Raw genomic sequence first — 115107 nt, forward strand, 5'->3', positions numbered from 1 at the left:
GGCGCGGCGGCCCTGAGCGCGGCCTCTGCCTCTGTGAGGTCCCACCCTCCGTCGGTGTCGACGGGAACTGGGACCGCGCGCGCCCTCGCGGACAAGATCGCGTCGATGGCGTGGGGATAGGTCGGATGCTCGATGAGCGCGCGGTCGCCCGGGGAAGTAAGGAGCCGGGTGAGGAGCGCGATGGCGTGCTGAGCCCCCGACGTCACGAGGATCTGGTCGGGGTCTGTCGCAACCCCACGCCGGCGGAAATGCATGGCGACGGCCTCGCGGAGCTCGGGGTGCCCGACGATCTCATAGCCCGAGCGGGCGAGCTCGGGCCCGATCCGCTGGGCCGCCGCGGCGTAGCACGTCGCGACCGCGGATGCCGCCGGCATGGCGGCCTTGGTGAAGTCGAGGGGGATTCCGTCGGGCGCCGAGTCGGCGGATGGCCGAGCGCCAAGCGACACGAAGCTTCCCGAACCGCGACGGCTCTCGATCGCCCCCAGCTCCCTCAGGCGTGCGTAGGCGGAGGCCACCGTCGTCCTGCTCACCCGGAGCGCCGCCGCGAGGTCTCGCTCCGCGGGCAGGCGCGTCCCGTGCGCGAGCCGGCCGTCTAGGGAGACGAGCCTGATCCGGTCGGCGAGCGCGGAATACGCAGGCCCCTTGCTCCGCCACGGTCCGAGAACCGAGGCCAATCTCGCCGCTGTGATGCCGCTCATGAGGCCATTGTTCCAGAATTGGCCCTTTTATTGCAGTCCACTTGTGGCCATTCTCGACTCATGGCACTTTTTACCCGGGCGTCGATGCTCTCGTCGGGACTCCTTTCAAGCCCGCGCCTTCTGCTCCGCCTCCTCCGTCTCTATGTGGGACTCTTCGCCTACGGGATCGCGATCGCCCTGATCCTGAGGGCCGGACTGGGCGGCTCGCCGTGGGACGTGCTGGGACAAGGAGTGGCCAAGACATTCGGCCTCTCATTCGGCACGGCGACGATCGCCATCAGCGTCGCCGTGCTTGTCTTGTGGATCCCGCTTCGCCAGCGACCGGGCTGGGGGACCGTCTCCAATGCGGCCCTCATCGGGGTTTTCGCCGATCTCGGGCTCGCATGGGTTCCGCCCGCGAGCAGCGTGCCCGTCTGGGCGCCCGTTGCTCAGGCTGCATTCCTCACAGCGGGGCTCGTCCTGCTCGCCTTCGCGTCGGTTCTGTACATCGGCGCGGGCCTCGGCCCGGGGGCTCGTGACGGCCTCATGACAGGGCTCGTGGCGCGAACCGGTTGGCCCGTGTGGGCTGTGCGCAGCGCGATCGAGGTGTCTGTGACCGTGGCTGGATGGCTTCTTGGGGGAACGCTCGGAGTGGGAACCGCGATTTTTGCCTTCACGATCGGCCCCCTCATTCAGCTCGCGCTGCGCCTTCTCCGCGCCGAGCTCGAGCCGCGCGCTTCTCGGCACCCTGCCGGGTCCGAGCGCGAGGTCAGCGCCGGCGCAGCACGCTGAGCTCGACCGCGCCCTCGGTCTCGAGCGGGCCCGCGGGCAGCTTGGCGAGCAGGACGGCGCGCTCCGTGTGGTGCCCGGCCGGGCCCATGAGCGCTAGGTCGGCCGCCGCATCCCGGTCGAGAACGAGCGGAAACTCGATGGCACGGCGGTAGCCCGCCTCGAAATCCTGCTCGGCTGCGCGCGCGACCCCCTCGGCCTTGCCCGCAGGAACGTCGAGCATCGGCAGCAGGTCGCGCAGGCCCGCGAGGTGCTCCGGCCGCGGCGTCACGATGCACAAGACGCCGCGAGGGCGTAGCACACGCGCATACTCGCGGAGGTTGCGTGGGGCGAAGACATCGAGGACGACGTCGACCGAGCGGTCCGGCAGCGGAAGGTCACGCCAGAGGTCCCACACGACGGCTGCCGTCCGCGGAAGCTTCGCGGCGCGGGCGAGAGCATGCCGCGAGAGGTCGAGGGCGACGGCGCTCGCGCCGGGGGAGCGGGCCAGGACGGCGCCGAGGTAGTAGCCCGTGCCGGCGCCTGCGTCGAGCACCGCCGGGGAAAGGGCTCGGCGAGCGCCCGCGCCGTCGTCCGTCGGGCCGCCGGGTCCCGAAAGCGCGGGGGCCGCGGCGTCGGCCACGGCCTGTGCAATGGGCGCGTAGTATCCCGCGCCGAGGAAGCGCTCGCGCGCGGCGACCATCTCAGCCGTGTCCGGCACGAACCGAGTCCCGCGGCCCGTGAGGAAGTTGACGTAGCCCTGCCGGGCGGCGTCGAAGCGGTGGCCGGACGCGCACACGAGCGAACGTCCCCCCGCGCCGTCCGGGGAAGCCGCCCACGGTCCCGAGCATACGGGGCAGCGCAGTAGTTCTTGGGCGGGGAAGGGCATGGCCTCCATGCTAGCCGCGCCAGCTGGGACTAGGCTTCACGGCGTGAAGCCCGCCCAGCTCGATGCCATCCTGACCTTGTCCACTCCGTCTGTCCACGCCTCGGGCACGCGATGCGCCGTCGCAGCGACCCGACCCGACTTTCGGGCCGATGCACCAGTGGGGCAGCTCTGGGAGGTCCAGCTTGACGGAAGCCGGAAGCCGCGGCGGCTGACCCGAGGCTTCCGCGACACGGCTCCCCGCTATTCGCCGGACGGCGCTTGGCTCGCCTTCCTGAGAGCGGCCCCAGAGGGTCGCGCCCAGCTCGCGATCGTCGAGTCGGCGGGCGGTGAACCACGCGTCATCACGAATCGCCTGCTCGGCATCGAGCAGTTCGTGTGGTCTCCGGATTCGCGCCGGATCGCGTTCACGTCGCGCGAGCCCGAGCAGGGCCGCTACGGGAGCATCGAGGGCGTGGGTCCGCGCGCCGAGGACCCGCGCCTCGTCACGCGGCTCAACTACCGCGTGAACGGCCCCGGATACACCGCCGATCAGCGAGTGCAGCTGTTCGTCCTCAGCGTCCCGGACGCAGACGAGGAGCCGCTGGTCGCCGCGCGGGGCCGCGTCAAGGCAGACGAGGATGAGGCTCCGAGCGGGCTGCCCGAGGCGCGCCAGCTTACGTCCGGCGCCGTGGACTACGTGCTGCCCTCCTTCAGCGCCGACGGGCGCTCGATCTACACCGTCTCGGCGTTCGCCCCCGACGCGATCGACACCCTGACAACTCGCGTCGTCCGTACGCCGGCGGACGGCGGCGAGAGCATCGCCGTTGACCTCGCCGCGCCCGAGGCAGCCCACGTCGAGTCCGTCGCCGAAGCCCCTGACGGCTCGGGGCTCTTCGTGCTTGCCTCACAGCTCGGCGAATCGGGGACCGACTTCGTCGGCTGGGGCACACGGCTCTTCTGGCACTCCTTCGACGACGGCTCGACGGCGCAGATCAGCGTGGCCGACGACGATCTCGGGGAAGCGCCCGGCGCGCTCCGAGTCGACGCGGACGGGCGCGCGCTCGTGCTCGCGCGGCGGCGCGGCGCCGTCGCGCTCGTGGCCTACGTTCGGTCCGGCGGCAGGGAGGTCCTGGCCGACGGCGCCTTCGTCGTGACGGGCGTCGATTCGGCGGGCGACGCCGTCGTCGTCAGCGTCGCCGACGCGACGAGCCCCGGCGAGCTCGCCGTCGCACGTGCCACCGGCCTCGGGCGGCTCACGGACTTCGGTGCGCGCCTCGGTGAGGTTGCTGAGCCGCTCGTTCCCCGCGAATTCGTGGGGCAGAGCGCTGACGGAACGCCCGTCCATGGATGGGTCGTGCTGCCCGCCGAGGAGGGGCCCCACCCCGTTCTCCTGAACATCCACGGCGGTCCGTTCGCCCAGTACACGGGCGCCTGGTTCGACGAGGCGCAGGTCTACGCGCGGGCGGGATACGCCGTCGTCATGTGCAACCCGCGGGGATCGGCCGGATACGGCGAAGACCACGCGCGAGCGATCAAGGGACGCATGGGCACCGTCGACTTCGAGGATGTCCTCGGCTTCCTCGATTCGGTGCTCGACGCCCTTCCTGGACTCGACCGCGAGCGGCTCGGAGTCATGGGAGGCTCCTACGGCGGATACCTCACGGCGTGGACGATCGCGCACGACCATCGGTTCCGGGCGGCGATCGTCGAGCGCGGCTTCCTCGACCCCGCGAGCTTCGTGGGTTCGGCGGACATCGGCTGGTTCTTCCCCGGCGAGTACACCGGCTGGTCGGCGGACGAGATGCGCGCCCAGAGTCCCATGGCGTGCGTCGACGACGTCGCGACGCCCACCCTCGTGATCCATTCCGAAGAGGACTGGCGCTGCCCGATCGAACAGGCTCAGCGTTTCTACACGGCCCTCAGGCTGCGTGGAATCGACACCGAGCTGCTTGTCTTCCCCGGCGAGAACCACGAACTGTCCCGCTCTGGAACGCCGCATCATCGGAGGCAGCGCTTCGAGCACATCCTGCGCTGGTGGGCGCGGCACCTCCCCACCTCGGCGAACCCGGGTGAGGACATGACCGAGGGCTAGAAGCCGAGGTCTCGCGCGGCCGCCTTGGGCAGCGGTTCCGCCCACCGCGCCGCGTACTCCTCGTTCGAGCTGAGCGAGCGCAGCTCGGCCCTGTCGAGGTAGAGGGTTCCCGCGAGGTGGTCCGTCTCGTGCTGGACGATGCGCGCCTGCCACCCAGAGAATTCGGCGCGGCGCGGAGAGCCGTCCGGAGCGGTCCACCGTGCTTCGACGCGTGCGGGGCGCCGGACGACAGCGGTATAGCCGCGCACCGAGAGGCAGCCCTCGTAGAACGAGGCATCGTCTGCGCCGAGAGCAACGTAGGCCGGATTGAGGACGGCGAAGAACGGCAGGGGCAGCCGCTCGCGGGTCCGCGCAATGCCCTCGTCGGCAGCCCACGCGTCCTCGAGCACCGCGAGCCGGAGCGGGAGCCCGATCTGCGGCGCCGCGAGGCCGACGCCGGGCGCAGCGTGCATCGTGCGCCGCATGACCTCGACGAGCGCGGCGAGGAGGGCGGCGTCGAGCTGCCCGTCGAAGGGGATTGCCTGAGTCCTCAGCACGGGATGCCCGGCCTGGACAATGTGAGGAAGCTCTCCGGCTTCCACGATCTCGGCAGCGGCTTCGGCCAGACGGGCCGCGGACCACGGGCTGAGGGGTGCGGGGCTCATGGCCCCAGCCTATGCGGGACCCGCGGCGCGAGGGCGGCAGACACGAGGCGCAGCTCATCCCGTGGAGGCCCACCCGCACGCGCGCGCGACGAAGGCGTAGATCTTCGTCCGCAGCGCGTCCGACGCAGGGACCTTGACGACGCCGGTCGCGTCGCCCACTCGGATGGTGAGCGGGATGAGGGTCCCGACCTTGTCCTCGGCGACTGCATGGGGGTCGCAGCGGGCGGGGCGCATCGTGAGGGGAATCGGTGTACCTCCCGGCTCGATGCGAACGTTCGTTGGCCATGGCGCGGCCGGATCCTCGTCGAGGAGGGTCGTGTTGGAGACCGAGGCGAGCACGAGGTCTTCGCGAGCTCCCGGGGTAGGCGGCGGGTCGGCGCGGAGTTCGAGCGTGGCCGTCCGGGCGGGCCCCGTTTCGGTGAGCGTGTCGTCGAGGCGGAGTCCCGCGCTCTTCGAGACGCGGAGGGCGAAGCATTTCTCGGAGTGGATGCGCGGGAGCACCCGGTGCGGGTCGGCCGCGGGCACGACGACCGGCCCGCCTCCCGCGAGCGTCACCCTAACGGACGGGACGTCGTCGTCCGATGCCCCGCAGCGAGGAGACGCGGTCGCCGCAGGGAGGCTGATCGGGTATCCGGGCGAAAGCTCAGTCGTCCCAGACCATGTTGTGCCGTCCTCGAAGCGCGGGTCCACGAGCTCGGCGCGGGTGACCGTGACGCCGCTCGCAGTCGTGTCGTCGAGCTGAAGGACGATGGTCCCGCTCGCGTATCCGTCCCGGAACTGATCGACGACGACGGCGATCGGCGCCGCCGGCGACGGCGATGGGGCGGGTGTCCGCTGCCCGTCCGAGCGCAGGGGCGCGGGGGAGCAGCCGACGACGGCGACGGCCAGGAACGCTGCGACAGCGCCGAGGCGGCGGCGCGGGCTCATAGCTCTAGGCTACGTTCGCGACGCTGCGTTCGCGGCGAGGCCGAGGAAGTCTTGGGCCGACCGAGGAAGGGGCGAGGCGGCGCTCCACACGGCGCGCAGAACGCGCCCGAGGCGCAGGCTGGGCGTGCGTGCCTCGGCGAGGCGGCCGCTGCGCAGCGCGAGCTGCACCGCGAGGCGGCTCACCACGCCGGGGCCGAGGCCTGCTGCGACGCTCGCCGCGAGGGCGGCGTTGCTGCCCACCTCGAAACGCACGCCCTCACCGTAGGGCGCGAGGGCGAGATCGGTCGTCTGGCGGGTGCCGGAACCGGGCTCCCGCACGACGAGCCCGGCCGTGGCGATCGCCTCGGGAGGGATGTCGCCGTCGTCCGCCCACGGATGGCCTGGGCGCACGATCACCACGAGCTCGTCGCGGGCGACGTCGAGGTAGCGGAATCCCGTCTGCACGGTGGGCCCTTCGACGAAGCCCAGATCGGCTACGCCCGTCCGGAGGCGCTCGAACACCTCGTCGGTGTTGCCGACGTCGAGGGTGACGGTCACGCCCGGAAGGCGCTGCTGTGCTGCGGCGAGCCACTGCGGCATGAGGTGCTCGGCGACTGTCATGCTCGCACAGACATGCAGCGCGCCGCGCTCGCCTTCGAGGGCGTCCACGGCCCGGGCGACGCTGTCCGCGGCCTCGAGCACGTCGGCGGCGAGCCCGGCGATGACGCGCCCGCGGTCGGTGAGCTCCGTGCCCCGGGGAGTGCGCCGCGCGAGCGCGAACCCCGCCGACCGCTCCATCTGCTCGAGGAGTTTGGACGCGTTCGGCTGCGCCATGCCGGTCTCGCGCGCAGCCGCTCCGATGCTGCCCCGGCGCGCGAGCGCGTCCAAGAGCCGGAACTGCCGCAGATCCCAATCCCGAACGCCCATATATCCAGTATATGGCTCCATGCCGAACTGCCGTCTACTGGCGCGAGGCGGCGGCCGGAAGCATGGAGTCATGGCCCTCCACGGATCAACCGCCCCCACCCAGCCGAAAGCTCCGCCCCGCGGCGTCTCGATGCGGCTCATCGTCCCGGGCCTCGCAGCGGCCCTCGTCGGAGCCGCGATCGCAACGGGGCTCGCGGGGTTGGTCCCGGGCGCGAGCCCCTTGCTCCTGGGCATCGTCCTCGGGCTAGCCGCGCGCAACCTCGGGTTCCTCCCAGGACGCCTCACGGCCGGGCTCGTCGTCGCGGGCCGGGTTCCCCTCCGGATCGGGATCGTCCTCCTCGGCCTGCAGCTTTCGGTGCGCGACCTCGCGACCCTTGGCTGGGCCATTCCCGTGCTCGCGGTGGCCGTCGTCGGCGTCGGGCTCCTCTCGACCGTCGGGATCGGACGGCTCCTCGGCATCGCGCCGACCCGCACGCTGCTCATCGCGTGCGGCTTCTCGATCTGCGGCGCAGCCGCCGTGGCGGGCGTCGAGTCAGTACTGGACGCCGACGAAGAGGACACCGTGAGCGCCGTCGCCCTCGTCGTGCTCTTCGGAACGCTCATGATCCCCACGATCCCGTTCCTCGCGGAGGCCCTCCGCCTTCCCGAGCGCACGGCGGCGCTGTGGGCCGGGGCCTCGATCCACGAAGTGGCCCAGGTCGTCGCTGCCGGCGGCCTCATCGGTGGTTCCGCACTGACCCTCGCGGTCACGGTCAAGCTCGCTCGCGTTCTCATGCTCGCCCCGGTCGCTGCCGTGCTGTCCGTCCGCCGTCGTCCGGCCGGAGGCCCTGGCAGCGCCGCAAGGCCGTCGATCGTGCCCCTCTTCGTCCTCGGATTCGTGGCCATGGTCGCGCTGCGCAGCCTTGCGCCGGTTCCGCACGAGGTTCTCAGCCTCGCCTCGGCGGTACAGAGCTTCCTCCTGACGACGGCGATGCTCGCCCTGGGCGCCGGGGTCCGGCTTCGCGAGCTCGCACGGCGAGGAGGGCGGGCCGTCGTCCTCGCAGCTGCCTCGACCGCAGTCGTCGGCGCCGTCGGCCTGACCGGGGCGCTCGTGCTCGCGTAGGACGCCGCCCACCCTCCCGGCCCGCCCTGGGTCGCTCTCAGCCTGACGACAGGTTCATGCTGCACCACGCACAGCCCGCATTCCTAGCCTGAGCCCATGAGGAACCTGAGCCGTCGTCACATCATTCAAGGCGCGGGGCTCGCGGTATTCGGTGCGGTCGCCGGTGCAACCGCAGCCCGATCGAGCGTCTTCCCCCTCCCCGCCAGTGCGTCCGCCGCGACGCCCACGCCCTCGCCGGCGACAGGCGATGGGCCGACGTTGCCACCCGACCGGACCTTCGTCAGCACGAAGCTCACGACGCCGCACGTGAACGTCTGGTCCTCGTCGCCCAGCGCACCTGGGTTCCTCTTCGCGGGCCCCATGGGCCACGGGTCCAACGGCCTCATCATGGACAATCAAGGGCACCCGGTATGGCTCGAGCCCACAGGCGCTGGCGTCACGGATTTGAGGGTCCAGACATACCACGGCGAATCTGTCCTGACGTACTGGAGCGGCAAGGGGACAGGCGGCCACGGCGAGGGGGTCGGGGTGATCAAGGATTCCTCGTATCGCACGATCGCCCAAGTCTCGGCCGGCGATGGAGTCAAGGCCGACCTGCACGAATTCACGCTCACCCAGCGCGGGACCGCGCTGCTCACGGCGTATCCGACCGTCCGCCGCGACCTGTCCGCGCTCGGCGGCCGGACCGACGGGTACATGTATGACTGCCACGTGCAGGAGGTCGACGTCGCGACGGGGACGGTCCTGTTCGCGTGGAAGGCCTCCGACCACATTCCGCTCGACGAGAGCTACGTGAGGCCCTCCGACGATTCCTCCGCCGATGGCAGCACCGCCCAGAAGGCCTTCGATCCGTATCATGTCAACGCGGTCGATCCGCGTCAGGACGGGTACCTCGTCTCCTTCCGCCACACCCACACGATCTACCTCATCGACAAGACCGGGGCCGTGGTGTGGCGCCTCGGCGGGAAGCGCAGCGACTTCGCGATAGGGGACGGCGCCGCGTTCGCATGGCAGCACGACGTCCGCCAGCGCGCCGGCGGGGTGATCAGCGTTTTCGACAACCATTACAAGGACGGCACGACGGGGACGTCGAGGGGCCTGCTCCTCGCCGTCGACGAGAAGCAGCGCACTGCCGCGGTCAAGCTCGAGCTGGCGCGGGGCGGCCACCGTGGCAACGCGATGGGCAACGTCCAATTCCTCGACAACGGCCACTATCTCGTCGGATGGGGCTCTGACCCCTCCGCGACCGAATTCGCCGCCGACGGGACCCCCGTCTTCGAAGCGACCGGCATCGGAAACGGGTCCTACCGCGTGTACCGAGCGCCGTGGACGGCGCAGCCCGAGGCGCTCCCCGATGTCGCGGCCATCCAGGGCAACGGTTCCGCGATGCAGATCTTCGCGAGCTGGAATGGCGCGACCGAGGTAGCCAGCTGGAGATTCCTCACGGGCGAGTCGGCTTCGACCCTTGCGGAGGCCGTCGTCGTCAAGCGCACCGGATTCGAGACGACAGCGGCCGTCGCCGTGGCGCCTCACGTTGCCGCCGCCGCCCTCGATGCCAAGGGGAACGTCCTCGCGACGTCCGCCGTCATCGCCACCTAGTCACGTGCCCGAGCAGCGCGCGGTGTGCTGATTGAATGGGGGAATGCCGCCATGGTTCCCTGAGACGAGGTCTCCCCGCAGCGGGGTGGCCTACGTCATCGCGGCGGCCGTCCTCTGGGGAACAACCGGTACGGCGTCCGCGCTCGCGCCCGGCGTGAGTCCACTCGCCGTCGGTGCCGCATCGATGGGGTTCGGCGGCCTCTTCCTTGCCGTGGCCTCGGCCCGGCAGATAAGCCGGAACCGAGCGCTCGTGGCCGGCTCGTGGCCGCTCGTGCTCATCGGCGGGGCTGCCCTCGCGGTCTACGCGCTCTCGTTCTATACCTCGATGCGCCTCGCGGGCGTCGCCATCGGCACGGCGGTGTCGATCGGCGCAGCGCCCGTCGTTTCAGCACTCATCGAACGGATCGTCGACCGCCGGCAACTCACGCAGCGCTGGGCCGCCGGCGCCCTCGTCGGTGTCGCGGGAACCGTCCTCCTGTGCTTCGCACGCGGAGGTCGTGCTCAGGGCAGCGATGGGGAAGCCCTCGCGGGCGTCGCGCTTGGCGTCGTCGCGGCCGCCACCTACGCCCTCTATTCCTGGACATCGCACCGGCTCATGCGCCTCGGCGTCCCGTCGCGTGCCTCGGTCGGCGCGACGTTCGCCGTTGGCGCCGTCGGCCTGCTCGCCGTGCTCGCCGCCGTCGGGCGGCCGTTCCTCGACTCGTGGGGCAATATCGCCGTCGGCCTCTACTTGGCTGCCGTGCCGATGTTCGTTGGCCACATGATGTTCGGCTGGGGACTCAGCCGCGTCGCGGCGAGTACCGCGACGACGGCATCGCTCGCGGAGCCGCTCGTCGCGGCGGCGCTCGCCGTCGCCGTCGTGGGGGAGCGCCTGCCCTGGTTCGGCTGGCTCGGCATGGCATTGATTGTCGCGTGTCTCGCGGTCCTCACGGTGCCCGCAGGGCGTCCGCGGTTTCGGCCACGACGTACACGGCGTATTCGTGGAAGTCGATGAGGCGGCGTTCGCCGATCGCGTCGACGGCCCAGAACAGGTCCATGGGCGGGTGCAGATTCGTGACGCGACCGCGGAAGTGCACAACGCTGCCAACTTGCGCTTGAATCTCGTCCCCGCACACCAGCTCGCGGCACGAGCTGATCCTGCAGCCGTGAGGCATCCCCTACGCTCCTTGCGGACAAGCCATTCATACGTATGAATTAGGCTTATCCCGTGAGTGTGACCTATGCCACGCTGGCTGTCAAGCGAGCCTCACCGCGCAGCCGAAGGGCCGCCGTCAGCCGTCAAACAGGGGAGGGCGCGGCGACGGAATCCCGGCGAATCAACTCACCGGGGATTGTCGCGCCCAGCGGAGGCTGGCCCGTGTGAAGCGAATCGAGGAGGCGCTCGACGGCGGCCCGACCCATCGCGTAGTGGGGGATCGACACGGTCGTGAGTGCCGGGTGCATCTCCGCCGCGAACTGTTCCTGGTCGTCGTAGCCGACGATCGAAAGGTCCCGCGGTACGCGTAGGCCGCACTCGAGCGCGGCCGTGATGGCGCCGACGGCCATCCGGTCGTTGCCGCACACGATCGCCGTCGGCCTTTCCACCGCCTCCAGAAGGCGGTGAGTGAGGCTGTGCCCCGTGCTGATCTGGTAGTCGCCCGTCAGGATCCAGGACTCGTCGACTGGAACCCGTGCGGAGGCGAGCTCCTCCCGGAAGCCGATCTCTCTCTCGATCCGCGCGGGGTCGTCCTGCGGGCCTCCGATGTAGGCGATCCTGCGGTGTCCGGCCTCGACGACGGCATGAGCGGCGAGACGACCCCCAGCCACCTCGTCAGGAACAATCGCGGGGTAGTCACGGCGCGCAGAAGGCCAGGCATTGATGAGGAGCGAGGGGAGCTTGGCGAAGCTCGCTGGAAGATCGACCTCCCGCCACGACATGGCAGCGTAGAGCATTCCGTCGACCTGGCGTGAAAGCAGGCTGTCGATCGCCGCTGATTCGATCTTGGAATCCTGCCGCGAATCGATGAGGAGAAGCAGATAGCCGTTGTCCCATGCGTAGTCCTGGGCGCCCACGAGGACGCGTCCGGCGAACGGCGACGACGCGATGCGGTCGGTGACGAGTCCGATAGTCCGGCTGCGGCGAAGACGAAGATTGCGCGCCGTCTCGTTCGGCTGGTAGCCGAGTTCGTTGATGGCCGCCCAGACCCGCTGTTCGGTATCTTCCGGGATCTTGCCTGTTCTGTTCACGACGTGCGACACGGTGCTCTGGGAAACGCCAGCCAGCCGTCCGACGTCCATCATCGTCGGTTTGGCAAATCCTTTTGGATGGCGCGTCATGGCCGCCATCCTAGCGGCAGTCCCCGGGCCCACAGTGGCAACGGACGGCGGCGTGGTCGCGGTCCCGCGCCGTAGGAGACTCGAGCTGCACGGCGACGCCGTCCTTTACAAGTGCTGGGTGACGTAGCACGATCACGAATGTGGCCAGCAAACCGATTTCGACACCGAATCTGCGCGATCTGGCGCTGCTGCGGCGCGTCCGTGACCGCATGGACCGCGAGTACGAGCGGCCTCTCGATGTCGAAGAGCTCGCACGCGGCGTCAACATGTCCGCGGGCCATCTGAGCCGCCTGTTCAAGTCTGCCTACGGCGAGTCGCCGTACGGCTATCTCATGACGCGCCGGATCGAACGCGCCATGGCGCTCCTGCGACGAGGCGACATGAGCGTAACCGACGTCTGTTTCGCCGTCGGCTGCTCGTCCCTGGGGACTTTCAGCACGCGCTTCACCGAGCTTGTCGGCGTGCCCCCCAGCGTCTACCGGCGCGACGCGGCGGGGGAGACGGAGGGAATGCCTTCGTGCGTCGCGAAGCAGGTCACGAGACCGGTCAGGAATCGAGAAGTGCCTGTCGGAGGCCGTCGATAGCATGGCAAGCATGAACCTCACCATTCACGCGAGCTTTCTCCCGCAGGACGATCCCGACGCGGCCGTTGCCTTCTACCGCGACGTGCTCGGCTTCGAGGTGCGGAACGACGTCGGCTACAACGGGCTGCGCTGGATTACCGTCGGCCCGGCGGGCCAGCCGGGCACATCGATCGTCCTCTACCCGCCCACGGCGTCGCCGGGCATCACCGACGACGAGCGCAAGATGATCGCGGAGATGATGGCCAAGGGCACCTTCGCGAACCTCGTGCTGGCAACCCCCGACGTCGACGACGCGTTCGAGCGCGTGCAGGCGACCGGCGCCGAGGTCGTGCAGGAGCCGGCGGATCAGCCCTATGGCGTGCGGGACTGCGCCGTGCGCGATCCTGCGGGCAACCTGATCCGTATCCAGGAAGTCCGCTGATCTCAGCCCGACGCTGACCCCTGTTCCGCCGAGAGGATGGAGAAGACGATGACCTTGGCCCCGACGAGGGACCCCCAGACGCCCGCGCCGCATTCGGCCGACACCCACGACATGATCCGCGTCCAGGGTGCGCGCGAGAACAACCTCAAAGACGTCAGCGTCGAGATCCCGAAGCGCCGCCTGACGGTCTTCACGGGTGTCTCGGGGTCCGGAAAGAGCTCGCTCGTGTTCGACACGATCGCCGCCGAGTCACAGCGGATGATCAACGAGACCTACAGCGCGTTCCTGCAGGGATTCATGCCATCGCTCGCACGGCCTGACGTCGACCTCCTCGAGGGGCTCACGACGGCGATCATCGTGGACCAGGAGCGGATGGGGGCCAACGCCCGCTCGACGGTCGGCACCGTGACGGATGCCAACGCGATCCTGCGGGTCCTCTTCAGCAAGCTCGGCTCGCCCTATGTCGGCCCGCCGACCGCCTTCTCGTTCAACGTCCCGACCCGGAAGGCGAGCGGGGTCATGACGAGCGCGACGGGGGAGAAGACCGTCGTGCGCGAGGCCATCTACCACGGAGGCATGTGCCCGCGCTGCGAGGGGCGGGGCACGGTCTCCGACATCGACCTCACGCATCTCTACGATGAGACCAAGTCGCTCAACGAGGGCGCCATCCTGGTTCCCGGCTACACCGCGGACGGGTGGCTGGTCCGGACCTTCAGCGAGTCAGGCTTCGTCGACCCGGACAAGGCGATCCGCGACTATACGGAGAAGGAACTCAACGCCTTCCTTCACAAGGAACCGACCAAGATCAAGGCGAAGGGCATCAACGTCACCTACGAGGGGCTGATTCCCAAGATCCGCAAGTCGATGCTCAGCAAGGACATCGACTCGCTTCAGCCGCATATCCGGGCGTTCGTCGAGCGCCTCGCGACGTTCGCACCGTGCCCGGAATGCGGGGGCACCCGGCTTAGCGAGGGGGCGCGGATGTCGAGGATCGACGGCGTCAACATCGCCGACGCCTGTTCGATGCAGATCACGGACCTCGCGGCGTGGATCCGAGGGCTCACCGAACCCACGGTCGCGCCGCTCCTGAACGCCCTCGGAGAGAATCTCGACGCGTTCGTCGAGCTTGGACTCGGATACCTGTCCCTCGACCGTCCGTCCGGAACGCTTTCGGGCGGCGAGTCGCAGCGCATCAAGATGCTCCGGCACCTCGGCTCCTCGCTCACGGACGTCACGTATGTCTTCGACGAGCCCACGATCGGGCTGCATCCCCACGACATCCAGCGGATGAACGAGCTGTTGCTGCGACTTCGCGACAAGGGCAACACCGTTCTGGTGGTCGAGCACAAGCCGGAGATGATCGCGATCGCCGATCACGTCGTCGACCTCGGTCCAGGAGCCGGGTCGGGAGGCGGCACGATCTGCTTCGAGGGAACCATCGACGGCCTCCGGGCGAGCGGCACCGTCACGGGGCGCCACATCGAGGACCGTGTGTCGGTGAAGGAAGCGGTGCGCAAGCCGACAGGCACGCTTGAGGTGCGCGGGGCGAGTGCGCACAACCTCCAGAAGGTCGACGTCGACATTCCGCTCGGCGTGCTCGTCGCGGTCACGGGGGTCGCGGGCTCCGGCAAGAGCTCGCTCATCCACGGCTCCGTGGCGGGGCGCGATGGCGTCGTAGCCATCGATCAGAGCGGCATCAAGGGCTCGCGCCGAAGCAACCCGGCCACGTACACGGGTTTGCTCGAGCCGATCCGAAAGGCATTCGCCAAGGCGAACGGCGTCAAGCCCGCGCTGTTCTCAGCCAACTCCGAGGGCGCGTGCCCGACGTGCAACGGCAACGGGATGATCTTCACCGAGCTCGGATTCATGGAGACCGTCTCGACTCCGTGTGAGGACTGCGGTGGCAAGCGCTTCCAGGCCGAAGTCCTCGAGCTTCGCTTCGGAGGTCTCAACATCGCGGAGGTGCTCGAGCTGCCTGTCACGGAAGCGCACGCCTTCCTCTCCAAAGGCGAGGCCAAGACTCCTGCGGCCGCCACAATTCTTGCCCGCCTTGAGGACGTCGGGCTCGGCTATGTGAGCCTGGGCCAGCCGCTCACGACGCTTTCCGGCGGCGAGCGGCAGCGGCTCAAGCTTGCCAATCAGATGGGGGAGCCGGGCGGGGTCTACGTCCTCGACGAGCCGACGAGCGGCCTCCACCTCGCAGACGTCGAACAGCTGCTCGGCATGCTCGATCGGCTGGTCGACTCCGGAAAATCGGTCATCGTCATCGAGCACCATCAGGCGGTCATGGCGCACGCCGACTGGATCATCGACCTGGGCCCGGGAGCAGGGCACGACGGCGGCCGGGTCGTCTTCGAGGGCACGCCGGCAGAGCTTGTGGCGGCGCGGTCGACGCTCACGGGGGAGCACCTCGCGGCATACGTGGGCTCCTGACTGCGTGGTCGCCGTCGTCGGCTGAGGGTGGATTCACGGCCGCCGCGCGAGGATGATGGAAGTGCTTGAGGAGCGTGCGTGGTCCCGGGATTCAGCGGGCTGAATCCCGGGACCCGCCTTCAGTGCCAGTCGCTGATTTGTACATCGCGAGGTGCAGGGGAACCCTCGCCCGTCTCGACCAGAGACTTCAGACTCATGAGGAAAGTGGCCCACTTCGTGCTGCAGTGGTGCATGAACTCTACGGGTTCCTTCCAGCCTGCGTGCTTGAACAGGACGACGGTGTAGTTGCCGTCTTGGCGCAGATCCCACGTGATGGTTGTGCCGACCCATTCTTGGGGGCCGTCCACGACGCGCCACAAGACTCGCCTGGACCGCTCGAGCTCGATGACCTCCATATCGAAACCGCCGACTGGCGGGAACCGGAATTCGAGAACGCCTCCGAGCTCAGTGCTTCCGCTGGTGTTGTCGGTCCACCAGCCTGCGAGACCGTCGACGGTCGTCAGGGCGCCGTAGACCTTTTCCGGCGTCGGAGTCTTGACGCCGATCCGGTGCAGGATGTCCACCATGGTGATCTCCTCGGTTCATTGTTCTTGCCTTGTCTGATGATTGCGCTGGATCGCCTCGGCGATGCGCTTGACGCGTTGCAGCCTGGCGTCCCACGCGGATCCGACCGAGGCCAGCTGGGCTGCCGCGCGAGCGAGCTGGGCTTCGTCCACCCGGTACCGCCTTTCCCGGCCCTCCGCCGTCGCCCGCACGAGTCCGGCTCGGCCGAGCACGGTGAGGTGCTTGGACACTGCTTGCCGTGTGATGGGCAATGCGCGGCCAAGCGAGGTCGCGGTACCTCCTCCTTGAGCGAGGAGCAGGTCGAGCATTCGACGCCGGGTGGGGTCGCCGATGGCGGACCACAGTTCGTCGTCGATCGCTTCGCTTGGAGCGGTAGTCACGGGCGAACCCCGAGTGCCGCGATGTACGGCGCAATTCGAGGCAGGAAGTAGTCCCAGCCAGTGACGTGGTCTCGATACTGTTCCTCCAGGACCGCGACCTCCCAGCCCATCTCGCGGAAGCCGGTCTCCCTGAAGCTGAGCAGTGTCCCGGCTCCGGATGGGATCAGTTCGAAGGTGACCAGCAGCGAGTTTCCGTCTGCGGCGACTGCATCGGCCGGATGGGTCCAGCGGAACGAAAATGAGCGGGGCGGCTGCACGTCGACGACCGTGAGACGAACCACCTTGCTGCCTGTGTCGCGGTCGCCGAAGACGATCTCGCCGATGGCTCCCGGCGCGGGCTCGTACAGGGCCTCGTCCGGCCACCATTCTCTGACGTGCTCGGGATTGCTCACGACATCGAATACGATCTCGGGCGCTGCCTCGATGTAGATCTCACGTTCAATGGATCCGAACTCCATGCCAACCTCCTGCAACGTTTGGTTGCAGTTCAGGTTAGCTGCCGCCTCGAGAATGTGCAACCGTTAGTTGCGATACGGTGCTCCGAAGGATCGCTCGGCGGGGGAGCGGAGATCACGGATCGACGTGGCGCAAGGACTCCGGTCTCACGACTACGCCGTCGCGTACCGCCCTGACCGTACGGCGCGGGCGTGGGCCTTCACAGCCTCCTCCTCGCGGTTCTTCGGCGGCGTCGTTGCGACCAGGTCGTCGAGCAGATGTTGGGTGATGTGGGCGATCTCGTGCACGGCGCGGTCGAACGCGTCTTGGTTTGCCTTCGACGGCTTCGTCGTGCCTGCAATCTTGCGCACAAACTGCAGCGCGGCTGCGTGCACTTCCTCGGACGTGGCTGCTGGCTCGAAGTTATGAAGCGTGTGGATGTTGCGGCACATGCTCCGACCATACGCTCCGTGCGGACATCGTGCGGCCCGCCGATCTAGTGGACTCCGCCGTCGATGTCAGTCAGGGTGGCCCCCCAGGGCGGTTGCAGAGCCCTCGAACCGGATCATGCAATCCGCTGTATGCGGCGCCCGCTCAGGCGGCGCCGTCGTCGTACATCGCGGCTGCCCGCGCGAGTGCGGCGGCCCAGCGTCCCGGGAGGAGTTGTCGCGCCAGTGCGCGCTGGAGCCAGAAGATCGCGGTTCCTCGCGGGCCGATCCCGGCATCGTGTCCCCATTCGACACTGAGCCGGCTCCCGCCGTCGTCGAGCCGGCTGATGCGGATGTCCGCGCCGCCGCCGCGGCAGTAGTTGCTCACCTCGGTGGTCCACGTGACATGGCTCGGGTCGGACCAGTCGTACCGTTCGATGTTCCAGATGCCAAGCCTTGGCGTGCCCTCTCTGACAAGCGCCGTGCTCGGGCCGAGCTCGAGGATGCGGAAGCTCGCTGGATCGAGGGTGACTTTCCAGACAGCAAGGCGGCGTTCGCTGAAGTCGCTGAAGGCGCGGACGGCCTGTTCCGGCGTGGCCCGCGTCTCGAGCGTGAAACGCAGCCTCACGGGTACCTCCTGAGTGGGTGTCCGCGGCACGCACCGCCTGCAGCTTAGACTGCCGGGTCTTGATGGGCGACTGCAAGCAGCCGAGCAGCCGCGGCAGGCGCACCCGCCGTTCTTATCGTGCGTCCAACGCCGAACTTCCTCCCAGATGTCGAGCCCGCAACGGACCGTACTCCGGATGATCAGCGATGCTCCTCTTGGGAGGTCGGCTCTTCAGGGCTCGAGGGATCCTGACTCGGCGCATACCCCTGCTCCGAGCGCTTCTCGCGTGCGCGCACGGCTTTCTTGCGCGCGTTGTCGATGTCATTGCGGAGCCTTTGACCCTGGATGTTCCAGTCGAAGGAGAGCGCCGACGGATTCGCGAACCCGTCCCAGGCATCATCGAGGTAGTCGCAGAAGGCGTCGGCCCGGTCAAGGCGATCCTCAATCGGGCGAACGTCAAGTACAGCGGTACGCACGGCGGGATCCATGATCGGCGTGTCGACGATCATCGCGTCAATGTAGGAGAACGTCGCAACCATTTCGTGATGCATGTAGGCGCCAATGCTTGTAATTCGGTAGGGGCTTACATCGGACTCGCCCGGATGTGTGTCAAGAAGCCCTTTGGCGGTCGCGCGATCTAGGTGCCACCGCGTCTGATCTGGCTCGAATCCCCACTTCTGTGATTCAGCGAAGATTGAGTCGACCTCGATAAATCCCGCACGCTTTGTGGGATCCCCTTGAGCCTGAATGAAGGCGAGGAGCAGGGGCAATAGGAAGTGCTCGTGTTGATCTCCCTGGCTTATGTCGAAGAGATTCAAAATTCTGCTCGTCGACGGGTCGTAAAGATCGTTCTCACCGAGAATGATCGAGCGCATGAATTCGTGAACGGGGATCGTGTAGACCCCTCCCCGCTCGGCGACTTCCAGGATGCGCGCAGTCTCGACGTAGCCGCTACCGATGAAGCTTGATAAGTACTCAAGAGCTAAGCGTGTATTGCCACCGCTCATGTTCTCCAGTATTCCAATCAGGGTCTCGTTGGCGGTGAACCCTTCCTCGAGGGACTCCAGATACGCCTTCAAGTCGTGAGTATCGAGGCTCAAGTCGGTTCTGTCGTTCGCTGCCAGCAGTTGCTTGCGTGCAAAAGAGAGACGCCGCTTTACAATGCTGGAGATCCGAGCAGGGGCCACATGAAAGGCGCGAGGCTGGTACGCAGCGATCGATCCGCGAAGTTTTGATTCGAAGAAAGTTGTGGGGCGAAGCGACACGAAAATTGTAGCCGCAAGCGTGGAACTCATCGCTTGCGCTATCACGAACACTTCGTCTTGGAACTCGAGAGGGCGTTGGTCAATGTTGTCGAGGACGATCACCGACCGTCTCCGTGCTGTCGATTCGAGTTGCTGAAGCGAACGCTCGAGGTGCTTGCCGCGGTCTTCAATCAGCCGGGCCAGCTCCTGTATCTCGTGTCGCTGGAATTCGGCCGGATCCGATTCGGCCAGAGGACCGAAGATCCCTTTCTTGAACCTGTTCAGCTCGCGATTATAGACGGCTCGAACGAATCTATTCGCGTTGATGTCTATGCCATAGTTTGACTCTAGCTGGTCAGTGACGGAGTCGATGATATGTCTTCTCAGCTCGCTGTTCAGCGCGGGTTCGCGACCAAAGTCGACGTAGAAGACAAGGTGGTCTCGCAACTCTTCTGCAGCGTCGACGCGCAACAGGTGCCGGATGAACATAGTCTTGCCAACACCGACATCGCCCAAAAGGACCACAGGCTTGCTACTGATGACTCTTGAGACAAGGTCGCGCTTCAATGAAGGATTCAAGCCCTTTTTGTCTCGTACTGCTTCGCTTTGAACTCCAAGGACGTCCGGAAGATTGTCGTAGCGGGCTTTGATGATCTCTTTGCTCACGGATGCGTACTGCGAGAGCGTTCCACTGTTGTAGTAACAGTCACGAAGGAATTCATCTGAGACCTGCGCGTTGCCCTCGATGTCTTGAATGAAGACTGTGGACAAAAGCTTTAGGTCGGTTTCTCGCTCCGACCGCCGTCGGAACCCAGGGTAGTTCTTGATTGTCGAGGAGAGCTTCTGCGGAGGTTGGGATCCGGTGGAGCCCATCATCAACACTTGGTGCGCGGTGCGTTGCATGAGCGCGTTACGTGATAGCAGGTCCCAAAGCTTACGGAAGTTGTCGCGCATGTCCTCTAGGGACACGAAGACGATGGCCTCTCCTCTAGCGACCTCTTTGCCGTCATTTCGGGACGCCAAGAAGACGGCCAGCTGGGTTCCGTTTGCGATTCCTGCGAGCCCGATACCAAGCTGTTGGGCGTATTTCGTCACCTGGTCGATGGCGGCGCCTGCCATGGAGTCCTCGCGTAGCGTTGCCAATGCGACAGTGGGCCTTCCTGAGAGACCCGCGGGCAGCTTGAACGTGAGGCCCTCTCTCTTGGCCTCGATGACGAGCAGACGCGCGGGTGCCCCAACTATGTAATCTGCATACCCCGGATGCGCCGCGATCTCTGTCTCGATGCTCGCCCGTGGATGTCCGAGGCAATCGACCAGCAAGGGATCGACGAGTTGGAATCGAGTCGTGTCTTCGTTTCGTGCCGCTGGCGGGGAGCCTACCAGCTCTTGTAGCATCGCGAGCCCTGATTGATACGGATCCAACGTCACAGTCCAAATCATAGGTATGGCGCAGGGCCGAGTGAACTGATCGATGGCATGTCCGCAAGCGCGCCGAAGTAGCAGGGCCCGGGCGCCCCACTGAAGCTATTGGTGTCCCGACAATGTCAGTGTGGCGAGGTATTCGGCATGCGCGGCGGATGAGTCGGTGGCGTGGCGTTCGATGCGGAGAGTGCCTCGCGTGAACTTAAGGGACCAGTCACATCAAACGGAGCCCCATTCGGTGTTCGCCGATAATCTGCATTATGTCAAGTAACGGATGGCATGTTCACATCAGGTGCGAATACGAAAGCATTGACAGCTCCCCCAGTGAGCGCGCTGATCATCCTCGGTCGCGGAGGCCTGTCACGCGTATGGACTCAAGACGGGCCTCCGCCTCGTCGAATGCGCCACCGACAAGAACCTCACCGTCGTCCGAACACAGATAGAGCTCTATCGGATCAGCCAGATCAGTTCTGCCTGAGTCCAAATCCAGAGCCAGGACCTTGGCATCGATCCTCGTCACGTCCTCCTTCGCGGGGAACGCCCGCACTGATCTGACGGCCTTCCACGGCACCTCCCCTGCCAAAGTTGGCTGCCCCCGGAATCGCTCTCTGTAGATCCGGAGGCGATCCGCGGTGGCAACCAGCACGAATGGGAGGTATCCCGTGCGGTCGTATTGCCGCTGAGGCCACGACCGAAGCGGCGGAGCCATGAACCAAGCCCTGCCTGCCGGAAGAACCAGCGAACCGGGATACAAAGCGCGGATTCGCGCCATCTTCGAGGTGTTGGTCCGTTTGACGCCCTTCGCCAGGGCCCAGAGCATAAAGGGGAACAGGACCAGGAAGGCGATAGAGGCTACTTCTGGCGCATTCCACCCATCTCGCTCGATGTTGTGGATGAGCCGGTAGATCCAAGGACTCAAGAAGAAGTACATGGCAACGACAACCAGCACCCAACGCCCTATCGACTTCAACCCGCCCCTTCGTCCCAAGATCCTCAACAGCTGGCGCGATACTACGAGAAGCAGCCCTACCTGGTGCGAATACGCCGCTCCCCAATAGGAGAGGCCGGCACGGTGGCGCGCGGATCACGGCGCCTCTCGCGTGAGCGCGCACCCTCCGCTCCCCCAGCGTCCAACGTCGTCTCGTGGGCGTGGGCCTTCAGGATTCGCTGGCCCAGTGGCAAGCCGCGCTTATCGCCCAGCCGGCGCGGCCTGCCACCGAGCATCAGCGGTCGGCAGCCGTCTGACGTTGCGCCTCGAGAACGGCCATAGCAGCGTTGTGGCCTCCAATGCCGCTGACGCCCCCGCCTCGCTTCGCCCCAGACCCGCAGAGAAGGATTCGCTCGTGTTCAGTCGAAACCCCCCAGCGCTTGGCAGGGGTGCTGAGATCGGCGTCGTCCTCTGCGAACGGCCACGAGAGTGGCCCATGGAAAATGTTCCCGCCGGGCATGGCGATGGCGTCTTCGATGTCGAGGGTCGTCTTGGTTTCGATACAGGGGTTTCCGTCAGCATCGACCATGAGCACGTCCTCGATGGGTTCGGCCAGGACCGAGTTGAGCGATGCGATGACTGCCTGTTGCAGGTGCGAGCGCATTGCGTCATTGTTCTCGGCGGTCAGAAGGCGATCTGGCACATGGAGGCCAAAAACCGTGAGGGTGTGCACTCCTTCGGAAATCAGATCGGAGCCGAGGATCGAGGGGTCCGTGAGCGAGTGACAGTAGACCTCACACGGCAGCAGACTTGGAACTTCCCCACCAACGGCGTCGTCGTAGGCCCTCTTGAGCTGGCTGTAGGTCTCGTTGATGTGGAACGTTCCGCCGAAGGCCGCCTCGGGGGCGATCGAACTGTCGCGCAGCTTGGGAAGTCGCTTCAGGAGCAGGTTCACCTTGACCTGAGCGCCCTCTGGGCGCGCAGACCGATCTTCGGGTTTGCCGAGAAGCCTGTCAAGGACGTACGGGGCCACTCCGGACAGCACGTAGTTGCCGACGGCGGTCCGCTCTTCGCCGTCGACGATGAAGGTGACCGTGCCGTCGGGGTCGATCGAGATAACCTCGGCGCCCGTCAGAATTTCGGCGCCTGCGTTGAGGGCGGCGTCGGCCAGCTGACGCGTGACATGCCCCATGCCCCCGGCGGGGACATCCCAATCCCCCGTTCCTCCGCCGATGACGTGGTACAGGAAGCACCGGTTCTGGCGGAGACTCGTGTCTGAAGGGTCGGAGAAGGTCCCGATGAGAGCGTCGGTGGCGACCACTCCCCTCACGAGATCGCTCGAAAGCTTCGACTCGATGAACTCCGCGATGGGGCGCTCGAAGAGTGCCTCCCACAGGGCGTCGTCGCCGATGCGGGCTCGGACGCTGCTGCGGGTGGGCAGCGGTTCTGTGACCGTCGGCCAGAGCGCTTGGGCTACGCGAAGCAGGTCATCGTTGAGGTCGGCAAACGCCGCCGCATCGGCGGGAGCGCCGATCTGCTCGAATGATTTCCGCGTGGCATCGGGGTCGCCATTGTCGACGAGGAGCCCTCGGCCCTCAGGGTCGCCCGGGACCGGAGTGTAGGAGGCATAGCGCCGTCGTGCCAGTTTGACGTCTAGGCCGAGGTCTTCGATAACGGCCCTTGGCATCAGGCTGACCAAGTACGAGTACCGGGAAAGCCTTGCGTCGTGCCCCTTGAAGGCCAGCTTGCTGACGGCCGCGCCGCCCGTGGAGTCGAGACGTTCGAGTACGGTCACCGAGAGGCCGGCTCGCGCAAGGTACGCGGCGGCCGTGAGCCCGTTGTGGCCTCCGCCCACGACCACAGCGTCAAAGGTGGGAACCCGGGAGGTATCAGACATGTGCATGAGTCGCCTTCTGCTCGTCAGAATCACTGACTGACTAATCAGTCAGTTGTAGAATACAGGGGCAAGGGCAAGCTGTAAACGAGTCGGCTGCGATGGTCGTGGCCGCAAGACCAAGACCTGTGCGGATAGGATCAAACGGTGGCGAAAGACCGGACCCAGTTGCGTCGCGAAGAGATTCTCGAGGCCGCCGTCGAACAGTTCACCGCTCGCGGAATTGCTGGTACTCGGGCTGCCGACGTTGCGAAATCCCTGGGTGTCAGCAACGGGCTGATCTTCTACCACTTCGAAAGCAAGAATCAGCTCATCGCCGACGCTTTCGCGTTCGTCGTCGACCATGGGCTCCAAGCGCTGTGGAAGATCGTCGAGGACGACAGGCCGCCCTTGGAGCGAATGGGCCGGGCCCTGAGCCTTTACGGGCCGGACGAAGAAGCCACAGGGTGGCGGATCTGGCTTGACGCGTGGTCGGCTTCGCTCCGCAATGATTCCCTGCGCGAGACGATCGTCCGGTTGAACGATGCGTGGGAAGAGGCCTTCATGGCGCTCGTGCGCGACGGCGTGGAGTCCGGCGTGTTCAGCCTCACCGACCCGGAGCTGGCTGTCACCGCGATCATCGGAATCATGGATGGAACAGCGGTTCAGGCGGTCGTGCGTGGACAGACGGACCGGATGCGCAGCATTCGGCGCGCAGCTGCACGGGCGGTGACTGAAGTTTTGGGCTTGACGGAGACTGACAAGGCGCTCCTCCTTGAGTCGATGTCGCAGGCCAAGTAGGCCGTCGTCGCGTCGCGTTCCGTAATGAACGGACACAGATGGGCTCCAAACTGACTCATGAGTCAGTGTTGCCGACGTCACAGCCGGGCCTTTGGGGGTCGAGCTCAAGAATCTCTAATCCATCGCGCACCTGAGCCGCAGCACGAATAATCTGCGGCTGGGCGCTAGCTCGGAACTGAAGACCAAGCGGCCGGCCAACTGGAATGGGCGGCGAACGGGTCTTCGGCCCCACCAACAGGGCTGTCTGGCGTGTCGCGCCGCGGCGGACCGCGAACAAGAACTCAAGGCAAGGACAACGATGACCTTCTCCATGAAAATCGCTGCCAAGGGCGCAGCAATCCTGGCAGCCGGCGTACTCGCGCTGACCGCCTGCACCAATGCGTCCGAGGCGGGCGGCCCCAAGCCGAACAGTTCAGGTTCGGCCGGGGCCAGTTTCGACCCCAGCGCGGTCAAGAAGGATGAATCGCTTGCATCGCAGTTGCCGGACGCGCTCAAATCGAAGGGCACGCTCGTGGTCGGCTCTGATACGACGTATGCACCGGCCGAGTTCCTCGGTGGCGCGGACAACCACACCCCCATGGGCTACGACGTCGACCTCGTCAAGGCGATCGGCGCGACTCTGGGCCTCAAAGTCGACGTTCAGACCGCGGACTTCTCAGGGATCCTGTCCTCCCTCGGCCCGAAGTATGACCTGGGCATGAGCTCCTACACCGTCACCAAGGAGCGTTTGGGCGCGGTGAACTTCGTGAGCTACTTCAACGCAGGCACTGCGTGGGCCGTCCAGAAGGGGAACCCGAAGACGTTTTCCCTCGACGACGTGTGCGGGAAGTCGATCGGGGTGCAGACCGGAACCATTCAGGAGGACCCGGATCTCAAAGACCGCAACGCGAAGTGCCTCGCCGCAGGCAAGAAGTCGATCGATGTTGTCTCGCTCAAGGATCAGGCGGACGTGACGACGCGGCTCGTCAACGGCAGCTTGGACGCGATGGCCGCAGACTCACCGATTATCGGCTACGCGATCCAGCAGTCAAACGGTGCGCTCGAGAAGATCGGCGCGACGTATGACTCCGCTCCCGAGGGTATCGCGATCGCGAAGGGCGACACCGCCTTGGCCGATCTCATCCAGAAGGCGATGGCGAAGCTCATCGCTGACGGAACATACAGGAAAATCCTCGACACCTGGGGCACGGCCGACGGCGCGATCGCTAAGGCCGACGTCAATCCAGCCGTCTCTTCGTGAGCCTCGGGAGACCCGAGACTGTGATGCCACGACGGCGCCTGATAGTGTTCCTGTGACCGTGACGCCACGCGAGGAGGTGAGTCCCATGAACGCTGTCAGCACTGTGGGTGCTCCCCCGCTGTCATGGTTGGGCGACTGACATAGGTGTCGCTGGGAGCGCCTGAATTCACGGCACTCTCGAAAGGCACTAGCTATGCATCCTATTTTTTTCACCGCAGCGGCATCGTCGAACGGTGTCATTGAACGAGACTTCATGGTGGGCGAAGTCCCAGGTCTTCTGTGGTCGCCCGTGTCCAGCGTCAGTCACGCGCCCGTCGTCCTGATGGGCCACGGCGGTGGTCTTCACAAGAAGACGCCGGCGCTGGCGGCCCGAGCCCGTGACGTCGTCACCACGTGGGGCTTCCACGTCGTCGCGATCGACGCGCCGGGCCACGGGGACCGCGAGCGTTCCGCAGAGGACGATCGCGCCCGCGCCGATCTCCGGCAGGCTCACACGGCGGGCGACGCCGAGCGTTTCGAAATGGTCAGCGTCCGCTACACAGCCTCGCTGGCCGAAAGAGCCATTCACGAATGGCAGACGACCCTGGACGCGCTCCAAGAGCTGCCCGAGATCGGCACCGAAGCTCCTATCGGCTACGGCGGCGGCATATCGATGGGCACCGCGATCGGGATTCCTCTCACGGCCATCGAACCGCGGATTACCGCGGCCATTTTCGGCGGCGGATTCTTCGTGAACGAGGCTCTGATGGAGGCGGCGCGGCAGATCACCGTCCCGATCCAGTTCCTGCTTCCCTGGGACGACGAATACGTAGACCGGTATTCGTCTCTTGCACTGTTCGACGCCTTTGCCTCGAAGGAAAAGACGCTGCATGCCAACCCCGGAGATCACCGCAGCGTTCGCTGGATCGGGCTCGACAACGAATTCCTGGCCCGGCATCTCACCCGGGCCGCGACGGCGCCAGCTTGATCTGATCGGTATCGGCGTCCGGCTCCGCGCCGGACGCCGATACCGGCTCAGAGGGCGCTCAGTCTGGTCGACCGGACGGGAACCAGGGCGAAGACAGAACGTTCTGTCCACCGCCCGGCGCTATCATCTTGGCGTGAATGCGTCAGGCATAGCGCAGGAGGCACCTAACATTCCGGGTGGCCCGCGCGAGAGGATCCTCGCGACGTCGTATGAATTGTTCGCGCGGCGCGGCATCAGAGACGTCGGCGTCGACGAGCTCATTGCCCGCTCGGGTGTTGCCAAGGCGACCTTCTACAAGTACTTCCACTCGAAGGACGAGCTCGCGCTCGCCTACCTCGAACGCTGGTACGAGGCGCGCGGCGCGGCCATCGACAAAGCCGTCGAGCGTCGGGGCGGGGGCGACGCTGCGGCCCTGCTCGCCATCTTCGACGTCTTCAACGAGTGGTTCCAGGAGGACGCCGCCGAGGTCAGCTCGTTCCTTCACGTCATGATGGAAATGGGCCCCGACCATCCGGTTGGCCGCGCAAGCGTCGAGTACCTGAGCCGGACCCGCGCCCAGCTCGCCGAGCTCGCGACCGCTGCGGGACTCCTCCGACCCGAGGATTTCGCGTGGTCGTGCCACATCCTCATCAAGGGCGCCATCGTGGCCGCCGCAGAGGGCGACCTGCACGCGGCCGAGCGCGCGCAGCAGATGGCGTCGCTGCTCATCGAACACCACCGCGGGCCGAAGCACTGATCAAGGGGCGCCGCGCAGGCCGTTGCGACGCTGCTCGAGCCACTTGCGCTCACCCTCCCCCGGCGCGAGCCTCGCCGCCTCCTCATACTCGTCGGCGGCTTCGGCGAAGCGTGCGAGCCGACGCAGCAGGTCCGCGCGAACCGCATGGAACACGTGATAGCCGGAGAGGCTGAGGTCGTCCACAATGTGGAGCGCCGCAGCTGGACCTTCGACTTCGCCGACGGCGACGGCGCGGTTGAGCTCGACAACGGGCCCCGGAGCTAGCGTTGCGAGCAGATCGTAGAGGCGTACGATCTTCGACCAGTCTGTCTTCGCGGCGGTGCGCGCCGAACTGTGCACCGCCTGGATCGCCGCCTGGACCTGATAGGGCCCCGGACTGCCACGCCGGAGGCTCCGGCGCACGAGGTCGAGGCCTTCGTCGACGAGCTCGGCGTCCCAGCGCGAGCGATCCTGTTCGCCGAGCGGCACGAGGAAGCCGTCTGGGCCTGATCGTGCGGCCCGACGCGATTCCGACAGCAGCATGAGGGCGAGCAGCCCGTCCACCTCTGGCTCGGCCGGCATGAGCCGCGAGAGCGTGCGTGCGAGGCGGACCGCCTCGGCACACAGGTCCGAGCGTTCGCTCGGGGCCCCGAGCCCGGCCGAGTATCCCTCGTTGTAGACGAGGTAGATCACCGCGAGCACGCCAGCGAGGCGCTCGGGAAGTTCGGTGGCGGACGGTACCCGGTACGGTATTCCTGCATCGCGGATCTTGGCCTTCGCGCGGGATATCCGCTGGCCCATCGTCGCCTCGGGAACAAGGAAAGCCGCGGCGATCTGGGCCGTCGTCAGTCCTCCCAGCACGCGAAGCGCCAGGGCGACGCGTGCCGGCATGGCGAGCGCGGGGTGGCAGCACACGAAGAGGAGCTTGAGGCGGTCGTCCCCGAACGACTCGGGCTCGGGCTCGGCGTCCCACCGCGCGAGGGCGGCCTGCGCCTCCTTCTCCCCGCGTGCTGCTTCCCGCCTGAAGCGGTCGACGGCGCGACGGCGTGCCGTCGTGATGATCCACGCGCCGGGCTGCTCGGGCGTGCCGTCGGTCGGCCACCGCTCGGCCGCCGTCGCGAAGGCCTCCTGGACCGCCTCCTCAGCAAGCCCGAGGTCGCGCGTGGTCCTCAGGACGACCGACACCGCGCGGCCGTACTCCTCTCGGAACACGGCCGTGACGGCGTCGGTCTCGGGCACGGGATCAGCCACCCGAGGCGAAGGCCCGCACCTCGATCGGCAGGCCCGTGATTGCGGCGAGGCGCCTCCCCCAGGAGAGGGCCGCGTCGAGGTCGGGGGCCTCGATGATCTCGAACCCCCCGAGGTGCTCCTTCCCCTCGAGATACGGCCCGTCCGTGACGAGCACCTCCCCCTCTCCACGCCGGAGGACTGTTGCGGACGAGGGGTCCGTGAGCCCGTTGCTGAAGACCCAGGCGTCCGCAGCGCGCAGGTCGGCATTGAATTCTTCGATCTTCGCCATGATCGGCCCGAGGACTTCGGGCGGTGGCACCACGCCGTCGGGCTGGTACATGGCAATGAGGTACTGCGTCATGGCTTTTCGCCTTCCTTGTCGATGAGGCCCGGAATGGCTCTCACCTACTGGACGATCGGGCAGCCCCCTTTTCGACATCGGGCCGCGCTGAATCTCAGGAGCCGTCCGCGGCGGCCTCAAGGTCTGCAATGACGATCTTTCGCATCGCGAGCATCGCCGCCATCGCGCGCTGGGCGCGTTCGGGCTCGGGATCCTTGAGGAGCTCGGTGAGACGCGTCGGAATGATCTGCCAGGAGAAGCCGAAGCGGTCCTTGAGCCATCCGCACTGGCTTTCCTGGCCACCGTCGGCCGTGAGCGCGTTCCAATAGTGGTCAACCTCGGCCTGGTTGGCGCAGAACACCTGCATCGACACCGCCTCGTTGAACGTGAACTCTGGGCCTCCGTTGAGCGCGAGGAAAGGCTTGCCGTCGAGTTCGAACTCCGCGGTGATCGCGGTCCCTGCCGGCCGCGGGCCCGCCTCTCCGTAGTAATCGACGTTGGTGACCTTCGAATTCGGGAACACTGAGACGTAGAAGTTCGCGGCCTCTTCGGCCTGCGTGTCAAACCAGAGACAGGGGACGATATCCGGCATGGGTTCTCCTGGTGGGCTGGGTGTGCTGGACCCCTCGGATTCTGCCGCGTGTGCTCGACGGAGTGAAGGGCTCGCGCCGCCCAACTCATGCCGAAGGGATCGGGAGCCAGCTCACGAGTCCGACAGTGTTCCCCTCGGAGTCCTCGATGAAACCCATCCATTCCTCGGTCCCCGCCGGCCCGAGGGTGCTGTCGAGATGACGGAAGATCGCCGCGGGCTCTCCTACGACGCGCACTCCGCTCTCGGCGAGTTCTCTGACCGTCGCGACGACATCAGGCACCGAGAGATAGACGAGTGCCCCGGGAGCCCCGGTCTCGAGAAGAAGACGGACCGCGCCGAGCCGGAAGAAGACGAGCCCGGGAGGATCGAATCGTCCCGTCGGCGGCACGCCGAGAAGCCGTTCGTAGAACGCCGCCGCGCGGTCGAGGTCGACGACCCCCTGCGCAACCTGCACGATTTCCATGTCTCACCTCGCTGCTCGCTTTCGTCCCGGGAGCCTACGACGACGGCGCGGCCCGGCGGAAGCTGCCACGCCGCAGAGGCTGCGGTCCGTCCGGCGGCTCGGACAGGATCACGACGACCGGCCATGGCGCCCAAGGACCGCGTACTCTGGTGCCATGCCCACCAACGCAACCCCGGACGTTGTTCGCGCCCGCGCCGCCCGAACTGCCGTTCTCGCCTTCGCTGGGGACGCCGTCGTCGTCCTGTGGTTTGCCGCGACCGGCCGAGGGTTCCACAACGAGACGAATCCCGTTCTCGGGGTGCTCGCGACGGCGTGGCCCTTCCTGATCGGCCTTGCGCTGGCCTGGCTGCTCCCGCTCGTCCGCCGTCGGCCGCTCGCGGTGTGGCCGGCAGGGCCGGTCGTGTGGCTCGGCACCTACGTGGTCGGCATGGTGCTGCGCGGGGTGACCGGGGCGGGCCTCGCTGTGCCCTTCCTCGTGGTGGCACTGTGCGTCCTCGGCGCGGCGCTCGTGGGCTGGCGCGCCCTCGTGCTGCTCATCCGCCGCTGGGTCCGCAGATAGCCTGCCCCGGCGCGCTCCGCTATAGGGTTGGGGCAGCAGCACTCATCCACTCGATCGGAGGGCCATGATCACGGCATTCGTCTTCATCCAAACGGAATCGGACAAGATCCCCGAGGCCGCCGAGAAGATCTCGGCGATCCCCGGCATCAGCGAGGTGTACTCGGTTACGGGCGAGTGGGACCTCATCGCAATCGCCCGTGTCCGCCAGCACGAGGACCTGGCCGACGTCGTGGCCGACCACCTTTCGAAGGTCGACGGCGTCGTCGAGACCACCACGCACATCGCCTTCAGGTCCTACTCCCGCCACGACCTCGAGGCCGCGTTCTCGATCGGCCTCGAATAGGCATTCGGACGCGAAAAGGGGCCGTACCGCGGTACGGCCCCTTTTCGCGTCCGGGATCAGGACCGGGTGAAGCTGACCCACGTGTCGAGGGCGCGGGCCGCGGCGCCCGAATCGATCGAGACCTCGGCGCGGAGCTTGGCTGCGGCCAGGCGGTCGACGAGCGGAGCGTCCGCCGCACCGTCAAACGCCACGAGCCCCGCCGCTGCATTGAGGACGACGGCGTCGCGCACGGGTCCGCGATCTCCCGCCAGGACCCTTCGCACCACTTCGGCGTTGTGCCGGGCATCGCCGCCGCGGAGGTCGTCGAGCGTGGCCCGTGGGATGCCGAGATCTGCGGGGTCGAGCACCGACTCGCTCACGGCGCCGTCTCGAACCTCCCACACGCGCGACGTCGTCGTCACGGTGAGCTCGTCGAGCCCATCGTCGCCCCGGAACACGAGCCCGCGGCTCCCCCGGCCAGCCAGCACACCGGCGATCACCGGTGCAAGGCGCAGATCCGAGGATCCGACCGCGGACGCCTGCACGTGGGCAGGATTCGTGAGCGGGCCGAGGACGTTGAACGCCGTCGGAATCCCGAGCTCCTTGCGGGGGCCGGAGGCATGGCGGAACGACGGGTGGAACACCTGGGCGAAGCAGAACGTGATGCCGCATTTCTCCGCCGATGCCGCGACCTCCTCGACGTTCAGATCGAGGCGCACCCCCAGCACCTCGAGGACGTCGGCGGCGCCCGACGACGACGACGCCCCCCGATTGCCGTGCTTGACGACCTTGGCGCCAGCGCCGGCGAGGACGAGCGCCGCCGTCGTCGAGATGTTGACCGTGTTCTGCATATCGCCGCCCGTGCCGACGATGTCGAGCATTTCGCCGCGTACGCTGATCGGCGTCGCGCGCTTGACCATCGTGTCGACGAGGCCCGTGAGTTCGCCTACCGTCTCACCCTTGGCCCGGAGGCCGACGAGGAACCCGGCAATCTGGGCGTCGGTCGCGTCCCCGGCCATGATCACGTCCATCGCCCACGCCGTCTGCTCCTGCGTGAGGTCTTCGCGCTTGACGAGGGCTCCGAGGAGCGCGCGCCAGCTGTAGGCAGAGCTGATTCCGGGTTCCTGTGTGGTCACCCCCTGATGCTATAGGAGGCGTGACGACGGGCGAACGGATGACGTCGGCCACGGTTCCGCGGAATTTCGAGGGTTTGTAGAAAAAGTTCCCCGAACATGCGGTTCGCGTTGGGCGAACCCGCCGTTTGCAGACATAATGTCCTTGTGACGACAGCGACTCATGCCCCGACAACCACGGCACATCCCACGCTGAACCGCCCCAACATGGTCTCCGTCGGGACCGTGGTGTGGCTCTCGAGCGAGCTGATGTTCTTCGCCGGACTCTTCGCGATGTACTTCTCCCTCCGCGCGGCTTCCGCGGATCTGTGGGGCATGGAGACCGCCAAGCTCAACTTCCCGTTCGCGCTGGTGAACACGATCGTCCTCGTGGCGAGCTCGTTCACGTGCCAGATGGGCGTGTTCGCGGCAGAGCGTCTTCAGCCGCGACGGGGCGGCGGCGCCTTCGACTTCCTGCGCTGGGGCATGGTCGAGTGGTTCGTGCTGACCTTCCTCATGGGTTCCTTCTTCGTTGCCGGGCAGGCCACCGAGTACACGATGCTCACCGCCGAGCACGTCACGCTCGATGCGAACGCCTACGGCTCTGCCTTCTTCATGACGACCGGCTTCCACGGCCTCCACGTCATCGGCGGCCTCGTTGCCTTCCTCTTCATCATCGGGCGGGCGTTCGCTGCCAAGCGCTTCGGCCACTACGAAGCCACGGCGGCCATCGTCACCTCGTACTACTGGCACTTCGTCGACGTCGTGTGGATCGGGCTCTTCCTGGTCATCTACGTCCTCAGGTAACCACCTGCCACGGCGGCAGGCAGAAGAACTTTTGGAACGCGCCCCAGGGCAGCGGCACAGATGGATAGGAACGATTACGTGAAGGCACTCTCGCAGAAGCGGCGGCACCCGCTGGCAGTCATCGCGCTGCTGGTCATGGGCCTGCTGCTGACTGGCGTCCTCTACTCAGTGGCCAGCACGGCCAATCAGGCCAAGGCCGACACAGGGTTCTCGGCAACGGACGTGAGTGAGGGCCAGAAGCTGTTCGTGGCCAACTGCGCCACGTGCCACGGCATGAACGGCCAGGGCTCGGCCTCGGGACCGTCGCTCGTGGGCGTGGGCGCCGCGGCCGTCGACTTCCAGGTCGGCACGGGCCGCATGCCGATGCAGATGCAGGGACCGCAGGCTTACCGCAAGCCGCCGCAGTTCAACGCAGACCAGACTCGTCAGCTCGCGGCCTTCGTCGCAACGCTCGGCGCGGGTCCTTCCCTCCCTGACGAGGCCATGCTCGACGGCAAGGGCGACGCGACGCACGGCGGCGAGCTGTTCCGCGTCAACTGCGCCATGTGCCACAACGCGGCCGCGGCCGGCGGTGCGCTCACGCGAGGCAAGTTCGCGCCGTCTCTCGCAGGCGTCGAGGCCAAGCACATCTACGAGGCCATGGAGACCGGGCCGCAGAACATGCCGGTGTTCAGCGACGCGAACATCTCCCCCGAGGGCAAGCGCGACATCGTGACGTTCCTCAAGACCATCGAGTCGCAGGGCTCCCCGGGCGGTGCCGACCTCGGCTCGCTCGGGCCGGTCTCGGAGGGCCTGTTCATGTGGGTTGCAGGTCTTGGCGTGATCATCGCGTTCACGATCTGGCTCACGTCACGCACCTCCTGACGGTTCAGGAGAGACACGAAGTTTACGCCGCCCACGCGGCACTGATTTTGAAGAGCGACCCCGGGTTGGCCGGGGCCAAGGAAGGATGAGGGGAAACATGGGCAACCCTAGTGACGGCGCCCTACAGCAAGGGGGCACCGTAGCTACGGCTGATCAGGCCGGGGGGCGGTTCGAGGATCCGGGTATCCCGCCGCACCGCCTGCGTCTGGCCGATACCGACCCCAAGGCCGCCAAGCGAGCGGAGCGCCAAGTCACGGCTCTGTTCGTCATCTCGGTGGTCGGCACCGTGGTGTTCTTGGTCTCCTACTTCGCGATCGAACTCGGGAAAGACTCGAGCATCGACACGATTCGGACACAGAACATCCTGCTCGGTCTCAGCACGGCGTTCGCCATGCTTGGCATCGGGACGGGCATCGTCCACTGGGCGAAGGCGCTCATGCCGGACCACGAGGTCTCGGAGGCTCGCCACGCCGTGCGCAGCGAAGACGACCGCGCGGCCGCCGTGAAGATCGTGGACGACATCATCGAGGAGACGGGCATCAAGCGCCGCCCGCTGATCCGGAACACGCTCATCGGCGCGCTCGCGCTGGCTCCGCTGCCCGCCCTCGCCGTCTTCGGCGACCTCGGGCCCAACGCCAACGACAAGCTCCGCCACACGATGTGGGCGCCGAATGCGCAGACCGGCAAGAAGGTCCGCCTCACGCGCGACCCTGACGGCACGCCCATCAAGGCATCCGACGTGACGATCGGCTCGGCATTCCATGTCATTCCGGAAGGTCTCAACGACCTCAAGGAAGGCAAGCTGAACGCGAAGGCCAAGGCGGTCGTCCTTCTCATGCGTCTCAACCCCGACGATCTGCACATCACCCCGGGGCGTGAGAGCTGGAGCTACAACGGCATCGTCGCCTACTCGAAGATCTGCACCCACGTCGGCTGCCCCGTGGCCCTCTACGAGCAGCAGACCCACCACCTCCTGTGCCCGTGCCACCAGTCGACTTTCGACCTCACGCACGAGTGCCAGGTCATCTTCGGCCCGGCGAGCCGCCCGCTCCCCCAGCTGCCGATCGAAGTCGATTCCGACGGTTACCTTGTCGCGACCTCCGACTTCCACGAACCTGTTGGACCGAGCTACTGGGAGCGTGAGTACTCGTGAGCAACGCTGCGCCTACTTACCAGCCGCCGACCAAGGTCGGCCGCATCGCGGACTTCGTCGACCAGCGGACCGGGCTCTCGGCCGTCACCCGCGAGTTCGGACGCAAGGTCTTCCCGGACCACTGGTCGTTCATGTTCGGCGAAGTCGCGCTGTACTCCTTCGTCATCCTCCTGCTGTCGGGGACGTTCCTCACGTTCTTCTTCGACCCGTCGATGGCGGAGACCCACTACAACGGCGCCTTCGTTCCGATGCGCGGCATGGAGATGTCCGTCGCCTACCAGTCGTCGCTGCACATCTCCTTCGAGGTCCGCGGTGGCCTGTTCATGCGCCAGCTGCACCACTGGGCCGCGCTGCTCTTCGTGGCGTCCATGTCGGTGCACATGCTGCGCGTGTTCTTCACGGGCGCGTTCCGCAAGCCGCGTGAGATCAACTGGGTCATCGGCGGCGTCCTGCTCATCATGGGCATGGCGGAAGGCTTCACGGGCTACTCGCTCCCGGACGACCTGCTTTCCGGCAACGGCCTCCGCATCATCGACGGCGTGATCAAGTCGATCCCTGTGATCGGCACGTGGATCTCGTTCTTCCTCTTCGGCGGAGAGTTCCCCGGTTCGGCGATCATCGGCCGCCTGTACGTGCTGCACATCCTGCTCATCCCGGCCCTGATCCTCGGTCTCGTGGCGCTGCACCTGATCTTCGTGGTCGTGCACAAGCACACGCAGTACCCCGGCCCGGGTCGCAACGACCGCAACGTGGTGGGCTACCCGCTCGGCCCGGTGTACGCGGCGAAGGCCGGCGGGTTCTTCTTCATCGTGTTCGGCGTTCTCGCGGCCATCGCCGCGATGTTCACCATCAACCCGATCTGGAACTACGGGCCGTATGACCCCTCCCCCGTGTCCGCAGGCACGCAGCCTGACTGGTACATCGGATGGGTCGACGGTGCGCTTCGCCTCATGCCCGGTGTCATCGGCGACGTCGAAGGCTACCGCCAGCACTTCGAGTTCCTGATCTTCGGCCAGACGCTCACGCTCAACGTGCTTCTCCCGGCTCTCGTCCCCGCGGGCATCGTCTTCACCGTTCTCTTCACGTACCCGTGGATTGAGCGGTGGATTACGAAGGACAACCGTGAACACCACGTCCTGGACCGTCCGCGCAACGCTCCGACCCGCACGGCGATCGGCATGGCCGGATTCACGTTCTACTGCGTGATGTGGGCCGCGGCGGCCTCCGACCTGATCGCGACCCACTTCCACGTGGCGCTCAACGACGTGACGTACTGGCTGCGGGCCCTGTTCTTCCTCGGCCCGATCCTCGCGTTCACGGTGACGAAGCGCATTGCGCTGGGCCTCCAGCGGAAGGACCGTGAAATCGCCCTGCACGGCCGGGAGACGGGCCGCATCGTCCGCCTTCCCCACGGCGAGTTCATCGAGGTCCACGCACCGCTCAGCGCCTACAAGCGCTACCGGCTCGTGTCGTTCGAGTCGCCCGAGGTGCTTCCGGCGCAGCCGAATGCCAAGGGTGTCGTGGACCGCAAAGAGCGTCGCCGCGCTGCGCTCTCGAAGTGGTTCTTCGAGGATCGCGTGGCTCCGGTCAGCCCCGCCGAGCTCGAAGCGGCGCATGCCCATGGCCACCACGAGGCCATCGAGTCGGCGCCCTCGGGTCACTGATCCAGGCAGCATAGGAAGGCCCCGCAGCGACACGCTGCGGGGCCTTCCTGCTTTCTTGCGCCTCGGTGGGTGCGCCGACCAGAGCGGAGGCAGGCCTGAGAGGCCGCGGACGCCTCTCCCCTAGCCCGTGAACCGCTGGGTCGAGTACGAACGCGGTGCGCGCACTCCGGGCCGCTGAAGGGGCACCCAGAGCTTGTAGCGATCGGCCCTGTAGTAGGACACCGAGTAGTCGACCATAGCCTTCGCGACGTACGCATGGCGCTGGATCTTGAGAAGAGGCGAGCCCATGTCCACCTTGAGGAGCCGCGCGATCGACGGCGACGCCGCGGTCGCCTCGATCATGTCCTCTCCCCATTCCATGACAAGGCCGTACCGCTCGCTCAGAACCTGATAGAGGGATGCTGGCGGGGGTCCGTCGGCGAATCCGGGGACGCGGTGCGCCAGGATGTAGTTCTCGTCGACGCTCATGGGCTCCTCATCAGCGAGGAGGAGGCGACGGAAACGCACGACGGGCGTGCCCTCGTCAACCTGAAGCTCGCGCGCGAGATGCGCTGAGGCGCCGATCTGCTCGAAGCTGAGGACCTTGGCGTCGGGGACCATCCCTCGTCGCTGCATCTCTTCGCTGTACGACGTGAGCTTCATCTGGAGGTCGAGCTTCGGCCGGCTCACGAAGGTTCCAAGGCCCACGATGCGGTCGAGGACGCCTTCGGCGACGAGCGAGTCGATGGCCTGGCGCACGGTCATCCGTGCGAGGCCGAACCGCTGGGCGAGCTCGCGTTCAGAGGGCAGGGCTGAGCCCGGAGATAGCTTGGTCTGGATGTGTTCTCGCAGGAGTTCGCGGAGCTGCACGTACATGGCAGTCTTCGAGGACCTGTCGAGCTTTCCGACGATGTTGTCGGCGTCCACCCGGCTCCTTCCAGATCGCTCATGCCGTTCTTAATGAAGGCTACACGCATATCTCGGACGGGTGGCTGGGCTCCATGGGCACACGGTACGGAAAAGCGCAGGGGCCCGGCATCTGTGCTGATGCCGGGCCCCTGCGCGCGGGTGATTCCGTCAGTGTGCGTGGTCCCCACGGCTGTACTCGAAGACCCAGCCGACGAGCGCGACGATGCCGATGCCGGCACCGATGAAGAAGATCCACCAGCCGACCGCAATGCCAAGGACGCCAATGGCCGCCGCCGCGCCCAGGATGAGCGGCCACCAGCTCCAAGGGCTGAAGTGCCCCTGCTCGCCTGCGCCCTCGTGGATCTCGGCGTCGTCCCGGTCCTCCGGGCGCGTGCCGACGCGGCGCGCCGTCACACCGAGGTAGGAGCCGATCATGCCGGCGAGACCACCGACAAGCAGCATGCCCATGATGCCGACCCACTCGTGCCAATTGGTGAGGAAGCCGTAGACAATCGCAACAGGAACGAAGAAGAAGACGCCCGTTCCGAAGAGCCAGGATTCGATTTTCACTAGTGCGTGTCCTTCCGGTCTGCCGCAATGGCCGCGGCGGTCTGGGCGTGCTGCACGGCACCGACCGACGAGAGCTCAGGGTGGTGCAGGTCGAGCGCCGGGCGCTCCGAACGGATGCGCGGGAGCGACGTGAAGTTGTGGCGCGGCGGCGGGCACGACGTGGCCCACTCGAGCGAGGCGCCAAAGCCCCACGGGTCGTCGACGGTGACCCGCTTGCCGCTGCGAGCCGTGATGTACACGTTCCAGAGGAACGGGATGAGCGACGCCCCGAGCACGAAGGAGGAGATCGTCGAGAACTGGTTCATCCACGTGAACCCGTCCTGCGGCAGGTAGTCCGCGTAGCGGCGCGGCATGCCGAGCACGCCGAGCCAGTGCTGGATGAGGAACGTGCCGTGGAAGCCAATGAGCAGGAGCCAGAAGTGGATCTTGCCGAGGCGCTCGTTGAGCATCTTTCCGGTCCACTTCGGCCACCAGAAGTAGAACCCGGCGAACATCGCGAAAACGACGGTGCCGAACACGACGTAGTGGAAGTGGGCCACGACGAAGTAGGAGTCCGAGAGGTGGAAGTCGAGCGGCGGCGACGAGAGGATGATCCCGGTCAGGCCGCCGAAGAGGAACGTGATGAGGAAGCCGAGGCTCCACAGCATCGGGGTCTCGAAGGTGATCGAGCCGCGCCACATCGTGCCGATCCAGTTGAAGAACTTCACGCCCGTCGGAACGGCGATGAGCATCGTCATGAACGAGAAGAACGGGAGAAGCACGGCGCCCGTCACGTACATGTGGTGCGCCCACACCGTCACCGATAGGGCCGCGATCGAGATGGTTGCGTAGACGAGGCCCTTGTAGCCGAAGATCGGCTTGCGGCTGAAGACCGGGAAGATCTCGGACACGATGCCGAAGAACGGCAGGGCGATGATGTACACCTCGGGGTGGCCGAAGAACCAGAAGAGGTGCTGCCAGAGCACGGCTCCGCCGTTCTCTGGATCGAAGATGTGGGCGCCGAATCGACGGTCGGCACCGAGGCCGAACAGCGCGGCCGCGAGCGGCGGGAACGCCATGAGCACGAGGATCGCCGTGATGAGGGTGTTCCACGTGAAGATCGGCATGCGCCACATCGTCATGCCCGGAGCCCGCATGCAGATGATCGTCGTGATGAAGTTGACGGCGCCGAGGATGGTGCCGAAGCCCGAGAGGCCGAGGCCGAAGACCCACAGGTCACCGCCCACGCCCGGTGTGAAGGTCGTGTTCGAGAGTGGGGCGTACGCGAACCAGCCGAACGAAGCTGCACCCTGAGGGGTGATGAAGCCGGCGGTTGCGATCGTCGAGCCGAAGAGGAAGAACCAGAACGCGAGGGCGTTGAGGCGCGGGAACGCGACGTCGGGGGCACCGATCTGCAGCGGCATGATCACGTTCGCGAAGCCCGCGAAGAGCGGGGTCGCGAACATGAGGAGCATGATCGTGCCGTGCATCGTGAAGAGCTGGTTGTACTGCTCCTTCGTCTGAAGGATCTGCATGCCCGGCTCGAACAGCTCGGCGCGGATGAGCAGCGCCATGATGCCGCCGAGGCAGAAGAAGATGAACGAAGCGATGAGGTACATGTACCCGATCGTCTTGTGGTCAGTGGACGTGATCCAGTTGACGACGATGCGCCCCTTGGACCTCGGCACAACCGGTGCGTTGAGCGCCCCGGCCGAAGGCGACTGTGTATAGGTAGCCACGATGTTCCCTTACTTCTTGTTCAGATCCGGGTTGCGGTCGTACGTCGTGTCGAGCAGACCCTTGGGCAGACCGGCGAGATGTGCCTGGAACTCTGCCTCCGAGACCACCTTGACGCGGAACAGCATCTCCGAGTGGTATTCACCGCACAGCTCGGCGCACTTGCCGTCGTACGTGCCTTCCTTCTGCGGGGTGAAGTAGATCTCATTCGGGTGGCCCGGAATCATGTCCCGCTTCTGGAGGAACGCGGGGATCCAGAACGAGTGGATGACGTCGCGCGAGGTCAGCTGGATCGTGACGGTCTTGTTGACCGGAAGGTACAGCGTCGGAAGCTTGGTGAGGTCGATCTGCGTGCCGTTGAGGTGGGCCTGGGTTCCGGCCTCGTAGACGTTCCCCTGGACGATGCCGCCCTGCTTGTAGTTGAAGTCCCACGACCACTGCTTGCCGACGACGTTGATCGTCACGTCGGGGTTGGCGTTCGGGGTGTCGATCGCGCGCTGGTCGCGGTCGGTGAAGTAGAAGAGGACGATCACGAGGAAGAGCGGGATCGCCGTGTAGAAAATCTCGAGCGGGAGGTTGTAGCTCGTCTGGCGGGGGAAGCCCGTGGTCCCCTTGCGGCGCCGGTAGGCAACGAGGCACCACAGGATGAGGCCCCATGTGACGGCGCCGACGATGAGCGCCGCGATCCACGAATTGACCCAGAGGTCAGTGATCATCGCCGTGTTGCTAGTCGTGTCCTTCGACCCCGGCAGCCAGCCATTCTGTACTTGGGATGTACATCCAGACAGTGCTAGCGCTCCGGCCGCGGCGACTGAGGCTACCGCGAGGATCCGAGTGCGCTGGCTGCTGGTTCGGTTCTGCGACCTCACAGACGGCCCTTCCTCTTGATGCTTCGGTCGGGGCCTCGCTCCCCCGCGGAAAGACCCGCAGAACTGCCCCGACGGCATAGTTTTACTACTCGGTGTAGAGCTTACAGCCATCCCGAAGGAATCGCCCACATGTCGGTGATGCACGTCGGCCGTGCCTCGAACACCCGTAAATGCCGGGGTCGAGGCACGGCCGATGAGAGGCGCGCGCTCGTCAGTGGAACGAATCCCCGCACGCGCACGAACCCTGCGCGTTCGGGTTGTCGATCGTGAAGCCCTGCTTCGAGATCGTGTCTTCGAAATCGATCGTGGCGCCCGCCAGATACGGGACGCTCATCTTGTCGACGACAACCTCGACGCCGTCGAAATCGCGCAGCGCGTCGCCGTCGAGAAGCCGTTCGTCGAAGTACAGCTGGTAGATGAGGCCCGAGCAGCCGCCCGGCTGCACAGCGACGCGGAGGCGCAGATCCGTGCGCCCCTCCTGCTCGAGGAGGCTGCGGACCTTGCCAGCGGCAACCTCGGTGAGCGTCACCTCGTGGGAGCCGATGGCCTCGATGGATTCGTTCGTTGCGGTGCTCATTCCTTACCTTCCCTCTGCGGTCCGTGCCGCTGAGCGCTGTCGAGGACGGTGTGCACGATTCCGACCTGACGTCGAAAGGTGCGTGCGCCCGTTTCCCTCGTTCTATGCTACGGCGGCCCCGTCCGTGCGCGCTAACCCTCCGCCGAACCGAGCGCGGCGAGGAGGAGCGCTTCCGCCACGATGCAGCGCTCGAATTCGCCCAGGTGCAGCGATTCGTTGGCGCTGTGCGCGCGGCTGTCCGGGTCCTCAACTCCCGTGATGAGAACCTCGGCGTCCGGGAACACCTCTTTGAGATCGGCAACAAACGGGATGGACCCTCCCATTCCCATCTGCACTGGATCAGTTCCCCACGCCTCGCGGAGCGCATCGAGCGCGAGCCTCGCGGCCGGCGAGTCCGTGTCGGCGCGGTAGGCACTCCCCCGCTCCCCCGGCGTGAACTCGACGCGGGCCCCGAACGGCACATTGGCCTCGACATGATGGCGCAGCGCTTCCATGGCCGCATCGGGATCCTGGCCCGGGGCCAGGCGCATGCTGATCTTCGCCCGTGCCGAGGCCTGGATCGTGTTGGATGCCACGGCGACGGACGGAACGTCGATGCCGATGACGGACAGGGCAGGACGGGCCCAGAGCCGCGCGGCGACGCTTCCACTGCCCGCGAGCCGCACGCCGTCGAGCACGCCCGCATCCGAACGGTACTGATCCTCGGGATAGTCGACATCGGGATCGGCGGCGACCACGAGGCCTGGAATCGCGACGTTTCCTTCGTCGTCGTGCAGCGTCGCGATGAGCCGGGCGAGGATCGTCGGCGCGTCGAGGATCGGACCGCCGAAGACGCCCGAGTGGACCGAGTGCGTGAGGACGCTCACCGACACTGTCGCATCGACGAGGCCGCGCAGGCTCGTCGTGAGGGCTGGCACGCCGATGGCCCAGTTGGCCGAGTCGGCGACGACGATGACGTCGGCGGCGAGCCTTTCGCGGTAGGTCTCGAGGAAGGCGCGGAAGCTCGGCGAGCCGTGCTCCTCCTCTCCCTCGACGAACAGGGTCACGCCGACCCCCGCGGCGTCGCCGAGCGTCTCGGAGACCGCGTGCCACGCGGCCAGATGGACCATGACGCCCGCCTTGTCGTCCGCCGTCCCGCGTCCGTAGAGCCGCCCCCCGCGTTCCTCGGGAACGAACGGCTCGGACTCCCACAGTGCGGGGTCCCCGGGCGGCTGCACGTCGTGATGGGCGTACAGGAGAACTGTCGGCTTGCCCGGCTGAGGGGGTCGGCGCGCGACGACGGCGGGGCCTCCCGGCTGCCCATCGGGACGCGGCGCGCGGAGGATCTCGACCCCTTCGAGGCCGGCCGCCGCAGCCAATTCGGCCACGGCCTTCGCGCTCCGTTCGAGCTCGGATGCGTCGAAGGCCTCCCATGCGATGCCGGGAATCGACGCAAGGGACACGAGCTCGGAGAGGGTCGTCTCGAAACGTCGTTGGACGGCGGCGCGCAGCTCGTCGGAGACACCGGGCGCGAGAGGCGCGAGTTCTGAAATCATGCCTTCACAGTACAATCCGGTGCCGAGCCCATCAATGGCGCACGGGGCGACGCCCGCGGGCCACGTCGGCGGCGTCCGTTGGATATTCTTGAATAGTGTTTGGACGAAAGAATGGGTCTGCGGCCGAGAGCGCCGGTCAGCCCGAAGAGCAGCCGGCGGCCCCCCTCGTCGGCAAGGGCGCGCCCACCCCGCGGCGCAAGGACCAGGAGGCGGCCCGCCGTCGTCCGATTGTCCCGACGGACCGCAAGGCCTCGAAAGCTGCCGAACGGCAGGCAGCGGCCGAGGAACGTGCGCGGACGCGCCGCGCGCTGGAGACCGGCGACGAGCGCTACCTCCCCGTCAAGGACCGCGGCGACCAGAAGCGCTTCACCCGCGACGTCGTCGACGCCCGCTTCAATGTGGGCGAGTACCTCATGTTCGCGGCGCTGGCCTTCGTGGTCATCTCGTTCGTCGTCCCCCAGGCGAGCGAGGCCCAGTTCTACATCCTGATCGCGTTCTGGGTGGTGTTCGCGCTCGTCATCCTCGACACGTTCTGGCTCTCGCGCCAGATCAGGAAGCGGCTGATCTCGAAGTTCCGCGAGGTCGAGCGCGGAACCGTCTGGTACGGCGCGATGCGCGCCCTCCAGTTCCGCCCGCTCCGGCTGCCCAAGCCGCAGGTCACGCGCGGCCAGTTTCCGTCGTGACGGGAGCGGCCTTGGTGAGGGCACGATTCACCGAGGCCGCCCAGAACGGGCCCTCATAGAGGAACGCCGTGTAACCCTGGACAAGGCTCGCCCCCGCGGCGAGCCTTTCCTGTACGTCGGCCGCCGTCTCGACGCCGCCGACCGAGACGAGCGCGAGGCGATCCCCCACAATCGATGCAAGGCGCCGCAGCACCTCGAGCGACCGGGCCTTGAGCGGGGCACCCGAGAGCCCGCCCGCGCCGCAGGCCTCGACCGCGGCCGGATCGCTCTCGAGGCCTTCGCGCCCGATCGTCGTGTTGGTCGCGATGACGCCCTCGAGCCCCAGGCCAATCGCGAGGTGGGCGACATCGTCGATGTCCGAATCCGCGAGGTCCGGCGCGATCTTCACGAGCAGCGGGACGCGCCTTCCTGCGGCGGCCGTGGATTCCTCGCGGACAGCCTCGAGCAGGGGACGGAGCGTCTCGACGCTCTGGAGAAGGCGGAGCCCCGGCGTGTTCGGGGAGCTGACGTTGACGACGAGGTAGTCGGCGTGCGGGGCGAGCGCTCGGGCGCTCGCGCGGTAGTCGTCCACGGCGTTCTCGAGATCGATGACCTTGGTCTTGCCGATGTTGACGCCGATGATCGGCCGATGCGCGCCATAGCGCCTCTCGAGGGACGCGCGGGCCGCGGCGATTCGCGGCGCGACGGCCTCTGCCCCGTCGTTGTTGAAGCCCATCCGGTTGACCACCGCACGGTCCCTGATGAGGCGGAAGAGGCGCGGCGTCGGGTTGCCCGGCTGCGCCTGGCCCGTGATGGTGCCCACTTCGATATGGCCGAACCCGAGCTCCGCGAGGGCCTCGATACCCCTCCCCTCCTTGTCGAAGCCGGCCGCGAGCCCGAACGGGGACGGGAACTCGACGCCGAAGACGGCCGTCCGCAGCTCGGGCCTGGGTGCCGAGAACGTCTCGAGCACCCGTCCGAGGCCCACGGTGTGCACCGCGCGGATCGCGCTGAAGCCGATCCGATGGGCGCGCTCGGCGTCCATCCATGAGAACGCGACACGGAAGAAGAGGGGGTAGAAGCGCATTCTCCCAGTTTCGCGCAGGAGAATGGCGGGCCACAAAACGGCGCGCGCCCAGCCCCTATCCTTCAGAGGGAAGGAGGGATCCGGCATGGAGCAATGGGGCCCCGATTTTCTCGGTCCGGGCTTCGAACAGCGTGCGCTCGGCGACGGGGCTACGGCGATCGGCACCCTGGTGCGGCACCGCCTCCGGCCGACGACGGCGGGATCGTCAGGCCCGGCCCTCGTGTATGTCCACGGGTGGAGCGACTACTACTTCAACACCGAACTCGCGCGCTTCGCCTCCGATCACGGCTGGCGGTTCTATGCCCTCGACCTCCCCGAGCACGGGCGGAGCCTGCGGCCGGGAGGGCGTCCAGGCTTCGTACCGTCGGCGGCGCATTATCTGCTCAGCATCGGTGCGGCGATCGACGTCGTGCGTGACGAAGGCGACGGCCCCATGGTCCTCATGGGCCATTCCACGGGCGGCCTCGCCGTCGCGCTCGAAGCCCAGCGCCGGCCCGAGCGGCTCGCGGGGCTCGTGCTGAGCAGCCCGTGGCTCGCGCCCTACGGCGGCCGCACCGCAGGGGCCATGCTCGAATGGGCGCTCGGCCCGAACGCGGACGCCCGTCCCGAACGGATCATCCCGCTCCCGCCGCGCGGACATTACTGGCGCGCGATCGCCCGCCAGGCGGGCGGCGAATGGGACGTGCGGGAGGATCTACGGCCGCGCGCGGCGTTTCCCGTGAGGGTCGGCTGGCTTCGCGGCGTGCTGGCCGCCCAGCGCGAGCTCGCGGACGGGCCGCGCATCGCTGTGCCGGCACTCCTTCTGGCCTCGACCCGGAGCGACACCGGGCTCGTGTGGCGCGAGCATATGCGTTCGCGGGATGCGGTCCTCGCCATCGCCCCGATGCGCCGTGCTGCGGCGGCGGTCTGCGCGTCGCTCGACGAAGTGCTTGTCGACGGCGGACTCCACGACGTCCTTCTCTCCGCGCCGGCCGTGCGGCGGGAGGCGTACGTGCGCCTCGGCGCGTGGCTCGACGCCCTCGTTGCCCCGACGGACTCCGCCGGCCGCTAGCTCTCGGACTCTGCGGCAGCCGCGTGATCGATCGCGCCGCCGTACCTGCGATCCCTGCCGGCGTAGATCTCGACGGCCTCCCACAGCGTTCGGCGATCGACGTCCGGCCAGAGCGTATCCATGAACACCATCTCCGCATACGCGGACTGCCACAGCATGAAGTTGCTCAGCCGCTGCTCGCCCGAGCTCCGGAGGAAGAGGTCGACGTCGGGAAGGTCAGGCTCATCAAGATAGCGCTGAATGGTCTTCTCGTTCACGGCGCGCGGACTGAGGACCCCCGCGACGACGTCGCGGGCGATCGCGGCCGCGGCATCCGCGATCTCCGCGCGGCCTCCGTAGTTGACGCACATCGTGAGATGGCACGTCGTGTTGCCCTTCGTGAGCTCCTCGGCCACCTCAAGCTCGCGGATCACCGAGCCCCACAGCTTGGGACGCCGTCCCGACCACCTGATCTGCACGCCCCAGGAATCCAGGGTGTCCCGCTGCCGCCTCAGGACATCGCGGTTGAAGCCCATGAGGAAGCGGACCTCTTCGGGCGAGCGGCGCCAATTCTCCGTCGAGAACGCGTAGACGGACACGTACTCGATGCCCAGCTCGATGGCTCCCGCCACGACGTCGAGCAGCGCGGGCTCGCCGGCCTTGTGGCCCTCGATGCGCGGGAGACCCCGCAGGTTCGCCCAGCGGCCATTGCCGTCCATGACGATGGCGACATGCCGGGGGACGAACTGCGCGGGAATCGTCGGAGCCTGCGCGCCGGAGGGATGAGGATAGGGGGCCACGATGGGGTGGCCCGTACGGCGGCTCGGTGTCACGTACTGCTCGTCTCCTGTCGCGTCGGGAGGGAATCGGGCTCGTCCCGCTCGACGAGCCGCAGCGACCGGACCGCGCGCTCGAGGTGCCACTGGACATAGGCCGCGACGAGACCCGAGGCCTCGCGGCGGTGGATGGGCTGAGAGTCGTCGGCTACGCCCCAGTCACCTGAGAGGAGAGCGGCGAGCAGGCGAACTGTCTCGGGAGCAGGCGCCGGGGAGCCGGGAGGCCTGCACTCATGGCATACGATGCCGCCGAGCGCCGCCGAGAACGCCGCATGAGGGCCGGGCTCGCCGCACCGGGCGCAGTCCGTGAAGCTGGGTGCCCAGCCGGCCGTCGAGAGCGCGCGCAAGAGGTACGAGTCGAGGATGAGCTCTGGCGCGTGCGCGCCGCGGCTCAGGGCGGCGAGCGCCCCCACGAGGAGCTGGTAGTGCGGGAGGGAGGCTTCGCCGTCGTTCGCCGTGAGCCGCTCGGCCGTTTCGGCCATCGCGGCCGCGGCGGTGTAGCGCGCATAGTCGGCCGCGATCTCGCTCCCGTACGTTCCCCGCGCGACGGCCTGCCCGACGACTTCAAGGGAACGCCCTCGGACGAGCTGGAGATCCGCGACCATGAACGGCTCGAGGCGCGCGCCGAAGCGGCTCCCGGTGCGGCGCACGCCGCGGGCCACGGCGCGCACCTGCCCATGATGCTTGGTCAGGAGGACGATGATCCGATCAGCCTCACCGAGCCTGTGGGTGCGCAGGACGACGCCGTCGTCACGGTAGCTCCGTGCAGCGAACGTCGATTCGGCCATGAGAGACATTCTCCCACCCGCCCGCCGACATCCGGTGGCACAGCGAGGGCCGCGCCGCACCCCTGCCGAGCAGGCAGGACGCGGCGCGGCCGAATCGCAAGGGGCCGAGCCTCAGATTCCTGCGCTCGCGTCGTCGCGGATCGCGCGGTTGACGGCCGAGATGACCGCCTTGAGTGCTGCGAGGCTCGTGTTCGCGTCGATGCCGACGCCCCACAGGATCCGCTCGCCGATGCCGCATTCGACGTACGCGGCCGCACGTGCGTTGCCGCCCTCGGACAGGGCGTGCTCGGTGTAGTCGAGCACTCGCACGTCGACGCCTTCCCTCGCGAAGATGTCGAGGAGTGCGGCGATCGGGCCGTTGCCGGTTCCGCTGCGCTGGACCTGCTCGCCGTCGATCCGGAGCGCGGCGGTGAGATCCATGGTCCCGTCGTCGCCCGTCTGGGTGCTGACGGACTTGAGCGCGTAGCGCCCCCAGACCTTGCCGCCGTCGACGGACGACGCCGGGAGGTACTCGTCGCTGAAGATGTCCCACAGCACCGCCGCGCTCACCTCGCCGCCGGCGGCGTCGGTGTGCTTCTGGACCACGCGCGAGAATTCGATCTGGGCGCGGCGCGGAAGATCGAGGTTGTGCTCGTTCTTCAGCAGGTACGCGACGCCGCCCTTGCCGGACTGCGAATTGACCCGGATCACGGCCTCGTACGTCCGCCCGACGTCCTTCGGATCGATCGGGAGGTACGGAACCTGCCACGTGAACTCGTCCACCGGAACCCCGGCGGCCTTCGCGTCCCGCTCGAGCGCGTCGAAGCCCTTCTTGATCGCGTCCTGGTGCGAGCCCGAGAACGCCGTGAAGACGAGGTCGCCGCCGTACGGCGAACGCTCCGGGACCGGGAGCTGGTTGCAGTACTCGACCGTCCGGCGGATCTCGTCGATGTTCGAGAAGTTGATCATCGGGTCAATGCCCTGGACGAACATGTTCAGGCCGAGGGTGACGAGATCCACATTGCCGGTGCGCTCGCCATTGCCGAACAGGCAGCCCTCGATGCGGTCCGCGCCCGCCAGGTAGCCGAGCTCGGCCGCGGCGACGCCCGTGCCCCGGTCGTTGTGCGGGTGCAGGGAGAGGATGATGCCCTCGCGCGGGTGCAGGTTGCGGCTCATCCACTCGATCGAGTCGGCATACACGTTCGGCGTCGCCATCTCGACGGTCGCGGGGAGGTTGATGATGACCTGGCTGTCCGCGGAGGCCTCGAAGATCTCTGCGACCTTGTTGGACACGCGCGCGGCGTACTCGAGCTCGGTGCCCGTGAAGGACTCGGGCGAGTATTCGTACGTGATGCGGGTGTCCGGGATCGTCTCCTGGTACTTCTTGCACAGGAGGGCGCCCTGGACGGCGATGTCGAGGATGCCCTCTTCGTCCGAGTTGAACACGACGCGTCGCTGCAGGACGGACGTCGAGTTGTAGAGGTGGACGATCGCGCTGCGGGCGCCCACGAGCGATTCGTACGTCCGCTCGATGAGGTGTTCTCGGGCCTGCGTGAGGACCTGGATCGTGACGTCCTCGGGAATGTGGCCGCCCTCGATGAGCTGGCGCACGAAGTCGAAGTCCGTCTGCGAAGCGGACGGGAAGCCGACCTCGATCTCCTTGTAGCCCATCTCGACGAGGAGCTTGAACATCTTGAGCTTGCGGGCCGGGCTCATGGGATCGATGAGCGCCTGGTTGCCGTCGCGCAGGTCGACGGCGCACCAACGGGGGGCCTTCTCGATGCGCTTGTTGGGCCACGTCCGGTCCGGCAGCTCGACGGTGATCTGCTCGTGGAACGGGACATAGCGGTGAACGGGCATGCCCGAAGGCTTCTGTGCGTTGCGCATGGTTTTACTCTAGGCCTTTCTCAAAAGCTGGGATCCGCTGTGGCCGGGCATCACAGAACTCCGCGGCGGGGATCCGGCCTAGCTCTTCGACGAACGTCGGTCCGTCAGCTGCTACAGGGCCCCGCCACGGCAGCTAAGAAGAAGGCGCTGCGCGATTGGCACCTCGTCACCATAGCACGGTGCCCCGCCGCGAGGCGGCCGGCTCGGCCGGTTCGGCCGCGCGCACACCTAAGATGAAGCCATCCGAGCAAGCCGAGGAGGCACCATGGCCGAGAGCCCCGCCGCGCCGTCTGGCGTTGACCGAGAGTACTTCGACGAGACCGTGCGACCGCAGGACGACCTCTATCGCCACGTCAACGGGGCGTGGCTCCGGGAGACCGAGATCCCGGCCGACCGCGCCCTCGTGGGAACGTTCGTCCAGCTGCGGGATCGCGCCGAGGAGGATGTCCGGGCCCTCATCGAGGAGCTCGCCGCAACGGAGCACCCCGTGGGTTCGGACGAGCAGAAGATCGGCTCGTTCTACCGCTCGTTCATGGACGACGCGCGGGCCGCACAGCTCGGCTCTGCCCCCCTCGCCGCGCTTCTGGCCGAAGTCGACGGAATCGACGACGCCGAAGGCCTCGTCACGACCTCGGCTCGCCTTGGGCGCGGGGGCAGCGAGGGCCTCTTCGGCTACTACGCGGCACCCGATGCCGGCAACCCCGAACGGGTCCTCCTGTATCTCTCACAGGGCGGACTCGGGCTCCCCGACGAGTCGTACTACCGCGAGGACAAGTTCGCCGAGGTACGCGCCGCGTACGAGTCCTATCTCGCGGACGCCTTCGCGCTCGTGGGGAAGGACTCCCCCGCCGAGGCAGCGGCCGCCGTCGTCCGCCTTGAGACGCGGCTTGCGGGACTGCACTGGGACCGCGTGACGCTCCGCGACCCGCAGAAGGCCTACAACCTCTACACGCAGGGCGCAGCAGAAGCCGCATTCCCGCATTTCGCGGCCTGGGGCGAGGCGACCGGGGTCAACGAGGCCTCGCGCGCCGAGCTCGTCGTGGGAAATCCCGAGTTCCTCTCCGGCCTCGCTCCCTTGCTTGCCGAGGTGCCGCTCACGGATTGGAAGCACTGGCTCAGCGCCCACGTCATCTCCTCTGCTGCGCCCTTCCTCTCCCCGGAGTTCGTCGACCGGCACTTCGCGTTCTACGGGACCGTTCTGAGCGGAACTCCCGAGAACAAGGAGCGCTGGAAGCGCGGAGTGGCCGCCGTCGAAGGGGGGCTCGGCATGGCCGTGGGGCGTTTGTACGTCGAACGGCATTTCCCCGCCGAGCACAAGGAGGCCATGCAGAGCCTCGTCGACGACATCGTCGAGGCGTACCGCGAGAGCATCGTCATCCTCCCCTGGATGGGCCCCGAGACCCGCGAACGGGCGCTCGCAAAGCTCGCAGCGTTCCGGCCGAAGATCGGCTACCCGGACGAATGGATCGACTTCTCCGCGGTCGAGGTCCAGGACGACGACCTTCTGGGCAACGTGAGGCGCGCCAACGCGGGCGAGCTGGACCGGCTCCTCGACGAGATCGGCAAGCCGGTGGACCGCATCAAGTGGCTCATGACCCCTCAGACGGTCAATGCCTACTACCACCCCCTCATGAACGAGATCGTCTTCCCCGCAGCGATCCTCCAGCCGCCCTTCTACCATCCCGACGCCGACGCCGCCGTCAACTACGGCGGGATCGGCGCCGTCATCGGACACGAGATCGGGCACGGCTTCGACGACCAGGGCTCGCAGTTCGACGGTGACGGCGCGCTGCGCAACTGGTGGACGGACGAGGATCGCGCGGCCTTCGAGGCACTCACGGAGCGGCTCGTCGGGCAGTTCGAGGTCCTCTCACCCGCTGAGGCGCCCGGGCACAGCGTCAACGGAAAGCTCACGCTCGGGGAGAACATCGGCGATCTGGGCGGTCTCGGCATCGCCTTCAAGGCCTACCGCCTCCACCTCGACGGCGTCGAAGCACCAGTGATCGACGGATTCACCGGGCCTCAGCGGTTCTTTGTCTCGTGGGCCACCGTGTGGCGCCAGGTGTGCCGCGCCGAAGAGTCGGTGCGGCGGCTCGCGATCGACCCTCACTCCCCCAACGAGTTCCGGACCAATACGATCGCGCGGAACCTCGCGGCCTTCCACGAGGCCTTCGGCGTCGCGGCGGGGGACGCGATGTGGCTCGAACCGGAGGAGCGCGTCGAGATCTGGTGACGTCTCACGAATGGGGGCCCCGGCATCGTCGATGCCGGGGCCCACTCGTGTGGCGAAGCGTGCCTAGTGGCCGAACGCGGCCTGGCACGTGCTGTCGGCGGCCGTCTGGGCGACGACGTTGTCCGGCAGCTTGGGCGAGTAATGGGTGCCGGTCGGGAAGTCCTGGCCCACGTAAACCTGAACGCCTGCGACATTCGCGGCGTGCACCTGCGAGTCCGGGATGCCGAGCGCCGACGCAACATCCTTCGCGACGTCCGCAAAGTTCGGGCCGAAGTAGACGTTGGTCGTGGCGACCCCGTTCGCCGTGAACTCGGTCGTCTTGGCGAAGCCTTGGCCGATGAGGAACTTCGCGACGTCGAACGCACGCCCTCCCACGCCTGAGCCATTCGCGACGGCGACGGGCTGTAGGGCCTTGTTGTAGGCGGGCGAGGCCGTGGTGGAAGACGTCGTCGACGGTTCCGAGCTCGCGGTGGGGCTTGGAGAAGGCGCCGCGGGCGCGGTGAGGTCCCTGTTGTCGCGGAGCGCCTGGAAGAGCGCCCCCGCGTCGGGCTGCTTGACCTGGACCCGATTTGGATCAGCCGGATACGGCTCCCACGGGACCGTCACGAACGCGACCTTGCCGAGATCGACGGATTTGAGGCGGCCCGCGATCGTGAGCATGGCCTGCGGATTCGCGAGGCCGCTGTCTACCGTGAGGTTCTTTGTGACGGTGTCGGCGATGCTCAGGAGCTTCGGGACGTCCGTGAGCGTCCCATCCGACTTGACCTTGCGGGCGAGCGAGGCGAGGAACTCCTGCTGGGACTTGATGCGGGAGAGGTCGCTCCCGTCGCCCACGCCGTGGCGGCTGCGGAGGAACGCGAGCGCCATCTCGCCTTGGAGCGTCGAGGTGCCCGCGGGGATCTTGAGGCCCGACATCGGGTCGTCGATGGCCCCATTCACGCACACCTGGACCCCGCCGATCGTGTTCGAGAGGTCCTTGACCGCGGTGAAGTCGGCGACCATGAAGTGGTCGATCGTCAGCCCCGTGAGCTGGTTGACCGTGTCGACGGCGCAGCCCGGCCCTGCCTCGGACATCGCCGAATTGATCTGGCCGACCGCCTGTGCCGGATAGTCCCGGTTCGTCTTGGGGTCGTGGCACTTCGGGATCGGGACCATGAGGTCGCGGGGGAAGCTCGTGATCGAGACGACCTTGTTGTCCGCCGAGATGTTCATGAGGATCATGACGTCGGAGTTGCCATACCCGGAGCTGTCGGCCTGCGATCCATAGGCGGCGTCCGCCCCCTCCCGCGTGTCCGTCCCGATGATGAGGATCTGGAGGGGATCCGTCGCGTCGTTGCTCGCGTCCGCTGTCGAGTTGCCCGCGCTCAGCGGCGCCTCGCGGATGTTGGTCTGAAGACGCAGCGCCCAGTAGCCGGCGAACGCGACGATTCCGACGAGCGCCAGAGCCACCACGGCGCCGAGAGCCCTTGCCCAGAGTGGTACCGTGCGGCGCGTCCGGACGTGACGCGGGACGTGCCCTGATGTGACCAAATGGAGCCCTCCGGTAAGTGGTACTCCAAGCCATTTTACAGAGGCGACTGTGAGGGCCCTGTGCAGGTCAGAAGCCGAGCCGTCCTAGCTGCTTGGGATCGCGCTGCCAATCCTTCGCAACCTTGACGTGGAGATCGAGGTAGATCTTGGTCCCGAGGAGGGCCTCGATCCCCCTGCGCGCGGTCGATCCGACCTCGCGAAGCCGGGCGCCGCCGCGCCCGATGATGATCGCCTTCTGCGAGGGACGCTCGACGAAGAGGTTGACTCGCACATCGAGAAGCGGATTGTCTTCGGGGCGGTCCTCCCGCGGGACAATCTCGTCAACGACAACGGCGAGAGAGTGCGGAAGCTCGTCTCGGACGCCCTCGAGAGCAGCCTCGCGCACGAGTTCCGCGACCATGATCGCTTCCGGCTCGTCGGTGAGCTCGCCGTCGGGATAAAGCGGAGGCGAGGGCGGCATGTGGCCGATGAGCACATCCGCGACAGTCTCCACCTGGAAGCCGTCCTGGGCCGAAACCGGGACGATGTCCGTGAATCCTTCACCGCCCAGGACCTCGCGACCGAGCTCGGTGACCGCGAGGAGCTGCTCCGTGACACCGGCCCGGTCGGCAAGGTCGGCCTTGGTGACGATCGCCACGATGGGCTTGCGGCCGACGGCGGCGAGCTGAGCCGCGATGAATCGGTCACCCGGCCCGATCCGCTCGTTGGCGGGGATGCAGAAGCCGATCGCGTCAACCTCGGAGAGCGTTTCCGCGACCAGGTCATTCAGGCGCTGGCCGAGAAGCGTGCGCGGCCGGTGGAGTCCCGGGGTATCGACGAGCACGAGTTGGGCGTCGGGCCGATGCACGATGCCGCGGATCGTGTGACGGGTCGTCTGCGGCTTTGCCGACGTGATGGCAACCTTCTGGCCGACAAGGGCATTGGTGAGCGTGGACTTGCCGGCGTTCGGGCGCCCGACCAGGACGGCGAATCCGGCGCGGAAGCCGCCGTCGTCCGCCGTTGCGCCGCTCGCCCCTCCGCCGGATGATGCCGCCCTGTCGTCCCGCCTAGCCATGCTGTCTCCCTGTCGTGTCAGTGTTATGCCTCTCGGCGTTATGCCTCTCGGCGTTATGCCTCTCGGCGTTGTGCCTCTCGGCGTTATGCCTCTCAGCGTTGCGCCTCTCGGCGTCATGCCTCTCGGCGCGCCTATCTGAGTTGTGGCGCTCGTCCTCGCTCGCGTGTGTGTCACCGGCGGGGGCGGATTCCTCGGAGCGCTGGGCGAGGAGGTGGCTCACCCGCTTGCGGCGCCCCTCAAGGCGTTCGGCCGTGAGCTGGATCCCGTCGACCTCCGCCGTGCTTCCGACGATGGGAACGCGTCCGAGCGCCTTCGCGAGAAGCCCGCCGGCAGTGTCCACCTCGTCGTCTTCGACATCCTCGTCGAAGAGTTCACCGAGGTCGTCGAGGCTCATGCGCGCCGGGATCCTGAACACGCCCGGCTCGATCTCGAGGGCTTCTGCGTCCTCCTCGTCATATTCGTCGGCGATCTCGCCCACGAGCTCTTCGATGAGGTCCTCGAGCGTCACGAGGCCTGCGGTGCCGCCGTACTCGTCGACGACGATCGCGAGATGGGTGGATTCGCGCTGGAGCTCTTTGAGGAGCTCGTTGACGGGCTTCGATTCGGGGACGAACCGCGGCTCGCGCACATAGTATTCGACCGCGTCGTCCTCTGCCTCGGGCGCCTGATGCAGCCGAGCGGCAACGTCCTTGAGATAGAGCACGCCGCGGACGTCGTCGAGGTTCTCGACGTAGACCGGGACGCGAGAACAGCCCGACCGGAGGAAGAGCGACATGGCCTGGCGCAAGCTCGAGCCGGCCTCGATCGCAATGACGTCGGTGCGGGGAATCATCACGGCGCGGACGAGGGTCTCGCCGAGTTCGAAGACCGACTGCAGGAGCTCGGCCTGATCCTCCTCGAAATCCTCGGAGTCGCTCGCGCGCTCGACGAATTCTCGCAGTTCGTCGGTCGAGTAGATCGCGTCCTCCTGCGTCGGGTCGGTGCCCGTCGCGGCGCTGCCGACCGAGACGAGCCAGCCGGGGATTGGGCCGAGGACCCGGCGCAAGAACGTTGTGAGGGGTGCCGACCACAACGCGACGGCGAGCGCGTGCCGGCGGCCGAGCTGACGCGGCGAGACGCCGACGAGGAGGAAGCCGATGAGCGCCATGACGATGGTCGCCGCGAGGACCGCGAGCCATACGTTCCCCAGCCAGGTCGTCATGACGACTGCCACGACGACGGCCGACGCCGTTTCGAACCAGATGCGCCAGAAGCGCAGTGCGCGCACGTGCGGCACGGGCGAAGCCAAGATGACAGCGAGCGACTGAGCCCGACCCTGCTCGATGCGCTCCTCGGCCTCGTGGCGGGGAAGGAACGCGAGCGCCGACTCGGCAGCGGTGAGGAGGGCAGCGAGGGCCGTGAACGCCAGCGCCAGGGCCAGCAGTACGGCGATCGTCACGCCATCGTCTCCTTCGGGGCCGGCCGGCCAAGGAACTCGGTGAGCAGTTCGCGCTGGAGCCCGAACATCTCCTCGCGCTCCTCGGGCTCGGCGTGATCGAACCCGAGAAGGTGAAGGATGCCGTGCGTCGCGAGAAGCAGCATTTCGTCCTCGGTCGAATGGCCGCCCCGGGTGGCCTGATCGGCGGCAACCTGCGGGCAGATGGCGATGTCCCCCAGCATGCCCTGCGGGGTGGGCCGGCCCGGCGTCCCGGGTGTGAGTTCGTCCATGGGAACCGACAGGACGTCCGTCGGTCCGGGCTCGTCCATGAGCTCGATATGCAGCCGCTCCATCGCGGCCTCGTCCACGAGGAGGACCGAGAGTTCGGTCTGGGGGTGGAGCCACAGCCGGTCGAAGATGAACCGGCCAAGGCGCACGAGCGCTTCCTCGTCGACGGCTAGGCCGGATTCGTTGTTGACTTCGATGCTCACGGCTCAAGCTTAGTCGGGATCAGACGCTCGCCACCGGTCGTCCTGCGGCGATCGGCGCGCACCTTGGTTCGCTCGGCCTTGGCCCGTTGCCGGTCGTCCCAGCGGCCGTACGCGTCGACGATGTCAGAGACGAGGCGGTGCCTCACGACGTCGGACGCGTCGAGCATCGTGAAGTTGACGTCCTCGATGCCGTCGAGGATCTCGCGGACGATCCGGAGCCCCGAATAGGTCCCGGACGGCAGGTCGACCTGCGTGATGTCCCCTGTCACGACCATCTTCGAACCGAACCCGAGACGGGTGAGGAACATCTTCATCTGCTCGGGCGTCGTGTTCTGCGCCTCATCGAGGATGATGAACGCGTCGTTGAGGGTCCGGCCGCGCATATAGGCCAGCGGCGCCACCTCGATCGTCCCCGCTGCCATGAGCCGCGGAATCGACTCTGGATCGATCATGTCGTGGAGTGCGTCGTAGAGCGGGCGCAGGTAAGGATCGATCTTGTCGTTGAGGGTTCCGGGAAGGAAGCCGAGCCGCTCCCCCGCTTCGACAGCCGGGCGCGTGAGAATGATGCGGCTCACGTCCTTGTGCTGGAGCGCCTGGACCGCCTTGGCCATCGCGAGGTACGTCTTGCCCGTGCCCGCAGGGCCGATTCCGAAGATGACCGTGTTCGCGTCGATGGCGTCGACGTAGCTCTTCTGGTTGGCCGTCTTCGGGCGAATGGTCCGGCCGCGGCTCGTGAGGATGTTGTGCGTGAGGACGTCGGAGGGGCTCGCGACCGTCTGGGTCCGCAGCATCGAGACGAGCTGTGCGAGCGACGCGGGCGTGACGGGCGTGCCGCGTTCGACGAGTGACGCGATTTCCTCGAAGAGCCGCTTGATGTACGGGGCCTCTGCGGGCGGCCCGACGATCGTGAGCTCGTTGCCGCGCACATGGATCGACACCGAGGGGAACTGCTCTTCTACGTAGCGCAAGGCCTCATCATGCGGCCCGAGGATGTGGACCATGTCTTCGCCGGAGGCGAAGCGGAGCACTTCGGTGCGGGTGGTGGGCGTCGTGTGCGGGAATTCCGCTGTCAAATGCCTTCTCTCCTCACAGGGTTCTGTCGATCCATGCTAGCGCTTGGTATCAATCGCGCATCACTTGGGCAACGAAACCCGAAGTTCGCCGTTGGCGGAGGGGGCCCTGTGCCAAGCTGGACAGAGCCCGGGGGTGGCGCCGGCGGGGGGTCCGCGTGCAGCCCTGCCTTGTGGGTGCCTTGGAGGCGCCCGTGCGACCAGCCCGGAGGAGAGTGCCATGTCGACGCGACGCGTTGGCCCGCTGTGGCGCAGCGGTGCTGCGTTCGTGGGCTGTGCCGTGGCAGTCGCCGTCGCTCTCGCCGGATGCACGGCGAACGGGCAGCCCGAGCCGACCGTCGCCGCGGGCGCGTCGGCGGCGGTCAGCACGAACGGGCCATCCGCAACCGTTCCGCTCGAGACGTCCCAGACCTCGACCAAGGCCCCGGTCTACTGGCTCGGCCGGGCGCGCGACGGCGTCTACCTGTACCGCGAGTTCCGCGATACGTCCGGCACCGACAACCCCGTCACGAAGGCGCTTCGGCTCATGATGTCGGCCAAGCCCCTCGACACCAACCTCTTCACACCCTGGCAGCCCCCCAAGAAGCTTGCCGCCTCCATCTCCGGCCGCAACGTCATCACGGTCGACGTCTCGTCCGATGCGTTCAACAGCACGGTGGACGAGCAGACGGCCCAGCTCGCGGTCCAGCAGCTCGTCTACACGGCGACCGCGGCGGCGGCCAGCGCGGGTGTCATCGACACGGGGCAGCCGGTCCAGGTCATGCTCCTCGTCGACGGCCGGACCGACCAGCTCGCGTTCAACCGCGTCCAGCTCGGTCGGCTCATGCAGCGCGATCCGGCGATGGTCGCCTCCATGTGGATCATTGACCCGCAGGGGGGGACGGAATCGCCGCATGGCCAGATCGCGGTGTTCGGCAGGGTGACCATGCCGGGAGCCGAGGTCTTCTGGCAGATCGCGCGCGCGGACGTCAAGGGCGACAAGTCTTCGCCGTACGTGAGCGGGCACGTCTCGTCGAGCCGCACGGACGCGACGCAGGGGCAGTTCCGGTTCAACGTGAATCTGCCGGCCGGCAAATACGTGCTGCGCCTCTTTCCGAACGATCCGGGCGCGGGCGATCCGACGGTCCTTGCGTGGGATTCGAAGGAATTCACCATCACCCCGTGACGATCCGGGGACAGGTTCCGTGAGCACCGCGCGGCGGTCAGGACCGCCCGGACCAGCGTCCGAGGCGATCCGCGGCGATGGCGAGCGCGGCGGGACCCGCCGTCGACGAGCGGAGCACATGGGGCCCGAGCAGCGCGAGTTGGGCCCCCGCGTCCGTGAACCGCGTGAGCTCGGCGGGCGAGATGCCGCCTTCGGGGCCGACGACGAAGAGCACCTCGCCGTCCTTCGGCGCCGCGCCATTCTTCGCCTCCTTGGCGAACATTTCGAGGACGGGGCCGAGCGGCGCCGTGGCGTCTTCGTGCAGGACGACGGCGAGTGCGGCCCGGCTGATGCGCGCGGTGAGGGCCGCGCCGTCGTGCGCTTCGTCGACGTCGGGCACCCACGCCCGCCGGGACTGCTTGGCGGCCGCCGCGACGACTGACCGCCATTTGGCGAGGGATTTCGCGGCCCTCTCCCCCTTCCAGCGGACGATCGAGCGCTCGGCCTGCCAGGGGACCACCGCGTCGACGCCGAGCTCGGTTGCCGCCTCCGCGGCGAGCTCGTCCCGGTCGCCCTTCGCGAGCGCCTGGACCAGCACAAGCCGATAGGGGGCGCGCTCCTCGCGTTCGACCGCGTCGAGCACGACGGCGAGGGCGTCCCCCTCCGCGTGCGAGACCCGCCCGCGGCCGCGGACGCCGCGGCCGTCGACGAGGTCGACTGGCTCGCCCGCGGCGAGCCGCTTGACCGTCGCCGCGTGCCGGCCCTCGGAGCCCGTCACGGTCGCGGTTGCGCCCGCGCCGAGACCGTCGAGCGATCCCGGCGGGACGAAGAAGACGGGGTTCGACACGTCAGAGGTTCCCGAACTTGTCGCGGAGCTTGGCGAACACGCCCCCGCCCGTCGCGACAAGCTTGCCCTCGCCGACGTGCTCGCCCCGCAGCTTGGCGAGCTGGCGGAGCAGCTCTTCCTGCTCGGCGTCGAGCTTGGTGGGCACCTCGACGTTGATGTGGACGAGCAGATCGCCGCGCCCCGAGCCGCGCAGCCGCGCGACGCCAAGGTGGGGAAGCGTCACGACGTCGCCCGATTGGGTACCCGGGCGGAGGGTGATCGGCTGCTCGCCGTCGAACGTCTCGAGCGTGAGCTCGGTGCCGAGCGCGGCCGCCGTCATGGGGACGCTCAGGGTTGCGTGGATCTGATCGCCGTCGCGCGTGAACGTCGTGTGGGACGCGACGCGAATCTCGACGTACAGGTCGCCCATCGGCCCGCCAGCGGTGCCTGCCTCGCCCTGGCCGGCGAGCTGGATCCGGGTGCCCGTCGAAACGCCCGCAGGAATCTTGACCGTGAGGGAGCGGCGGCTGCGCACACGGCCCTCGCCGCCGCACTCATTGCACGGGCTCGGGATCTCGGTGCCGAAGCCGTTGCACGTGGGGCACGTCGCCGTCGTCATGACCTGGCCGAGGATCGACCGGACGGCCCGCTGAATGTGCCCGCTGCCGCCGCACACGCTGCAGCGCACCGGTTCGGTGCCCGGCTCGCAGCACGATCCCTCGCAACGCGTGCAGAGGACGGCCGTGTCCACCTCGATCTTCTTGTTGACGCCGAAGACCGCGTCCTTGAGCTCGATGCGGACCGCGATGAGCGCGTCCTGGCCGCGGCGCACGCGCGACGCCGGGCCCGCCTGGCCGCCGCCCCCACCGAAGAACGTCTCAAAGATGTCCTGGAAGGCGAAGCCGGAGCCGCTGTACGAGAAGCCGTTGTCGGTGCCGTTCTCGTTGCCCGTCGTGTCGTAGATGCGGCGCTTCTCCGGGTCGGACAGGACCTCGTAGGCGTGCGTGACCGACTTGAATTGGTCGGCCGCCTCCTCGCCCGGGTTCACATCGGGGTGAAGCTTCCGCGCCAGTTTCCGGTAGGCCTTCTTGATCTCCTCGCCGCTCGCATTCGGGGACACGCCGAGGGTTTCGTAGTGGCTGCTCACTGTCTTCTTTCTCTTAGCTACCGGCGAGGATCTTCGAGAGGTACCGCGCGACGGCGCGCACGGCCGCCATCGTCGCAGGGTAGTCCATGCGGGTCGGGCCGACGATGCCGATCTTCGCGTCATCGCGGCCATAGCCCGTCGCGATGATCGACGTCTCCGCGAGTGAGTCAGCAGCCGTCTCATGGCCGATCGCGACCGCGACTCCGCGAGCGTCGCTTGCCATCTCGGACAGAAGGCGAAGCAGGACCACCTGCTCCTCGAGCGCCTCGAGGACCGGCGAGATGCTGAGGAGGAAGTCGCTGTTCGATCGTGCGAGATACGCCGTTCCCGCCATCACCATGCGATCCTCGCGGCTCGAGGCGGCGAGGGTGCCGAGGCCGGTCGCAAGCTCGGCAGCCACCGCGCGGTCCTCGGGAAGGAGCGAGTCCATGACCGCGGCCAGATTCGCGCCGAGCTGCGAGACCGGCTTGCCGGCGGACGACGAGAGGAAGCTCTGGCGCAGGAGCGCGAGTCGATCGTGGTCAAGGTCCTCGCCCACCGTCACGACGCGCTGCTCCACGGTTCCGCTGTCCGCGATGAGCACGAGCAGGACCTGCCGCGGCGCGAGCGCGACCGCCTCGATATGGCGCACCCGGGCGCGCCCGAGCTGGGGGTATTGGACGACGGCGACCTGATTCGTGAGGTGGGACAGAAGCCTCACGGTGCGCTCAAGCACGTCGTCGAGGTCGTCCGCGCCGTCGAGGAGCGACTGGAGCGCGTGCCGCTCCGCCGCCGAGAGCGGCCGAACGCTCGTGAGCTGGTCGACGAAGACCCGGTAGCCCTTGTCCGTCGGGACGCGTCCGGCACTCGTGTGCGGGGCCACGATGAGGCCGTCATCCTCGAGCGCGGCCATGTCGTTGCGGATCGTGGCGCTCGAGACTCCCAGCCGATGGCGTTCCACAAGGGCCTTCGACCCGACCGGCTCGCGATAGTGCACATAGTCCTCGACGATGGCGCGAAGGACCTCGAGCTTGCGGGGCTCGTTCATTCCACCTCCTGACGGCGGCACCGACGGCGCGTGCGGGCCGTCCACTGGGCGATCTGTTAGCACTCTCTCTGGCCAAGTGCTAGATCCATTATGCTCCCCCAGCCGGGCGCTCGCCGTGCACAGGGACACGCCGGCCGGCCAGCGGAACCGGCGAGCCCCGACACGCATAGCATGGACCGGTTCACACGCGCGCAGGCAAGGGAGGAACGGGCCTTGATGTCCTATGACCAGTGGGGGCCGTCCGAGCTCGCCGCCCCGAAGAAGAGCACGCTCCCGGACGTCCCGATCGAGCTGGGAATGGTGCTCGAGGACTCCCAGAGCGGCTGGGTCGGCGCCGTGACGCGCGTCGAGAAGTCAGGCGGCATGCACGTGTTCTCGCTCGAGGACCGCCGCGGGAAGACGCGCACTTTCGAGCTCGGCTACGGCTTCCTGGTCGAAGGCCGGCCGGTTCGTCTCACGCCGCCGGCCGTCCGCGCGTCGAACGCCGGCCCGAAGCGGACGGCGTCCGGCTCGTTCGCCGTCGAGGGCGCACGGGCCCGCGTCGCGCGGGCAAGCCGCATCTGGGTCGAAGGGAAGCACGACGCCGAGCTCGTCGAGAAGGTGTGGGGCGACGACTTGCGCCTCGAAGGGATCGTCGTCGAGCCCCTGCATGGGGTCGACGACCTCGCGGCTGCGGTCGCCGAGTTCGCGCCAGGTCCCCAGAGGCGGCTCGGGATCCTCGTCGACCACCTCGTCGAGGGGTCGAAGGAGAGCCGCATTGCGCAGCGCGCGCTCGGAGTCCCCGGCGCAGCAGGCAACGTCCTCATCGTGGGGCACCCCTACGTCGACGTGTGGCAGGCGATCCGACCACAGACCCTCGGAATCCCGGCCTGGCCGGCCGTTCCGCGGGGCACCGACTGGAAGACCGGGATCCTCCGCGCCTTCGGGTGGCCGCACGAGACAGCCGAGGACATCGGCCTCGGCTGGCAGAAGCTGCTCGGCACCGTGCGGACCTACGCCGACCTCGAACCGGCGCTCTTGGGACGGGTCGAGGAGGTCATCGACTTCCTCACGGCGTGAAGGCCCGCAGCGGACTTGGGTATTCTGGATTGAGCCCCGAGTCTTCGAATTGTGCAAGGAAGTGCTGTGTCCCAGAACTGGCAGGATGACCCAGAGCATCACTCCGGACGCCTCGGGAACGTCGGCGGGACGGAGCCGTTCACCGCGAGCGAAGACCGCCAATGGGCCACGATCGCGCACTTCGGCGGCATCCTCGGCTGCCTCCCATCCCTTCTCGTCTACCTCGCCTTCAAGGATCGCGGAGCGTTCACGGCGCAGGAGTCCAGAGAGGCGCTCAACTTCACGCTTCCGCCGACTCTTGCGGCCGTCGCCCTCAATCTGCTCGCGTTCATTCCGATCGTAGGCAGCGTCTTTGCGGTGCTCGCGACCCTCGTGTGGCTGGCCCTCGCCGTCATGTCCGTGAGCGCGGGCATCGAGGTCAATCGCGGGCAGCCGTTCCGCTACCGCTACAACCTGCGCTGGATCAAATAACCCCAGCGCCCGGGGGTCACGGCATGAGTCGGCGCACGACGGCGTCCGCGAGGAGCCTTCCCCTGAGGGTGAGCTCGAGCCGACCGCGCAGAGCCTGAGGCCCGTCAACGAGCGCGTCCGCGATGAGTCCGGCCACCTCGCGCCTGGTCTCGGGGGCGAGCGCGTCGATCGACAGTCCCGAGGCGAGCCGCAGCTCGAGGATGATGCGCTCCTCAAGCCGGGTCGCGGCGTCGAGCGTCTCCCGCCCTGCCGCCGGCGAATCGCCGGTGGCGAGCCGAGCCGCGTACGCGCGCGGGTGCTTGACGTTCCACCAGCGCACGCCGCCCACGTGCGAGTGCGCTCCGGGGCCGATCCCCCACCAGTCGTCGCCACGCCAGTAGGCAAGGTTGTGGCGGCACTCGAAGCCCGTGCCGGCTGTGCCGTCATCGGCCGCCCCGCGCGCCCAGTTGCTCACCTCGTACCAGTGGAAGCCCGCGTTCGCGAGCACGGCGTCGGCGAGCTCGTACTTGGCGGCGTGGTCGTCGTCGTCCACGTCCGGGACCTGGCCGCGGCGGATCTGGGCGGCGAGCTTCGTGCCCTCCTCGACGATGAGCGCGTACGCGCTCACATGGTCCGGCTCGCACTCGAGAGCTGCGTCGAGCGAGCTCCGCCAATCGTCCATGCTCTCGCCGGGCGTGCCGTAGATGAGGTCGAGGCTCACGTCGAGGCCCGCGTCCCGGGCCCAGCGGACCGCCTCGGGGACTCGGCTTGGCGTGTGGGTCCGGTCGAGAACCTTGAGGACATGCGGAACGGCCGACTGCATGCCGAACGAGACGCGCGTGAAGCCCGCCTCGCGGAGGGCCGCGAGAGACTCTGGCGCGACGGAGTCGGGATTGGCCTCCGTGGTCACCTCGGCGCCCGGCTCGAGTCCCCACTCGCCCACGGCCGCGCGGAGGATCGCCGCGAGGTCGCCGGCCGGGAGCAGCGTGGGCGTCCCGCCGCCGAAGAACACGGTCGACAGACGACGGCGGGGCACCCCCGAGGCGTCGAGCGCGCGTGCCGCGAAGCGCACCTCGTTGACGGCCGTCTGCGCGTATTCGGCCTGGGACGCTCCCCCGCCGAGCTCGGCTGCCGTGTACGTGTTGAAGTCGCAATAGCCGCAGCGGACCGCGCAGAACGGGATATGGGCGTAGAGCGAGAAGCCCCGCCCGTCGGCGCCGACGGCAGCCTGCGGCGGCAGGACGCCGTCGGCCGGCGCGGGGTCGCCGAGCGGTAGTGCGCCCGGCACCTATTTCACCGCCGTCCAGGCGGGTGCCGAAAAGGCCGTCATCTTACTTCTTCGCCTTGTCCTTCGACTCGTCCGTCGTGAGGGCTGCGATGAAGGCTTCCTGGGGGACCTCGACGCGGCCCACCATCTTCATGCGCTTCTTGCCCTCCTTCTGCTTCTCGAGCAGCTTGCGCTTGCGGGTGATGTCGCCGCCGTAGCACTTCGCGAGGACGTCCTTGCGGATCGCCCGGATATTCTCGCGCGCGATGATCCGCGAGCCGATCGCGGCCTGAATCGGCACCTCGAACTGCTGGCGCGGGATGAGCTCGCGCAGCTTCGACGTCATCATGACGCCGTAGGAGTAGGCCTTGTCGCGGTGCGTGATGGCGCTGAACGCATCGACGGTCTCGCCTTGCAGCAGGATGTCCACCTTGACGAGGTCCGCGGCCTGTTCGCCGTCCGCCTTCCAGTCGAGGGAGGCGTAGCCGCGCGTCTTCGACTTGAGCTGGTCGAAGAAGTCGAACACGATCTCGGCGAGCGGCATCCAGTAGCGCAGCTCGACGCGGTCCTCGGACAAGTAGTCCATGCCCTTCATCTGGCCGCGGCGGCCCTGGCACAGTTCCATGATGGCGCCCACGAATTCGTTGGGCGCGAGGATCGTCGCGGAGACCATGGGCTCGCGGACTTCCTTGACCTTGCCGGTCGGGAACTCGCTCGGGTTCGTGACGGTCACGACTGACTTGTCCTCGAGCGTGACCTCGTAGATGACGTTGGGAGCGGTCGAGATGAGATCGAGGTTGAACTCGCGCTCGAGGCGCTCGCGCACGATCTCGAGATGGAGGAGGCCGAGGAAGCCGACTCGGAAGCCGAAGCCGAGAGCCGCCGACGTCTCGGGCTCGTAGACGAGCGCGGCGTCGTTGAGCTTGAGCCTGTCGAGCGCGTCGCGCAGATCCGGATAGTCGGAGCCGTCGAGCGGGTAGAGCCCCGAGAAGACCATGGGCTTCGGGTCCTGGTAGCCGCCGAGGGATTCCGCCGCCGGGTGCGAGAGGTTCGTGATCGTGTCGCCGACCTTGGACTGCCGCACGTCCTTCACGCCCGTGATGAGGTAGCCCACCTCGCCGACGCCGAGGCCCTTGCTGGGGATCGGCTCGGGCGAGATGACGCCGATCTCGAGCAGCTCATGGCTGGCCTTCGTCGACATCATCTGGATGCGCTCGCGCGGCGACAGAGAGCCGTCGACCACCCGGACATACGTCACGACGCCGCGGTACGTGTCGTAGACGGAGTCGAAGATCATGGCGCGCGCGGGCGCGTTGGCGTTGCCGACGGGGGCCGGGATATCGCGCACGATGCGGTCGAGGAGGCCCTCGACGCCCACGCCCGTCTTGCCCGAGACCCGCATGACGTCCTCGGGGTCGCCGCCGATGAGGTTCGCGAGCTCTTCGGCGTACTTTTCGGGCTGAGCCGCCGGAAGGTCGATCTTGTTGAGGACCGGGATGATGTGGAGGTCGTTCTCCATCGCGAGGTAGAGGTTCGCGAGCGTCTGGGCTTCGATGCCCTGGGCCGCATCGACGAGCAGGACGGCCCCTTCGCACGCCGCGAGAGAGCGCGAGACCTCGTAGGTGAAGTCGACGTGGCCCGGCGTGTCGATCATGTTGAGGGCGTAGGCGACGCCGTCGAGTTCCCACGGCATGCGGACCGCCTGAGACTTGATGGTGATGCCGCGCTCGCGCTCGATGTCCATGCGGTCGAGGTACTGGGCCTTCATGTCGCGGGCCTGGACGACTCCCGTGAACTGCAGCATACGGTCGGCGAGAGTCGACTTTCCGTGGTCGATGTGCGCGATGATGCAGAAGTTGCGGATGATCGACGGATCGGTCGCGGCGGGCACCGGAGCGGTGCGGGCCAGTGGAGACACCCTGTACGTCCTCTACTGTGCGGCTATGCTGTTGCTGCCTGGATGGCGATTGCTGACTTCCCAGTCTCCCACGGATCCCGTCTATGCGCAGAGCCACCGACCCGCCACGCGGAGAGGCACGGCGCCTCATAGGCAGCCGACAATCTGCTAATATGTTCTGCTGTGTGTCCGTGCAGGTCGACGGGCACTGAAGGCCGGTCGCCATAGGCATCCCCACGCCGCTCAGTCGAGGCCGGTCCGAAAGCCCTCTAGACCCTGTCAGCGAAAACAAGAAAGTTCACACACGTGGCGAACATCAAGTCCCAGAAGAAGCGCATTCTCACCAACGAGAAGGCGCGTCAGCGCAACATGGCCGTCAAGTCGGAGCTCAAGACGCTCATTCGCGCGGTCAACACGGCAGTCGAGGCTTCGGACAAGGACCGTGCGGCTGCTGCGCTCGAGCGCGCCAGCAAGAAGCTGGACAAGGCTGTGAGCAAGGGCGTCATCCACAAGAACCAGGCGGCGAACCGCAAGTCGGGCATCGCCAAGAAGGTCAACGCGCTCTGACCCACACGTCAGACTCTCAGCAGGGGCCGGCATCCGTCTCGGATGCCGGCCCCTGCTGTCTCGCGGGTCAGCCGTGTTCCGGCACGATCATCGTCTGCAGGTCGAGCTTGCGCAGGACGTGGTCGGCCACTTCGGGGTCCATCCCCGGTTCCCTCCGAGCCGCCAGGACCTCCCGACGGGCCGCATCCAGCGCGACAGTCTGTAGGGCGATCGCGAACTCACGGGTCTTGGCGTACCGCCGCTTCGTCTCCTCGGAGGGCTCGCTGCCCCCGTCAGGCGAGTGGGCCCCGAGCTGAAGCCCTTCGAAGCGCTTCGATAGCATGCGCCTCTGCTCGTGCGTGAGCCGATCTCCCAGCCCGCTTTCGGACACTGCCGCAAGGGCCGCGCGCCGCGCGCGATGCACGAGGAGGCGCATGGTTTCCTTCTCCGCCGAACCATCGTCTTGAGCCTTGAGGGCCTTCATGAGGGCGGGCAAGGTCAGGCCGGGGAGGACGAGCGTCACGACGAGGACGGCGCACGCCGTCACGAGGATCTGATCGCGCGGGGAAGGCTGAACCGTCGACCAGCGTCACCGGAAGTGCGAGCGCGAGCGCGAGGGTCGCGAGCCCGCGCATGCCGCTGTAGGTGAGGATGACCACGGCTTTCGCCCGGGAGAGGAGATCCGACCGATACGCGTTGCGCCGCGCCGTCAGATAGAGCCACATCCAGAGGAAGCGCACAACGACGGCCACCGCGCACACCGCCCCAGCGGCGGGCAGCATGCTCAGGACGGCAGGTCCTTGTTCGTGGATGACCTGACGGATGTCCAGGCCGACCAGACCGAACGCCAGCCCCGTCGCCAGCATTTCCACGACGTCCCAGAACGCAGCCTGGGTCACGCGCTCGGCGGCGTCCTCAGGCCGCGCATGGCGCTTCGTCTCCAAGGCCACGACGACGACGGCGATGACCCCCGAGGCGTGCACCTCTTCGGCCAGGATGTAGGCGGCGAACGGCACGACGAGGCTTACCGCGGTCCTCGCGATTCCCGCTGAGACAAGCCAGGTCACGAGCTTGGCGGCGTAGCCCATGAGGACACCGATGCCCACCGCCAGCGCGATGCCGAGAAAGAACCGCGGAATGAGCGAGAGATCCACATTCTTCCCGGCCAGAGTGGCCGCCGCCGCGGCCTGGAACACCACGATGGCCGCAGCGTCATTGAACAGTCCCTCGCTCTGGAGGACGGTCAGGATTTGCCGCGGCATGTGGACCTTCCCGGCCACGGATTCCACCGCGACGGGATCCGGGGGCGCAACCATCGCTCCGAGGGCGATCGCGGCAGGCAGCCCGATGCCCGGGATGAGCAGCCAGGCCGTCCCGGCCACCGCGGCAGTCGTGGCCAGGACCAGCCCGACAGCGAGCCACACGAGAGTCCGCCACCGGATCTGGAAGACCTGCCACGAGCTCCGCTGGGCAGTCGCGAACAGGAGCGGAGGCAGGAAGATCGGAAGGATCAGCTCGGGCTCGACGGCGAAGTCTGGGAAACCCGGGATGAAAGTCAGGGCCATGGCCATGAGCAGCATGAGCACGGGGTAGGGCAGCTTGAGCCGATCCCCGAGGCCGACGGCCAGGACGGTCGCGAAGAGCAGTCCCATGATGAGTGCGAGCTGTTCCATGGCGGCATTCTCCCAGCCGCGGCCCGTGACGGGGCGACGACGCTCGCGACGCGCTCGCCGTGGGGCTATCGCGCCCTTGCCGAGGCGCTCACGACGGCGAGGGCGCGCTCGACGGCGTACGCAGGGTCACGGGAAAGTCCCTTGACCTCGGCATCGGCCTCGGCGACCGCCCGGATCGCCTCGGCGAGGCTCTTGGGCGTCCAACCGCGGATATCGCGCTGGGCCTGCTCGACGAGCCATGGCTGAAGGCCGAGCGACCGGGCGATGCTCTGGGCCGAGCCATGCTCCCCCGCAACCTTCGCAAGGGTGCGCAGCTTGGAGGCGATCGCGGCCACGATCGGCACGGGATCGACGCCCGTTTCGATGGCGTGGCGAAACGCCGACAGCGCCTGGGCCCGGCGCCCCGCGAGGGCGGCGTCAGCCACCTTGAACGCGGTGGCTTCGACACGCCCCCCGAAATACTTCTCGATGGTCGCCACGTCGACCGTCGAGGTCGCGTCGAGCTGAAGCTGGCTGCACGCGGCACCGAGCTCAGCAAGGCTGCTGCCGACGGCCGCCACGAGCGCATCGATAGCCTCGCGTTCTATGCGTCGTCCCGAGCCCTTGAACTCGGCCGCGACGAAGGCGGCCTTGTCCGAGTCCTTCTTGAGCGGCTGGCAGTCGACGACCGGCGCTGCCGTGGCCTTGACGGCGTCGAGAAGCTTTTTGCCGCGTGTGCCGCCGGCATGCCGGAGGATGAGCACGACGTCAGGGTCGGGGCTCGCGACATAGGCGAGGGCATCCTTGAGGAAGTCCTCATTCATTGATTCGAGCCCATTCGCCTCGATGAGCTTCTTTTCGCCGAACAACGACGGCGATGCAGCGATGGACAGTTCGCCGGCGCCATAGCCTTGCGCGTCGAGCTTCGTGACCTCGAGGCCAGGGTCAGCAGATCGCGCCTGGCGCCGAATCGAATCGATGGCGCGGGCAGCGAGGTAATCCTCCGGTCCTGTGAGCAGGACCACGGGAGCCGGGACGGCGCTGCGGAAGTCGACGCCGCCCGAACCCTGCCCGACGGACCGCGCGCCCTTCGCTCCCTGACGGGCTCCCGCGGTCGTCACGGCTGCACCTTGCGAGCTGTCTCCATCACCCGTCCACCTTGCCACGTGCGCCGTCGTCGGCCAAGCCGGTTCCTCCGCGACCACAAGCGCACCGCACCGCGGAGCACTGCCGAGGCGATCCGAGGGTCCGCGACCGCGAGAATGGCGCCCGCGTTGAGGAGCGAGAAGGCGCCCATCAACGCCGCGCCAGAGGGGCCGTCGGGCCACGGGAACGTTGCGCCGCCGAGGCGCGCGAACGCGTGGGCCGCGGCAGCGAGGAGCCCGGTCGCGGGGCCGGCGAGGGCGACGGCTGCGATCGCGAGCGGAGGGCAGAGCAGCCCGGCCGCCAGCGCGACCGTCGCCGCGATCGTGATGATCGGCACGAGGGGCGCCGCGACGACGTTCGCTGCGAGTGACCAGGTGTGGAACGCGGGGTCGATGAGCACGAGGACTGGTCCGCAGAGCAGCTGGGCCGAGAGCGGCACCGCGATGGCTGTGGCGAGCCAGAGCGGAAGGACGCGTGCGAGGGCGTTCGTCAACCGGGGCCCAAGCCACGCGATTCCGAGCGTCGCGAGTACGGAGAGTCCGAACCCATAACTCAGCGCGAGCGAGGGATCGACGAGGAGGACCGCCATCACGGCGGTACACAGAGCTGAGCAGCACGCCCCGGCCCGCCCGCTCGCGAGTGCCGCGAGGCCGACGGTTCCCATCGCCGCAGCCCTCAGAACGCTCGGCTCAGGGCCGACGACGGCCACGAAGGCGGCGAGCGCCAGCCCACATCCCGCGAGAACCGCCCAGCGAGGCCATCGGGCGAGCCTCAGCAGGAGAAGGACGCTTCCGAGGATGATCGCGAAGTTGGCCCCGCTGACGGCCGTGAGATGGCCGAGCCCCGACGCGCGGAGGTCGGCCTCGAGAGCGGGATCGAGAGCGCTTCGGTCCCCGGCCGCGAGCGCGGGGACAAGGCCTGCGGCATCGGTCGGGAGCCATGCTGAATGGGCCCTGAGCGCTTCGCGCGCGGTCACCGGCAAGGCCGGAAGACCGTTGGCAGAGCCGACGACATGGGGCGTTCCCGCGACGACGAGAAAGCCGCCGCCGTCACGGGCACCTCCAGCGACACGAGCCGCGCAGCGGACCCTGTCCCCGGCCTTGAGCCGTTTCACGGCTTCTCCTCCGGCAAGCCGGACTCGCGCTGAGGCGTCGAATCTCTGGCCATCTCGGGTCGCCTCAAGCAGGCGAGCGTCGGCGATGAAGCGCGGATCCGAGCCGAAGGATCCTGCCGCAGCCTGTTGACGCGGCTCTCCGAGGACGTCAAGGACAGCCACCGTCGGCCCTCCCTCGGCGAGCAGCGCCCCGACGGGTCCCGCGGTGTCCTGCTCGAGCCGGGCGGCGCCCGTCGCGAAGCCGGTTCCCCACGCTGTGATGAGGACGACGGCGGCAACAGCGCTGGCGGCGGTGCGCCGGGCTGTTCGGCGAGTTGGCCGCCCCCAGGGCGAACGGGAAGCCGCACCCGCGCCGCACAGGAAGGCGCCGGCGCCGAGCAGTATCCCCAGAACGATTCCGCCGGACCACCAGGCCATTTCCCCGCGGGACAATCCGAGCTCGGGCCCCACGAGGGCCCACGCTGAACCCGCCCACAGCGCGACCGCGAGCGGGACGAGTCGCAGATCTCGCCACGGAGGGCGCTGCGGTGGCGTGCCGTCGGGGGCGCCTGCGGCAAGGCCGGCCAGCAGTTCACGCACGCGGGAAACACCCGCGGCGCCGCGGTGGGGAGCCCGAGACGGTTGCCCGCGAACGCCACGGACGGCGGAATCGACGTAGGCCGTCCATGCTCCGAGCTGTGGATCGAGCGTCTGGGGACTCGGCGAGCCCTGCCCCTTCACGACCGGGGTGCGACGAGAGGCCATCGGTTCCGCCGCCTCAGACGCTCACATGAGGACGGAGTGATTCGAGCATCGCGGGCCCGATTCCCGGAACGGCGTCGAGGTCGTTGACCGAGCCAAACCTGCCGTGTTGGGTTCGATACTGGACGATACGCTGTGCCAGGACGGGCCCCACGCGTGGAAGGGTTGCGAGGTCCTCGGCCGTCGCCCTGTTGAGATTGATGGTTCCGCGGCTCGGCGTGGCGCCGGCAGTCGGTACGGCGTCGCGGGCCCGACCGGGCTCCGCGGCGCTCTCCGGCTCGGACGGCTCGCCAACCCGAGGAACGACGACCCGGGAGCCATCCTCGAGGGCCGCCGCGAGGTTGAGCCGATTCGGGTCTGCTCCTTCGGCGGCGCCTCCGGCGGCGGCGATCGCCTCATGGACGCGGCTCCCTCGGGGAAGCCTCACCACTCCCGGTCGGCCCACGGCCCCGGCGACATGGACGACCAGTAGGCCTCCGCCGTCGTCCGGCGTTGATCCGGGCGACGCCGACGCGCGAGCCGCCGCCGAGGGCGGCGCCTCGGAGTGTTCGACGGGACGGGCCTCGCGCACGCTCGCGAACGTGGACCACCACCAGAGTCCCGCGCACAATCCGAGGACCGCGACCACTGCGATGGCGACAGTCCACGACGGAACCCAGCGGCGCGCCGGGGCAGCGTCCTCTCGTGGTTCGTGACCGCGCTCCTCCTCCGAATCGTCGCCCGCCGAGCCCGGCAGGAGGGCCTCCGCGTCCGGCCCGTCCGAGGCCGCAAAGCGGTCCCAGCGGTGGCGCGCCGAAAGGCGCTCCGAGTGCCGTCGAGGTCCCATGGGGCAACGCTTGCACATCGGGACCGGGGCATGGAGCAGGGAGAGCGCCGATGTGGGTCGCCACGCGGAAAGAAGGATGTTGAGGGGCTATCGACCCCCTCTCTCCCCCCGGCCGTGCGGGCGGACGGCTACAGGGCGCCCGAGGGCGATGTGACCGCAGGCGTTTCACGACCGGTCACGACGATCGCCAGCACGCCGAGTCCGGTGTGGGCGGCGAGGACCGCGGGAAGGGGGGACACGATGACTTCCACCCCGTTCGCAAGCGTCTCTGCCAGCTCGCGGGCCAGGCTCTCGGCCTCGGGCCGATTGCCGAAGTAGTGCACGGCAAGCTTCGGCTCAGACCGGCGCCGGGCGTCGTCGAGCGAGAGCTCGCGGAGGTGTGGGATCGCCCGGGCGCTCGTGCGGATCCGATCGATCGGAATGATCTGACCATCGCGGATGGCAAGGAGCGGCTTGATCGCCAGGACGGTGCCAACCCAGGATGCGGCGGCCCCAATGCGGCCACCCCGTCGAAGCTGTTCGAGGCTCGGCAGGAAGAAGCGGACCTGAGCCCCCTCGAGGGCGTCGCGGGCGGCTCCTGCGACGGCTTCGGCGTCTGCTCCTGCCGCCGCGGCGTTGGCCGCGGCCCGTACGGCAAAGCCCTCTGCGAGGCCTGCCATGCGCGTGTCGAGGACGTGGACCGGGAAATCGACCCGCTCCGCAGCGAGGCGGGCCGCGTCGACCGTGCCCGAAAGGGCCCCCGAGAGGTGGATCGAGACGATGGCCTCATACCCCGCCTCGCCAAGCCGGCGATAGACGCGTTCGAAGACGCCCGGAGCTGGCCGCGATGTCTTGACCGGGCGCCCCTCCGCGAGGGCGATCGCGAGTGCCGCCTCCGCCTCGGGGCCATCGGAGAAGATGTCGTCCCCGGCCATGACGGAGAGCGGCACGACCTCGAACCACGCGGCCTTCCCGGCAGACTCCGTCCACTCGACCGGGAGGGCGGCCGCGCTGTCGGTGACGACGGCGGTGCGCACCGCCGGCGCGGGAGGCTCCCGCCGCTCGGGCAGCCGGAGGCGCGAGAGCCGCTCCCCGAGGAAGCGGCCCGCGAGCCACCCGGCAGCCGAACGTTCCACCACGCCTGTGCCCTACCGTACGAGTCTGGCAGCCGTCACGCCGGGACGATGTTCACGAGCTTAGGCGCCCGCACGATGACTGTCCGGATGTCCCTGCCGTCGAGAATGCGCTTGACGTTGGGCGACGCAAGCGCGAGCTCGCGCAGCGCGTCCTCGGCGATGTCCGGGGCGACGTCGAGCCGGTCGCGCACCTTGCCCTGAACCTGGACGACGGCAGTGACCGTCTCCTCGACGAGCAGCGACGGATCGTGGGCAGGCCACGCCGCGTTCGCGACGGACGGCTCGTGGCCGAGCGTGCCCCACAGGTCCTCCGCCGTGTACGGCGCGACGAGGCTCAGGATGATCGCAACCGCCTCGACGGCCTCGCGCACGGCCGGATCGGAGCCGCCGGGACCGTTGTCGATCGCCTTGCGGGTCGCGTTCACAAGCTCCATGACCTTCGCGATCACGACATTGAACTTGTGCGCCTCGACGAGCTCCGACGCCTCGGCAAGGGTCCGGTGGGTGACGGCCCGCAGGGCACGGTCTCCCCCGGCCGGATCCGTGCCGGGCTCGCTCAGCACATCCTGGCCGAGCCGCCACGCACGCGCGAGGAACTTGGCCGAACCAGACGGCGAAACGTCGGCCCAGTCGACGTCGTCCTCGGGCGGCGAGGCGAAGACCATGGTGAGTCGGACCGCGTCGACACCGAACAGGTCGAGCTGCTCGCCGAGGTCCACGCCGTTGCCGAGCGACTTGCTCATGGCCTTGCCGCCGTTGAGCACCTGGCCCTGGTTCATGAGGGACGCGAACGGCTCGTCGAAGTCGATGAGGCCCATGTCCTTCATGACCTTGGTGAAGAACCGGCTGTAGAGCAGGTGCAGGATCGCGTGCTCGACGCCGCCCACGTACTGCGCGACGGGCATCCAGCTCTTCGCCGCCTCGGTGTCGAACGGACCCTCCGCGTAGTCGGGCGAGAGATACCGGAGGTAGTACCAGGACGAATCGACGAAGGTGTCCATCGTGTCGGTGTCGCGCTTGGCTGCGCCGCCGCACTTCGGGCACGTGACGTTGACCCAATGCTCCGCCGCCGCGAGCGGAGACGTGCCCTTGGGTGCGAGCTGCTCGCCCCTCAGATCGTCGGGCAACTGCACGGGAAGCTGGTCGTCGGGAACCGGGACCTCGCCGTCCACGTCGCAGTGGATGATCGGGATCGGAGCGCCCCAGAAGCGCTGGCGCGACAGGAGCCAGTCGCGCAGGCGGTAGTTGACCGTGCCCGATCCTGTGCCGGCCGACTCCACGATCTCGATTGCCTTCGCGATGCCGTCCGTCTTGGACAGGCCATCGAGGGGGCCAGAGTTGATGATCGTGCCCTCGCCCGCGGTAGCGATCCCGCTCGCCGTCGGGTCTTCTTCGCCCGTGTCGAGGACCGGACGGACGGGGAGACCGAACGCGCGGGCGAAGTCGAGGTCGCGCTGATCGTGGGCCGGGACGGCCATGATCGCGCCCGTCCCGTAGTCGGCGAGGACGTAGTCGGCGGCCCAGACCGGGAGTCGCTCGCCGCTGAGGGGGTTGATGGCGTAGCGGCCCAGGAACACGCCGGTCTTCTCGCGGTCGGTGTTCTGCCGCTCGATCTCGGACAGCGCCTTGACCCGGTCCTGGTACTCGGCGAGTGCCCCGGCCCGCTCGGGGGTGACAAGCTCCGCGGCGAGGTCGGCGTCCGCCGCGACGACGAAGAACGTCGCGCCATAGAGCGTGTCAGGGCGCGTCGTGAAGACGGTGACCTTGCGCTCGGACTGCCCGCCCTGGGCGTCCGTCGCCTCAATCGCGAAGTCGACGTGCGCACCCTCCGAGCGACCGATCCAGTTGCGCTGCATTGCCAGGACGCGCTCCGGCCAGTGGCCCTCGAGCTCCGTCATGTCGTCGAGCAGGCGGTCGGCGTAGTCAGTGATCTTGAAGTACCACTGGTTGAGGGCCTTCTTCGTCACCGGTGTGCCGCAGCGGTCGCACACGCCGTTGACCACCTGCTCGTTCGCGAGCACGGTCTGGTCCTTGGGACACCAGTTGACCGGGTGGTTCTTGCGGTACGCGAGCCCGCGCTCGTAGAACCGCAGGAACAGCCACTGGGTCCAGCGGTAGTACGCGGGGTCCGAGGTGTGCAGGCGGCGCGACCAGTCGAGGCTCAGGGCGTAGCGCTTGAAGGACGCGGCCTGCGTCTCGATGTTGGCGTACGTCCACTCGGCGGGATGCGCGTTGCGCTTGATCGCGGCGTTTTCCGCGGGGAGGCCGAACGAGTCCCAGCCGATCGGGTGGAGCACATCGAAGCCTTTGAGGCGCCAGTAGCGGGCCACGACGTCGCCCATCGCGAACGCCTCGGCGTGGCCCATGTGGAGGTCCCCCGAGGGGTACGGGAACATGTCGAGGACGTAGCGGCGCGGGCGGCTTCCGTCGTCGTGGGGCGTGAAGACGCCCAGCTCGTCCCACACCGACGGCCACTTGGCCTCGATTGCGGCAAAGCTGTAGGCGGACTCCGCCACGCTTGCGGTCGTCTGCTCCGCGCCCTGCTCTTCGCTCACCGTGCTTCTCTCCACTGTCTGTTTCCTCTCGCGGCCGCCGTGGCGTCCGCCTCGCCTGCAGGAACCTGCCTCCTGACACACAAAAGCCCCTCACAGGGAGGGGCTGCCGCTCGTGACGAGCGGCTAGGAAAGGAGGAGCACACCATGCATACGCACCATCCTAGCGCAGGCACCGGCAGCGCAGACGACGCGCGGGGGCCGGGCCTAGCGCACGTCGTCGTCGACCCAGTCCATCGCCTTCGTGACGGCCTTCTTCCACAGGCGCAGCTGACGGTCCCGCTCGGCCGAGTCCATCGCCGGGGACCAGCGCCGCCCCTCGCCCCAGTTCTCAGCGAGCTCGCCGAGGTCCTTCCAGAAGCCCACCGCGAGGCCCGCGGCGTACGCGGCGCCCAGCGCCGTCGTCTCGATGACCTTCGGGCGCACGACGTCGACGCCGAGGATGTCCGCCTGGAACTGCATGAGCGCGTCGTTGGCGACCATGCCGCCGTCGACCTTGAGCTCGCTCAGGGGGACGCCCGAGTCCGCGTTGACCGCGTCGAGCACCTCGCGGGTCTGGAACGCGGTCGCCTCGAGTGCGGCGCGCGCGATATGGCCCTTGTTGACGAAGCGGGTCAGCCCGACGATGGCCCCGCGCGCGTCGGCCCGCCAATACGGCGCGAAGAGACCCGAGAACGCGGGCACGATGTAGACGCCGCCGTTGTCCTCGACCGAGAGCGCGAGATTCTCGACCTGGGGCGCGGACTCGATGAGGCCGAGGTTGTCGCGCAGCCACTGGATGAGTGATCCCGTGACGGCGATCGAACCCTCGAGCGCATAGTGCGGCGCCGCATCGCCGAGCCGGTAGCCGACGGTCGTGAGCAGGCCGTTCTTCGAGTGGACAATCTCCTCCCCCGTGTTGAAGATCAGGAAGCAGCCCGTGCCGTACGTGTTCTTCGCCTCGCCCTCGGCGAATGCGGCCTGGCCGAACGTCGCGGCCTGCTGGTCGCCGAGGATGCCCGCCACCGGCACGCCCGCGAGGGGCAGGGAGCCGTGCACGGTCCCGTAGACCTCGGACGACGAGCGGATCTCGGGCAGCATCGACGCGGGGACGCCGAACGCGTCGAGGATGTCCTCATCCCACTCGAGGGTCTCGAGGTCCATGAACAACGTGCGGGACGCGTTCGTGACGTCCGTGACGTGCACCCCGCCGTCGATCCCGCCCGTGAGGTTCCACAGGATCCAGGCGTCCGTGTTGCCGAACAGGAGCTCGCCCGCCTCGGCGCGCTCGCGCGCGCCCTCGACGTGGTCGAGGATCCACGCGATCTTCGTGCCCGAGAAGTACGTGGCGAGCGGGAGGCCTACCGTGGCCTTGAAGCGGTCGACGCCGCCCTCCGCCGCGAGCGCGTCGACGATGGCCTGCGTTCGGGTGTCCTGCCAGACGATTGCGTTGTAGACGGGCTCGCCCGTGGTCTTGTCCCACACGACGGCGGTCTCGCGCTGATTCGTGATGCCCACCGCACAGATGTCGTCCCGCGTGAGTCCAGACGCCCCGAGCGCCTCGGCCACGACATTCAGCGTGTTGTCCCAGATCTCGAGGGGATCGTGCTCGACCCAGCCGGCCTGCGGGAAGAGCTGCTCGTGCTCGCGCTGGCCGGTCGAGACGATCGAGCCGCCGTGGTCGAACACGATCGCTCGCGTGCTCGTGGTCCCCTGGTCGATCGCGAGGACGTAGCGGGGGCTGGGGGCCGGCTCGGACATTCACTGCTCCTTCGGAATGGATGCGCTGTGGGTACGATACCGGGGCTTCAGCCGCTCGGGCTTCAACCTACGAGTTGGTCAGCGTGCACGCGGTGTGACGCCGCGAGCGTGCGCAGCGCATGGTCGGCCTCAGCCGCGACGCGGCGCCCGTCCCAGCCCAGGTGGGGCGCGAGCGTTGACGCGACCTCCCAGACGAGTTCGCGCGTGACAAGCCCACGGAACGCGAGCGACGTCCGGCGAATGAGCACGTCGACGGCGTGGCCGATCTGCTCGCGTTGGGCGAGGTAGGCGAGCTCGCGGTCGCTCAGCTCGTGGGTGCTCTTGAGCAGGCTGTCTTCGCCGTCGCGGAGGAACGCGATGACCTCAGCGGCCCGCGTGCCGTAGCGCTCAAGCAGGACCTCGGCGCGCGCGGCGTCAACGCCCGGGCCGATCTGGGCCTTGAGCCAATCCTCGCGACCCATGGGGTCGGTGGGGAACCCCGCACCGCCGCCGATCGGGAGCTCCTCGGTGTTCTCGCGGCGCTGCGAGCCGAGCTCGCCGAGCACGCGGTTCGCGAGCTGCTCCGCCAGCGCGCGGAACGTGGTCCACTTGCCGCCCACGAGACTCAGCCGCACGGGCTTCCCGCCCGTTCCGCCGGTGCGTTCGATCCAGTAGTCGCGAGACACGAACCCTGGGGCCGTGTCGCTGTGCCGTGGAAGTGGCCGGACTCCGGAGAACGTGTAGACGATCTGCTCGCGGCCCACCTGAACGCCCGGGAAGACGTGGCGCATGAGCTCGAAGAAGTACTCGATTTCGGCGTCCGTGCACACGGGGGCGAGGTCGTCCCTCGCGTCGATGTCGGTCGTTCCCACGAGGACCCGGTCCCCGATCGGGTAGATGAGCACGATGCGGCCGTCGGTGTGCTCGAAGAAGATCTCGCGCCCCGCGCAAGCCTCGAGCAGCTCGGGCGCGTCGAGGACGACGTGCGAGCCCTTGGTGCCGCCCATGAAGTGGGTGCCGGAGCCGAGGGCGGCGTTGGTCTCGTCGGTCCACGCGCCCGTGCAATTGACGACGACGTCCGCCGAGAAGGCGAATTCCTCACCGGTGAGCTCGTCGCGGAGCCGCACCCCGCCGTCGTCCGTCCCTACCGCGCTCACGTAGTTGGCCGCTCGAGCCTTCTGGCCGCCCGCCTCCGCGCCGCCGGCGTCGATCCCGTCGCGCAGTACATCGAGTGTGAGCCGCTCCGGATTGTGGACCGAGGCGTCGAAGTAGGTAGCGGTGTACTTGACGTCGGGCCGCAGCTGCGGGAGGTCGGCGAGGGCGCGAGCGCGCCCCACGAAGCGATGCCGGGGGACGGTGCCGCCCTCGCGCGAGAACGCGTCGTAGAGCGAGAGGCCGAGCTTGATGAGCAGCGCGCCCCGGGCGTGCGGCTTGCCCTTGCGGTGCGCAAGGAAGCGGAGCGGGGCATTGAGGAGCCCCGAGAACGTGCTGAAGATCGGGATCGTGGTCTGCAGGGGCTTGACGTAGTGGGGCGCGATGCGCAGGAGGCGATTGCGCTCGACAACGGATTCATGGACGAGGCGGAACTCGCCGTTCTCGAGGTAGCGGATCCCGCCGTGAATCATGTGCGACGACGCCCCGGACGCGCCCTGGCAGTAGTCGCCGCGCTCGACGAGAGCGACGTCGATCCCCTGGAGCGCGAGGTCCCGGAACGTCGCGACGCCGTTGATCCCGCCGCCGATGATGAGGACTTGCGCTCGCGGGCGCTCGCGGAGAGTCCCGACGGTTGCGCGAAGGGCGTCGGGCGAAGGAAAGCTCTGATCGTGCTCGGCGGTGCCGGAGTCGTGGTGCTGGGCCACGCGGTCCTCCTTGAATCGTTGCTGGGGTCAGAGTCCATTCTTCGGAGATCTGAGAAGTAACTTCAAGGGCTATGCACATACGTGCAAAGATGGTTCCATGACGCCGTCCGAAGCCCGGCGGGACGCGCTCGAGGAGCCGCTTTCCGCACACTCTCCCATCGCCCGCAAGGACCGCGACGCCCTGCTGGCCGCGCGGCTCTATTACCTGCAGGACCTCACGATGGACGCGATCGCGCGCGAGCTCCAGACCTCGCGTTCGACCGTCTCGCGGCTCTTGACTTTCGCCCGCGAGACAGGCCTCGTGCAGATCCAGGTCTCGGACCCGCTCGATTCGTCCGTCGAGCTCGAGACGGCCGTGGCCCGCCGCTACGGCGTGCGCGCGCACGTCGTGCCGCATGCGACGAACCTCAATGAAGCTGAAATGCTAGACCGCGTCGCGATGTACGCGGCGCGCACTCTGACGCCGTTCGTCGAGTCCGACATCGTGCTGGGCGTGGCGTGGGGCTCGACGCTCACGGCGATGAGCCGCTATCTCAATCGGAAGTCGACCCATGGAAGCACGGTTGTGCAGCTCAACGGCGCGGCCAACACGCAGACGATGGGACTTGGCTACGCGAGCGAGATCGTGCGCCGCTTCGGGGCCGCGTACGACGCCGCCGTCGAGGAGTTCCCCGTGCCCGCGTTCTTCGACCGGGCCGAGACGAAGCGGCTCATGTGGCGCGAGCGGAGCGTGCGGCGCGTCCTCGATCTCCAGGCCCGCATGAAGCTCGCCGTCTTCGGCGTCGGCTCCGTCTACGCGGACGTGCCGAGTCACGTGTATTCGGGTTCGTATCTCGACGCCGCCGACGTCGCGAGCCTCGCGGCCGAGCGCGTCGCCGGGGACATCGCGACCGTCTTCTTCCGCGAGGACGGGAGCTCGAGCGGGATCGCGCTCAATGATCGTGCGACGGGGCCCTCGCACCGCCTCATGAGATCGGTCGAGCATCGCTTCTGCGTCGTCTCAGGGCCCGCGAAGGCACGGAGCCTGCGCGGAGCCCTCAACGCGCGTCTCGTCACGGAGCTCGTGGCCGATGAAGCGACCGTGCGCGCCCTCCTCACCCTCGAGACCTAACTCGCTGGCAGCGCGCCGCCCGGTAGAGTCGGAGGCATGACCGCGCGCGACGAGGTGAACTGATGGTGGCCACGGCACAGGACGGATTCCTCTCCCCGGGCCTCGATGCCCGTGAACGTCGCTCGACGGTCACAGTCCTCGGCGCAGCGACGGCCGTGTTCACCTATGAGCCCGAGGGCGGGGCCGGCGCCTCCGCGCCGACGGTCCTGGCCGTGCACGGGTTCCGTGGGACCCATCACGGTCTCCTGCGCATCGTGGACCGGCTCCCCGGCGTGCGCATCGTCATGCCCGACCTGCCCGGCTTCGGCGCGTCCGCTCCCCTCGACGTGCCGCATGACATCGCCGGTTACACCGCGTGGCTCGGAGCGCTCGCGGACACCTTGGGGCTCGGTCGGGACGCCGTCCTCCTCGGCCACTCGTTCGGCTCGATCGTCGCTGCCCACTTCGTCGCGCGGCACCCCGACCGGTTCTCCCGGCTCATCCTCGTCAACCCCATTTCGGCGCCTGCCCTCGAAGGCCCCAAGGGGCTCTTGAGCCGGCTCGCGGTGGTGTACTACCGGGCAGGTGCGGCGCTCCCGGCCCCACTGGGCGCCGGCCTCCTGCGTCATCCGCTCATCGTCCGCGGCATGAGCGAGGCGATGGCGAAGACCCGCGACGGGGATCTTCGCAGCTTCGTCCACGGCCAGCACGCGAGCCATTTCTCGAGCTTCGCGAGTCGCGACATGCTCCTCGAGTCCTTCGAGGCGTCCGTCTCGCACACTGCCGCCGAGGTCGCGGACCAGCTGAGGCTCCCCGTCCTGCTCATCGCAGGCGATCGCGATGAAGTCGCGCCGCTCGCCGCGGTCCGTCGATTCCACGAGCGGCTGGCCGATTCGCGCCTCACGGTGATTCCCGGCGTCGGGCATCTCATCCACTACGAGACCCCTCAGCCGGCCGCCGAATCGATCCGCGAGTTCCTGGCCGAGGAGGTACAGGAATGAAGATCCTCGTCGACGCGCGCTTTACGCGGACCGACCATCACGACGGCATCAGCCGATTCGGAGCAAGCCTCATTGCGGCACTCGCGGCGCGCACGGAGACGGCGATGCTCATCAACGACGAACGCCAGCTGGCCCTCCTCCCCGATGTCCCGCACGTCAAGGTATCGAGCCCGCTCTCGCCAGCGGAGCTCTTCGTCGCCGCGAAGGTCAACGGCCTCAATCCGGATGTCGTGTTCTGCCCCATGCAGACCATGGGGACGTGGGGCCGGCGATACCCACTCATCCTCACGCTGCACGATCTCATCTATTACGAGCACCCCGAGCCCCCCGGGTTCCTCCCCGCGCCCGTGCGCCTTCTGTGGCGCCTCTACCACAAGGCCTACTGGCCCCAGCGCGTCCTGCTCAACCGGGCCGACGTCGTCGCGACGGTGAGCCACACGACCAAATGGCTCATGGCCGAGAAGAGGCTCACGAAGCGTCCTGTGCGCATCGTGGGCAACGCCCCTCAGGACGGGCGCGAGCCGCGGAATCCGGACGAGGCCCCCGCGCGGAGCCTTGTCTACATGGGCTCGTTCATGCCGTACAAGAACGTCGAGACGGTCATCACGGGAATGCGATCACTGCCCGAGTACACCCTGCATCTCCTGAGCCGCATCTCGCCCGAGCGCCGCGCCGAACTCGAGGCGATCGTCCCGGCCGGCGCCCGCATCGAGTTCCACGGCGGAGTCAGCGAGGAGGAGTACGAGGCCGTTCTCCGTGAGGCGACGGCCCTCGTGAGCCTCTCGCGCTCGGAGGGCTACGGCCTCCCGCTTGTCGAGGCCATGTCACTCGGGACGCCCGTCATCGCGAGCGACATCCCGATCTTCCGGGAGGTCGGCGGGGACGGGGCCCGCTTCGTCGACCCCGATTCGGCAGACGCCTTCGCCGCCGCCGTCCGGGAGCTCGAACTGCCCGGCGTGTGGCCCGAGGCCTCGCGCGACGCGGTGCGGCAGGCGGGCACGTTCACGTGGGACCGATCGGCAGACGCGCTCATCGAAGCGGCGGAAGAGGCCATCGAGCTGTTCCGGGCTCGGCGCGACGGCGTGCGCTGACGGTTCGACCGGCGAAAGACCAGGAGCCTGGGCGCTACAAGAGGTCCGCGCCGTCGAGCCTGAGCCGAATCGGCTCGGAGCCGCGCCGCGTCGCCTGCGCGATGCGCGCGGCACGCAGCCCCCGCGAGACGTCCAGGCCAACGCCGATGGGGAAGAAGACGAGAAGCTGCCACGCAACGTCCTCCGCCGCCGTCCCGGTCGGCGCGGGGAGCGGGACTGGCCCGGCGGTGCGGACACCATCGCGGGTCAGCACGTCGGCGGCGGCCCGCACGTAGCCTTCGACGGCAGACCGGGAACCCGTCACGGCCGCGATCCGGACGGACGGCGGGAGCGAGAGGCTGCGCCTCAGGCCGAGCTCCCGCGCCGCGAACCCCGCCGGGTCCCAGCGGACGAGGGCCGAGACAGCCTCGTGGTCCCGCGCCGTGATGACGACGACGCCGCCGCGCCCCGATGGCCGGACGAGCGCGGCCGCGTTCATCCAGCGCCGGAGAGCCTCCTCCCCGGCCCGCAGGCTCTCCCGGCCAAGCAGCGAGTCGCCGTCGAGCAGGAGCGCCGCCGCGTATCCGGATGGTGCCACGGGCTCCGCGCCGACGGTCGCGACGACGAGAGCGGGGCTGTCCGGCACCTCCGGCTTGACTTGGTCCCCGGAGGACGTCAGGACGACGGCTCCCGGAAAGGCCCGTCCGAGCTCTTCCGCCGTCCTCAGTGCGCCGACGCTCGCCCGTCGGAAGGCGCGACCGCCGCAATGGGGGCACGACCACGCCGTCGCGGGCGTTCCGCACCACCGGCACGCGACGCTCCGGTGCCCTGCGGCCCCGGTGGTCTCCGCGAGGGGACCCGAGCACTCGGCGCATCGTGCGGGCTCCCGGCAGAGCTCGCACGCGAGCGACGGTGCGTAGCCCGCGCGCGCGACCTGAACCAGGACGGGCCCGCGCGCGAGCGCGTCCCGAGCCGCCTGCCACGCCGCGTGCGGCAGGCGCGCGATGCGGGCAAACGGATCGCGTGAGCTCTCGAAGCTGTCCGCGGTGCTGACGACGCGCGGGAGCCGCGCACGCAGCGCGGGGCGAGGCGCGGAGACGCTCTGGAGCCACCCGGAGTCCACAACCCGCTGTACCTCTGACGTCACGGTGTGCCCGGCCACGAGAAGCGCGGCGTCCTCGAGTTCGGTCCTCAGGAAGCCGACTTCCCGCGCGTGGAAGTACGGGGCTCGGGGCTCCGCGTGGAGGTCGTCGCCGTCGTCCCAGCACACCACGAGACCGAGCTCCCGGACGGGCGCGAGGGCGGCCCCCCGGGTCCCGACGGCGACGCGGGACCGGCCCGCGAGGAGGTCGAGGAATGCCCGATAGCGCTGCGATGGTCCGTCTTCGGCCGCAAGACGGACGATCTTCTCCCCCGGCAACGCGGCCTCGATAGCGTCGCACGCGCGGTCGAGGTCGCGACGGTCGGGCACGACGACGAGCGCGCCGCGGCCGGAGAGGCGCACCGTGCGCACGGCCTCCGCGACGAGCGCGGGCCAACCGTTCGGACCGTACCCTTCGACGGCCTCGAGCGATGCGCGTGGGCTCCCGCCGGCGGCGAGATGGCGGAGGAACGCGGGGCCCCGCTGCAGCCCCGCCCACGCCGACACGCTCCGGTGTGTGTCGGCCGCTTGATCCTTCGGGGCCGTGGCGCCCGGATCGCCCACCGCGGGCGGAGCGATGGGCGCGGGCGGAGCGCTGGCCGCGAGCTCGGCCAGGTACTCCGCCTCGACGCGCGCTGCCCGCGGCGGGACCGCGAACCGGAGGACGTCGCCGAGCGCACCCGCCCAGCGTTCGGCGACCGCCGCCGCGAGCCGCGCGACGGCGGGCGTGAGGACGACGGCGGGCGAGACGACCTTCGTGAGGGGCTGGAGCGCGACGCCCGCGTCCGAGGTCTCGGCGCGCTCGATGATGAACCCGGAGAGCTCCTGGCCCGAGAGCCGGATGCGCACGCGGACGCCGGGTTGGGCGTCCGCCGAGAGCTCCTCGGGGACGAGATAGTCGAAGAGCCTGTCGAGCTGCGGAAGTGGGGATTCGACACACACGCGCGCAACCGGCAGCTCGTGGGCTGGCTCGGGCCGGGACGCATCCGGCCGGACCGGTTCAGGGAATCCGAGCAGGAGCGACGGCTGCGTCGCACTCGGGCCTCCCCCTGCCGAACCGGGCGTGCGCGCTGTCATCAGGCGTTGAAGAAGTCCTTGAGCGCGTCGACCCGATCGAGCCGCTCCCACGTGAAGTCGGCCTCGTCACGGCCGAAGTGCCCGTGGGCTGCCGTCTTGGCGTAGATGGGGCGCTTGAGGTCGAGGGCATCGATGATGGCCCGCGGCCGCAGGTCGAAGATCTCGTTGATCGCGGCGCTGATCCGGAGCGGATCGACGCTCTCGGTGCCGAACGTCTCGACGTAGATGCCCACGGGCCGCGCCTGGCCGATCGCGTAGGCGATCTGGATCTCGGCCCGGCGTGCGAGGCCGGCCGCAACGACGTTCTTCGCGACCCAGCGCATCGCGTACGCGCCCGAGCGGTCGACCTTCGACGGGTCCTTGCCCGAGAACGCGCCGCCGCCGTGGCGCGAGAACCCGCCGTACGTGTCCACGATGATCTTGCGGCCCGTGAGGCCCGCGTCGCCGACGGGGCCCCCGATGATGAAGGGTCCTGCCGGGTTGAGGATGCTGCGCACGTGACTGGATTCGAGCAGGCTCGCCTCGAGGACCGGCGCGATGACGTGGTCCGCGAGGTCGGCGCGCAGCTGGGAGAGCTGCGTCCCCTCGGCGTGCTGGCTCGAGATGACGACGGTCTCGACCGTGACGGGCCGGTCGCCGTCATACCCCACGGTGACCTGGGTCTTGCCGTCGGGGCGCAGGTACGGCAGTTCGCCGCTCTTGCGCACCTCGGTGAGCCGCTCCGAGAGGCGGTGCGCGAGCCAGATCGGCGTCGGCATATAGCTCGGCGTCTCGTCGCTCGCGTAGCCGAACATGATGCCCTGATCGCCCGCGCCCTGACGGTCGTATTCGTCCTCAAGAGTTCCCTCGCGGGACTCGAGGGAGTTGAAGACGCCGTCGAAGATGTCCGAGGACTGCTGGCCGATCGAGACAGACACGCCGCAGCGTGCGCCGTCGAAGCCGTTCGCCGAGGAGTCGTACCCGATGCCGAGGATCGTGTTGCGCACGATTTGCGGGATCTCGACATACGCATCGGTCGTGACCTCGCCTGCGACGTGGACGAGCCCCGTCGTCGCCATGGTCTCCACGGCGACCTTGGACTCGGGGTCCGCCGCGAGGAGGGCGTCGAGGATCGCATCGCTGATCTGATCGCAGATCTTGTCCGGATGTCCCTCGGTCACCGATTCGGAGGTGAAGAGCCTGAGGGCGGTGGCGTCTGCCGGACGTGCGGCACCGTGGGGAGCGTGGATCACTGCACTACTCTACTTCCTGCCCCGGCACAACCCGGGACCCATGTTTCGCTTCGCGAAGGCCGGAGGCCACCGCGGGGACCGCGGAGACCGCCGTGTCAGCGTGCGTCGAGCTCGCGCGCAATCCGGACGACGACGGCGGCCGCGACGTCGTCCTTGCTGCCCGCCACGTGCTGGGGCTCGCTTCCGTCCTTCGCGAGGATCGTCACGCTGTTCTCGTCGAGCCCGAAGACGCGGTCCGCCCCGACCTCGTTCACCACGAGGAGCTCACAGCCCTTGCGCTCGAGCTTGGCGCGTCCGTACTCGAGGACGTCGGCGCCGTCGTCGCCGGTCTCGGCCGCGAAACCGACGATGACCTGACCGCCCCCGGCCGCGTTGCGCAGCCGGACGAGCTCGGCGAGGACGTCGGGATTGCGGACGAGCTCGATCGGCGCGTCAGGCACGTCGTCGCGCTTCTTGATCTTGGAGTCGTGGCGGTGCGCGGGGCGAAAGTCGGCGACCGCCGCGGACATCACGACCACGTCCGCGGCGGCGACCCGCTCGACCATGGCGTCGCGCAGCTCCACGGCGGTCTCGACCGTCACGAGCTCGACCCCGGGCGGCGGCGGCACGTCGAGGTGCGCCGCGACGAACGTCACCGAGGCGCCCGCTCGCAGCGCGGCGCGCGCGAGCGCCGCGCCCTGCTTTCCGGACGAACGATTGCCGAGGAAGCGCACTGGATCGATCGGCTCGCGCGTTCCGCCAGCAGAGACGAGGATGCGCCTCCCGGCGAGCGGACCGCCTTCGGCCGGGCCGCCGTCGTCCGTCCTCCGCTGCGACGCGAGAGCGAGCGCGGCAGCGAAGATCTCCTCCGGCTCGGGCAGCCGGCCAGGACCGCTGTCCTTGCCCGTGAGCCGCCCCACGGCGGGGTCCATGACGACGACGCCGCGCGAACGCAGCGTCGCGACGTTCGCCTGGGTCGCCGGGTGGCGCCACATTTCGGTGTGCATGGCCGGGGCCATGAGCACGGGGCAGCGGGCCGTGAGGAGCGCGTTGGTCAGGAGGTCGTCGGCGTGCCCGCCCGCGGCGCGGGCCAGGAGGTCCGCCGTCGCGGGGGCGACGACGACGAGCTCCGCTTCGTGGCCGAGGCGGACGTGGTTGACCGTCTCGACCGCCTCGAAGACGCTCGTGCGGACGGCCTTGCCCGAGAGGGCCTCCCACGTGGCCTTTCCGACGAACGCGAGGGCCGACTCCGTCGGGACGACGGTGACGTCATGCCCCGCCTCGGTGAAGAGGCGCACGAGCGACGCTGTCTTGTAGGCGGCGATGCCGCCGCCCACGCCCACTACGACGCGCACGAGCCCCTCCCCTGTTCCGGTTTTACGTCAGTCCTGCTGGACTTCGCCGTCGCCCTCGGGGCGCTTGGCGACGAGCAGGCCGTCGTTGATCTCGCGCAATGCGATCGAGAGCGGCTTCTCGTTGAGCTTCGTGTCGACGAGCGGGCCGACGTACTCGAAAAGGCCCTCATGCAGCTGGGCGTAGTACGCGTTGATCTGGCGGGCGCGCTTGGCCCCGAAGATCACGAGCCCGTACTTCGAGTCCGACTTCGTGAGCAGATCGTCGATCGGCGGGTTGATGATTCCTTCGGGGTGAGAGGACACGACATTCTCCAATGCAAGTGGCGGTAGGTCTGGACGGCCGTCAGCGCGCCGACTGGCGCGTGTGCGGGGTCAGGCCCATGAGTGAAACAAGCTCGTCTGCCGCGCGCCGGACGTCGTCGTTGACGACGGTGAAATCGAACTCCGGCTCGGCAGCGAGTTCTATTTTAGCCGTTTCGAGGCGGCGCTGCTGTTCGTCGGGGGTTTCGGTGCCGCGGCCCACCAGCCGGCGCACCATCTCGTCCCAGCTCGGGGGCGCGAGGAACACGAAGCGGGCCTCCGGCATCGCGGCCTTCACCTGGCGCGCGCCCTGGAGGTCGATCTCGAGAAGGACCGCCTTCCCATCGGCGATGGCGGCGTCGACCGAGGCGCGCAGGGTCCCATAGCGGTTGTGGCCATGGACGACCGCCCACTCGAGGAACTCGCCCTCGTCGACGAGCCGGTCGAACTCTTCCGAGGATTTGAAGAAGTAGTGGACGCCGTCGATCTCGCCCGGCCGCGGCGGCCGAGTCGTCGCGGAGACGGAAAGCCACACTTCGGGGTAGTTGTCGCGGATGTACGTCGACACGGTGCCCTTGCCGACGGCGGTCGGTCCGGCGAGCACCGTGAGTCCGGTCTGCTTCGCTGATGGATCTAGCCTGCTGTCCTCATGAGAGGCGTCGGTTCCCGATGTGCCCGTTGTCGTGTCCACGCGTGTTCCCGTGCTCCTTGCCTATTGCGTTCGGGCGCATGGTCGGCCGCGCGGCATCGCCTCGGACCGTTAGTGCGCCTCGAGAAAATCTATCAGCGCCTGCCGCTGGTGCACGCCCAGCCCCCGCAGGCGCCGGCTCGGGGCGATGCCGAGCTGATCGAGGATCGCAAGCGAGCGCACCGGGCCGATCCCGTGGAAGGACTCGAGCAGCTCCGTGACCTTGAGCCGGGCGAGTGCCTCGTCTTCCTCCGCCTGACGGAAGAGCTTGTCGAGCGAGAGCGAACCCGCCTTGAGCGCGGCCTTCACCTCGGCCCTCCGGGCGCGGGCGGCCGTGGCTTTGGATACAGCCTCTTGTCGTTCTTCGGAAGTCAAGGGAATGAGTCCCATGATCGCCTCCCAGCTCGGCGTCGCGCGCACCCCCACACGGATGACACAGAACCTAGTCCCGAACGTCCCCGCGTGGCAATGCGTGGCGAGCCCGCAAACCTCGCGGTGCGGGCTCGCCTCGTCTCAGACCAAGTCGGCCAGGGTCTTCTCGGCGCGCTCGCGCAGACCCTCCCGGCCGGGGCCGCCCGCGAGGATGTCCCGGCTCGACGTGCCGAGCACCTGAGGATACGCGTCGCCGAACGCAGCGCGGAGGGCGGTCCCCGTTGCGCCCTGGGCACCGAGACCCGGTGCGAGGAGGGGGCCGCGCACGGCCGCGAGATCGAGGCCGAGGCGTTCGACGGCGTCGCCCACCGTTGCGCCGACGACGAGGCCGACGCTTCCGAGCGCCTCCCCCGCGTAGCGGCTGTTCTCGGCCGCGGCGGCCTCGCAGACGGCCTTCGCGACCGACCGGTCCCCGCCCACGTGCTGCACCGACGCGCCCTCCGGGTTGGAGGTGAGGGCCAGGACAAAGACGCCGCGGCCCGTCGCGGCGGCGGCGTCGAGGGCCGGCCGGAGCGATTCGAAGCCGAGATACGGACTGAGCGTCACGGCGTCCGCGGCGAGGGGCGAGCCCTCTCCGAGCCACGCGTCGGCGTACGCCGCCATCGTTGAGCCGATGTCGCCGCGCTTGGCATCAGCGATACTCAGGACGCCTGCCTCGGCTGAGGCCGTCAGCACTTCCTCGAGGACCGCGAGCCCTGCCGCGCCGTGGCGCTCGTAGAGCGCGACCTGCGGCTTGAGCGCCGCGGCGAGGTCGGCTACCGCGTCGACCACGGCGAGGGAGAAGCGGCGCAGGCCATCGACGTCGTCCGCGAGCCCCCACGCGGCCAGGAGCGCCGGGTGCGGATCGATCCCGACGCACAGCGGCCCCCGCTCGCGCATGGCAGCGCCGAGCCTTGCACCGAAGGGTGCGCGAGCCGCCGCGCGGTCGGGTGCGCCCGCCACGGCGTCAGACATTGGCCGGCTCTTCCGAGCTCGTCGCGGTTCCTCGGGGGCCCTCGGAGCCATCCCCCGAAACACCCCGAAGGCGGGCCTCGTGCTCCTGGAGGCTCGTGACGCTCCACTCGAACTGCCGCATGGCCTCGATCGCGAGGACGGCGAAGTTGAACTCCGCGACCGTCGTGATGCACGGCTTGCCGTTCGACGTGGCCGCTGCGCGGATCTCGTAGCCGTCGCCGCGCGCGGCCCCGCCCGACGGCGTGTTGAACACCATGTCGATCTGGCCGTCGTTGATGAGGTCGACGATCGTGCCCTCGGGGCCATCCGCGCCGGCGGGGCCGGGACCCTCGCCAACCTTGCGGACGGTTGTCGCGTCGATCCCGCTGCGTTGGAGCACAGCGGCCGTGCCGCCCGTCGAAACGATCTCGAAACCGAGGTCCGCAAGCTTCTTGACGCCAAGGATCACGGAGCGCTTGTCCCGGTTGGCCACCGACACGAAGACGCGTCCCGAGGTCGGGAGGGCGTTGTTGGCGCCCGCCTGGCTCTTGGCGAAGGCCGTGTCGAAGTGCTTGTCGATGCCCATGACCTCGCCCGTCGAGCGCATCTCGGGGCCCAGCAGGCTGTCGACGACCGTCCCCTCGGGGGTGCGGAAGCGGCTGAATGGAAGGACCGCCTCCTTGACGGCGACCGCGGCGTTCGGGTTGATCTCCGCGCCGTCGCCCGTCTCAGGCAGCATGTGGTACGCCGTGCGGAGCTGGTGGATCGTCACCCCCGTGCCGATGAGCGCAGCCGCCTTGGCAAGCTGGACGCCCGTCGCCTTCGAGACGAACGGGACCGTGCGCGACGCACGCGGGTTCGCCTCAAGCACGTAGAGCACGTCGGACGCGAGCGCGAACTGGATGTTGATGAGGCCACGCACCCCGACCCCCTCGGCGATCGCGAGGGTCGCCGTGCGGACGCGGTCGAGCACGTTCTGCCCAAGCGTCACGGGGGGCAGGACGCACGCCGAGTCGCCCGAGTGGATGCCGGCCTCCTCGATGTGCTCCATGATGCCGCCGAGGTAGAGGTCGCGGCCGTCGTACAGGGCATCGACGTCGATTTCGATCGCGTCCTCGAGGAAGCGGTCGATGAGCACGGGGTGGTCCGGCGTGATCTCGGTCGCGTTCTCGATGTAGCGCTGGAGGTTGGCCTCGTCGTAGACGATCTCCATGCCGCGGCCGCCCAGCACGTAGGACGGGCGGACCAGCACGGGGTAGCCGATCTCGTCCGCGATGCGCTTCGCCTCGTCGAACGAGACGGCCGTGCCGTTCTTCGGCGAGATGAGGCCGGCGTCGTCGAGAACCTTCGCGAACGCGCCGCGGTGCTCGGCGAGATCGATCGCCTCGGGCGACGTGCCGAGGATCGGCACGCCCGCATCCGCGAGCTGCTGGGCGAGCTTGAGCGGGGTTTGACCGCCGAGCTGGACGAACACGCCCATGACGCCGCCCGTGCGCTCCTCGGCCGCGATGACCTCGAGGACGTCCTCGAGCGTGAGCGGCTCGAAGTAGAGGCGCGTCGAGACGTCGTAGTCGGTCGAGACAGTCTCGGGGTTGCAGTTGACCATGACCGTCTCGTAGCCGGCCTTGCGGAGCGACATCGAAGCGTGCACGCACGAGTAGTCGAACTCGATGCCCTGGCCGATGCGGTTCGGCCCCGAGCCGAGGATCACGATCGAGGGCTTCGAGTGGAGGCCGACCTCGTCCTCCTCGTCGTAGGACGAGTAGTGATACGGCGTGTAGGCGGCGAACTCGGCCGCGCACGTGTCCACGGTCTTGTAGACCGGGCGCACGCCGAGGGCCTGGCGCACGCCGCGGACGACGTCCTCCGAGTGGTGCGTGAGGATGCCGATCTGCTCGTCGGAGAAGCCGTGCCACTTCGCGAGGCGCAGGATCTCCTCCGTGAGTGCGGGGGCGGCCTTGACCTCGGCCGCGACCTCGTTGAGGAGCTGGAGCTGGTCGAGGAACCACGGGTCGATGCCGGTCGCGGCGTACAGCTCGTCGACGCTCGCGCCGCCGAGGAGGGCGCGCTGGACCTGCTTGAGGCGGTCCGTCGTCGGACGCTTGGCCTGCTCGACCAGCTCGGCCACCTCCCACTCGGGCACCGGCGCGAAGTCGAGCTGCGCGCCGCGCTGCTCAAGCGAGCGCAGGGCCTTCTGGAGCGCCTCGGTGAAGTTGCGGCCGAGGGCCATGGCCTCGCCGACGCTCTTCATGGTGGTCGTGAGCGTCGGGTCCGCAGCCGGGAACTTCTCGAACGCGAAGCGCGGGACCTTGACGACGACGTAGTCGAGCGTCGGCTCGAAGCTCGCGGGCGTCTTCTGCGTGATGTCGTTCGGGATCTCGTCGAGCGTGTAGCCGAGGGAGAGCTTCGTCGCGATCTTCGCGATCGCGAAGCCCGTGGCCTTCGACGCGAGCGCGGACGAACGCGACACGCGGGGGTTCATCTCGATGACGATGATGCGGCCCGTCTTCGGGTCGACGGCGAACTGGATGTTGCAGCCCCCCGTGTCGACACCGACCTCGCGGATGACGGCGATCGCGACGTCCCGGAGCTTCTGGTACTCGCGGTCCGTGAGCGTCAGGGCCGGCGCGACCGTGATGGAGTCGCCCGTGTGGACGCCCACCGGGTCGAAGTTCTCGATCGAGCAGACGACCACGACGTTGTCGTTCTTGTCGCGCATCATCTCGAGCTCGTATTCCTTCCAGCCGAGGATGCTCTCTTCGAGCAGCACCTCGGTGGTCGGGCTGTAGAGGAGGCCCTGGCCGACGATGCGGCGCAGATCGTCCTCGGTGTACGCGAAGCCCGAGCCGAGGCCGCCCATCGTGAAGGATGGGCGGACGACGAGCGGGTAGCCGAGCGTCTCGGCGGCCGCGAGGGCCTCGTCGATCGTGTGCACGATCTCGCTCCGGGCCGACTCAGCGCCGCAGCGCTCGACGACGCCCTTGAACTTCTCGCGGTCCTCGCCGAGCTCGATCGCCTCGATGTTCGCGCCGATGAGCTCGACGCCGTACTTCGCGAGGACGCCGTTCGCCTCGAGCGCGATCGCGGTGTTGAGGGCTGTCTGGCCGCCGAGGGTCGGCAGGATCGCGTCGGGGCGTTCCTTCGCGATGATCTTCTCGACGACCTCGGGCGTGATCGGCTCGACGTACGTCGCGTCGGCGAATTCCGGGTCCGTCATGATTGTCGCGGGGTTCGAGTTGACGAGGATGACCCGCAGGCCCTCCTCCTTGAGAACGCGAAGCGCCTGTGTTCCGGAGTAGTCGAACTCGGCGGCCTGGCCGATGACGATCGGGCCAGAGCCGATGACGAGAACGCTTGTGAGATCTGTACGCTTCGGCATTACTTCGCTTCCTCGCTCTGAGAGGTCTTCTGGCTCTGACCGTCGCGCTCGGTGCCCGCCGAGCGCTGGCTTTCCATGAGGTCGATGAACCGATCGAACAGGTACGCGGCATCGTGGGGTCCGGCCGCGGCCTCGGGGTGGTACTGGACCGAGAACGCCGGGATGTCGAGGCACGCAAGGCCTTCGACGACCTGGTCGTTGAGGCTCACGTGGCTCACCTCGACGCGTCCGTAGTGAGCCTCTGGCGCCGAGGTCGGTCCGTCCAGCGGAGCATCGACCGCGAAGCCGTGGTTCTGGCTCGTGATCTCGACCTTGCCCGTCCGGCGATCCATGACCGGCTGGTTGATGCCGCGGTGGCCGTAGCGGAGCTTGTACGTTCCGAAGCCGAGGGCCCGTCCGAGGATCTGGTTGCCGAAGCAGATGCCGAAATACGGGATCTTCTCGTCGAGCACAGAGCGGAGCAGGCTTACCTGGGCGTCGGCCGTGGCCGGGTCGCCCGGGCCATTCGACATGAAGAAGCCGTCCGGGTTGACGGCCTTGACGTCGTCGAGTGTTGACGTGGCCGGGAGGACGTGCACCCGGACGCCGCGCTCGGCAAAGCGGTGGGGCGTCATGGCCTTGATGCCGAGGTCGATGGCCGCGATCGCGAAACGCGGTTCACCCTCCCATCCGTGGTCGCGGGGCTCGACGACGTAGGCCTCGTCGACGCTCACTTCTTCCGCGAGGCGCGATCCCTCCATGGGCGCGCTCGCGAGGACCTCGTCGACGAGCTCCTTGTCGGCCCTCTCCGCCGAAGGGCCAGAGAAGATCCCAGCCCGCATCGTGCGGTGCTCGCGGAGGTGGCGCGTGATGGCGCGCGTGTCGACTCCCTGGATGCCCACGATGCCCTGACGGGCGAGTTCGTCGTCGAGGCTTCCTTCGGCGCGCCAGTTCGACGGACGACGCGCGGGGTCCCGCACCACGTAGCCGGCGACCCAGATGCGGCGCGATTCGGGGTCCTCCCCATTGACGCCCGTGTTGCCGATGTGGGGCGCCGTCTGGACAACGATCTGGCGGTCGTACGAGGGGTCAGTGAGCGTCTCCTGGTAGCCGGTCATCCCGGTGGCGAAGACTGCCTCGCCGAGCGTCGTGCCCATGGCGCCGTAGCTGCGCCCACGGAAGACGCGGCCGTCCTCGAGCACCAGCACGGCCGGCGTGTTCTTGTTCGGGACCGACTTTCCCAATTCAGTCACTTTCACTCTTCTTCCTGGTCCTGCCGGCGCTCGGCGCCCCGCGGGCGCCCCACGGCAATGAGGTCTTCGATCGCTGTCACGAGAGCATCCCTGTCGTCGGGGCGTCGGGTTCGGAAGCCCGTGTCGACGTCCTTCTCCCCGAGTCGCCAGCCGAGCACGACGAGTCCGCCCGGCTCGACGAACTTCCCCGCCATGCCGCTCTCGAGGCGCACGTCGGAGAGGTCCCCCGCGGGAACCCACAGCGGGCCCGAGCCCGACCTGTCGAACAGGACGCCGCCGTCGAACACGGCCGCGTCGGCCCGCGTCCGCAGGCCGAGCCCGTGCACGGCGAGCCGGTCGAGCCAGTCGCCGGCCGTCGTCGTCGTCACGTAGTGGCCCTCCGCCCGGAAGCGCTCGGCGCCCGGGTCGGCGGGGAACGGCGCGGGGGCCGGGACGTCGGCCTGCCGCCGCTTGCGGCCGCGCCAGCCCACCCAGAGGAGGGCGACCACGGCGACAGCGGCCGCGAGCATGACGAGCGCCGGAAGCACCCGCTCCATCAGCGCTCCTCGGCCGAGCCCGGGTACGGCTCGTTGAGCACGCCGTCGCGCACGGTCGGGTGGCCGCGGAAGAACGTTGCGACGACTCGGCCGGGCAGCTCGCGCCCGGCGAACGGCGAATTGCGGCCCTTCGTCGCCTGCGCGGCGGGGTCGACGGTCCACCGCGCCGCGGGGTCGACGAGCACGAGGTTCGCGGGCTCGCCCTGGGCGAGCGGCCGGCCCTGGTCCGCGACCCGGCCGATCCGCGCGGGGACCTCGGACATGGCCCGCGCGACGCCGCGCCAAGTGAGGAGGCCCGTTTCGACCATGGTGTGCTGGACGACGGACAGCGCGGTCTCGAGGCCCGTCATGCCCATCGCGGCCTGCGCCCATTCGCACTCCTTGTGCTCGCTCGGGTGCGGCGCGTGGTCGGTGCCGACGACGTCGATCGTGCCATCCGCAAGAGCCGCGCGCAGCGCCTCGACATCCTCTTGCGTGCGGAGTGGCGGGTTGACCTTGTAGACGGGGTCGTAGCTGCGCACGAGTTCGTCGGTGAGCCAGAGGTGATGTGGCGTCACCTCGGCCGTGACGTCGATGCCGCGCGACTTGGCCCAACGCACGATCTCGACCGAGCCTGCCGTCGAGACGTGGCACACGTGCAAGCGCGATCCGACGTGCTGGGCGAGCAGGACGTCTCGCGCGATGATGCTCTCCTCGGCGACGGCGGGCCAGCCGGGAAGGCCGAGGACGGCCGAGACGGCGCCCTCGTTCATCTGGGCGCCGGCCGTGAGGCGCGGCTCCTGTGCGTGCTGGGCCACGACGCCGTCGAACGCCTTGACGTACTCGAGGGCGCGCCGCATGAGCACGGGATCGTGCACGCAGATGCCGTCGTCCGAGAACATGCGCACACGGGCCGCGGATCCAGCCATGGCGCCCAGCTCGGCCAGCTGCTCCCCGGCAAGTCCGACCGTCACCGCGCCCACCGGGCGGACGTCCACCCAGCCAGCGCGCCGGCCAAGGCTGTGGACCTGCTCGACGACGCCGGCGGTGTCGGCCACCGGCGTGCTGTTGGCCATCGCGTGCACGGCCGTATAGCCGCCGAGCGCCGCGGCGCGGGATCCGGTCTCGACGGTCTCGGCGTCCTCGCGGCCCGGCTCGCGCAGATGAGTGTGCACGTCGACGAAGCCCGGGAGCGCGACGAGTCCTTCGGCGTCGATCACGGTGGCACCGTTCCCGTTCGCGAGCGAGCCAACCGCAGAAATCCGGCCGTTCTCGACGAGGATGTCAGCGCGCTCGTCGCCGTAGAGGGCCGCGCCGCGGAGGAGGTACGCGGGCGCAGCCTTGGTGTCATCGGTCATGAGGCAAACTCCTTCGCAGACATGAGCAGATAGAGGACGGCCATCCGCACAGAGACGCCGTTGGCGACCTGCCGGAGCACCTGGGAGCGCTCCGAGTCGGCCGCGGCGGAGGAGATTTCGAGGCCGCGGACCATGGGCCCCGGGTGAAGGATCACGGTGTCCTTGAACTCGGGGGCCGCGAAGCGCGCGAACCGCTCGTCCCCGAGGCCCCACAGCCGGGAGTATTCGGCCGTCGAAGGGAAGTAGGAGGCGTTCATCCGTTCGGCCTGGACCCGCAGCATCATGACGGCGTCCGGCGCGTCCGCGAGGGCCGCGTCGAGGTCGTAGCTCACATCGCATGGCCACTGTTCGACGCCGTAGGGCAGGAGCGTGGGCGGCGCCACGAGCGTGACCTTCGCGCCGAGAGTCGTGAGGAGCCACACGTTCGAGCGCGCGACGCGCGAGTGGAGGATGTCCCCCACGATGACGACGCGTGTGCCCGCGAGGTCCGCGCCCACCGAGTCGATGCCGGCGACCTGGGCGCGGTGGCGCCGGAGCGTGAAGGCGTCGAGGAGGGCCTGCGTGGGGTGTTCGTGGGTTCCGTCGCCCGCATTCACGACGGCGGCATCGATCCAGTCCGTCGTCGCGAGCCGGTGCGGCGCGCCGGACGCCGGGTGGCGGATGACGACGGCGTCCGCGCCAATCGCTTCGAGGGTCTGGGCCGTGTCCTTGAGCGACTCGCCCTTCGAGACCGACGAGCCCTTGGCGGCGAAGTTGATGACGTCCGCGGAGAGCCGCTTCGCGGCGGCCTCGAACGAGATGCGCGTGCGCGTCGAGTCCTCGAAGAAGAGGTTCACGACCGTCCGGCCGCGAAGCGCGGGGAGCTTCTTGACCTCGCGGTCGTTGACGGCTGCCATCTCCTCGGCGGTGTCGAGGATCTGGATGGCCTCGGCAGCCGTCAGGTCACGCGTCGAGAGAAGGTGCTTCACGGGCGGGCCTCCTTGCTCTCGGACGAGTCGGCAGCGGGTGGCTGCTGCGGTGCCTCGATCGCGACGTGGTCCTCGACGAAGTCCGTGCCCGGGGCGCCGTCGATCTCGGCGAGCCGCACGCGCACCTTCTCGGTGGCCGACGTCGGGAGGTTCTTGCCCACGTGGTCCGCGCGGATCGGCAGCTCGCGGTGGCCGCGATCGACGAGGACGGCGAGACGCACGATCCGGGGGCGGCCGAGATCGACGAGGGCGTCGAGGGCGGCGCGGATGGTGCGGCCAGAGTAGAGGACATCGTCGACGAGGACGACGACCTTGTTGTCGATTCCCTGCGGCGGAAGCTTCGTGCGCGCGGGCGGCCGGGTGGGCTGGCGCGAGAGGTCGTCGCGGAACATCGTGATGTCGAGCTGGCCGATGATCTGTTCGGCGTCGACGCTGGGATCGGCGATCGCGAGCTTGTGCGCGAGCCGCACGGCAAGCGGATACCCGCGGCGCGGAATCCCGAGGAGCACGAGGTCTTGCGGGCCCTTGTTGGCCTCGAGGATCTCGTGCGCAATGCGCGTGAGGGCGCGGTCGATGTCCGCAGCGCTCAGGACGACGCGGCCGAGCGGCGCGGCGTGCGCCGAGGCAACGGTCCCGGAAGCTCCCTCGTCTGCGGTGGCTTGGGCCATGGCAGATCCCCTTCCCCGCCTCACAGGACGGAATTAAAAGGTTGAAACGGCTGAACCGCATTCCAAACTATCACAGCGCGCGGGCGCTGTTCCCGGCCCCGGTCATGTCGGAGGCGGCGGTTAGCCTTGACTCATGTCGAGCAACGCTCCGTGGCCCCCGCCGCCCTCGGGACAGCGCCCTGGCCTCCCGGCGCAGGCGGTCTGGAACGTGCCCGTTCCTCCGCGCAGGCGGCGTGAGTCTCCCGGCATCACGGCGCTCCTCCTCGTCGGCGGCGTGCTCGTTCTCGCGGGGCTCGCCCTCGTCGTCCCGTTCCTGCTCTCGTCGACGGGCAGCGCGGGCTTCGTGATCGGCTTCGTGCTCTCCCTCGTCCCTCTCGCCGTCGTGCTCGGCACGGTCGCGATCGTGGACAGGTGGGAGCCGGAGCCCAAGCGGCTCCTCGGTTTTGCGCTCGCATGGGGAGCAGTCCTCTCGATCGCGACGACCACGCTCGTCCAGCCCGCGTTCCTCGCGATGTTCGGGCCGCAGGGAGCGGGCAGGGACACGACGCGCTTATTCCTTGCGACCGTTGAGGCCCCCTTCCTCGAGGAGATCTCGAAGGGCCTGGGTCTCCTCGTGCTCTTCTTCGTCGCGCGCAAGTATTTCGACGGCCCCATCGACGGCGTCGTCTACGGCATGACGATCGCCGCCGGATTCGCCTTCACCGAGAACATCCTCTACTTCGGGCGGGCGTTCGACGCGGGAGAAGGGTCGACGGCGGGCCTCGCCGTCGTCTTCATCCTCCGCGGGATCTTCTCGCCGTTCGCGCACGCGATGTTTACCGGAACCCTCGGCGCTGTCATGGGATTCGCCGCGCGCCGCTGGAACGCGGCCCTCGGCGTCGCGGCCTTCGTCGTGGGCCTCGTCCCGGCCATGCTCCTGCATCGCCTCTGGAACAGTTCGGGGGACCGATTCTTCCTCGTCTACGCGGCCGTCGAAGTTCCCCTGTTCGGGGTCGCGATCGCGTGCGTCTATCTGCTGCGACGGGCCGACGCGCGGCTCACTCATCGCCGGCTCGCCGAATACGCTGCCGCCGGGTGGTTCACCCCGCTCGAAGTGGACATGCTCGCGACGCCGCGCGGACGGAGTGCAGGGCTCCGCTGGGCGATCTCGCGCGGGCGCGGCGAGGCGATGCGGCAGTTCATCCGCGTCGCAACCGATCTCGCGTACACGCGTCAACGCGCCGTGAGCGGACGTGACGTGAGGGGGTATGTGCGCGCCGAGGAGGAGCTCCTGCGCGAAGCGGGCCGGCTCAGGGAAGCCGTGGTGGCTCCCTGAACCGGCCCGCGAGGCAGGAATCTCGGCTCAGCGTCAGGCGAGCAGCGTCGGCTTGAGCGTCTGCAAGGTGCCGAGCAGGCCATTGACGAAGTTCGGCGAATCGTCCGTCGACATGGTGCGTGCCAGCGCGACGGCTTCGCTCACGGCGACGCCGTCGGGGACGTCGTCGTTGTAGAGCAGCTCCCACGTTCCGATCCGCAGGATGATGCGGTCGACGGCGGGCATCCGGTCGAGCGTCCACCCGCGCGCGTAGGTGCTGAGGATCTCGTCGATCTGGGCCTGCTTTGAGACCACTCCGGCGACGATCTCCTCCGTGTACGGGTTGATCTGCTGTTCCGTCTTCTCAAGGCGCCGCTGGATGACATCGAAGGGGGCAGCCCCTCGCTGCTCAGCCTCGAAGAGGATATCGAGGGCCCGACTCCGGGCCTTGCCGCGGGCGCTCACTAGTCGTTGACACGTCCCAGGTAGCTGCCGTCACGGGTGTCGACCTTGACCTTGGTCCCGTTCTCGACGAAGAGCGGCACCTGAATCTCATAGCCGGTCTCGAGCGTCGCGGGCTTGGTGCCTGCGGACGAGCGGTCGCCCTGGAGGCCGGGCTCCGTGTAGGTGATCTCGAGCACAACGCTCGGCGGGAGCTCAATGTAGAGGGCCTCGCCGTTGTGGAGCGCGATGAGCACCGTCTGGTTCTCGAGCATGAAGTTCGCGGCGTCGCCGACTGCCTCTGCCGAGAGGTGGATCTGGTCGTAGTCCGCCGTGTCCATGAACACGAAGTCGGCGCCGTCCTTGTAGAGGTACTGGTAGTCGCGGCGATCGACGGTGGCAGTGTCGATCTTGGCACCCGCGTTGAACGTGCGGTCCACGACCTTGCCCGACGTCACGTTGCGCAGTTTCGTGCGGACGAAAGCGCCGCCCTTGCCCGGCTTGACGTGCTGGAACTCGATGACGTTCCACAGCTGGCCGTCAATGCTCAGAACCGTGCCGTTCTTGATGTCGTTGGTGCTAGCCACGAATCCCTCTCTTCTTACGTGTCGCGGTGCCGGCACCGGAAATGGGGGCACGCGCGGAAATCCGGGGACTATTCTACCCGTGCCGCGAACTCGCTCGGCCCACGTGATGTCCCCGTGCGGTCTGGGGCCGGATCACACCGTGCCGAAGCGCTGTTCGCGCGCCCGGCCGAGCGCGACAGTGCTCGAATAGATGAGGCTCGCGTCGGCGGCGTCGGCGACCCGCAGTTCGAGCGCCTTCGCGAACGCGTCCTCGGCGGCCGCGAACTGGCCCCTCGTGAACTGGATCTTGCCGAGATACTGCTGCACGGTGGCCTCGCGGCGGGTCCCCTTGACCTCGGCAAGGATCTGGCGAGCCCGCTCGAGGGCGCGGTCGTTCCGGTTGCCGAGGCGCAGGACGTCGAGCTCGAGCACCTTGAGGTGGAAAGACTCGGGGTCGGTGTACCGCGCCTCGACGATGAGCTCGGCCGCCTCGCTCACGTGCCCGCGCGCGAGTTCGACGACGGCGCGGTCCTCGAGCGATCCGCTCGCCTCGAGCGCGGAGTGGCAGCGGTCCTCGTCGACGACGACGGCGTTCAAGGTCTCAGGATCGACGGCGATTCCCGGGAAACCGGCGTCCGGCCATTCGCGGGGTTCGATGATCACGAGGCGATCTCCTGGTACGCAGCGAACAGGAGTGACGTGTCCGGCACCTCGAGGATTCCCGGGCGGGCGACGTCGTCGAGCACGACGAAGCGGAGCAGGTCGCCGCGGGATTTCTTGTCACGGCGCATGCCGTCGAGCAGGGCCTGCCAGCGATCGCCCCGATAGGTCGTCGGGAGCCCGAGCCCTTCGAGGATGGTCCGGTGGCGGTCCGCGACGACGTCGTCGAGTCGACCCACGCTTCGCGCGAGCTCCGCCGCGAACATCATGCCGACGCTCACGGCCGCTCCGTGGCGCCACTGGTACCGTTCGGCGAGCTCGATCGCATGGCCGAGCGTGTGCCCGTAGTTGAGGATCTCTCGGAGGCCGCTTTCCTTGAGGTCGCTCGAGACGACGCGGGCCTTGACGGCGATCGCGCGCTCGATGAGTTCCCGCAGAGTCCCGGAGGCGGGGTCGACTGTGCCGGCGGGGTCCTGTTCGATGAGGGCGAGGATGGCCGGATCAGCGATGAAACCGCACTTGACGACCTCCGCGAGACCGGAGACGAGCTCGTTGCGCGGGAGCGTCGCGAGGGCATCGAGGTCCGCGAGCACGGCGGCGGGCGGGTGGAAGGACCCCACGAGGTTCTTCCCTTCGGCTGTGTTGATGCCGGTCTTTCCGCCGACGGCGGCGTCGACCATGCCGAGCAGGCTCGTCGGTAAGTGGACGACGCGCACGCCCCGGAGCCACGTCGCTGCGACGAAGCCTGCGAGATCGCTCACCGCTCCCCCGCCCACGGACACGATGGCGTCCGAGCGCGTGAAGTCGTTCTGGCCGAGCACCTGCCAGCAGAATGCCGCGACCTGCACATGCTTGCCTTCTTCGGCGTCGGGGATCTCCGCCGTGAGGGCCGTAAAGCCATCGCCCGCGAGCGACTCGCGGACCGCATCGCCCGTTGCGCGCAGCGCACGCGGGTGGATCACCAGAACCCGCTTGACCCGCTCGCCCAGAATGGGCCCGAGGCGGTCGAGGAGACCTCGTCCCACGAGAACGTCGTAGTTTTCGCTGGGCTGGGCCCCCGTGACCTTGATGATCGTGGCGCCTCTTACGTTGGTCGTGTCAGTCTCGTCGCTCACGCGACAGCTCCTTCTCCAGAGGGGACAGCTCGACGGCAGCCGAGCGTGCGGCGGCCTGAGCCGTGGCGCGCGCAGCCGGGGCGGGAGACAGCTCCGAGGCGACCCTGCCTGCGACCTCTTCGGCCGAAGCGTTCGCTGCGGAAACGCGGATCGTCGCGACCGATTCGTAGACCGGCCGGCGCCGCTCCATGAGCTCGCGCCAGCTCGCCTCGGCCTCGCCGTGCAGCAGCGGCCGGTCCTCGCTGCCCGCGAGTCGCGGCGCGACATCGTCCCAGCCCACCTCGAGGTACACGACGTCGTGGCCCGAGAGCCGTTCGCGGGTCTCCTCGCGGAGCACGGCGCCGCCGCCGAGCGCCAGGACGAGCCCCGAGGGATGGTTCTCCGCGAGGACTTCGGCGACCGCCCGCGCCTCAAGATCCCGGAAGCCGTCTTCGCCGTGAGCTGCGAAGATTTCGGGGATCGGGCCGTGCGTGGACACGACCCGAACGTCAGTGTCCACGAAATCGGCGCCGAGAATCGTCGCGAGGGCGGCTCCCACCGACGACTTGCCGGAGGCCATGGGGCCCATGAGCACTACCACGCGCCCGCCCTCAGGGTGCGGTGCGGGCGTCATCGGGCAACCGAGTCCAACGAGGCCGGAATGCTGTCGATGAACGCGACGAGGTTGCGCTTGGTCTCCTCGACGGAATCGCCGCCGAACTTCTCGAGCACGGCCTGGGCGAGCACGAGCGCGACCATTGCCTCGGCGACGACGCCGGCGGCCGGCACCGCGCACACGTCCGAGCGCTGGTGGTGGGCCTTCGCGAGCTCTCCCGTCGCGATGTCGATCGTGCCGAGCGCGCGCGGGACGGTCGCGATGGGCTTCATGGCGGCTCGGACACGCAGGACGTCGCCGATGCTCATGCCGCCTTCGATGCCGCCCGCGCGGTTGGTCGAGCGAACGATTTTCCCGGATTCGTCGCGCACGATCTCGTCATGGGCCAGCGAGCCCCTCCGAGCGGCGGTGCGGAAGCCATCGCCGACCTCGACTCCCTTGATCGCCTGGATGCCCATGAGCGCGCCCGCGAGCCGCGCGTCGAGGCGGCGATCCCAGTGCACGTAGCTGCCGAGCCCGGGCGGCAGCCCGTACGCAAGCACCTCGACGACGCCGCCGAGCGTCTCGCCTTCCTTATGCGCCGCGTCGACCTCGGCGACCATCTCCGCCGAGGTCTCGGCGTGGAAGCAGCGCAGCGGATCCTCGTCGAGAAGGTCGACGTCGGAGGGCAACGGGAGCGGGGCGTCCTCGGGAACGGCGACTCCCGCGATCTGGGTCGTATGGCTCACGAGCTCGATGCCGAGCTGGCGCAGGAAGTTCGAGGCGACCGCGCCGAGGGCAACGCGTGCGGCCGTCTCGCGCGCGGAGGCGCGTTCGAGGACAGGGCGTGCGTCGTCGAAGCCATACTTCTGCATGCCCGTGAAATCGGCATGGCCCGGCCGCGGCCGGGTGAGCGGAGCGTTGCGTGCGAGGCCGTCGAGCTCGGCAGCATCGACCGGATCCGCGGACATGACCTGCTCCCACTTGGGCCACTCCGTGTTGCCGACCTGGATCGCGACCGGACCGCCCTGCGTGAGGCCGTGCCGGACACCTCCGACGAGCGTGACCTCGTCCTGCTCGAACTTCATCCGGGCGCCGCGGCCGTATCCGAGGCGACGCCGCGCGAGGGCGCGGCGAACATCCTCGCTCACGAGCTCAACGCCTGCGGGAAGCCCCTCGACGATTCCTACGAGTGCCGGACCATGCGACTCCCCGGCGGTCAACCAACGCAACATGCCATCCATCCTGCCATGGGGGCGAGCTACCGCGTGCGTCGCGGAAGGCCCACTGAGTCACACATCACATCTATGACTTCGCGCGTGCGCGCGTCGTCCCGTCCGGTGAAGAGGACGATCTGCTCGACCGCCTGGTACACGAGCATCTCGAGGCCGTGCAGTACACGCCCGCCGCGCTCCTCCCAAGCAAGCGAGACCTTGCTCGGCCACGGATCATAGGCGACGTCGAGCAAGACGCCCCGATGCGCAACGCCCTCAGGCGCGGCGCCGCCGTCGTCCGTTCTCGGAAGGGCCGACAATTCGTCGGCGAGCCCGTCGGCGGCGCGCGGGGGCAGCGTGCTCACGGCGACGTCCGCCTCCTCGAGGGCCTCGGCACCGCCGGCGAATCCCTCGAGGGCTGCGTCTAGGCCAAGCCTTTCGGCTAAGCCTGCGGCTTCCCCGGCGCGCTCCGGATTGCGCACGAGAAAGCGCACCGACGTCGCGCCGAGCTCGGCGATTGCGGCAACAGCGGCAAGTGCGGTGTTGCCGGCACCGACGACGACCGGCCTCACCGCGCGCTCAACGCCGGCATGGCGGAACGCCTCGACGATGCCCGCAACGTCCGTGTTGTGGCCAACGAGCGCGGGGCGGCCCGACGGCGATGGCTCGAACACAACCGTGTTGAGGGCGCCGAGGCTCGCTGCGTGCCCGACGACCCGGTCGACATGCGCGACGAGCGCCGACTTGAGCGGCATGGTCACGGACAGGCCGCACCATCCCGCCTCGTCGCGAACCTTGCTGATGAAGTCGCCGAGCTGCTCGGGGACGAGATCGAACGAGCCGTAGTCGATGTCTTCGCCGAGTGCCGCGTAGGCAGCGCGATGAAGCGCGGGCGACCGCGAGTGGCCAATCGGATGGCCGAGGACGGCGGCCTGGCGCCGGGGAGCGGTCACTGGCACTTCCCGGCGTTCGCGGCGCACCACTGCGTGTACTGCGCCACGTTCGCCTGGTGCTCTGCGTAGGTCGACGCGAACTTCGTCTCCCCCGAATCGAGGTTGACCGTCACCCAGTACAGGTAGTTGTTCGCGGTCGGATGGGCGGCTGCGGCCACCGCCTTCGAGCCGGGCGAGCCGATGGGCCCGGGAGGCAGGCCCTGATGGACATACGTGTTGTACGCGTTGCCCCCATCCGCCTTCTGCGCGTCCGTGAGCTGCACCGTCTTCGTGCCGAGGCCGTACGTGACCGTCGCGTCAGACTGGATGAGGCCCCTCGTCTGATCGTTGGGCTTGAGGCGGTTGTAGATCGCGCCCGCGACGTTCCCGTAGTCGGCCTGGCCGCCCTCGGCCTGAACGATGCTCGCGATCGTGAGGACTTCATACTGCTTCGCGGGGTCCGTGATGCCGTCCTGCTTGAGCTCGTCGAGGCGCGTGCTCACAAGCTTCGTGAGGATGTCCTTGGCCGAGGTACCGACGGGGAACCGGTACTCCCCTGGCTCGAGATAGCCTTCGAGGTTCTTCGCCTGCGCGGGAAGCCCGAACTGTGCCGGCTGGCCGTTGAGCGCGTCGAGGTCCTTGCGGTCGACGTGGGCCGATTTCGCGATCGTGTCGAGCGAGTCATTGATCCTGAGCCCCGCGCTGAGCGCGAAATACACGACCTTGGACCCGTCGTCGGTGAGGATCGCGGCGGCGTCGGACGCCTTCATCTGCTTCTTGAACGTGAAATCGCCGGGGTGAATGCTCGCGTTGGTCGCGGCGAGCACCTTGAGGAACGTGTCGGTGTCGGCGATGACGCCCTGCTGCTGGAGATCCTGGGCGACGGCGCGTGCGGCGGAGCCGGGCTTGACGGTCACGACGACCTGCCCTGTGCCCGGGCCGGGGTAGTCCGTGACCTTGTCCATGCCCAGAATCGGCCGCAGGAGGGCGGCGCCCACGAAGGACGCTGCCACGATGAGCGCGAGGGCGATGCCCAAGCTCACGAGGGCCTTGAACTGGCGCGAACGCCGCGGCTTGGCCTTGACGAGCTCGGCGTTCGCGAAGACGGTCTCGTGAACGGTCGAGGGCTCGAGGGGCAGGGCCGCGCGGTCGTCCGGCGCTGGCTCGGCGTGCACGGCGGCTGGCTCGGCCGGCACGGCGGCCTGCGCCGACCGCGCGGCGCCGGCTGCCGGAAGGCCGCCGGCTGCGGGGGCCTTGGCCACCGGCTCGACCACGGCGACGCTGCCGCCGGCATGGTGCCCGAGGGCGGCGTCACTATGCCTGCCGTCGGCCCCGTCCGACGCGCCGTCGGCGGGGGTAGGCCCGCCGTCGAGCGCTGTCGTGGCCAGCGGCCCTGCGCCGGTGGCATCGTCCAGCGATCGAGCGGCGCGCACGGCCTCGGCACGCTTGAGCACGGAAAGGCCCGAATCGTCGGCGGCCGCCCTCCGTCCGGGCGTCGAGGAGTCCGCTCCGTAGAGGCCGCGCGCGATGCGCTCCTCGGCCTCGTAGACCGGTGCGCCCTTGACGGCAAGGCGTGTCGCCGAGGCAGGAAGCGGGGCCGGCCAGTCATCCGAGGCTCCGGAGCGGGGCCGCGGGTTCGGCGCCGTCGGGCTCTCGCCGGGTTGCTGAACCGCCGCCGTTCCCCGGGCGATGCCCGTCGCATCGCTGGCCGTGCTGGCCGCGCGCGGTCGCTCAAGCGGCGTACTGGCGCCCTTGGAGCCCGGGTCGGGCCTGCGGGCCGCGTCGTCGGCCGTTCGCGCAGAGCTCGCCGCGGCCGCGGCTGCGGCCACCGGGCCCGGCTCCGCCGTCCGCCGTACGGATGATGGCGAGGTGCCGTCGGAAGCCGAGAGCATGCGCTGCCGTGCCTCTGCCTGGGCACGCTCGCGCTCCCTGATCTCGCGTCGAGTCAGGGGCTGTTCGGGCGTGGACCGGAAATCCGTGTCCTGCGGGTCCATCCTGGCTACGTGCTCCTGTTCGGATCGTCTCGGCGGATCCCCCCACGGTCTTCCGCCGTCGGCGGCACGAGTTCTCCGACGTTGTCGTGACCTCGGCGAAGCATCGTGAGCGCATGCTCAAGAATGCCGACGGCGGCTACTTGGTCTACCACTCTACGGTGGTCGCGGGTCGAGAGGCCAGCCGAGCGGAGGCTTCGATGCGCTTCCACGGTCGTCAGACGCTCGTCCACAAGACGCACCTCGCACGCGATTCCCGCCCTCGCGAGACTGTCCGCAAGGCGCCCCGCGAAGCCGCGCGCGAACTCGGCCGAGGCTGTCTCGGCGCCCTTGAGCGTCCGGGGAAGGCCCACGAAGATCTGGACCGCATTCCGCTCCTCCGCCTCACGCGTGATGAGGCGAATGTCACGATTCTTCTTCGCGTCACGCTCGAGCGTACGCACCGGGCTCGCGAGGATTCCGTCCGGATCGCACGCGGCAAGGCCGACGCGCACCGCCCCGACATCGACGCCGAGGCGAACGCCGCGTGAGAACCCGGAGGACTGCCCGTCGGGCACAGAGGTCGTCATGCGATCGGGCTCAGCGCGTCGCGACGGCGTTCGCCACCGCGCCGAGGGCCTCGACAACCTTGGACGCGTCGGTTCCGCCGCCCTGCGCAACGTCGTCCTTGCCGCCTCCGCCGCCGCCGAGCACGCCGGCCGCGATGCGCACGAGCGCGCCGGCCTTGACCCCTGCGGCACGGGCGGACTCGTTCGTCGCCACGAGGACGGCAGGGCGCCCGTTGGCAACGCCGGCGACGGCGACGGCGACGGGGCCCGAGGAAGCGCCGTCGAGGCGGCCACGCAGGTCGAGGGCGAGGCCGCGCAGTTCGTCGGCCGAACCGATCTGACCGGCGTCGTGCGTGATGAGGCGCACGCCGGCCACGTCCTTGGCCGAGCCGACGAGCACTGCGGCGGCCGCCGCGAGCTTCTCCTTGCGGAGCCGGTCAAGCTCCCGCTCGGCGTTCTTGAGCTTCGCGAGCGTCGAGCCGATGCGCTCGCTGAGCTGGCCCGCGGGAACCTTGAACATCTCGGTGAGCTCGGACACGAGCGCCCGCTCTGCGGCCTGATGGCGGAACGCGTCCAGGCCCACAAACGCCTCGACGCGCCGGTTGCCCGAGCCGACCGACTGCTCCCCCAGAAGCGTCAGCGAGCCGATGAGCGCGGTCGTGTCGACGTGCGTTCCACCGCAGAGCTCCATGGACCACGGGCCGTTGATCTCGACGACGCGCACGCGCGAGCCGTAGTTCTCGCCGAAGAGCGCCATGGCGCCCGCTCGCTTTGCCTCAGCGAGCGGCATCTCCGCGGTGTTGACCGTGAAGTTGTCGCGGATCGCGAGGTTTGCGACCTCCTCGATCTCGCTCTTGGCGGCGCCGCTCAGCTGTTCGCCCCACGCGAAGTCGAAGCGCAGGTACCCGGCCTTGTTGAACGAGCCACGCTGCACGGCCTCGGGGCCGAGGATCTGGCGGAGGGCCGCATGCACGAGGTGGGTCGCCGTGTGGGCCTGCTCGGCGGCGTGCCGGCGCTCCCGGTCGACGGCGGTGCGCACGAAAGCGGTCTCTGCAAGTTCGCCCTCGCGCACGATCGCCTTGTGCACGCTCAGGCCCTTGACCGGGCGCTGCACGTCGAGGACCTCGACCACGAAGCCGTCGCCCGTGATGAGGCCCGTGTCGGCGGCCTGGCCGCCCGCCTCGGCGTAGAACGGAGTCTCTTCGAGCACGATTTCGACCTCGGACCCGGCCGCGGCGCGGTCGATCCGAGACCCCTTCGAGAGGAGCCCCCGGATGCGAGACTCGCCGTCGAGCTCGGTGTAGCCCGTGAACACGGTCGGCCCCTCGGCAAGCAGCTCCTGGAACGCCGTCAGATCGGCGTGGCCGGTCTTCTTCTCCTTGGCGTCGGCCCGAGCGCGCTGCCGCTGGTCCTCCATGAGGGCGCGGAAGCCGACCTCGTCCACGGAGACGCCGGCCTCGTCCGCCATCTCGAGCGTGAGGTCGATCGGGAAGCCATACGTGTCGTGCAGGGTGAAGGCCTCGTCGCCCGAGAGCGGCTTGCCCTCTGCCTTCGAGGCCTTGACGGCCTCGTCGAGGCGGGCCGTGCCGGCCGCGATCGTCCGAAGGAACGCCTTCTCCTCGCCGTAGGCGATGCGGCTGATGCGGTCGAAGTCCTTCTCGACCTGCGGATAGACGCCCTTCATCGCGTCCCGCGAGGCCGGGAGCAGCTCGGGCAGGACGGGCTGGTCGACGCCGAGGAGCCGCATCGCGCGCACGGCGCGGCGGATGAGGCGGCGCAGAACGTAGCCGCGGCCTTCGTTCGACGGCGTCACGCCATCCGTGATGAGCATGAGGGCCGAACGCACGTGGTCGGCCACGACGCGCATGCGCACGTCGTCGGCGTGGTGGGGGTCGTCGTCGGTCTCTGCCGACGTGTATTCCTTGCCGGAGAGTTCCGCGGCCTTGTCGATCACGGGACGGACCTGATCGGTCTCATACATGTTCTCGACGCCCTGGAGGATCATCGCGAGGCGCTCCATGCCGAGGCCCGTGTCGATGTTCTTCTTGGGAAGCTCGCCCACAATGTCGAACTCGACCTTCGAGCGGACGTTCTCAATCTGGTACTGCATGAACACGAGGTTCCAGATCTCGATGTAGCGGTTGTCGTCCGCCGCGGGACCGCCCTCGATCCCATACGCGGGGCCGCGGTCGTAGTAGATCTCGGAGCACGGGCCCGCGGGGCCCGGCTGGCCGGTCGACCAGTAGTTGTCGCTCTTGCCCATGCGCTGGATGCGCTCGGCCGGAATTGACGTGTTGGCAAGCCAGAGGCGCTCGGCCTCGTCGTCCTCCTCGTACACGGTGACCCAGAGCCGCTCCGCAGGAAGTCCGTAGCCGCCGTCGTCCACGCTCTTGGTCAGCAGGTCGAAGGCGAACTTGATCGCATCCTGCTTGAAGTAGTCCCCGAAGGAGAAATTGCCGCACATCTGGAAGAACGTGCCGTGGCGGGCGGTCTTGCCGACCTCTTCGATGTCTCCCGTGCGAATGCACTTCTGCACGCTCGTCGCGCGAGGGAACGGCGGCTCCTCGCGGGCCGTGAGGTAGGGAATGAACGGCACCATGCCGGCAACGGTGAAGAGCAGCGAGGGATCGCTCGAGACAAGCGACGCCGACGGCACGGCCGTATGCCCCTTGCTGACGAAGTAGTCGACCCAGCGCCGGGTGATCTCCTGCGACTTCATAGCCTGTGCTTCTACCCTTCCGAAATTCTTCCGTCGCCGCGCTCTCGCGCGGTCCCGGCCGACGGCGCATCGTGTGCACGCCGCGACGTTCTATTCTGCCTTGAGTCTGCCCCGAACCGCGCATGCGCCGCGACAAGCGGCCCTCAGGTGCGGGTCACAACCCTACGCATCGAATCCGAGGCCCTTCCGCAGCTCGGATTCGCGCTCAGCCATCGCGACCCGCACATGATCCGCGAAGCGGGCGGCCGAGTCGGCCGCACCGTTGAGCGCCCGATTGAGACCGCCTTCCGCAGGGGCCGCGCGCACCTGCTGGACCTTGCGATACGCGATCGCCCCGACGACGCCTCCGACGGCGAGCCAGAACATCCGTTTCATGCGATGCCACCTTCTGTGGATGCCTTGATGGGACTGCGTCCTAGCGGCTCCGCCGGCCCGACGGCCTCGCGGAGTCCCCGCGCTGGGCCCACGCCGTGCGGACCCCGTAGGTGAAGGATGCCACCTTGACGAGAGGAGAGCCGACCGTCGCGGCGACGAGAGACGAGAGGGCGGAGACGTTCGCTGTCGCGTCCGAGACATTCGCGGTGATGCCGTCCACCTTCTTGAGCTGCTCGTGTGTCGTGGAGACCGTCATGGTGACCTCGTCCATGAGCGGCGTCGCGCCGTCGGAAAGTGTCCGGATCGAGCCGCGGAGCTCGTCGAAGACCCGCCCGAGCTTGATGATCGGGACGGCGAGCAGCGCGACGAGCACGGCGAACACGCCCGCCGCGATCAGGCCCGCGATGTCGGAGCCGGACACATTCCCTCCTCACGGGCGTCGCAGCGCACGACGCCCCTTGGCTACCTTACAGGCGACGACGGACCCGCGCTCACAGCTGAGCAGCGGCCTCCGCGCACCGGGCCGGCGAACAGGCCAGAACGACGGAAGCCCGCGGCGTGGGGCCGCGGGCTTCCGTGCTGGGGCCCCATCGGGCCGGGTGGATCAGCGAGCGTAGTACTCGACGACGAGCTGCTCTTCGCAGGTCACGGGGACCTCGGAGCGCTTCGGGCGGCGCACCAGGCGGGCCTGAAGGGACTCGAGCTTCACGTCGAGGTAGGCCGGGACGGTCGGGAGCACGTCGCGGTGAGCACCAGCGGCCGCGACCTGGAACGGCGCCATGGTCTCGGAGCGCTCGTGCACGCCGATGAGCTGGCCCTCGGACACGCGGAACGACGGGCGGTCGACGCGTGCGCCGTCCACGGTGATGTGGCGGTGCACGACGAGCTGGCGGGCCTGGGCGATCGTGCGGGCGAAGCCGGCACGGAGTACGAGGGCGTCAAGGCGCATCTCGAGAAGCTCGATGAGGTTCTCACCGGTCAGGCCCTTGGTGCGCTTGGCCTCTTCGAACGCGCGGGCCATCTGGGCCTCGCGGATGCCGTACTGGGCGCGGAGACGCTGCTTCTCGCGGAGGCGGACCGCGTAGTCCGAGTCCTGCTTCTTGCGGGCGCGGCCGTGCTCACCGGGGCCGTACGGGCGGCGCTCCATGTACTTGGCGGCCTTCGGGGTGAGCGCGAGGCCGAGGGAGCGCGAGAGGCGCGTCTGACGGCGGGCACGAATGCTCGACACGTGTGTCCTTTCATAGTGCGGCGGTTTGGTGGATCCTGGCCTCCAGGTGGGAGAGCTTCGGCCCGCTGCTGCCATCAGCTGCCGTCCGGATCCGCGCGCATGCCGCTACGGGGAACCCTAGGGCATGAGTAAGCGTCCGTGACGTGCCAGACGGTCAACCAGCTTATCACGCTGATTGGGCTTCACGGTCCCCTGACGATTGAGCGCAGCCGCTCGAGCCTGGCCGCGACCTCTCGTTCCGCGCCGTTGCCGGTGGGAACGTAGTAATCCTTGCCCACGAGGTCATCGGGCGGGTACTGCTGCGGCGCCACGGAGTGCGGGGCATCATGCGAATAGACGTAGCCGGCCCCGTGGCCGAGCCTCCCCGCGCCGGCATAGTGCGAATCGCGCAGATGGGCCGGCACGCCCGTGCCGAGGCCGGCCCGGACATCGGCGATCGCCGCGTTGATGCCCATGTACGCCGCGTTCGACTTGGGAGCGGTCGCAAGATGCACGACGGCCTCCGCGAGGACGATGCGCCCCTCCGGCATGCCGATGAGCTGGACCGCCTGGGCGGCCGCGACCGCCGTCTGAAGGGCCGTCGGATCAGCCATGCCGATGTCCTCGGCGGCCGAGATGATGAGCCTGCGTCCTATGAACCGCGGGTCCTCCCCCGCCTCGATCATCTTCGCGAGGTAGTGCAGCGCCGCGTCGACATCGGAGCCGCGGATCGACTTGATGAAGGCGCTGATCACGTCGTAGTGCATGTCGCCCTGGCGGTCGTAGCGCACGGCGTGCACGTCGAGGGCCTTCTCGGCGTGCCGGACCTCGACGGTCACGGGCGCGGGGCTGGCTCCCGCGTCGCGGTCGCGTGCGCCGTCGTCCTCCGGGGTCTCGGAGGGCTGCGCCGCTTCGTCGAGGGCGACGGCGGCGGCCGCCTCGAGCGCCGTCAGCGCGCGCCGAGCATCTCCGCCGGCGAGGCGCACGAGGTGATCGACGGCGTCCTTCGAGAGCGCGACGGCGCCGCCGAGCCCGCGCGGATCGGTCACCGCGCGCTCGAGGAGACCGCGGATGTCGTCCTCGGTGAGGGGCTGGAGCGTCAGGAGGAGCGAGCGCGAGAGGAGGGGCGAAACGACGGAGAACGAGGGGTTCTCGGTCGTCGCCGCGACGAGCACGACCCAGCGGTTCTCGACCCCCGGAAGGAGCGCGTCCTGCTGGGCCTTCGTGAAGCGATGGATCTCGTCGAGGAAGAGGACCGTGGTCACGCGATGGAGGTCTCGCGCAGTGAGGGCCTCGTCCATGACGCGCCGGACGTCCTTGACACCGGCCGTGATCGCGGAGAGCTCCACGAATTTCCGTCCCGGGCCGCGCGCGATGACGTGCGCGAGGGTGGTCTTCCCGGTTCCCGGAGGTCCCCAGAGGATGACTGAGCTAGGCCCCGTGGGCCCGTCCGTGGCTCCCGCCGCGAGCAGCCGGACGGGCGAGCCGCGCCGGAGCAGGTGCTGCTGGCCGACGACTTCGTCGAGCGACCGCGGCCGCATCCGCACAGCGAGCGGGCTTCGCTGGGCGTCGCGTGCGGCACGCGCTGCCCTTGCCGCGGCGTCGTTCGCCGGTCTTCCCTGGGAGGCCCCGGCGTCATCCGACGCGTCCGAGGCCTCGAGTCCGAACAGATCTTCCATCGCCCTCTACGCTACCGCCGCCCACCGACACCGCGAGAACGCAGACACCATGAGAACGCAGACACCACGCGAACGGGACGGCGCGGCGCTCTCTTCCGTTTCTTCCGACCGCCACGCTGTGTCGAGGCACGACGCGCCGCAGTGAGGACTGATTGGGAGTTCACAAGTGGGCAGGAGCGCGGGCCTAGGGACGCGAAAGGGGCGGCACCCACGAGTGCCGCCCCTCGTCGTCGTGCGTTGCCGGGGCTCAGGAGCCCGCGGGCTCGCCCTTGTCCGGGTTCTTGCCCGCCTCGGCCGGCTTCGAGTCGACGCCGGCCTCCTTGCGCTGCTCGGCCGTGATGGGCGCGGGGGCAGCCGTGAGCGGGTCGTAGCCATTGCCCGTCTTCGGGAACGCGATGACTTCGCGGATCGAATCGACGCCCGCGAGCAGGGCGACGACGCGGTCCCAGCCGAAGGCGATGCCGCCGTGCGGCGGGGCGCCGTACTTGAAGCCTTCGAGCAGGAAGCCGAACTTCTCCTGTGCTGCGTCGTGGTCGATGCCCATGACCTTGAAGACGCGCTCCTGGACGTCGCGACGGTGGATACGGATCGAGCCTCCGCCGATCTCGTTTCCGTTGCACACGATGTCGTACGCGTAGGCGAGGGCGCTCGCGGGGTCGATGTCGAACGAGTCCATGAACTCCGGCTTGGGCGACGTGAACGCGTGGTGCACCGCGGTCCACGCCGAGTAGCCGAGGGCGACGTCGCCCGCGGCCTTGACTGCCTCGGCCGGCTCGAAGAGCGGCGCGTCGACCACCCACACGAAGGCCCAGCCATTCGGGTCGATGAGCCCGGTCCGGTGGCCGATCTCGACGCGGGCCGCGCCGAGCAGCGCGCGCGACGCACCGGCCTCGCCCGCCGCGAAGAAGATGCAGTCGCCCGGCTGAGCGCCCACCGCCGCGGCGAGGCCCTCGCGTTCGGCCTCGGTGAGGTTCTTCGCGACCGGGCCGGCGAGCTCGCCATCCTCCTTGAAGAGCACATACGCGAGGCCCTTCGCGCCGCGCTGCTTGGCCCATTCCTGCCATGCGTCGAGCGTGCGGCGGGGCTGTGACGCACCGCCAGGCATGACGACGGCGCCGATGTAGCCCGCGGCGTAGCCGGCCTTGAAGACGCCGAAAGTTGTGTCCTTGAAATACTCGGTGAGGTCCGTGAGCTCGAGGCCGAATCGGAGGTCCGGCTTGTCGGAGCCGTACTTCGACATCGCGTCGGCGTACGTCATGCGGCGAATCGGGGTCTGCACCTCGACGCCCGCGAGCTTCCACACCGCTGAGACGATGCGTTCGCCGAGCGCGATGATGTCGTCCTGCTCGACGAAGCTCGCCTCGATGTCGAGCTGCGTGAACTCCGGCTGCCGATCGGCGCGGAAGTCCTCGTCGCGGTAGCAGCGCGCGATCTGGAAGTACTTCTCGATGCCGCCCACCTGGAGGAGCTGCTTGAACAGCTGCGGGGACTGCGGGAGCGCGTACCACGAGCCGGGCGCAAGGCGGGCCGGCACGACGAAGTCGCGGGCGCCCTCGGGGGTCGAACGCGTGAGCGTCGGCGTCTCGACCTCGACAAAGCCCTCGTCATGGAGCAGCTCGCGGGCCACGCGGTTCGCCTCGGAGCGGAGACGCATCGCACGGGCCGGCCCCGGACGGCGGAGATCGAGGTAGCGGTGGCGCAGGCGCGCCTCTTCGCCGACCTCGACGTGCTCGTCGACCTGGAACGGAAGCGGATCAGCCGTGTTGAGAATCGTCACCTTCTGCGCGATGACCTCGATCTCGCCCGTCGCAAGATGCAGGTTCTCGTTGCCCTCCGGCCGCTTCTCGACCGTGCCCTCGATCTGGAGCACGTACTCGTTGCGGAGACCGTGGAAGACCTCCTCCTCGCGCACGACAACCTGCGCGACGCCGGACGCATCGCGGAGATCGACGAACGCGACGCCGCCGTGGTCGCGGCGGCGGGCCACCCAGCCCGCGAGGGTGACAGTCTGTCCAATGTGCTCGGAACGCAGCGAACCGAGGTCATGTGTGCGCAGCACAGCGCTCCTCTTCAAACAAGTCGAATTTCCCTGAAAGTCTACCCGCCGTGCGGGTCGTCCCCCTCCGCTCAGTCGGCGGCGGGCGCCGCCTCAACGGGCAGGATCTGGGGCACGATGTCCTCGGCCGGCGGAGCCCACGTGGCCGGATCGGCGGGAAGCTGCTCGCCCGAGCGGATGTCCTTGACCTCGTGGCTCCCGTCGTGGTGGGTGAACCACACGAACGGAATCCCGCGGCGGTCGGCGAACTTGATCTGCTTGCCGAACTTCTCCGCCGTTGCGGCGACCTCGGTGGCGATGCCCCGCGACCGAAGCTGGGACGCGACCGCCTGGGCGGCTCCCCACGAGTCGTCGTCCGTGAGGGTCACGAACACGGCCGTCGGCACCGAACGGCTCGCGGCGGCCAACTCGGCGCCCAGGATCCGACTCACGAGGCGCGTCACGCCGACCGAGAGGCCGACGCCCGGGAACTTGCGGTTCCCCTTCGTGGCGAGCGCATCGTAGCGTCCGCCCGAGCAGATCGAGCCGAGGTGCTCGTGGCCCACGAGGACGGTCTCGTACACCGTGCCCGTGTAGTAGTCGAGGCCACGCGCGATGCTCAGATCCGCGACGACGGTGCCCGGAGCGGCAGTCGCCGCGGCCGCGATGACCTGCTCAAGCTCGGCGAGGCCCTCCTCGAGCAGCTCGTCCTCGACTCCGAGATCGCGCACGCGCTGCACGAAGGACGTATCGGCGGTCCGGATTGACGCGAGTTCGAGGGCGGCCTTCGCCTGCTCGGGGGTCGCCCCAAGCTCCTCCTGGAGCAGTTCGGCAACGCGCTCGGGTCCCACCTTCTCGAGCTTGTCGATGCTCCTCAGCACCCCGGCGGTGTCGGTGAGGCCGATGCCTCGGTAGAACCCCTCGGCGAGCTTGCGATTGTTGACGCGGAGCCGGAACGGCGGGATCGGCAGCGCCGAGAGGGCTTC

General features: G+C 68.5%; 107 protein-coding genes (2 of these 107 running past the window's edge). 29 read left to right on the top strand and 78 right to left on the bottom strand.

Annotated elements, in window-relative coordinates:
* Window positions 1-698 carry the start of a PLP-dependent aminotransferase family protein gene (locus tag RBS12_RS01835; RefSeq protein ID WP_307964331.1) on the bottom strand. Its footprint begins 703 nt before the window's first position, so the window shows 698 of its 1401 coding nt (coding positions 1-698); it begins with the start codon at window positions 696-698; its stop codon lies off the left edge, out of view.
* Window positions 699-758: 60 nt separating this feature from the next.
* On the opposite strand from RBS12_RS01835, the gene RBS12_RS01840 reads away from it, so the two are divergent.
* Complete coding sequence (locus RBS12_RS01840; protein WP_307964332.1) at window positions 759-1469, top strand: hypothetical protein; 711 nt, start codon at window positions 759-761, stop codon at window positions 1467-1469.
* Here the strand turns inward: RBS12_RS01840 and RBS12_RS01845 are convergent.
* Window positions 1447-2334 (bottom strand): methyltransferase domain-containing protein, encoded by an 888-nt coding sequence (locus RBS12_RS01845; RefSeq protein WP_307964333.1) that lies wholly within the window; start codon window positions 2332-2334, stop codon window positions 1447-1449. The genes RBS12_RS01840 and RBS12_RS01845 overlap by 23 nt on opposite strands.
* A gap of 43 nt (window positions 2335-2377) precedes the next feature.
* Between RBS12_RS01845 and RBS12_RS01850 the strand changes: the two genes are divergently transcribed.
* A complete protein-coding gene (locus RBS12_RS01850) occupies window positions 2378-4405 on the top strand; it encodes a S9 family peptidase (RefSeq protein ID WP_307964334.1) in 2028 nt (675 codons plus the stop codon).
* Here RBS12_RS01850 and RBS12_RS01855 read toward each other — a convergent pair.
* The 3 genes from RBS12_RS01855 to RBS12_RS01865 are packed head-to-tail and all read right to left on the bottom strand — an operon-like array spanning window position 4402 to window position 6882.
* Window positions 4402-5049 (bottom strand): peptide deformylase, encoded by a 648-nt coding sequence (locus RBS12_RS01855; protein WP_307964335.1) that lies wholly within the window; start codon window positions 5047-5049, stop codon window positions 4402-4404. The genes RBS12_RS01850 and RBS12_RS01855 overlap by 4 nt on opposite strands.
* A gap of 54 nt (window positions 5050-5103) precedes the next feature.
* Window positions 5104-5976, bottom strand: a complete 873-nt coding sequence (locus RBS12_RS01860) for a hypothetical protein (protein ID WP_307964336.1) — start codon at window positions 5974-5976, stop codon at window positions 5104-5106.
* A 9-nt stretch (window positions 5977-5985) separates the two neighbouring features.
* Window positions 5986-6882, bottom strand: coding sequence for a LysR family transcriptional regulator (locus RBS12_RS01865; RefSeq protein WP_307964337.1), 897 nt, complete (start codon window positions 6880-6882; stop codon window positions 5986-5988).
* 70 nt (window positions 6883-6952) lie between these two features.
* Between RBS12_RS01865 and RBS12_RS01870 the strand changes: the two genes are divergently transcribed.
* From RBS12_RS01870 to RBS12_RS01880, 3 genes are all read left to right on the top strand, one after another.
* Window positions 6953-7984 carry a putative sulfate exporter family transporter gene (locus RBS12_RS01870; protein ID WP_307964338.1) on the top strand — a complete coding sequence of 344 codons (1032 nt, stop codon included), beginning with the start codon at window positions 6953-6955 and terminating at the stop codon, window positions 7982-7984.
* Between the two features lie 96 nt (window positions 7985-8080).
* Entirely contained in the window at window positions 8081-9583 is a 1503-nt protein-coding gene (locus tag RBS12_RS01875; RefSeq protein ID WP_307964339.1) for an arylsulfotransferase family protein, read from the top strand.
* A gap of 43 nt (window positions 9584-9626) precedes the next feature.
* Window positions 9627-10577 (top strand): EamA family transporter, encoded by a 951-nt coding sequence (locus RBS12_RS01880; RefSeq protein ID WP_307964340.1) that lies wholly within the window; start codon window positions 9627-9629, stop codon window positions 10575-10577.
* On the opposite strand, the gene RBS12_RS01885 is transcribed toward RBS12_RS01880, so the two are convergent.
* Together RBS12_RS01885 and RBS12_RS01890 are read right to left on the bottom strand one after the other, a co-directional pair.
* On the bottom strand, window positions 10510-10737 hold the full coding sequence (locus RBS12_RS01885; RefSeq protein ID WP_307964341.1) for a hypothetical protein: 228 nt from the start codon (window positions 10735-10737) through the stop codon (window positions 10510-10512). The genes RBS12_RS01880 and RBS12_RS01885 overlap by 68 nt on opposite strands.
* Window positions 10738-10861: 124 nt before the next feature.
* Complete coding sequence (locus RBS12_RS01890) at window positions 10862-11899, bottom strand: LacI family DNA-binding transcriptional regulator (protein ID WP_307964342.1); 1038 nt, start codon at window positions 11897-11899, stop codon at window positions 10862-10864.
* Between the two features lie 140 nt (window positions 11900-12039).
* On the opposite strand from RBS12_RS01890, the gene RBS12_RS01895 reads away from it, so the two are divergent.
* The 3 genes from RBS12_RS01895 to RBS12_RS01905 are packed head-to-tail and all read left to right on the top strand — an operon-like array spanning window position 12040 to window position 15337.
* Window positions 12040-12483, top strand: a complete 444-nt coding sequence (locus RBS12_RS01895) for a helix-turn-helix transcriptional regulator (protein WP_307964343.1) — start codon at window positions 12040-12042, stop codon at window positions 12481-12483.
* A 10-nt stretch (window positions 12484-12493) separates the two neighbouring features.
* Window positions 12494-12904, top strand: coding sequence for a VOC family protein (locus RBS12_RS01900; protein ID WP_307964344.1), 411 nt, complete (start codon window positions 12494-12496; stop codon window positions 12902-12904).
* 48 nt (window positions 12905-12952) lie between these two features.
* Window positions 12953-15337: an excinuclease ABC subunit UvrA gene (locus tag RBS12_RS01905; protein ID WP_307964345.1), complete on the top strand. Its 2385-nt coding sequence runs from the start codon at window positions 12953-12955 to the stop codon at window positions 15335-15337.
* Between the two features lie 119 nt (window positions 15338-15456).
* Here RBS12_RS01905 and RBS12_RS01910 read toward each other — a convergent pair whose 3' ends face one another.
* From RBS12_RS01910 to RBS12_RS01945, 8 genes are all read right to left on the bottom strand, one after another.
* Window positions 15457-15903, bottom strand: coding sequence for an SRPBCC domain-containing protein (locus tag RBS12_RS01910; RefSeq protein ID WP_307964346.1), 447 nt, complete (start codon window positions 15901-15903; stop codon window positions 15457-15459).
* 15 nt (window positions 15904-15918) lie between these two features.
* Window positions 15919-16281, bottom strand: coding sequence for a metalloregulator ArsR/SmtB family transcription factor (locus RBS12_RS01915; RefSeq protein WP_307964347.1), 363 nt, complete (start codon window positions 16279-16281; stop codon window positions 15919-15921).
* Window positions 16278-16739 carry an SRPBCC family protein gene (locus RBS12_RS01920; RefSeq protein WP_307964348.1) on the bottom strand — a complete coding sequence of 154 codons (462 nt, stop codon included), beginning with the start codon at window positions 16737-16739 and terminating at the stop codon, window positions 16278-16280. Before RBS12_RS01920 ends, RBS12_RS01915 begins: the two co-directional genes overlap by 4 nt.
* Before the next feature lie 150 nt (window positions 16740-16889).
* Entirely contained in the window at window positions 16890-17168 is a 279-nt protein-coding gene (locus tag RBS12_RS01925; RefSeq protein ID WP_307964349.1) for a DUF2277 domain-containing protein, read from the bottom strand.
* Window positions 17169-17310: 142 nt separating this feature from the next.
* Window positions 17311-17772, bottom strand: a complete 462-nt coding sequence (locus tag RBS12_RS01930; RefSeq protein WP_307964350.1) for a hypothetical protein — start codon at window positions 17770-17772, stop codon at window positions 17311-17313.
* Window positions 17773-17951: 179 nt separating this feature from the next.
* Window positions 17952-20423: a hypothetical protein gene (locus RBS12_RS01935; RefSeq protein WP_307964351.1), complete on the bottom strand. Its 2472-nt coding sequence runs from the start codon at window positions 20421-20423 to the stop codon at window positions 17952-17954.
* A 331-nt stretch (window positions 20424-20754) separates the two neighbouring features.
* On the bottom strand, window positions 20755-21366 hold the full coding sequence (locus RBS12_RS01940) for a hypothetical protein (RefSeq protein WP_307964352.1): 612 nt from the start codon (window positions 21364-21366) through the stop codon (window positions 20755-20757).
* A gap of 274 nt (window positions 21367-21640) precedes the next feature.
* Window positions 21641-23242 carry an NAD(P)/FAD-dependent oxidoreductase gene (locus tag RBS12_RS01945; RefSeq protein ID WP_307964353.1) on the bottom strand — a complete coding sequence of 534 codons (1602 nt, stop codon included), beginning with the start codon at window positions 23240-23242 and terminating at the stop codon, window positions 21641-21643.
* A gap of 144 nt (window positions 23243-23386) precedes the next feature.
* On the opposite strand from RBS12_RS01945, the gene RBS12_RS01950 reads away from it, so the two are divergent.
* The 4 genes from RBS12_RS01950 to RBS12_RS01965 all read left to right on the top strand — a co-directional run bounded on the left by RBS12_RS01950 (window position 23387) and on the right by RBS12_RS01965 (window position 26962).
* Window positions 23387-24019: a TetR/AcrR family transcriptional regulator gene (locus tag RBS12_RS01950; RefSeq protein WP_307964354.1), complete on the top strand. Its 633-nt coding sequence runs from the start codon at window positions 23387-23389 to the stop codon at window positions 24017-24019.
* Window positions 24020-24317: 298 nt separating this feature from the next.
* Complete coding sequence (locus tag RBS12_RS01955; protein WP_307964355.1) at window positions 24318-25259, top strand: ABC transporter substrate-binding protein; 942 nt, start codon at window positions 24318-24320, stop codon at window positions 25257-25259.
* Window positions 25260-25548: 289 nt separating this feature from the next.
* A complete protein-coding gene (locus RBS12_RS01960; RefSeq protein ID WP_307964356.1) occupies window positions 25549-26226 on the top strand; it encodes an alpha/beta fold hydrolase in 678 nt (225 codons plus the stop codon).
* Between the two features lie 133 nt (window positions 26227-26359).
* Window positions 26360-26962, top strand: coding sequence for a TetR/AcrR family transcriptional regulator (locus RBS12_RS01965; RefSeq protein WP_307964357.1), 603 nt, complete (start codon window positions 26360-26362; stop codon window positions 26960-26962).
* Here the strand turns inward: RBS12_RS01965 and RBS12_RS01970 are convergent, their stop codons facing one another.
* From RBS12_RS01970 to RBS12_RS01985, 4 genes are all read right to left on the bottom strand, one after another.
* The gene (locus tag RBS12_RS01970) at window positions 26963-28192 is read right to left on the bottom strand and encodes an RNA polymerase sigma factor (RefSeq protein ID WP_307964358.1); all 1230 of its coding nucleotides are present in this window, start codon (window positions 28190-28192) and stop codon (window positions 26963-26965) included.
* Window positions 28185-28532, bottom strand: a complete 348-nt coding sequence (locus RBS12_RS01975; protein WP_307964359.1) for a YciI family protein — start codon at window positions 28530-28532, stop codon at window positions 28185-28187. Before RBS12_RS01975 ends, RBS12_RS01970 begins: the two co-directional genes overlap by 8 nt.
* A 94-nt stretch (window positions 28533-28626) precedes the next feature.
* Entirely contained in the window at window positions 28627-29103 is a 477-nt protein-coding gene (locus tag RBS12_RS01980; RefSeq protein WP_307964360.1) for a VOC family protein, read from the bottom strand.
* Between the two features lie 85 nt (window positions 29104-29188).
* Window positions 29189-29566, bottom strand: a complete 378-nt coding sequence (locus tag RBS12_RS01985) for a VOC family protein (protein ID WP_307964361.1) — start codon at window positions 29564-29566, stop codon at window positions 29189-29191.
* A 154-nt stretch (window positions 29567-29720) separates the two neighbouring features.
* Between RBS12_RS01985 and RBS12_RS01990 the strand changes: the two genes are divergently transcribed.
* Together RBS12_RS01990 and RBS12_RS01995 are read left to right on the top strand one after the other, a co-directional pair.
* The gene (locus tag RBS12_RS01990; protein ID WP_307964362.1) at window positions 29721-30125 is read left to right on the top strand and encodes a DUF3054 domain-containing protein; all 405 of its coding nucleotides are present in this window, start codon (window positions 29721-29723) and stop codon (window positions 30123-30125) included.
* A gap of 64 nt (window positions 30126-30189) precedes the next feature.
* Window positions 30190-30468 (top strand): Lrp/AsnC ligand binding domain-containing protein, encoded by a 279-nt coding sequence (locus RBS12_RS01995; protein WP_307964363.1) that lies wholly within the window; start codon window positions 30190-30192, stop codon window positions 30466-30468.
* A gap of 56 nt (window positions 30469-30524) precedes the next feature.
* On the opposite strand, the gene trpD is transcribed toward RBS12_RS01995, so the two are convergent.
* Window positions 30525-31583 (bottom strand): anthranilate phosphoribosyltransferase, encoded by a 1059-nt coding sequence (trpD, locus tag RBS12_RS02000; protein WP_307964364.1) that lies wholly within the window; start codon window positions 31581-31583, stop codon window positions 30525-30527.
* 144 nt (window positions 31584-31727) lie between these two features.
* Between trpD and RBS12_RS02005 the strand changes: the two genes are divergently transcribed.
* The 4 genes from RBS12_RS02005 to RBS12_RS02020 all read left to right on the top strand — a co-directional run bounded on the left by RBS12_RS02005 (window position 31728) and on the right by RBS12_RS02020 (window position 36047).
* Complete coding sequence (locus tag RBS12_RS02005) at window positions 31728-32366, top strand: heme-copper oxidase subunit III (RefSeq protein ID WP_307964365.1); 639 nt, start codon at window positions 31728-31730, stop codon at window positions 32364-32366.
* Window positions 32367-32444: 78 nt separating this feature from the next.
* Entirely contained in the window at window positions 32445-33230 is a 786-nt protein-coding gene (locus tag RBS12_RS02010) for a cytochrome c (protein WP_307964366.1), read from the top strand.
* Between the two features lie 97 nt (window positions 33231-33327).
* Complete coding sequence (locus RBS12_RS02015; protein WP_307964367.1) at window positions 33328-34383, top strand: Rieske 2Fe-2S domain-containing protein; 1056 nt, start codon at window positions 33328-33330, stop codon at window positions 34381-34383.
* Window positions 34380-36047 carry a ubiquinol-cytochrome c reductase cytochrome b subunit gene (locus RBS12_RS02020; protein WP_307964368.1) on the top strand — a complete coding sequence of 556 codons (1668 nt, stop codon included), beginning with the start codon at window positions 34380-34382 and terminating at the stop codon, window positions 36045-36047. The genes RBS12_RS02015 and RBS12_RS02020 overlap by 4 nt, the downstream gene beginning before the upstream one ends.
* Before the next feature lie 120 nt (window positions 36048-36167).
* Here RBS12_RS02020 and RBS12_RS02025 read toward each other — a convergent pair whose 3' ends face one another.
* The 6 genes from RBS12_RS02025 to RBS12_RS02050 all read right to left on the bottom strand — a co-directional run bounded on the left by RBS12_RS02025 (window position 36168) and on the right by RBS12_RS02050 (window position 42202).
* Complete coding sequence (locus RBS12_RS02025; RefSeq protein ID WP_307964517.1) at window positions 36168-36902, bottom strand: GntR family transcriptional regulator; 735 nt, start codon at window positions 36900-36902, stop codon at window positions 36168-36170.
* Between the two features lie 201 nt (window positions 36903-37103).
* Window positions 37104-37505: a cytochrome c oxidase subunit 4 gene (locus tag RBS12_RS02030; RefSeq protein ID WP_307964369.1), complete on the bottom strand. Its 402-nt coding sequence runs from the start codon at window positions 37503-37505 to the stop codon at window positions 37104-37106.
* Window positions 37505-39223, bottom strand: a complete 1719-nt coding sequence (gene ctaD / locus RBS12_RS02035; protein ID WP_307964370.1) for a cytochrome c oxidase subunit I — start codon at window positions 39221-39223, stop codon at window positions 37505-37507. The genes RBS12_RS02030 and ctaD overlap by 1 nt, the downstream gene beginning before the upstream one ends.
* A gap of 9 nt (window positions 39224-39232) precedes the next feature.
* Window positions 39233-40090, bottom strand: coding sequence for a cytochrome c oxidase subunit II (coxB, locus tag RBS12_RS02040; protein ID WP_307964371.1), 858 nt, complete (start codon window positions 40088-40090; stop codon window positions 39233-39235).
* Window positions 40091-40301: 211 nt separating this feature from the next.
* Window positions 40302-40667, bottom strand: a complete 366-nt coding sequence (locus tag RBS12_RS02045) for an iron-sulfur cluster assembly accessory protein (RefSeq protein ID WP_307964372.1) — start codon at window positions 40665-40667, stop codon at window positions 40302-40304.
* 131 nt (window positions 40668-40798) lie between these two features.
* Window positions 40799-42202: a dipeptidase gene (locus RBS12_RS02050; RefSeq protein ID WP_307964373.1), complete on the bottom strand. Its 1404-nt coding sequence runs from the start codon at window positions 42200-42202 to the stop codon at window positions 40799-40801.
* 95 nt (window positions 42203-42297) lie between these two features.
* Between RBS12_RS02050 and RBS12_RS02055 the strand changes: the two genes are divergently transcribed.
* Window positions 42298-42885 carry a DUF3043 domain-containing protein gene (locus RBS12_RS02055; protein WP_307964374.1) on the top strand — a complete coding sequence of 196 codons (588 nt, stop codon included), beginning with the start codon at window positions 42298-42300 and terminating at the stop codon, window positions 42883-42885.
* Here the strand turns inward: RBS12_RS02055 and RBS12_RS02060 are convergent.
* Window positions 42860-43951 carry a quinone-dependent dihydroorotate dehydrogenase gene (locus tag RBS12_RS02060; RefSeq protein ID WP_307964375.1) on the bottom strand — a complete coding sequence of 364 codons (1092 nt, stop codon included), beginning with the start codon at window positions 43949-43951 and terminating at the stop codon, window positions 42860-42862. The two genes, RBS12_RS02055 and RBS12_RS02060, sit on opposite strands and share 26 nt — an antisense overlap.
* An 85-nt stretch (window positions 43952-44036) precedes the next feature.
* On the opposite strand from RBS12_RS02060, the gene RBS12_RS02065 reads away from it, so the two are divergent.
* Window positions 44037-45002 carry an alpha/beta hydrolase gene (locus RBS12_RS02065; protein WP_307964376.1) on the top strand — a complete coding sequence of 322 codons (966 nt, stop codon included), beginning with the start codon at window positions 44037-44039 and terminating at the stop codon, window positions 45000-45002.
* On the opposite strand, the gene RBS12_RS02070 is transcribed toward RBS12_RS02065, so the two are convergent.
* The 3 genes from RBS12_RS02070 to leuA form a co-directional block, all read right to left on the bottom strand.
* Entirely contained in the window at window positions 44999-45814 is an 816-nt protein-coding gene (locus RBS12_RS02070) for an isoprenyl transferase (protein ID WP_307964377.1), read from the bottom strand. The genes RBS12_RS02065 and RBS12_RS02070 overlap by 4 nt on opposite strands.
* Entirely contained in the window at window positions 45811-46605 is a 795-nt protein-coding gene (recO, locus tag RBS12_RS02075) for a DNA repair protein RecO (protein WP_307964378.1), read from the bottom strand. The genes RBS12_RS02070 and recO overlap by 4 nt, the downstream gene beginning before the upstream one ends.
* 111 nt (window positions 46606-46716) lie before the next feature.
* Window positions 46717-48471, bottom strand: a complete 1755-nt coding sequence (gene leuA / locus RBS12_RS02080; protein ID WP_307964379.1) for a 2-isopropylmalate synthase — start codon at window positions 48469-48471, stop codon at window positions 46717-46719.
* Window positions 48472-48736: 265 nt separating this feature from the next.
* On the opposite strand from leuA, the gene RBS12_RS02085 reads away from it, so the two are divergent.
* A complete protein-coding gene (locus tag RBS12_RS02085) occupies window positions 48737-50704 on the top strand; it encodes a M13-type metalloendopeptidase (RefSeq protein ID WP_307964380.1) in 1968 nt (655 codons plus the stop codon).
* A gap of 63 nt (window positions 50705-50767) precedes the next feature.
* Here the strand turns inward: RBS12_RS02085 and RBS12_RS02090 are convergent, their stop codons facing one another.
* The 5 genes from RBS12_RS02090 to RBS12_RS02110 all read right to left on the bottom strand — a co-directional run bounded on the left by RBS12_RS02090 (window position 50768) and on the right by RBS12_RS02110 (window position 56269).
* Window positions 50768-52153 carry an LCP family protein gene (locus tag RBS12_RS02090; RefSeq protein WP_307964381.1) on the bottom strand — a complete coding sequence of 462 codons (1386 nt, stop codon included), beginning with the start codon at window positions 52151-52153 and terminating at the stop codon, window positions 50768-50770.
* Between the two features lie 148 nt (window positions 52154-52301).
* Complete coding sequence (gene era, locus RBS12_RS02095; RefSeq protein WP_307964382.1) at window positions 52302-53288, bottom strand: GTPase Era; 987 nt, start codon at window positions 53286-53288, stop codon at window positions 52302-52304.
* On the bottom strand, window positions 53281-54726 hold the full coding sequence (locus RBS12_RS02100; RefSeq protein WP_307964383.1) for a CNNM domain-containing protein: 1446 nt from the start codon (window positions 54724-54726) through the stop codon (window positions 53281-53283). The genes era and RBS12_RS02100 overlap by 8 nt, the downstream gene beginning before the upstream one ends.
* Window positions 54723-55196, bottom strand: coding sequence for an rRNA maturation RNase YbeY (gene ybeY / locus RBS12_RS02105; RefSeq protein ID WP_307964384.1), 474 nt, complete (start codon window positions 55194-55196; stop codon window positions 54723-54725). Before ybeY ends, RBS12_RS02100 begins: the two co-directional genes overlap by 4 nt.
* Complete coding sequence (locus RBS12_RS02110) at window positions 55193-56269, bottom strand: PhoH family protein (protein ID WP_307964385.1); 1077 nt, start codon at window positions 56267-56269, stop codon at window positions 55193-55195. The genes ybeY and RBS12_RS02110 overlap by 4 nt, the downstream gene beginning before the upstream one ends.
* Window positions 56270-56486: 217 nt before the next feature.
* Between RBS12_RS02110 and RBS12_RS02115 the strand changes: the two genes are divergently transcribed.
* Window positions 56487-57431: a GerMN domain-containing protein gene (locus RBS12_RS02115; RefSeq protein WP_307964386.1), complete on the top strand. Its 945-nt coding sequence runs from the start codon at window positions 56487-56489 to the stop codon at window positions 57429-57431.
* Window positions 57432-57468: 37 nt separating this feature from the next.
* On the opposite strand, the gene RBS12_RS02120 is transcribed toward RBS12_RS02115, so the two are convergent.
* The 3 genes from RBS12_RS02120 to hrcA are packed head-to-tail and all read right to left on the bottom strand — an operon-like array spanning window position 57469 to window position 60410.
* A complete protein-coding gene (locus RBS12_RS02120; RefSeq protein WP_307964387.1) occupies window positions 57469-58257 on the bottom strand; it encodes a 16S rRNA (uracil(1498)-N(3))-methyltransferase in 789 nt (262 codons plus the stop codon).
* A 1-nt stretch (window position 58258) separates the two neighbouring features.
* Complete coding sequence (dnaJ, locus tag RBS12_RS02125) at window positions 58259-59383, bottom strand: molecular chaperone DnaJ (protein WP_307964388.1); 1125 nt, start codon at window positions 59381-59383, stop codon at window positions 58259-58261.
* Window positions 59384-59396: 13 nt separating this feature from the next.
* Window positions 59397-60410 (bottom strand): heat-inducible transcriptional repressor HrcA, encoded by a 1014-nt coding sequence (gene hrcA / locus RBS12_RS02130; protein WP_307964389.1) that lies wholly within the window; start codon window positions 60408-60410, stop codon window positions 59397-59399.
* Between the two features lie 216 nt (window positions 60411-60626).
* On the opposite strand from hrcA, the gene RBS12_RS02135 reads away from it, so the two are divergent.
* Window positions 60627-61469 (top strand): DUF3097 domain-containing protein, encoded by an 843-nt coding sequence (locus RBS12_RS02135; protein WP_307964518.1) that lies wholly within the window; start codon window positions 60627-60629, stop codon window positions 61467-61469.
* Between the two features lie 66 nt (window positions 61470-61535).
* The gene (locus RBS12_RS02140; RefSeq protein ID WP_307964390.1) at window positions 61536-61940 is read left to right on the top strand and encodes a DUF4870 domain-containing protein; all 405 of its coding nucleotides are present in this window, start codon (window positions 61536-61538) and stop codon (window positions 61938-61940) included.
* A gap of 16 nt (window positions 61941-61956) precedes the next feature.
* On the opposite strand, the gene hemW is transcribed toward RBS12_RS02140, so the two are convergent.
* Window positions 61957-63207, bottom strand: a complete 1251-nt coding sequence (gene hemW, locus RBS12_RS02145) for a radical SAM family heme chaperone HemW (protein ID WP_307964391.1) — start codon at window positions 63205-63207, stop codon at window positions 61957-61959.
* Between the two features lie 43 nt (window positions 63208-63250).
* Window positions 63251-65104 carry a translation elongation factor 4 gene (lepA, locus tag RBS12_RS02150; protein ID WP_307964392.1) on the bottom strand — a complete coding sequence of 618 codons (1854 nt, stop codon included), beginning with the start codon at window positions 65102-65104 and terminating at the stop codon, window positions 63251-63253.
* Window positions 65105-65389: 285 nt separating this feature from the next.
* On the opposite strand from lepA, the gene rpsT reads away from it, so the two are divergent.
* Window positions 65390-65650 (top strand): 30S ribosomal protein S20, encoded by a 261-nt coding sequence (rpsT, locus tag RBS12_RS02155; protein ID WP_307964393.1) that lies wholly within the window; start codon window positions 65390-65392, stop codon window positions 65648-65650.
* A 67-nt stretch (window positions 65651-65717) separates the two neighbouring features.
* Here rpsT and RBS12_RS02160 read toward each other — a convergent pair whose 3' ends face one another.
* The 9 genes from RBS12_RS02160 to RBS12_RS02200 all read right to left on the bottom strand — a co-directional run bounded on the left by RBS12_RS02160 (window position 65718) and on the right by RBS12_RS02200 (window position 78353).
* Window positions 65718-65972, bottom strand: coding sequence for a hypothetical protein (locus RBS12_RS02160; RefSeq protein ID WP_307964394.1), 255 nt, complete (start codon window positions 65970-65972; stop codon window positions 65718-65720).
* Window positions 65923-67302, bottom strand: coding sequence for a sodium:proton antiporter (locus RBS12_RS02165; protein ID WP_307964395.1), 1380 nt, complete (start codon window positions 67300-67302; stop codon window positions 65923-65925). The genes RBS12_RS02160 and RBS12_RS02165 overlap by 50 nt, the downstream gene beginning before the upstream one ends.
* A 65-nt stretch (window positions 67303-67367) precedes the next feature.
* A complete protein-coding gene (gene holA / locus RBS12_RS02170) occupies window positions 67368-68402 on the bottom strand; it encodes a DNA polymerase III subunit delta (protein WP_373886455.1) in 1035 nt (344 codons plus the stop codon).
* Complete coding sequence (locus tag RBS12_RS02175; protein ID WP_307964396.1) at window positions 68399-70120, bottom strand: ComEC/Rec2 family competence protein; 1722 nt, start codon at window positions 70118-70120, stop codon at window positions 68399-68401. The genes holA and RBS12_RS02175 overlap by 4 nt, the downstream gene beginning before the upstream one ends.
* A 178-nt stretch (window positions 70121-70298) precedes the next feature.
* Complete coding sequence (locus tag RBS12_RS02180) at window positions 70299-71108, bottom strand: helix-hairpin-helix domain-containing protein (protein ID WP_307964397.1); 810 nt, start codon at window positions 71106-71108, stop codon at window positions 70299-70301.
* Between the two features lie 128 nt (window positions 71109-71236).
* Window positions 71237-72226 carry a DegV family protein gene (locus RBS12_RS02185; RefSeq protein ID WP_307964398.1) on the bottom strand — a complete coding sequence of 330 codons (990 nt, stop codon included), beginning with the start codon at window positions 72224-72226 and terminating at the stop codon, window positions 71237-71239.
* A gap of 32 nt (window positions 72227-72258) precedes the next feature.
* Window positions 72259-74778, bottom strand: coding sequence for a leucine--tRNA ligase (leuS, locus tag RBS12_RS02190; protein WP_307964520.1), 2520 nt, complete (start codon window positions 74776-74778; stop codon window positions 72259-72261).
* A 204-nt stretch (window positions 74779-74982) separates the two neighbouring features.
* The gene (gene glpK / locus RBS12_RS02195; RefSeq protein ID WP_307964399.1) at window positions 74983-76515 is read right to left on the bottom strand and encodes a glycerol kinase GlpK; all 1533 of its coding nucleotides are present in this window, start codon (window positions 76513-76515) and stop codon (window positions 74983-74985) included.
* A gap of 62 nt (window positions 76516-76577) precedes the next feature.
* Entirely contained in the window at window positions 76578-78353 is a 1776-nt protein-coding gene (locus RBS12_RS02200) for a glycerol-3-phosphate dehydrogenase/oxidase (protein WP_307964400.1), read from the bottom strand.
* A 97-nt stretch (window positions 78354-78450) separates the two neighbouring features.
* Here RBS12_RS02200 and RBS12_RS02205 point away from each other — a divergent pair, with 97 nt between their 5' ends.
* From RBS12_RS02205 to RBS12_RS02215, 3 genes are all read left to right on the top strand, one after another.
* Window positions 78451-79464 (top strand): sugar-binding transcriptional regulator, encoded by a 1014-nt coding sequence (locus RBS12_RS02205; protein ID WP_373886456.1) that lies wholly within the window; start codon window positions 78451-78453, stop codon window positions 79462-79464.
* Between the two features lie 62 nt (window positions 79465-79526).
* Window positions 79527-80444, top strand: coding sequence for an alpha/beta hydrolase (locus tag RBS12_RS02210; protein ID WP_307964401.1), 918 nt, complete (start codon window positions 79527-79529; stop codon window positions 80442-80444).
* Window positions 80441-81535, top strand: a complete 1095-nt coding sequence (locus RBS12_RS02215) for a glycosyltransferase family 1 protein (RefSeq protein ID WP_307964402.1) — start codon at window positions 80441-80443, stop codon at window positions 81533-81535. The genes RBS12_RS02210 and RBS12_RS02215 overlap by 4 nt, the downstream gene beginning before the upstream one ends.
* Before the next feature lie 34 nt (window positions 81536-81569).
* Here the strand turns inward: RBS12_RS02215 and RBS12_RS02220 are convergent, their stop codons facing one another.
* The 13 genes from RBS12_RS02220 to pyrR form a co-directional block, all read right to left on the bottom strand.
* Window positions 81570-83732 carry a primosomal protein N' gene (locus RBS12_RS02220; RefSeq protein WP_307964403.1) on the bottom strand — a complete coding sequence of 721 codons (2163 nt, stop codon included), beginning with the start codon at window positions 83730-83732 and terminating at the stop codon, window positions 81570-81572.
* Complete coding sequence (gene metK, locus RBS12_RS02225; RefSeq protein WP_307964522.1) at window positions 83732-84961, bottom strand: methionine adenosyltransferase; 1230 nt, start codon at window positions 84959-84961, stop codon at window positions 83732-83734. Before metK ends, RBS12_RS02220 begins: the two co-directional genes overlap by 1 nt.
* 98 nt (window positions 84962-85059) lie before the next feature.
* A complete protein-coding gene (gene coaBC, locus RBS12_RS02230) occupies window positions 85060-86298 on the bottom strand; it encodes a bifunctional phosphopantothenoylcysteine decarboxylase/phosphopantothenate--cysteine ligase CoaBC (protein WP_307964404.1) in 1239 nt (412 codons plus the stop codon).
* Between the two features lie 27 nt (window positions 86299-86325).
* A complete protein-coding gene (rpoZ, locus tag RBS12_RS02235) occupies window positions 86326-86601 on the bottom strand; it encodes a DNA-directed RNA polymerase subunit omega (RefSeq protein ID WP_307964405.1) in 276 nt (91 codons plus the stop codon).
* 40 nt (window positions 86602-86641) lie between these two features.
* On the bottom strand, window positions 86642-87202 hold the full coding sequence (gene gmk / locus RBS12_RS02240; protein WP_307964523.1) for a guanylate kinase: 561 nt from the start codon (window positions 87200-87202) through the stop codon (window positions 86642-86644).
* Window positions 87203-87358: 156 nt separating this feature from the next.
* A complete protein-coding gene (mihF, locus tag RBS12_RS02245; protein WP_307964406.1) occupies window positions 87359-87676 on the bottom strand; it encodes an integration host factor, actinobacterial type in 318 nt (105 codons plus the stop codon).
* Window positions 87677-87799: 123 nt separating this feature from the next.
* A complete protein-coding gene (gene pyrF, locus RBS12_RS02250) occupies window positions 87800-88672 on the bottom strand; it encodes an orotidine-5'-phosphate decarboxylase (RefSeq protein WP_307964407.1) in 873 nt (290 codons plus the stop codon).
* A complete protein-coding gene (gene carB / locus RBS12_RS02255; protein WP_307964408.1) occupies window positions 88665-92030 on the bottom strand; it encodes a carbamoyl-phosphate synthase large subunit in 3366 nt (1121 codons plus the stop codon). Before carB ends, pyrF begins: the two co-directional genes overlap by 8 nt.
* Window positions 92030-93262, bottom strand: coding sequence for a glutamine-hydrolyzing carbamoyl-phosphate synthase small subunit (gene carA, locus RBS12_RS02260; protein WP_307964409.1), 1233 nt, complete (start codon window positions 93260-93262; stop codon window positions 92030-92032). The genes carB and carA overlap by 1 nt, the downstream gene beginning before the upstream one ends.
* Before the next feature lie 2 nt (window positions 93263-93264).
* The gene (locus RBS12_RS02265) at window positions 93265-93798 is read right to left on the bottom strand and encodes a hypothetical protein (RefSeq protein ID WP_307964410.1); all 534 of its coding nucleotides are present in this window, start codon (window positions 93796-93798) and stop codon (window positions 93265-93267) included.
* A complete protein-coding gene (locus tag RBS12_RS02270) occupies window positions 93798-95135 on the bottom strand; it encodes a dihydroorotase (RefSeq protein WP_307964411.1) in 1338 nt (445 codons plus the stop codon). Before RBS12_RS02270 ends, RBS12_RS02265 begins: the two co-directional genes overlap by 1 nt.
* A complete protein-coding gene (locus RBS12_RS02275) occupies window positions 95132-96103 on the bottom strand; it encodes an aspartate carbamoyltransferase catalytic subunit (protein WP_307964412.1) in 972 nt (323 codons plus the stop codon). The genes RBS12_RS02270 and RBS12_RS02275 overlap by 4 nt, the downstream gene beginning before the upstream one ends.
* Entirely contained in the window at window positions 96100-96771 is a 672-nt protein-coding gene (pyrR, locus tag RBS12_RS02280; RefSeq protein WP_307964413.1) for a bifunctional pyr operon transcriptional regulator/uracil phosphoribosyltransferase PyrR, read from the bottom strand. The genes RBS12_RS02275 and pyrR overlap by 4 nt, the downstream gene beginning before the upstream one ends.
* A 133-nt stretch (window positions 96772-96904) precedes the next feature.
* Here pyrR and RBS12_RS02285 point away from each other — a divergent pair, with 133 nt between their 5' ends.
* A complete protein-coding gene (locus RBS12_RS02285; protein WP_307964414.1) occupies window positions 96905-98086 on the top strand; it encodes a PrsW family intramembrane metalloprotease in 1182 nt (393 codons plus the stop codon).
* 33 nt (window positions 98087-98119) lie between these two features.
* Here the strand turns inward: RBS12_RS02285 and nusB are convergent, their stop codons facing one another.
* The 16 genes from nusB to hisS form a co-directional block, all read right to left on the bottom strand.
* Entirely contained in the window at window positions 98120-98530 is a 411-nt protein-coding gene (nusB, locus tag RBS12_RS02290) for a transcription antitermination factor NusB (RefSeq protein WP_307964415.1), read from the bottom strand.
* The gene (efp, locus tag RBS12_RS02295) at window positions 98530-99093 is read right to left on the bottom strand and encodes an elongation factor P (RefSeq protein WP_307964416.1); all 564 of its coding nucleotides are present in this window, start codon (window positions 99091-99093) and stop codon (window positions 98530-98532) included. Before efp ends, nusB begins: the two co-directional genes overlap by 1 nt.
* 132 nt (window positions 99094-99225) lie before the next feature.
* On the bottom strand, window positions 99226-99735 hold the full coding sequence (locus RBS12_RS02300) for a tetratricopeptide repeat protein (protein WP_307964417.1): 510 nt from the start codon (window positions 99733-99735) through the stop codon (window positions 99226-99228).
* Complete coding sequence (gene aroB, locus RBS12_RS02305; protein ID WP_307964418.1) at window positions 99732-100847, bottom strand: 3-dehydroquinate synthase; 1116 nt, start codon at window positions 100845-100847, stop codon at window positions 99732-99734. Before aroB ends, RBS12_RS02300 begins: the two co-directional genes overlap by 4 nt.
* A complete protein-coding gene (locus tag RBS12_RS02310; protein WP_307964419.1) occupies window positions 100831-101460 on the bottom strand; it encodes a shikimate kinase in 630 nt (209 codons plus the stop codon). The genes aroB and RBS12_RS02310 overlap by 17 nt, the downstream gene beginning before the upstream one ends.
* A complete protein-coding gene (aroC, locus tag RBS12_RS02315; RefSeq protein WP_307964420.1) occupies window positions 101457-102656 on the bottom strand; it encodes a chorismate synthase in 1200 nt (399 codons plus the stop codon). Before aroC ends, RBS12_RS02310 begins: the two co-directional genes overlap by 4 nt.
* 26 nt (window positions 102657-102682) lie before the next feature.
* The gene (locus RBS12_RS02320; RefSeq protein WP_307964421.1) at window positions 102683-103588 is read right to left on the bottom strand and encodes a shikimate dehydrogenase; all 906 of its coding nucleotides are present in this window, start codon (window positions 103586-103588) and stop codon (window positions 102683-102685) included.
* Window positions 103585-105561, bottom strand: coding sequence for an endolytic transglycosylase MltG (mltG, locus tag RBS12_RS02325; RefSeq protein ID WP_307964422.1), 1977 nt, complete (start codon window positions 105559-105561; stop codon window positions 103585-103587). The genes RBS12_RS02320 and mltG overlap by 4 nt, the downstream gene beginning before the upstream one ends.
* Window positions 105562-105566: 5 nt before the next feature.
* Window positions 105567-106127 carry a Holliday junction resolvase RuvX gene (ruvX, locus tag RBS12_RS02330; RefSeq protein ID WP_307964423.1) on the bottom strand — a complete coding sequence of 187 codons (561 nt, stop codon included), beginning with the start codon at window positions 106125-106127 and terminating at the stop codon, window positions 105567-105569.
* A 10-nt stretch (window positions 106128-106137) separates the two neighbouring features.
* Window positions 106138-108825, bottom strand: a complete 2688-nt coding sequence (alaS, locus tag RBS12_RS02335; protein WP_307964424.1) for an alanine--tRNA ligase — start codon at window positions 108823-108825, stop codon at window positions 106138-106140.
* Window positions 108826-108987: 162 nt separating this feature from the next.
* Complete coding sequence (locus RBS12_RS02340) at window positions 108988-109200, bottom strand: hypothetical protein (RefSeq protein WP_307964425.1); 213 nt, start codon at window positions 109198-109200, stop codon at window positions 108988-108990.
* 40 nt (window positions 109201-109240) lie between these two features.
* Window positions 109241-109621, bottom strand: a complete 381-nt coding sequence (locus RBS12_RS02345; RefSeq protein WP_307964426.1) for a DUF948 domain-containing protein — start codon at window positions 109619-109621, stop codon at window positions 109241-109243.
* Window positions 109622-109804: 183 nt separating this feature from the next.
* The gene (gene rpsD, locus RBS12_RS02350; RefSeq protein WP_307964427.1) at window positions 109805-110428 is read right to left on the bottom strand and encodes a 30S ribosomal protein S4; all 624 of its coding nucleotides are present in this window, start codon (window positions 110426-110428) and stop codon (window positions 109805-109807) included.
* 182 nt (window positions 110429-110610) lie between these two features.
* The gene (locus RBS12_RS02355; protein WP_307964428.1) at window positions 110611-112086 is read right to left on the bottom strand and encodes a replication-associated recombination protein A; all 1476 of its coding nucleotides are present in this window, start codon (window positions 112084-112086) and stop codon (window positions 110611-110613) included.
* A 247-nt stretch (window positions 112087-112333) separates the two neighbouring features.
* Complete coding sequence (gene aspS, locus RBS12_RS02360; RefSeq protein ID WP_307964429.1) at window positions 112334-114145, bottom strand: aspartate--tRNA ligase; 1812 nt, start codon at window positions 114143-114145, stop codon at window positions 112334-112336.
* Window positions 114146-114213: 68 nt separating this feature from the next.
* Window positions 114214-115107, bottom strand: partial view of a histidine--tRNA ligase gene (gene hisS, locus RBS12_RS02365; protein ID WP_307964430.1) — the 3' portion only. It continues 465 nt past the right edge of the window; the window shows 894 of its 1359 coding nt (coding positions 466-1359); its start codon lies off the right edge, out of view; its stop codon occupies window positions 114214-114216.

The sequence above is a fragment of the Sinomonas sp. ASV322 genome (assembly GCF_030908245.1).
Lineage (GTDB): Bacteria > Actinomycetota > Actinomycetes > Actinomycetales > Micrococcaceae > Sinomonas.

Bases quoted from the DNA above. Each gene is read 5' to 3' on its own strand.
- RBS12_RS01840 (WP_307964332.1), top strand. From the start codon at position 759: ATGGCACTTTTTACCCGGGCGTCGATGCTCTCGTCGGGACTCCTTTCA.
- RBS12_RS01845 (WP_307964333.1), bottom strand. From the start codon at position 2,334: ATGCCCTTCCCCGCCCAAGAACTACTGCGCTGCCCCGTATGCTCGGGA.
- RBS12_RS01855 (WP_307964335.1), bottom strand. From the start codon at position 5,049: ATGAGCCCCGCACCCCTCAGCCCGTGGTCCGCGGCCCGTCTGGCCGAA.
- RBS12_RS01860 (WP_307964336.1), bottom strand. From the start codon at position 5,976: ATGAGCCCGCGCCGCCGCCTCGGCGCTGTCGCAGCGTTCCTGGCCGTC.
- RBS12_RS01865 (WP_307964337.1), bottom strand. From the start codon at position 6,882: ATGGGCGTTCGGGATTGGGATCTGCGGCAGTTCCGGCTCTTGGACGCG.
- RBS12_RS01870 (WP_307964338.1), top strand. From the start codon at position 6,953: ATGGCCCTCCACGGATCAACCGCCCCCACCCAGCCGAAAGCTCCGCCC.
- RBS12_RS01875 (WP_307964339.1), top strand. From the start codon at position 8,081: ATGAGGAACCTGAGCCGTCGTCACATCATTCAAGGCGCGGGGCTCGCG.
- RBS12_RS01880 (WP_307964340.1), top strand. From the start codon at position 9,627: ATGCCGCCATGGTTCCCTGAGACGAGGTCTCCCCGCAGCGGGGTGGCC.
- RBS12_RS01885 (WP_307964341.1), bottom strand. From the start codon at position 10,737: ATGCCTCACGGCTGCAGGATCAGCTCGTGCCGCGAGCTGGTGTGCGGG.
- RBS12_RS01890 (WP_307964342.1), bottom strand. From the start codon at position 11,899: ATGACGCGCCATCCAAAAGGATTTGCCAAACCGACGATGATGGACGTC.
- RBS12_RS01900 (WP_307964344.1), top strand. From the start codon at position 12,494: ATGAACCTCACCATTCACGCGAGCTTTCTCCCGCAGGACGATCCCGAC.
- RBS12_RS01905 (WP_307964345.1), top strand. From the start codon at position 12,953: ATGACCTTGGCCCCGACGAGGGACCCCCAGACGCCCGCGCCGCATTCG.
- RBS12_RS01910 (WP_307964346.1), bottom strand. From the start codon at position 15,903: ATGGTGGACATCCTGCACCGGATCGGCGTCAAGACTCCGACGCCGGAA.
- RBS12_RS01920 (WP_307964348.1), bottom strand. From the start codon at position 16,739: ATGGAGTTCGGATCCATTGAACGTGAGATCTACATCGAGGCAGCGCCC.
- RBS12_RS01925 (WP_307964349.1), bottom strand. From the start codon at position 17,168: ATGTGCCGCAACATCCACACGCTTCATAACTTCGAGCCAGCAGCCACG.
- RBS12_RS01945 (WP_307964353.1), bottom strand. From the start codon at position 23,242: ATGTCTGATACCTCCCGGGTTCCCACCTTTGACGCTGTGGTCGTGGGC.
- RBS12_RS01955 (WP_307964355.1), top strand. From the start codon at position 24,318: ATGACCTTCTCCATGAAAATCGCTGCCAAGGGCGCAGCAATCCTGGCA.
- RBS12_RS01975 (WP_307964359.1), bottom strand. From the start codon at position 28,532: ATGACGCAGTACCTCATTGCCATGTACCAGCCCGACGGCGTGGTGCCA.
- RBS12_RS01980 (WP_307964360.1), bottom strand. From the start codon at position 29,103: ATGCCGGATATCGTCCCCTGTCTCTGGTTTGACACGCAGGCCGAAGAG.
- RBS12_RS01985 (WP_307964361.1), bottom strand. From the start codon at position 29,566: ATGGAAATCGTGCAGGTTGCGCAGGGGGTCGTCGACCTCGACCGCGCG.
- RBS12_RS01990 (WP_307964362.1), top strand. From the start codon at position 29,721: ATGCCCACCAACGCAACCCCGGACGTTGTTCGCGCCCGCGCCGCCCGA.
- RBS12_RS01995 (WP_307964363.1), top strand. From the start codon at position 30,190: ATGATCACGGCATTCGTCTTCATCCAAACGGAATCGGACAAGATCCCC.
- RBS12_RS02015 (WP_307964367.1), top strand. From the start codon at position 33,328: ATGGGCAACCCTAGTGACGGCGCCCTACAGCAAGGGGGCACCGTAGCT.
- RBS12_RS02025 (WP_307964517.1), bottom strand. From the start codon at position 36,902: ATGTACGTGCAGCTCCGCGAACTCCTGCGAGAACACATCCAGACCAAG.
- RBS12_RS02045 (WP_307964372.1), bottom strand. From the start codon at position 40,667: ATGAGCACCGCAACGAACGAATCCATCGAGGCCATCGGCTCCCACGAG.
- RBS12_RS02050 (WP_307964373.1), bottom strand. From the start codon at position 42,202: ATGATTTCAGAACTCGCGCCTCTCGCGCCCGGTGTCTCCGACGAGCTG.
- RBS12_RS02060 (WP_307964375.1), bottom strand. From the start codon at position 43,951: ATGCGCTTCTACCCCCTCTTCTTCCGTGTCGCGTTCTCATGGATGGAC.
- RBS12_RS02065 (WP_307964376.1), top strand. From the start codon at position 44,037: ATGGAGCAATGGGGCCCCGATTTTCTCGGTCCGGGCTTCGAACAGCGT.
- recO (WP_307964378.1), bottom strand. From the start codon at position 46,605: ATGGCCGAATCGACGTTCGCTGCACGGAGCTACCGTGACGACGGCGTC.
- leuA (WP_307964379.1), bottom strand. From the start codon at position 48,471: ATGCGCAACGCACAGAAGCCTTCGGGCATGCCCGTTCACCGCTATGTC.
- RBS12_RS02085 (WP_307964380.1), top strand. From the start codon at position 48,737: ATGGCCGAGAGCCCCGCCGCGCCGTCTGGCGTTGACCGAGAGTACTTC.
- era (WP_307964382.1), bottom strand. From the start codon at position 53,288: ATGGCTAGGCGGGACGACAGGGCGGCATCATCCGGCGGAGGGGCGAGC.
- RBS12_RS02115 (WP_307964386.1), top strand. From the start codon at position 56,487: ATGTCGACGCGACGCGTTGGCCCGCTGTGGCGCAGCGGTGCTGCGTTC.
- hrcA (WP_307964389.1), bottom strand. From the start codon at position 60,410: ATGAACGAGCCCCGCAAGCTCGAGGTCCTTCGCGCCATCGTCGAGGAC.
- RBS12_RS02135 (WP_307964518.1), top strand. From the start codon at position 60,627: ATGTCCTATGACCAGTGGGGGCCGTCCGAGCTCGCCGCCCCGAAGAAG.
- RBS12_RS02160 (WP_307964394.1), bottom strand. From the start codon at position 65,972: ATGCTATCGAAGCGCTTCGAAGGGCTTCAGCTCGGGGCCCACTCGCCT.
- RBS12_RS02165 (WP_307964395.1), bottom strand. From the start codon at position 67,302: ATGGAACAGCTCGCACTCATCATGGGACTGCTCTTCGCGACCGTCCTG.
- RBS12_RS02180 (WP_307964397.1), bottom strand. From the start codon at position 71,108: ATGGGACCTCGACGGCACTCGGAGCGCCTTTCGGCGCGCCACCGCTGG.
- glpK (WP_307964399.1), bottom strand. From the start codon at position 76,515: ATGTCCGAGCCGGCCCCCAGCCCCCGCTACGTCCTCGCGATCGACCAG.
- RBS12_RS02205 (WP_373886456.1), top strand. From the start codon at position 78,451: ATGACGCCGTCCGAAGCCCGGCGGGACGCGCTCGAGGAGCCGCTTTCC.
- RBS12_RS02210 (WP_307964401.1), top strand. From the start codon at position 79,527: ATGGTGGCCACGGCACAGGACGGATTCCTCTCCCCGGGCCTCGATGCC.
- RBS12_RS02215 (WP_307964402.1), top strand. From the start codon at position 80,441: ATGAAGATCCTCGTCGACGCGCGCTTTACGCGGACCGACCATCACGAC.
- RBS12_RS02220 (WP_307964403.1), bottom strand. From the start codon at position 83,732: ATGACAGCGCGCACGCCCGGTTCGGCAGGGGGAGGCCCGAGTGCGACG.
- mihF (WP_307964406.1), bottom strand. From the start codon at position 87,676: ATGGGACTCATTCCCTTGACTTCCGAAGAACGACAAGAGGCTGTATCC.
- pyrF (WP_307964407.1), bottom strand. From the start codon at position 88,672: ATGTCTGACGCCGTGGCGGGCGCACCCGACCGCGCGGCGGCTCGCGCA.
- carB (WP_307964408.1), bottom strand. From the start codon at position 92,030: ATGCCGAAGCGTACAGATCTCACAAGCGTTCTCGTCATCGGCTCTGGC.
- RBS12_RS02265 (WP_307964410.1), bottom strand. From the start codon at position 93,798: ATGGAGCGGGTGCTTCCGGCGCTCGTCATGCTCGCGGCCGCTGTCGCC.
- RBS12_RS02270 (WP_307964411.1), bottom strand. From the start codon at position 95,135: ATGACCGATGACACCAAGGCTGCGCCCGCGTACCTCCTCCGCGGCGCG.
- pyrR (WP_307964413.1), bottom strand. From the start codon at position 96,771: ATGGCCCAAGCCACCGCAGACGAGGGAGCTTCCGGGACCGTTGCCTCG.
- RBS12_RS02285 (WP_307964414.1), top strand. From the start codon at position 96,905: ATGTCGAGCAACGCTCCGTGGCCCCCGCCGCCCTCGGGACAGCGCCCT.
- RBS12_RS02310 (WP_307964419.1), bottom strand. From the start codon at position 101,460: ATGACGCCCGCACCGCACCCTGAGGGCGGGCGCGTGGTAGTGCTCATG.
- aroC (WP_307964420.1), bottom strand. From the start codon at position 102,656: ATGTTGCGTTGGTTGACCGCCGGGGAGTCGCATGGTCCGGCACTCGTA.
- mltG (WP_307964422.1), bottom strand. From the start codon at position 105,561: ATGGACCCGCAGGACACGGATTTCCGGTCCACGCCCGAACAGCCCCTG.
- ruvX (WP_307964423.1), bottom strand. From the start codon at position 106,127: ATGACGACCTCTGTGCCCGACGGGCAGTCCTCCGGGTTCTCACGCGGC.
- alaS (WP_307964424.1), bottom strand. From the start codon at position 108,825: ATGAAGTCGCAGGAGATCACCCGGCGCTGGGTCGACTACTTCGTCAGC.
- RBS12_RS02340 (WP_307964425.1), bottom strand. From the start codon at position 109,200: ATGAAACGGATGTTCTGGCTCGCCGTCGGAGGCGTCGTCGGGGCGATC.
- RBS12_RS02355 (WP_307964428.1), bottom strand. From the start codon at position 112,086: ATGGAAGATCTGTTCGGACTCGAGGCCTCGGACGCGTCGGATGACGCC.